94 protein-coding genes, 6 tRNA genes and 2 pseudogenes (1 of these 102 running past the window's edge) are annotated in these 115,343 nt (G+C 24.5%); 35 read left to right on the top strand and 67 right to left on the bottom strand.

Annotated elements, in window-relative coordinates; translation table 11 throughout:
• The 10 genes and pseudogenes from rpoA2 to T523_RS04975 form a co-directional block, all read right to left on the bottom strand.
• On the bottom strand, nucleotides 1–616 hold the 5' portion of the coding sequence (rpoA2, locus tag T523_RS05020) for a DNA-directed RNA polymerase subunit A'' (protein WP_042707812.1). It extends 584 nt beyond the left edge of the window; 616 of the gene's 1,200 nt are visible here — the first part of the coding sequence; the start codon lies at nucleotides 614–616; its stop codon lies off the left edge, out of view.
• A 123-nt stretch (nucleotides 617–739) separates the two neighbouring features.
• A pseudogene (locus tag T523_RS05015) lies at nucleotides 740–3,421 on the bottom strand (DNA-directed RNA polymerase subunit A'); the annotation flags it as partial.
• A 55-nt stretch (nucleotides 3,422–3,476) separates the two neighbouring features.
• Nucleotides 3,477–5,309, bottom strand: coding sequence for a DNA-directed RNA polymerase subunit B (gene rpoB, locus T523_RS05010; protein ID WP_042707811.1), 1,833 nt, complete (start codon nucleotides 5,307–5,309; stop codon nucleotides 3,477–3,479).
• 21 nt (nucleotides 5,310–5,330) lie between these two features.
• Nucleotides 5,331–6,887, bottom strand: coding sequence for a DNA-directed RNA polymerase subunit B'' (locus tag T523_RS05005; protein WP_042707810.1), 1,557 nt, complete (start codon nucleotides 6,885–6,887; stop codon nucleotides 5,331–5,333).
• Nucleotides 6,888–7,221: 334 nt separating this feature from the next.
• A complete protein-coding gene (locus T523_RS05000) occupies nucleotides 7,222–7,467 on the bottom strand; it encodes a DNA-directed RNA polymerase subunit H (RefSeq protein ID WP_042707809.1) in 246 nt (81 codons plus the stop codon).
• Nucleotides 7,468–7,547: 80 nt separating this feature from the next.
• Nucleotides 7,548–7,621 (bottom strand) — tRNA-Lys (locus T523_RS04995).
• Nucleotides 7,622–7,729: 108 nt separating this feature from the next.
• Nucleotides 7,730–7,801 (bottom strand) — tRNA-Asp (locus tag T523_RS04990).
• A 141-nt stretch (nucleotides 7,802–7,942) separates the two neighbouring features.
• Nucleotides 7,943–8,016 (bottom strand) — tRNA-Tyr (locus T523_RS04985).
• Nucleotides 8,017–8,020: 4 nt separating this feature from the next.
• A tRNA-Pro gene (locus T523_RS04980) sits at nucleotides 8,021–8,095 on the bottom strand.
• Nucleotides 8,096–8,349: 254 nt separating this feature from the next.
• Nucleotides 8,350–8,422: transfer RNA gene (locus T523_RS04975), tRNA-Thr, on the bottom strand.
• A gap of 415 nt (nucleotides 8,423–8,837) precedes the next feature.
• Here T523_RS04975 and thiM (T523_RS04970) point away from each other — a divergent pair.
• The 3 genes from thiM (T523_RS04970) to thiE all read left to right on the top strand — a co-directional run bounded on the left by thiM (T523_RS04970) (nucleotide 8,838) and on the right by thiE (nucleotide 11,444).
• Nucleotides 8,838–9,707, top strand: a complete 870-nt coding sequence (thiM, locus tag T523_RS04970; protein WP_042707808.1) for a hydroxyethylthiazole kinase — start codon at nucleotides 8,838–8,840, stop codon at nucleotides 9,705–9,707.
• Nucleotides 9,708–9,737: 30 nt separating this feature from the next.
• Nucleotides 9,738–10,607, top strand: a complete 870-nt coding sequence (thiM, locus tag T523_RS04965; protein WP_042707807.1) for a hydroxyethylthiazole kinase — start codon at nucleotides 9,738–9,740, stop codon at nucleotides 10,605–10,607.
• Between the two features lie 207 nt (nucleotides 10,608–10,814).
• Nucleotides 10,815–11,444: a thiamine phosphate synthase gene (gene thiE, locus T523_RS04960; protein ID WP_042707806.1), complete on the top strand. Its 630-nt coding sequence runs from the start codon at nucleotides 10,815–10,817 to the stop codon at nucleotides 11,442–11,444.
• 430 nt (nucleotides 11,445–11,874) lie between these two features.
• On the opposite strand, the gene T523_RS04955 is transcribed toward thiE, so the two are convergent.
• The 4 genes from T523_RS04955 to tpiA all read right to left on the bottom strand — a co-directional run bounded on the left by T523_RS04955 (nucleotide 11,875) and on the right by tpiA (nucleotide 15,833).
• Nucleotides 11,875–13,119, bottom strand: a complete 1,245-nt coding sequence (locus T523_RS04955; protein ID WP_042707805.1) for a phosphoglycerate kinase — start codon at nucleotides 13,117–13,119, stop codon at nucleotides 11,875–11,877.
• A 329-nt stretch (nucleotides 13,120–13,448) separates the two neighbouring features.
• On the bottom strand, nucleotides 13,449–14,084 hold the full coding sequence (locus T523_RS04950; RefSeq protein ID WP_042707804.1) for an MBL fold metallo-hydrolase: 636 nt from the start codon (nucleotides 14,082–14,084) through the stop codon (nucleotides 13,449–13,451).
• Between the two features lie 163 nt (nucleotides 14,085–14,247).
• Nucleotides 14,248–14,910, bottom strand: a complete 663-nt coding sequence (locus T523_RS08765; protein ID WP_052334647.1) for a GNAT family N-acetyltransferase — start codon at nucleotides 14,908–14,910, stop codon at nucleotides 14,248–14,250.
• 254 nt (nucleotides 14,911–15,164) lie between these two features.
• The gene (gene tpiA, locus T523_RS04940; RefSeq protein WP_042707862.1) at nucleotides 15,165–15,833 is read right to left on the bottom strand and encodes a triose-phosphate isomerase; all 669 of its coding nucleotides are present in this window, start codon (nucleotides 15,831–15,833) and stop codon (nucleotides 15,165–15,167) included.
• A gap of 167 nt (nucleotides 15,834–16,000) precedes the next feature.
• Here tpiA and twy1 point away from each other — a divergent pair, with 167 nt between their 5' ends.
• Entirely contained in the window at nucleotides 16,001–16,921 is a 921-nt protein-coding gene (twy1, locus tag T523_RS04935) for a 4-demethylwyosine synthase TYW1 (protein WP_042707803.1), read from the top strand.
• A gap of 162 nt (nucleotides 16,922–17,083) precedes the next feature.
• Here twy1 and T523_RS04930 read toward each other — a convergent pair whose 3' ends face one another.
• From T523_RS04930 to T523_RS04895, 8 genes are all read right to left on the bottom strand, one after another.
• Nucleotides 17,084–19,540 (bottom strand): beta strand repeat-containing protein, encoded by a 2,457-nt coding sequence (locus tag T523_RS04930; protein ID WP_156929594.1) that lies wholly within the window; start codon nucleotides 19,538–19,540, stop codon nucleotides 17,084–17,086.
• A 464-nt stretch (nucleotides 19,541–20,004) separates the two neighbouring features.
• Nucleotides 20,005–24,771 carry an Ig-like domain repeat protein gene (locus T523_RS04925; protein WP_042707801.1) on the bottom strand — a complete coding sequence of 1,589 codons (4,767 nt, stop codon included), beginning with the start codon at nucleotides 24,769–24,771 and terminating at the stop codon, nucleotides 20,005–20,007.
• 766 nt (nucleotides 24,772–25,537) lie between these two features.
• Complete coding sequence (locus tag T523_RS04920; protein WP_042707800.1) at nucleotides 25,538–26,212, bottom strand: flavodoxin family protein; 675 nt, start codon at nucleotides 26,210–26,212, stop codon at nucleotides 25,538–25,540.
• Nucleotides 26,213–26,277: 65 nt separating this feature from the next.
• On the bottom strand, nucleotides 26,278–27,384 hold the full coding sequence (gene sucC, locus T523_RS04915; protein ID WP_042707799.1) for an ADP-forming succinate--CoA ligase subunit beta: 1,107 nt from the start codon (nucleotides 27,382–27,384) through the stop codon (nucleotides 26,278–26,280).
• 12 nt (nucleotides 27,385–27,396) lie between these two features.
• Entirely contained in the window at nucleotides 27,397–27,951 is a 555-nt protein-coding gene (locus T523_RS04910; RefSeq protein ID WP_042707798.1) for a 2-oxoacid:ferredoxin oxidoreductase subunit gamma, read from the bottom strand.
• A gap of 22 nt (nucleotides 27,952–27,973) precedes the next feature.
• The gene (locus tag T523_RS04905; RefSeq protein WP_084486437.1) at nucleotides 27,974–28,897 is read right to left on the bottom strand and encodes a 2-oxoacid:ferredoxin oxidoreductase subunit beta; all 924 of its coding nucleotides are present in this window, start codon (nucleotides 28,895–28,897) and stop codon (nucleotides 27,974–27,976) included.
• Nucleotide 28,898: 1 nt separating this feature from the next.
• Nucleotides 28,899–30,032 (bottom strand): 2-oxoacid:acceptor oxidoreductase subunit alpha, encoded by a 1,134-nt coding sequence (locus tag T523_RS04900; protein ID WP_042707797.1) that lies wholly within the window; start codon nucleotides 30,030–30,032, stop codon nucleotides 28,899–28,901.
• A 202-nt stretch (nucleotides 30,033–30,234) separates the two neighbouring features.
• Nucleotides 30,235–30,498, bottom strand: coding sequence for a 4Fe-4S dicluster domain-containing protein (locus tag T523_RS04895; protein ID WP_084486436.1), 264 nt, complete (start codon nucleotides 30,496–30,498; stop codon nucleotides 30,235–30,237).
• 504 nt (nucleotides 30,499–31,002) lie between these two features.
• On the opposite strand from T523_RS04895, the gene T523_RS04890 reads away from it, so the two are divergent.
• Together T523_RS04890 and T523_RS04885 are read left to right on the top strand one after the other, a co-directional pair.
• Nucleotides 31,003–31,500 (top strand): fumarate hydratase C-terminal domain-containing protein, encoded by a 498-nt coding sequence (locus T523_RS04890; protein WP_042707796.1) that lies wholly within the window; start codon nucleotides 31,003–31,005, stop codon nucleotides 31,498–31,500.
• Nucleotides 31,501–31,788: 288 nt separating this feature from the next.
• Nucleotides 31,789–32,934, top strand: coding sequence for a DUF763 domain-containing protein (locus T523_RS04885; protein ID WP_042707795.1), 1,146 nt, complete (start codon nucleotides 31,789–31,791; stop codon nucleotides 32,932–32,934).
• Between the two features lie 53 nt (nucleotides 32,935–32,987).
• Here T523_RS04885 and T523_RS04880 read toward each other — a convergent pair whose 3' ends face one another.
• The gene (locus tag T523_RS04880; protein ID WP_042707794.1) at nucleotides 32,988–33,539 is read right to left on the bottom strand and encodes a tRNA (cytidine(56)-2'-O)-methyltransferase; all 552 of its coding nucleotides are present in this window, start codon (nucleotides 33,537–33,539) and stop codon (nucleotides 32,988–32,990) included.
• Between the two features lie 429 nt (nucleotides 33,540–33,968).
• Between T523_RS04880 and T523_RS04875 the strand changes: the two genes are divergently transcribed.
• Nucleotides 33,969–34,586: a DUF2112 family protein gene (locus tag T523_RS04875; protein WP_052334646.1), complete on the top strand. Its 618-nt coding sequence runs from the start codon at nucleotides 33,969–33,971 to the stop codon at nucleotides 34,584–34,586.
• Nucleotides 34,587–34,610: 24 nt separating this feature from the next.
• Here T523_RS04875 and cobS read toward each other — a convergent pair whose 3' ends face one another.
• Nucleotides 34,611–35,477, bottom strand: coding sequence for an adenosylcobinamide-GDP ribazoletransferase (cobS, locus tag T523_RS04870; RefSeq protein ID WP_084486435.1), 867 nt, complete (start codon nucleotides 35,475–35,477; stop codon nucleotides 34,611–34,613).
• Between the two features lie 6 nt (nucleotides 35,478–35,483).
• Nucleotides 35,484–36,638 carry a phosphatidylglycerophosphatase A gene (locus T523_RS04865; protein ID WP_156929593.1) on the bottom strand — a complete coding sequence of 385 codons (1,155 nt, stop codon included), beginning with the start codon at nucleotides 36,636–36,638 and terminating at the stop codon, nucleotides 35,484–35,486.
• Nucleotides 36,639–37,126: 488 nt separating this feature from the next.
• Here T523_RS04865 and larC point away from each other — a divergent pair, with 488 nt between their 5' ends.
• Together larC and queC are read left to right on the top strand one after the other, a co-directional pair.
• Nucleotides 37,127–38,353: a nickel pincer cofactor biosynthesis protein LarC gene (larC, locus tag T523_RS04860; RefSeq protein ID WP_042707793.1), complete on the top strand. Its 1,227-nt coding sequence runs from the start codon at nucleotides 37,127–37,129 to the stop codon at nucleotides 38,351–38,353.
• 53 nt (nucleotides 38,354–38,406) lie between these two features.
• Nucleotides 38,407–39,087 carry a 7-cyano-7-deazaguanine synthase QueC gene (gene queC / locus T523_RS04855; protein ID WP_042707791.1) on the top strand — a complete coding sequence of 227 codons (681 nt, stop codon included), beginning with the start codon at nucleotides 38,407–38,409 and terminating at the stop codon, nucleotides 39,085–39,087.
• Between the two features lie 367 nt (nucleotides 39,088–39,454).
• Here queC and T523_RS04850 read toward each other — a convergent pair whose 3' ends face one another.
• The 3 genes from T523_RS04850 to T523_RS04840 form a co-directional block, all read right to left on the bottom strand.
• Nucleotides 39,455–40,252 (bottom strand): nitroreductase family protein, encoded by a 798-nt coding sequence (locus T523_RS04850; RefSeq protein WP_042707790.1) that lies wholly within the window; start codon nucleotides 40,250–40,252, stop codon nucleotides 39,455–39,457.
• 262 nt (nucleotides 40,253–40,514) lie between these two features.
• Nucleotides 40,515–42,224: a sodium-extruding oxaloacetate decarboxylase subunit alpha gene (gene oadA, locus T523_RS04845; protein WP_042707789.1), complete on the bottom strand. Its 1,710-nt coding sequence runs from the start codon at nucleotides 42,222–42,224 to the stop codon at nucleotides 40,515–40,517.
• Between the two features lie 623 nt (nucleotides 42,225–42,847).
• Nucleotides 42,848–43,951, bottom strand: a complete 1,104-nt coding sequence (locus T523_RS04840) for an inositol-3-phosphate synthase (protein WP_042707788.1) — start codon at nucleotides 43,949–43,951, stop codon at nucleotides 42,848–42,850.
• Nucleotides 43,952–44,238: 287 nt separating this feature from the next.
• On the opposite strand from T523_RS04840, the gene T523_RS04835 reads away from it, so the two are divergent.
• From T523_RS04835 to T523_RS04820, 4 genes are all read left to right on the top strand, one after another.
• Nucleotides 44,239–45,573 (top strand): glycosyltransferase, encoded by a 1,335-nt coding sequence (locus tag T523_RS04835; RefSeq protein ID WP_042707787.1) that lies wholly within the window; start codon nucleotides 44,239–44,241, stop codon nucleotides 45,571–45,573.
• Between the two features lie 205 nt (nucleotides 45,574–45,778).
• Entirely contained in the window at nucleotides 45,779–46,300 is a 522-nt protein-coding gene (locus tag T523_RS04830) for a hypothetical protein (RefSeq protein ID WP_042707786.1), read from the top strand.
• 547 nt (nucleotides 46,301–46,847) lie between these two features.
• Entirely contained in the window at nucleotides 46,848–47,318 is a 471-nt protein-coding gene (locus T523_RS04825; protein ID WP_042707785.1) for a MarR family winged helix-turn-helix transcriptional regulator, read from the top strand.
• A 47-nt stretch (nucleotides 47,319–47,365) separates the two neighbouring features.
• Nucleotides 47,366–48,766, top strand: coding sequence for an MATE family efflux transporter (locus tag T523_RS04820; protein WP_042707784.1), 1,401 nt, complete (start codon nucleotides 47,366–47,368; stop codon nucleotides 48,764–48,766).
• 502 nt (nucleotides 48,767–49,268) lie between these two features.
• On the opposite strand, the gene T523_RS04815 is transcribed toward T523_RS04820, so the two are convergent.
• From T523_RS04815 to T523_RS04775, 9 genes are all read right to left on the bottom strand, one after another.
• The gene (locus T523_RS04815; protein WP_042707783.1) at nucleotides 49,269–49,472 is read right to left on the bottom strand and encodes a histone family protein; all 204 of its coding nucleotides are present in this window, start codon (nucleotides 49,470–49,472) and stop codon (nucleotides 49,269–49,271) included.
• Between the two features lie 178 nt (nucleotides 49,473–49,650).
• The gene (locus tag T523_RS04810) at nucleotides 49,651–50,901 is read right to left on the bottom strand and encodes a tripartite tricarboxylate transporter permease (protein ID WP_042707782.1); all 1,251 of its coding nucleotides are present in this window, start codon (nucleotides 50,899–50,901) and stop codon (nucleotides 49,651–49,653) included.
• A 399-nt stretch (nucleotides 50,902–51,300) separates the two neighbouring features.
• A complete protein-coding gene (gene udp / locus T523_RS04805) occupies nucleotides 51,301–52,077 on the bottom strand; it encodes a uridine phosphorylase (RefSeq protein ID WP_042707781.1) in 777 nt (258 codons plus the stop codon).
• Nucleotides 52,078–52,369: 292 nt separating this feature from the next.
• Nucleotides 52,370–52,870: an acyltransferase gene (locus T523_RS04800; protein WP_042707780.1), complete on the bottom strand. Its 501-nt coding sequence runs from the start codon at nucleotides 52,868–52,870 to the stop codon at nucleotides 52,370–52,372.
• A 10-nt stretch (nucleotides 52,871–52,880) separates the two neighbouring features.
• Nucleotides 52,881–53,819, bottom strand: coding sequence for a hypothetical protein (locus tag T523_RS04795; protein ID WP_052334645.1), 939 nt, complete (start codon nucleotides 53,817–53,819; stop codon nucleotides 52,881–52,883).
• Between the two features lie 221 nt (nucleotides 53,820–54,040).
• On the bottom strand, nucleotides 54,041–54,820 hold the full coding sequence (locus T523_RS04790; protein WP_042707779.1) for a SprT family zinc-dependent metalloprotease: 780 nt from the start codon (nucleotides 54,818–54,820) through the stop codon (nucleotides 54,041–54,043).
• 132 nt (nucleotides 54,821–54,952) lie between these two features.
• The gene (locus tag T523_RS04785) at nucleotides 54,953–56,140 is read right to left on the bottom strand and encodes a glycosyltransferase (protein WP_042707778.1); all 1,188 of its coding nucleotides are present in this window, start codon (nucleotides 56,138–56,140) and stop codon (nucleotides 54,953–54,955) included.
• 90 nt (nucleotides 56,141–56,230) lie between these two features.
• On the bottom strand, nucleotides 56,231–57,985 hold the full coding sequence (locus T523_RS04780) for a glycosyltransferase family 39 protein (RefSeq protein WP_042707777.1): 1,755 nt from the start codon (nucleotides 57,983–57,985) through the stop codon (nucleotides 56,231–56,233).
• Nucleotides 57,986–58,022: 37 nt separating this feature from the next.
• Nucleotides 58,023–58,877 (bottom strand): UbiA family prenyltransferase, encoded by an 855-nt coding sequence (locus T523_RS04775; protein WP_042707776.1) that lies wholly within the window; start codon nucleotides 58,875–58,877, stop codon nucleotides 58,023–58,025.
• Nucleotides 58,878–59,320: 443 nt separating this feature from the next.
• Here T523_RS04775 and T523_RS04770 point away from each other — a divergent pair, with 443 nt between their 5' ends.
• Nucleotides 59,321–61,066: a glycosyltransferase family 39 protein gene (locus T523_RS04770; RefSeq protein ID WP_042707775.1), complete on the top strand. Its 1,746-nt coding sequence runs from the start codon at nucleotides 59,321–59,323 to the stop codon at nucleotides 61,064–61,066.
• A 347-nt stretch (nucleotides 61,067–61,413) separates the two neighbouring features.
• Here T523_RS04770 and T523_RS04765 read toward each other — a convergent pair whose 3' ends face one another.
• The 3 genes from T523_RS04765 to hypD form a co-directional block, all read right to left on the bottom strand.
• On the bottom strand, nucleotides 61,414–62,721 hold the full coding sequence (locus T523_RS04765; protein ID WP_042707774.1) for a TldD/PmbA family protein: 1,308 nt from the start codon (nucleotides 62,719–62,721) through the stop codon (nucleotides 61,414–61,416).
• Between the two features lie 191 nt (nucleotides 62,722–62,912).
• Nucleotides 62,913–63,608, bottom strand: coding sequence for a phosphoglycolate phosphatase (locus T523_RS04760; RefSeq protein WP_042707855.1), 696 nt, complete (start codon nucleotides 63,606–63,608; stop codon nucleotides 62,913–62,915).
• A 277-nt stretch (nucleotides 63,609–63,885) separates the two neighbouring features.
• The gene (hypD, locus tag T523_RS04755; protein WP_042707773.1) at nucleotides 63,886–64,932 is read right to left on the bottom strand and encodes a hydrogenase formation protein HypD; all 1,047 of its coding nucleotides are present in this window, start codon (nucleotides 64,930–64,932) and stop codon (nucleotides 63,886–63,888) included.
• Between the two features lie 446 nt (nucleotides 64,933–65,378).
• On the opposite strand from hypD, the gene T523_RS04750 reads away from it, so the two are divergent.
• The 6 genes from T523_RS04750 (at nucleotide 65,379) to T523_RS04725 (ending at nucleotide 72,991) form a co-directional block, all read left to right on the top strand.
• Nucleotides 65,379–67,064 (top strand): cytidylyltransferase domain-containing protein, encoded by a 1,686-nt coding sequence (locus tag T523_RS04750; RefSeq protein WP_042707771.1) that lies wholly within the window; start codon nucleotides 65,379–65,381, stop codon nucleotides 67,062–67,064.
• A 473-nt stretch (nucleotides 67,065–67,537) separates the two neighbouring features.
• Nucleotides 67,538–68,593, top strand: coding sequence for an N-acetylneuraminate synthase family protein (locus T523_RS04745; protein WP_042707770.1), 1,056 nt, complete (start codon nucleotides 67,538–67,540; stop codon nucleotides 68,591–68,593).
• A gap of 14 nt (nucleotides 68,594–68,607) precedes the next feature.
• Nucleotides 68,608–68,964 carry a hypothetical protein gene (locus T523_RS04740; RefSeq protein WP_042707768.1) on the top strand — a complete coding sequence of 119 codons (357 nt, stop codon included), beginning with the start codon at nucleotides 68,608–68,610 and terminating at the stop codon, nucleotides 68,962–68,964.
• Nucleotides 68,965–69,185: 221 nt separating this feature from the next.
• The gene (locus tag T523_RS08760) at nucleotides 69,186–69,737 is read left to right on the top strand and encodes a phosphatase PAP2 family protein (RefSeq protein WP_052334644.1); all 552 of its coding nucleotides are present in this window, start codon (nucleotides 69,186–69,188) and stop codon (nucleotides 69,735–69,737) included.
• Between the two features lie 216 nt (nucleotides 69,738–69,953).
• Nucleotides 69,954–71,384, top strand: coding sequence for a hypothetical protein (locus T523_RS04730; RefSeq protein ID WP_042707767.1), 1,431 nt, complete (start codon nucleotides 69,954–69,956; stop codon nucleotides 71,382–71,384).
• A 170-nt stretch (nucleotides 71,385–71,554) separates the two neighbouring features.
• Nucleotides 71,555–72,991, top strand: a complete 1,437-nt coding sequence (locus T523_RS04725; RefSeq protein WP_042707766.1) for a lipopolysaccharide biosynthesis protein — start codon at nucleotides 71,555–71,557, stop codon at nucleotides 72,989–72,991.
• Between the two features lie 232 nt (nucleotides 72,992–73,223).
• On the opposite strand, the gene hmdC is transcribed toward T523_RS04725, so the two are convergent.
• Both hmdC and T523_RS04715 read right to left on the bottom strand, forming a co-directional pair.
• Nucleotides 73,224–74,729, bottom strand: coding sequence for a 5,10-methenyltetrahydromethanopterin hydrogenase cofactor biosynthesis protein HmdC (hmdC, locus tag T523_RS04720; protein ID WP_042707853.1), 1,506 nt, complete (start codon nucleotides 74,727–74,729; stop codon nucleotides 73,224–73,226).
• A 302-nt stretch (nucleotides 74,730–75,031) separates the two neighbouring features.
• The gene (locus T523_RS04715; RefSeq protein ID WP_042707765.1) at nucleotides 75,032–75,376 is read right to left on the bottom strand and encodes a hypothetical protein; all 345 of its coding nucleotides are present in this window, start codon (nucleotides 75,374–75,376) and stop codon (nucleotides 75,032–75,034) included.
• A gap of 813 nt (nucleotides 75,377–76,189) precedes the next feature.
• Between T523_RS04715 and hmd the strand changes: the two genes are divergently transcribed.
• The 6 genes from hmd to T523_RS04685 all read left to right on the top strand — a co-directional run bounded on the left by hmd (nucleotide 76,190) and on the right by T523_RS04685 (nucleotide 81,555).
• Nucleotides 76,190–77,206: a 5,10-methenyltetrahydromethanopterin hydrogenase gene (gene hmd, locus T523_RS04710; protein WP_042707764.1), complete on the top strand. Its 1,017-nt coding sequence runs from the start codon at nucleotides 76,190–76,192 to the stop codon at nucleotides 77,204–77,206.
• Nucleotides 77,207–77,422: 216 nt separating this feature from the next.
• Nucleotides 77,423–78,439: a 5,10-methenyltetrahydromethanopterin hydrogenase cofactor biosynthesis protein HmdB gene (gene hmdB, locus T523_RS04705; RefSeq protein ID WP_042707763.1), complete on the top strand. Its 1,017-nt coding sequence runs from the start codon at nucleotides 77,423–77,425 to the stop codon at nucleotides 78,437–78,439.
• A gap of 198 nt (nucleotides 78,440–78,637) precedes the next feature.
• Nucleotides 78,638–79,123 carry a DUF3236 domain-containing protein gene (locus T523_RS04700; RefSeq protein ID WP_042707762.1) on the top strand — a complete coding sequence of 162 codons (486 nt, stop codon included), beginning with the start codon at nucleotides 78,638–78,640 and terminating at the stop codon, nucleotides 79,121–79,123.
• A 13-nt stretch (nucleotides 79,124–79,136) separates the two neighbouring features.
• Nucleotides 79,137–79,979, top strand: a complete 843-nt coding sequence (locus T523_RS04695) for an SAM-dependent methyltransferase HcgC family protein (RefSeq protein WP_042707761.1) — start codon at nucleotides 79,137–79,139, stop codon at nucleotides 79,977–79,979.
• A 184-nt stretch (nucleotides 79,980–80,163) separates the two neighbouring features.
• Entirely contained in the window at nucleotides 80,164–80,919 is a 756-nt protein-coding gene (locus tag T523_RS04690; protein ID WP_042707760.1) for a Nif3-like dinuclear metal center hexameric protein, read from the top strand.
• On the top strand, nucleotides 80,920–81,555 hold the full coding sequence (locus T523_RS04685; protein ID WP_042707759.1) for a thiamine biosynthesis protein ThiF: 636 nt from the start codon (nucleotides 80,920–80,922) through the stop codon (nucleotides 81,553–81,555).
• A 286-nt stretch (nucleotides 81,556–81,841) separates the two neighbouring features.
• Here T523_RS04685 and T523_RS04680 read toward each other — a convergent pair whose 3' ends face one another.
• Nucleotides 81,842–82,576: an alpha/beta hydrolase family protein gene (locus T523_RS04680; protein ID WP_042707758.1), complete on the bottom strand. Its 735-nt coding sequence runs from the start codon at nucleotides 82,574–82,576 to the stop codon at nucleotides 81,842–81,844.
• Between the two features lie 375 nt (nucleotides 82,577–82,951).
• Here T523_RS04680 and T523_RS04675 point away from each other — a divergent pair, with 375 nt between their 5' ends.
• Nucleotides 82,952–83,527, top strand: a complete 576-nt coding sequence (locus T523_RS04675; protein WP_042707757.1) for a FeGP cofactor biosynthesis protein HcgF family protein — start codon at nucleotides 82,952–82,954, stop codon at nucleotides 83,525–83,527.
• A 35-nt stretch (nucleotides 83,528–83,562) separates the two neighbouring features.
• On the opposite strand, the gene cbiQ is transcribed toward T523_RS04675, so the two are convergent.
• The 4 genes from cbiQ to T523_RS04655 all read right to left on the bottom strand — a co-directional run bounded on the left by cbiQ (nucleotide 83,563) and on the right by T523_RS04655 (nucleotide 86,415).
• Nucleotides 83,563–84,396 (bottom strand): cobalt ECF transporter T component CbiQ, encoded by an 834-nt coding sequence (cbiQ, locus tag T523_RS04670; protein WP_042707756.1) that lies wholly within the window; start codon nucleotides 84,394–84,396, stop codon nucleotides 83,563–83,565.
• A 186-nt stretch (nucleotides 84,397–84,582) separates the two neighbouring features.
• Nucleotides 84,583–84,867 carry a PDGLE domain-containing protein gene (locus T523_RS04665; RefSeq protein ID WP_042707755.1) on the bottom strand — a complete coding sequence of 95 codons (285 nt, stop codon included), beginning with the start codon at nucleotides 84,865–84,867 and terminating at the stop codon, nucleotides 84,583–84,585.
• Nucleotides 84,868–84,869: 2 nt separating this feature from the next.
• Nucleotides 84,870–85,505: a cobalt transporter CbiM gene (gene cbiM / locus T523_RS04660; RefSeq protein ID WP_042707754.1), complete on the bottom strand. Its 636-nt coding sequence runs from the start codon at nucleotides 85,503–85,505 to the stop codon at nucleotides 84,870–84,872.
• A gap of 391 nt (nucleotides 85,506–85,896) precedes the next feature.
• Nucleotides 85,897–86,415 carry a tetratricopeptide repeat protein gene (locus T523_RS04655; RefSeq protein ID WP_042707753.1) on the bottom strand — a complete coding sequence of 173 codons (519 nt, stop codon included), beginning with the start codon at nucleotides 86,413–86,415 and terminating at the stop codon, nucleotides 85,897–85,899.
• A gap of 416 nt (nucleotides 86,416–86,831) precedes the next feature.
• Here T523_RS04655 and radB point away from each other — a divergent pair, with 416 nt between their 5' ends.
• Complete coding sequence (radB, locus tag T523_RS04650; protein WP_042707752.1) at nucleotides 86,832–87,539, top strand: DNA repair and recombination protein RadB; 708 nt, start codon at nucleotides 86,832–86,834, stop codon at nucleotides 87,537–87,539.
• Nucleotides 87,540–87,840: 301 nt separating this feature from the next.
• Here the strand turns inward: radB and T523_RS04645 are convergent, their stop codons facing one another.
• The 7 genes and pseudogenes from T523_RS04645 to pgsA form a co-directional block, all read right to left on the bottom strand.
• Nucleotides 87,841–88,185, bottom strand: a complete 345-nt coding sequence (locus tag T523_RS04645) for a DUF2149 domain-containing protein (RefSeq protein WP_042707751.1) — start codon at nucleotides 88,183–88,185, stop codon at nucleotides 87,841–87,843.
• A gap of 8 nt (nucleotides 88,186–88,193) precedes the next feature.
• Nucleotides 88,194–88,844: a MotA/TolQ/ExbB proton channel family protein gene (locus tag T523_RS04640; RefSeq protein WP_042707750.1), complete on the bottom strand. Its 651-nt coding sequence runs from the start codon at nucleotides 88,842–88,844 to the stop codon at nucleotides 88,194–88,196.
• Between the two features lie 58 nt (nucleotides 88,845–88,902).
• Nucleotides 88,903–89,607 carry a DUF2162 domain-containing protein gene (locus tag T523_RS04635; protein ID WP_042707749.1) on the bottom strand — a complete coding sequence of 235 codons (705 nt, stop codon included), beginning with the start codon at nucleotides 89,605–89,607 and terminating at the stop codon, nucleotides 88,903–88,905.
• A 639-nt stretch (nucleotides 89,608–90,246) separates the two neighbouring features.
• Complete coding sequence (locus T523_RS08865) at nucleotides 90,247–90,747, bottom strand: type II secretion system F family protein (protein WP_232229038.1); 501 nt, start codon at nucleotides 90,745–90,747, stop codon at nucleotides 90,247–90,249.
• 511 nt (nucleotides 90,748–91,258) lie between these two features.
• The gene (locus T523_RS04625; protein WP_042707748.1) at nucleotides 91,259–92,716 is read right to left on the bottom strand and encodes a CpaF family protein; all 1,458 of its coding nucleotides are present in this window, start codon (nucleotides 92,714–92,716) and stop codon (nucleotides 91,259–91,261) included.
• A gap of 202 nt (nucleotides 92,717–92,918) precedes the next feature.
• Nucleotides 92,919–93,161: a DUF357 domain-containing protein gene (locus T523_RS04620; protein WP_042707747.1), complete on the bottom strand. Its 243-nt coding sequence runs from the start codon at nucleotides 93,159–93,161 to the stop codon at nucleotides 92,919–92,921.
• A 342-nt stretch (nucleotides 93,162–93,503) separates the two neighbouring features.
• Nucleotides 93,504–94,058 (bottom strand): annotated as a pseudogene (gene pgsA, locus T523_RS09370) (archaetidylinositol phosphate synthase); the annotation flags it as partial.
• Nucleotides 94,059–94,173: 115 nt separating this feature from the next.
• Here pgsA and T523_RS04610 point away from each other — a divergent pair.
• Nucleotides 94,174–94,764, top strand: coding sequence for an L-threonylcarbamoyladenylate synthase (locus T523_RS04610; RefSeq protein ID WP_042707746.1), 591 nt, complete (start codon nucleotides 94,174–94,176; stop codon nucleotides 94,762–94,764).
• Between the two features lie 171 nt (nucleotides 94,765–94,935).
• Here the strand turns inward: T523_RS04610 and T523_RS08750 are convergent, their stop codons facing one another.
• The 13 genes from T523_RS08750 to ftsZ form a co-directional block, all read right to left on the bottom strand.
• On the bottom strand, nucleotides 94,936–95,685 hold the full coding sequence (locus tag T523_RS08750; RefSeq protein ID WP_052334642.1) for a flavodoxin family protein: 750 nt from the start codon (nucleotides 95,683–95,685) through the stop codon (nucleotides 94,936–94,938).
• A gap of 121 nt (nucleotides 95,686–95,806) precedes the next feature.
• Complete coding sequence (gene fbp / locus T523_RS04600) at nucleotides 95,807–96,904, bottom strand: fructose-1,6-bisphosphate aldolase/phosphatase (RefSeq protein ID WP_042707745.1); 1,098 nt, start codon at nucleotides 96,902–96,904, stop codon at nucleotides 95,807–95,809.
• 510 nt (nucleotides 96,905–97,414) lie between these two features.
• Nucleotides 97,415–98,224, bottom strand: coding sequence for an ATP-binding cassette domain-containing protein (locus tag T523_RS04595; RefSeq protein WP_042707744.1), 810 nt, complete (start codon nucleotides 98,222–98,224; stop codon nucleotides 97,415–97,417).
• 11 nt (nucleotides 98,225–98,235) lie between these two features.
• The gene (locus T523_RS04590) at nucleotides 98,236–99,780 is read right to left on the bottom strand and encodes an ABC transporter permease/substrate-binding protein (RefSeq protein ID WP_042707743.1); all 1,545 of its coding nucleotides are present in this window, start codon (nucleotides 99,778–99,780) and stop codon (nucleotides 98,236–98,238) included.
• Nucleotides 99,781–100,646: 866 nt separating this feature from the next.
• The gene (thiI, locus tag T523_RS04585; protein WP_042707742.1) at nucleotides 100,647–101,801 is read right to left on the bottom strand and encodes a tRNA uracil 4-sulfurtransferase ThiI; all 1,155 of its coding nucleotides are present in this window, start codon (nucleotides 101,799–101,801) and stop codon (nucleotides 100,647–100,649) included.
• Between the two features lie 216 nt (nucleotides 101,802–102,017).
• Nucleotides 102,018–104,738, bottom strand: coding sequence for an alanine--tRNA ligase (gene alaS / locus T523_RS04580; RefSeq protein ID WP_042707741.1), 2,721 nt, complete (start codon nucleotides 104,736–104,738; stop codon nucleotides 102,018–102,020).
• 681 nt (nucleotides 104,739–105,419) lie between these two features.
• Complete coding sequence (gene rpl12p / locus T523_RS04575) at nucleotides 105,420–105,728, bottom strand: 50S ribosomal protein P1 (protein ID WP_042707740.1); 309 nt, start codon at nucleotides 105,726–105,728, stop codon at nucleotides 105,420–105,422.
• A 72-nt stretch (nucleotides 105,729–105,800) separates the two neighbouring features.
• Entirely contained in the window at nucleotides 105,801–106,805 is a 1,005-nt protein-coding gene (locus tag T523_RS04570; RefSeq protein WP_042707739.1) for a 50S ribosomal protein L10, read from the bottom strand.
• Nucleotides 106,805–107,443 (bottom strand): 50S ribosomal protein L1, encoded by a 639-nt coding sequence (locus tag T523_RS04565; RefSeq protein ID WP_042707738.1) that lies wholly within the window; start codon nucleotides 107,441–107,443, stop codon nucleotides 106,805–106,807. Before T523_RS04565 ends, T523_RS04570 begins: the two co-directional genes overlap by 1 nt.
• A 245-nt stretch (nucleotides 107,444–107,688) precedes the next feature.
• Nucleotides 107,689–108,171, bottom strand: coding sequence for a 50S ribosomal protein L11 (locus tag T523_RS04560; protein ID WP_042707737.1), 483 nt, complete (start codon nucleotides 108,169–108,171; stop codon nucleotides 107,689–107,691).
• On the bottom strand, nucleotides 108,171–108,662 hold the full coding sequence (locus T523_RS04555) for a transcription elongation factor Spt5 (RefSeq protein WP_042707736.1): 492 nt from the start codon (nucleotides 108,660–108,662) through the stop codon (nucleotides 108,171–108,173). Before T523_RS04555 ends, T523_RS04560 begins: the two co-directional genes overlap by 1 nt.
• Before the next feature lie 341 nt (nucleotides 108,663–109,003).
• The gene (locus tag T523_RS04550) at nucleotides 109,004–109,183 is read right to left on the bottom strand and encodes a protein translocase SEC61 complex subunit gamma (RefSeq protein WP_042707735.1); all 180 of its coding nucleotides are present in this window, start codon (nucleotides 109,181–109,183) and stop codon (nucleotides 109,004–109,006) included.
• A 31-nt stretch (nucleotides 109,184–109,214) separates the two neighbouring features.
• A complete protein-coding gene (gene ftsZ / locus T523_RS04545) occupies nucleotides 109,215–110,363 on the bottom strand; it encodes a cell division protein FtsZ (RefSeq protein ID WP_198016028.1) in 1,149 nt (382 codons plus the stop codon).
• Nucleotides 110,364–110,833: 470 nt separating this feature from the next.
• On the opposite strand from ftsZ, the gene T523_RS04540 reads away from it, so the two are divergent.
• The 6 genes from T523_RS04540 to T523_RS04515 all read left to right on the top strand — a co-directional run bounded on the left by T523_RS04540 (nucleotide 110,834) and on the right by T523_RS04515 (nucleotide 115,341).
• Nucleotides 110,834–111,742, top strand: coding sequence for a coenzyme F420-0:L-glutamate ligase (locus tag T523_RS04540; protein WP_052334641.1), 909 nt, complete (start codon nucleotides 110,834–110,836; stop codon nucleotides 111,740–111,742).
• Between the two features lie 333 nt (nucleotides 111,743–112,075).
• Nucleotides 112,076–112,624, top strand: coding sequence for a transcription factor E (gene tfe / locus T523_RS04535; protein ID WP_042707733.1), 549 nt, complete (start codon nucleotides 112,076–112,078; stop codon nucleotides 112,622–112,624).
• A 491-nt stretch (nucleotides 112,625–113,115) separates the two neighbouring features.
• Nucleotides 113,116–113,628 carry a TIGR00295 family protein gene (locus tag T523_RS04530; protein ID WP_042707732.1) on the top strand — a complete coding sequence of 171 codons (513 nt, stop codon included), beginning with the start codon at nucleotides 113,116–113,118 and terminating at the stop codon, nucleotides 113,626–113,628.
• Nucleotides 113,629–113,662: 34 nt separating this feature from the next.
• Nucleotides 113,663–114,577: a DUF5591 domain-containing protein gene (locus tag T523_RS04525; RefSeq protein WP_042707731.1), complete on the top strand. Its 915-nt coding sequence runs from the start codon at nucleotides 113,663–113,665 to the stop codon at nucleotides 114,575–114,577.
• Between the two features lie 264 nt (nucleotides 114,578–114,841).
• Nucleotides 114,842–115,126 (top strand): iron-sulfur cluster assembly protein, encoded by a 285-nt coding sequence (locus tag T523_RS04520; protein ID WP_042707730.1) that lies wholly within the window; start codon nucleotides 114,842–114,844, stop codon nucleotides 115,124–115,126.
• Nucleotides 115,127–115,266: 140 nt separating this feature from the next.
• Nucleotides 115,267–115,341, top strand: a tRNA-Ile gene (locus tag T523_RS04515).
• The last annotated feature ends 2 nt before the right edge of the window (nucleotides 115,342–115,343 follow it).

Genomic DNA, 115,343 nt, shown 5'->3' with positions numbered 1-115,343 from the left:
TATCAACATCAACCTTTTTAGTTATTTTTTCCATTTTAGAAATTATGTCATCATAGTCAAGTTTTTTATCATCAACGATTTTAGATTTATTTAATTTAACTTCAACTTCCATTTCAGCATAATTAATATTAAAATCTTCAATTACATCATTGATAGTACTTTTACCAATATAATTTGCAAGTTTTCTTACAAATTCTTCATCTTGATTAGGTGCTAAGTCTTTACCATCTGCAATTTCACCACTAAGATAAATATCCATAGTAGGAGTTGCAATTTTTTTCCTAGCATCTACAATCTCAATAAGCCTAGGTAAACCTAATGTTACGTTTAATTCAGATACTCCAGCAAAGTGGAAAGTACGCATAGTCATCTGAGTACCTGGTTCTCCTACAGATTGTGCTGCAACAGTACCAACAGCCTCTCCAGCTTGGATGAAAGATCTTTCATAAGCTTCTTGTACTTTATCAATAACTTTACTTAATTCATCATCAGTTAAATCATGTTTAATACGAGCATTACTTATGTCTTCTATATAAGATTTAGGAAATTGTAAACCTTTATCTTTTACAATACTTTTAACTAATGTTTTAGCCTCATCAAAAGTTTCTTCAGACATACTCTACTCCTCCACTTTCTCAGTTTTACCTTTATTTTGTTTATACATTTCACCGTTTACCCATTTGAAAATTGGATTTTCTTTTGGGTTAGATTTACCATAATCATAAGTTAATTCATAAGGTTCTTTTTTAGCTGATTTTTTAGAGTTAGAATTAACTCTCATTTCACTAATGACTTTTTCAAGATCAACTACTTTACCATGATCACTTTTTGCAGGATCTACACCATCTTCACCAAACATAGTTTGGATAACCATACCACAATTATCAGTAACAAGACCTTTAGAATTAACTTTTAAATCTTCAAGTGCATTTACAAGTCTTCTTTGCATATAACCAGATTGAGCAGTACGAATAGCAGTATCTACAAGACCTTCTCTTCCACCCATTGCGTGGAAATAGAATTCAATAGGATCAAGACCACTTTTATAACTAGAATAAACAAATCCTTTAGCTTTAGCACCTAATTCTTTTTTCCTAAAGTGAGGTAATACTCTATCTTTATAACCCCTATTAATACGTCCACCACGAATAGCTTGTTGTCCTACACAAGCAGCAATCTGAGTTAAATTTAACATAGATGCTCTTGCACCAGTTTTTGCCATTACTACAGAGTGATTAGACATATCAAATTTATTGTGACATGAAACAATAGATTCATCTTTAACATTACCAAAGTATTTCTCAGTAATTGCTCCTGCTTTATCCCTTGCTTCACCAAGAACCTGTACAATTCTCATTTCTAATGTTTCTTCAAGACTTCTACCTGGTAAAGGTGCAAGATATCCTTCATTATATGTATCAACAAGTTCATCTACATCTTTTTCTGCTTTTAATAAATGTTCACTGATTCTTTCTTGTGCTTCTTCAGGAATTTCTTCATCATTAAGACTGGTAGTGATACCAGTTTTCATAATACCTGCAATAGCCATATCAGTAGATCTATCAAGGAATTCACGAGCAGCAGAAGGACCATACTCTTTAGCAATCCTATCTAAGATTTTACCAGAACCTGAACCATATGCATTTTCATCAATAATACCGGAAACAAGTTCTCCATTTTTAATAACAACATATGCTTCATTTTTACAATCTTGTTTAAGACATCCATCTTCACAGTGTCTGCAAATATTAGCCCTATAACTCATATTTAAGTCATCAGGTAATAAAAGACTGAATAATTCTTTACCAGTCCAATCTTTATGTTTACGTTTAGGCATTTTAAGATGTGATTTTCTAATTAATTGAAATGCATCTTCTTCAGAATATACTGATTCTTTTCTAGTGAATAAATATCCTCCAGAAATGTGATCGTGAATAGCTCCAATAATTGGTCCACCATACCTTGGAGAAAGAATATGTTCTTGAACCCTCATAATAGATTTAGCTTCTGCTCTAGCTTCATCAGTTTGTATAATGTGCATATTCATTTCGTCTCCATCGAAATCTGCATTATATGGAGGACATACACATAAGTTTAATCTAAATGTTTTATAAGGTAAAACTTTAACTTCATGAGCCATCATAGACATTCTATGAAGGGAAGGTTGACGGTTAAATAAAACCATATCTCCATCATGAAGATGTCTTTCTACAATGTAACCGGGTTTTAATTGTTCTAAAATTTTATCTTTAGTTTCATCATAAACCCTAATTTTTCTTCCATCTAAACGGACAACATAATTAGCACCTGGATGAACATTAGGTCCATTATTAATATATTCTTTCATTTCATCGATGTTCCATTCATTTACATAAGTAGGTACAGTTACCTCTTTAGCAATCATTTCAGGTACACCGACTTCATTAATAGATATATTTGGATCAGGAGAAATTACAGTACGTGCAGAAAAATTAACCCTTTTACCAGATAAATTACTTCTGAATCTTCCTTCTTTACCTTTTAACCTTTGAGCTAAAGTTTTAAGAGGTCTTCCAGATCTATGTCTAGCAGGAGGAACACCACTTGCTTCATTATCAAAGTAAGTTGTAACATGGTATTGTAAAAGTTCCCATAAATCTTCAACAATAAGTTGAGGAGCACCTGCTTCCATATTTTCAATAAGTCTTTGATTAATTCTTAAAATATCTACAAGTTTATGGGTTAAATCATCTTCTGACCTTTCACCAGTATCTAATGTAATAGAAGGTCTTACAGTTACTGGAGGAACAGGAAGAACAGTAAGAACCATCCATTCTGGACGTGCTACTTCCGGATTTACACCTAAAACGTAAGCATCATCATCACTAATTCTTTCTAATTTTTCCCTAACTTCACTAGCAGTTAATTTATAGTCACCTTGAGTAATAGTTGTAGGTTTATCTATTTTAATATCTTCTTGTTCTGCACCACAATGAGGACATGTACTTTTTTTAGCAGCATTATAAACTTCTTTAATTATATCATTAATGTTTTCATCATGTGCTTTACAAAAATCAATTTTTTGTTTAAATTCCTCAATTTCAACATCATCAAGAAGGATACGACCACATTCATTACAAGTAGAACGTAATATTTTATGTATTACATCACCAAAACCAACATGAACAACTGGTCTTGCTAAATCAATACTACCAAAGTGTCCTTCACAGTCTCCTCCCCTATAACCACAAGTACGGCATTTTAAACTAGGATCAATAACACCTAAATGAGGATCCATTAAACCATTTTCAATAGGATAACCATCCTCATCATAAGTATCAGGAGTTTGAATTTTAACTACAGATAATTTCCTAATTTGTTCAGGAGACATAAGTCCAAAATTAATCTGTTTAATTTTTTTAATAATTCCATCATCTCTCAAATTATTGGCTCCTTCATAATAAATATCAATAATTTAATTCAACAACATGCTTCGTCTAAACTTTGTCTCCTAAGACTAATTTAGGGAAGATACATAAACTTTTAAGTTCATCAAGTAAAAGTTTAAATGCATAAGATATTTCAATTGGATAAGATTCAGTATCTCCACAGATAGGACAATAAGTTTTATTTCTACCTTTATCATATACTGCAAGCATACCACAATTACCACAGACAATAGCTTCGTATTTATCTGATTCATCTAATAATCTTTCTTTAAGAGTAAGTGCTGCACCATGTGCAATAAGACAATCTCTTTCCATTTCTCCAAATCTTAAACCACCTTCACGAGCCCTACCTTCAGTAGGTTGACGTGTAAGTACTTGTACAGGACCTCTTGAACGAGCATAAACTTTATCAGAAGTCATATGATGTAATTTCTGATAGAATGCTACTCCAACGAAAATTTCAGCTTCTATTCTTTCACCAGTAACTCCACTGTATAATGATTCACATCCTGCAGATTCAAAACCATAATCTATTAAAGTTTCTTTAATTTCTTTTTCTATTTCTTTATTAAATGGAGTACCATCTACTCTTTTACCAGCAAGACATCCGGCTTTACCTGCAACCATTTCAAGTACTTGTCCAACAGACATCCTTGAAGGGATAGCGTGAGGATTTACAATTACATCAGGAACAATTCCATCTTCAGTAAATGGAACATCATCTTGAGATAATATAAGGCCAACTACACCTTTTTGACCGTGTCTTGATGCGAATTTATCACCAAATTCAGGTTGTCTTGTATCTCTTACACGTATTTTTGCAAGACGACTACCTTCAACTGTTTCAGTTAAAAGTACTGCATCAACAATACCTTTTTCACCATGACGAACAGTAACAGAAGTTTCTCTTCTTTTTTCTGAAACTGTACCAAATTCATCAATTTCTTCAAGGAATCTTGGAGGTGATGTTTTTCCAATAAGAACATCTCCAGATTCTACATAACTTTCAGGATTTACAACACCATCTTCATCAAGATGTCTGTATGCATCTTCTGAACGATAACCTTTAATATTTTTATCTGGAACTTCAAATTTATCTTCTTGACCACCAGGATAACGTTTCTCTGAAGTGTCATATGACCTAAAGAAAGAACTTCTACCTAAACCTCTTTCAATAGAAGATTTATTTAAAATCATAGCATCTTCCATGTTATATCCTTCATAACTCATTAAAGCTACAACGAAGTTTTGACCAGAAGGTCTTTCATCATAATCTGTTGAATCAATAATACGTGTTTTAACAATAGGTTTTTGAGGGTGATGTAACAAATGTGCCCTTGTATCAGTACGTAAACCATAATTAGATACATATAAACCTAATGCTTGTTTTGTCATACCAGATTCCATAGTATTCCTTGGTGAAGAATTATGATCTGAAAATGGAATAATTCCAGCACAAATACCTAACATAGTTGCTGGATCTATTTCTAAATGAGTGTATTCATTTCTGAAAGGATTTGTTTCATCATTCAAATCTTCAAGAGTCATTGCAATATATGCATTTTCTTCTTCTTCAGCATCAAGATATTCAATAAGACCCATATTAATTAAATCTTGCCATTTTAAATCTTTAACAGAAACTTGATCTAAATGATCTTTAGTTAAAAGAGGTTTACCATCTTTAACAATGATTAAAGGTCTTCTAGCTCTACCTGGATCATTGAATATGTAAATTTCATTATTATCCTCGTAATAAGTGATATTCATTTCATATGAAATTTCTCCAGCTCTCCTTTTTTCTCTCATTTCTTGAGTGAATGTTTCTGGATCATCACAATAACCAAGGAGTTCACCATTAATATAAATTTTAGCATCTTCCATAAATAATAATCCTCCAGAAATCTATTGAGATTCTTTCAATACTCCCATACTTTTAATAACATCAACAATTTCCTGAGTATCTGAACCTTCAGATATTTTACACATTAATGCTAAGTTTTTAACTAAACCACAATTAGGACCCTCAGGAGTTTCATTTGGACATATTTTACCAAATTGTGTTGGGTGTAAATCTCTTGCTTCAAAGTGAGGTTGACTTCTTGTTAAAGGAGATACAACACGTCTTAAATGAGAAAGAGTTCCCATATAACTTGTCCTATCTAAAAGTTGGCTTACACCAGCTCTACCTCCAACCCAATTACCAGTTGCAATAGCATGTTTAATATTCTCTGTTAAAACATCAGATCTTACAGCTTGTTTAATTGAAAGTTCTTTACCTCTTGAAATACTTCTTTCTAATTGATAACTCATATCCCTAGTAAGTGAAGTGAAAGCTACTCTAAATAAATCTTCCATTAAATCTCCAGATACTCTTAATCTTTTATTAGTATAATGATCTTTATCATGTGGTTCACGTTGACCTTCAATAACTTGAAGTAACATTTCAGTCATTTCAGCTAAATATATAGCTTTATCGTGACGTTTTTCAGGTTCAGTACCCATATGAGGTAATAAATACCTATCAATAACATCTTTTGCACGTTTGATACGATAATCTTCACCCATTCCTTTAGCTACACGATTACCAATAAATTTAAGAGCTTGTTGACTTAAATAATCCCTTCTTTCTTCTTTAGTTAAATCAGTCATTTCATTAGGATCAAGTTTTAATGATGGTTCAGATACTTGAATATCATCTGCAATCATCATTTGGAAGTTAAAATCATCTTTAGATATAGCTTTAATAATTTCTTGATCAGTAGAAAGACCTAAAGCACGTAAAAGAATAACAAGAGGAATTTCACCAGGAACATAAGGGAAAGAAATTCTTAAAAATACGCCTTTTTTACGAGGTTTTTTATATTCTAAGTTAATTCTTGCTCTAAAACCACTTTTAATAGAAGTAACAACAGCTTTAGCACGTCTATCTTCAATATTTCCTATTCTTTCTAATATTATTTTATTTGGTGCAATTTCTTCCATTGTAACTACTGCTCTTTCAGAACCATTTACAATGAAATATCCTCCAGGATCTTGAGGATCTTCACCAATATCTTTTAATTCTTCATCACTTAAACCATTTAAATGACAAATATTTGATTTAAGCATAACTGGTAATTCACCAATATAAACATCCTCAAATTCAGCTTCAGGTTCGCCTTCAACATCTAATGCCATTTGTAAATACATGTGAGCAGAATAGTTTAAATTTCTAAGTCTAGCTTCAGTAGGATAAATTTCACTTTTAGAACCATCTGCTTCTTTAGTAAAAGGTGGTTCAATATGTAATTTACCAGTACGTACAGTATATTTACCTTTTTCTAAACTAATAGGATCAGTAATATCTATAATTTTTTGAATACGGTTTTCTACAAAATCATTATATGATTTAATATGATGGTCTACTAAATTATATTCATCAAAAAATGAATCTACTAATGCCCATGTCTCTTTTGTCATGAACTTCCTCCAATACTTTTTAAAAAAATTTACAATACAATAAAAATGGATACATAAGTAAATATTTAATAAAATAAGAATAATCAATAATCTAAAATAAAGAGCATATACTTTAATAATTATAATTAGTAAAAAAAAATAGTACACTAGTCAATTTCTAGTACTACTATAAAAAAGTAGTAAACATACAGAATATACTAAAACTAAATTAAATTTAAGAATTACATAATCAGATGTGCAGAAATTAATAATTAAAAAAAAGCAATGACTAAAATACTTAAATTTTATTTACTAAAATATATTTTATGATTAAACTATTTAATAATATCAGTATCTAATCAGAATCTCTGTCTACAACTAATCTGTAAGTTACAAACATTCCAGCAGTTTTACTTTCACGAGTAATTCTAAGAATGTCTCCTTCTTTAGCACCTATTTCTTTAACAACAGGATCTTTTAATAAAATTTTTGGAAGGTTTTCTTCATCATATTCTAAATTTTCTATAAATTCTTCTTTTTCTTTTTCACTTAAAATCTCATGTTTAGGAACTAAATCATGTTTTTGGATATCCAATTTCAAATTAATTTCCTCCAAATATGAAAAATCGATAAAAAATTATTGAAAAACTCATAAAATAAAAATATAAAAAAACTAGAAAACGGGCCCGACGGGAATTGAACCCGCGGCCGCTTGGTTAAAAGCCAAGCGCTCTGCCAGACTGAGCTACGAGCCCTCACAAATACATTTAAATTTTGGATAGTTTCCAATATTTATTTATGTTAGCATACTATATAAAGCTTTTGTAAAATTAAGAATTAAAGTTAATTCACTTTTAGAAAAGCGCCTTGGCCGGGATTTGAACCCGAGTCGCGGGCTCGACAGGCCCACATGATAGCCCCTACACCACCAAGGCACAGTAACTAAATAAAATTAACATATTAAACTCTATAATATGCAACTATTAATACTTTAATCATCATAGTATATAAATGTTTGCATATTTCACTATAAAAAAATGAAAAATACACAAATATGATAAATTTAAAATATTAAATCCCGCCTGCCGGACTTGAACCAGCAACATTTGGATCTACAGTCCAACGCTCTGCCAAATTGAGCTAAGGCGGGACAGTGGGACCGCCCGGATTTGAACCGGAGTCTCAGGCTCCCAAAGCCCAAAGGATCGACCAAGCTACCCTACGGTCCCATATGAAATTATATAAACAATATAACTATCTAATACTTTAGATTAAAGTCATATATAAATATTTCGTTTTTACTATAAAATTTATTAAATTTTTATTATATTTAATAAAAATACATTAATAAAGTTCTCTCTAAACAAATAATAGAAAAAACATAAATGAATTTTCACTAGATATTAAAAAAATAACATATTAACATAGTAAAAAACTAAACAAATATTTTAATAATATTTAAAAAAATTTAAATAATATTAAAAGCCCCGAGGGGGAATTGAACCCCCGACCACCAGATTACAAGTCTGGCGCTCTACCGACTGAGCCACCGAGGCATAATTGGTATACTAACATAACTACTTTTATCCAATTTAATATATAAATGTTATTATTATTTTTATAAAAAAAGTATAGAATAGAATAAATATAAAAATTAACAAATGTTATATTATAAATATAATAAGTAATTCTTGTTAAAATTTATTAAATAATTTAAAAATCACTTATTTAATTTTAAAAATAGATTGATTTAATAAACTTAAATTTTTTAAATAAATAAGTTTTCAAGATACTTATAAATTACAATTTTAAATTAGATAATATCTATTTTTAAAAATGTATCATGATTATATATTTAATTAAAAATTTTAAATAAAGTTAATATTTAAAATTAAAAATTAAATAAAATTTAAATTTTAAGTTTTTGACACAAAATTTTTTTAAAATAAAAAAATATTTAAAGAGAATAATATGATTACAAGTGAAAAAATTCTAGAACAAACAAAAGAAGGACTTTCAAACATTAAAAATATAAGCCCATTAACCCAATGTATAACGAATATAGTTACATCTAATGACTGTGCAAATGCAGTTCTTGCAGTAGGTGGATCACCTATGATGGCAGATGATGCAGAAGAAGAGGAAGAAGTTGTAGTTATAGATAAAGCACTTGAAATAAATATTGGTAAATTAAGTAAAGACCAAAGAAAAGCAATGTTTGTAGCTTGTAAAAAAGCAAATGAAGTAAATGTTCCAATTATTTTAGATCCTGTAGGAGTAGGAATAAGTAATCTTAGAAATGAAACTGTATTAAAAATAATTAAAGATTATAAACCTACTGCAATTAGAGGCAATATGTCTGAAATCAAAACTATTGCTAGATTAATTGGAGTTATTAATGAAGAAACTATAGCAAAAGGTGTAGATGTAGCAGATGAAGATATCATCTCTAAGGAGAATATTGAAAAAAATGGTAAAATTGTAAAAGCTCTAGCAAAAGAACTTAATACAATTGTAATGGCTAGCGGTCCAATTGATATAATCTCTGATGGGGAAAATATATACACTATAGAAAATGGTAGCGACATGATGCCAAGAATAACAGGATCAGGATGTATGCTTTCTGCAGTAGTAGCAGCATTTGTTGGTTCAAACAAACCATTAATAGGAGTAGTTACTGCAGCTTTAACTATGGCAATTGCAGGAGAAATAGCTGGAAATTACTGTAAAGAAAACAATCTTGGAACTGGAAACTTCAGAGCATATCTTATTGATGAATTATATAAAATAAATTATGAAACTATTAAAAAAATGGCTAAATTTAATTCATTAAATATATAATTTATATATTAATTAAAAAGAGGTTAAAATATGGATAATGAAATACTTAATAAATGTAGCGAAGCATTAGAAAATTTAAGAACAAAAGCACCACTTACACAATGTATCACTAATATTGTAACAGTTAATGATTGTGCAAATGCAGTTCTTGCAATTGGAGCATCACCATTAATGTCAAATGATGAAACAGAACAAAGAGAAATAGCTAGAATTGATAGTTCTATTGTAATAAATATTGGTACTTTAACTAAAAACCAAATTATAGGAATGTTTACTTCTGCAGATGAAGCAAATAAAATTGGAACTCCAATAATTCTTGATCCTGTAGGAATTGGAATTAGTGCACTTAGAAATGATACAAGTTTAAAAATTATTAGAGATTATCATCCTACTGCAATACGTGCAAACATGTCTGAAATTAAAGCAATAGCTAAATTTGTAGGAATTTTAGAAAATGTTGAAAATATTGTTAAAGGTGTAGATGTAGCAGATGAAGATATTATATCTAGTACTAATATTAAAGTAAATGGAAGAATCGTTAAAGAATTAGCAAAAGAACTTAATACAATTATATTTGCAAGTGGTCCAATTGATATTATATCAAATGGAAAAAACACATACACAATAGAAAATGGTAGTGACATGATGCCAAGAATAACAGGAACAGGATGTATGTTATCTTCAATACTTGGTGCATTTATTGGATCAAATGAAGATAAATTAATAGCTACAATAAGTGCTGGATTAAGTATGGGAATTGCAGGAGAAATAGCTGGAAATTACTGTAAAGAAAACAATCTTGGAACAGGTAGTTTTAGAACTCAACTTATTGATGAATTATATAAATTAAATAAAGAAGAAATTTTAAGTAAAGCTAAATTAAATACCTTAAAATTATAAATAAATTAAATTTTTAAATTTAATTTAAAAAATCAAGATTTTCAATTAATTAATATTAATATTTATACTAATAGAAATATATTGAATTTATATAATAAAATCATTAAATTAAAAATATATTTTATTTCAATTTTAAAATAAATAGATTTCAATAGCATTTAAAATAAATTTTTTTATTAATTAATTTTAAAACGGAGATAGACAAATATGGAAAATATTGATTATTCTTTATATCTTGTAACAAATAGTAAAAATAAAAGAAATCAAGAATTCTTAGATATTATTGAAGAAAGTATTAAAGGTGGAGTAAGTATTGTACAAGTTCGTGAAAAAGAACTTGATCTTATACCTTTTTATGAAAAAGCAAAAGCAGTTAAAGAAATAACTGACAAATATAATATTCCGCTTATAATCAATGATAGATTAAGTATTGCAATAGGTCTTGGTGCAGATGGTGCACATGTAGGTCAAGAGGATATTGATGGGTCAATAGCAAGAGATATACTTGGACCAGATAGAATACTTGGAATATCTGCTCAAACAGTTGAACAAGCTAAAAAAGCAGAAAAAGACGGTGCTGATTATATAGGTTGTGGAGCAGTTTTCCCAACAAGTACAAAAGAAGATGCAGATTCTGTAAGCATTGAAGAATTTAAAAAAATCAAAGAAGCAGTAAATATTCCTGTAGTTGCAATTGGTGGAATCAAAATAGATAATGTTAAAGATTTAAAAGGCACAAATGCTGATGGAATATCCGTAGTTTCTGCTATTATGGATGCTGAAGAACCAAAAGAAGCTAGTGAAAAATTACTTGAAGAGTTTAAAAAAATTAACTAAACTCTTAACTTTTTTTATAAAAATAAAATATTTTATACCTAACTAAAAATCATACTTATTCTAAAACAAATTTATAGCTAAATAAAAATCATATACTTATTTTAAAAGAAAATACTATTTATACCCAATAAAAATCATACTTATTCTAAAACAAAAATTATATTAAATATAGTTTTAAATTTAAAAATTTTAATTGATTAATAATTTTAAGTTTTAACATAAATCTAAATAAATTCAATAATATTTCAATTTAATAATAAAATCAGAAATAAAATATATACTAAAAAAAGCAACAGGAAAACAATAAAAAACATACAAAAATAATAAAAAACCTACTAAAAACAACAGAAAAAATACAAAAACAACAAAAAACAGTACTAAAAAACAAAAAATATAAAAAATAATAAAAAACCTACTAAAAAAATAAAAATTAAATTTTTAATTTTTTATCAAATCTTTTTTTATTATCAATTAATGCTTCAACAGCATCTAATTTTTTACCAGCAAGTAAATTAATACAAGCTCCACCACCACTACTTACATGATTAACTTTATTTTCATATCCCATATTTACTGTAGCAGCACCAATATGTCCACCACCAATAATAGAATAACCTTTAGATGATGCAATTGCATTAATAATATCTTCAGTACCTATTGAGAATAATGGATTTTCAAATACACCTGCAGGACCATTTGCAAATATTGTTTTTGCATCCATAATAGATTTTGCATATTCTGCACTAGTATTTTTACCAATATCATAAATTGGATAATCTGGAATTTCATCAATACTTACATCTACTCTTTCACCATCAATTTCAACAGCTACATCTTTAGGATAAATTATTTGATTAGAATATTTATCAAGTAAACCTTTACATTTATCAATCATATCAAGATAACCTTGAGATTTAATTAAATCCATATTTGGTTTACCAATATTATATCCTGCTGCTGCAAGGAAAATATTAGCAACAAGACCACTAGTTAAAACATAATCTGCAGTACCATTTGCACAAACATTTTCAGCTACCATAATAGAATCATCAGCTTTCATACCACCAAGTGCAAATACACATGGAGATTTAACATTATCTAATGTAGATTGAATAATATGTAACTCATGCTCCATTACACGACCAGCAGCAGAAGGTGTATCAAGTGTAAAACCTACAAGTGAAACTTGTCCACGATGAGCTGCTGCAAATGCATCATTAACAAAATAATCAATTAATGGTGAAAGTTCACGTACAATCATTGATTGTGCTTGTTGTTCGACTGGACGTTTTAATGATTCTTCTGAGAAAAATCTAACATTCTCAAGAAGAAGTACTTCACCAGGACGTAAATTATTAATTGCAAGTTTAGCAGGAGTTGAAAATATACTATCAACATATTTAACTTTTCTTCTAAGCAACCTACTTAAAACATCAGAATGTTGTCTTAAAGTAGTAAAATCCTTTTTACCTGGACGTGATTGATGAGCTAAAATTATTACCCTAGCTCCTTTTCTTGCAAGTTCTAAAATTGTCTTAGAATGCAATTTCATACGAGTATCATCTAAAATAGAACCAGTGTTTGGATCTACTGGTGAATTAATATCAATCCTTAAAAGTACTGTCTTACCCTCTACATCAAAATCATCAATAGTATAAAACTTTCCAACCATTATTCCACTCTTAAAAATATATTAATATTAAATATGTAATTACTATTTTATAAAATTTAGTAAAATCTTAAAGTTAATTAAAAAATCAAAAAATATGTAATTACTATTTTATAAAATTTAGTAAAATCTTAAAGTTAATTAAAAAATCAAAAAAATATAACTAAAACAAAAAACACAATAAAATTTTAATAAATATTTAAATTATCTAAAACACGTATCAATTTCAATATAAAAAAATAGAATTATTTAAATTCTATTAATTTTAAATAATAAAAAATCAATTAATACCTTTATTTACATTATCACTAAATATTAAAATAATAAAAAATCAATTAATACCATTTATTTGCATTATCACTAGATAATTTAACAGATTTAGATCCATTTCCAACTATATATGGACCATGTCCAGTAAAAACATTTTCAACATCTAATTTAGCAAGTCTATTAAGTGAATTTTTCATATCATCAGTACTACCTGTTTTAAAATCACTTCTTCCAAAACTACCATCAGAAAATACAGTGTCCCCAGTAATTAATGATTTACTATCATATAAACATATACCTCCATGAGTGTGACCTGGAGTATGAATAACTTCAAAATCATTAAATTTATCTTTTTCATGAATTATATTTACATCAATATCTGGAACCTTAGATCCAAAGTGACTTGCAACTGTTTCTTCACCATCTAATCTTTTAATTGCATCAGCATCAAGTTCATGCATATAAACTTCAAGCCCATATTCTTTTTGAAGATATTCATCTGCCCCCATATGATCAAAATGACAATGAGTATTTACAATTTTATTAATATCTTCCATTTTTATATTAGCTTCTTTAAGATTTTCAAAGAAATAATCTAAATGACGACCAGTTCCAGGATCTACTATAACATCATCAAAGATATAAGAATTAGAATCTAAATCCATACCAATAATAGCAACTACATTACCTACTCTTTCCATAATATCATCCTTAATAAAATTAATATAAAATTTGACTCTTAAAAATATTATTTTATATTATTGAAATCATTAATTTAATTAAAAAACAATTTCTAAATAAATTACTTATTTTTAATTTAAAAAAACCTAAGTTTATAAATAAAAATAATTAAAAAATTAAAAATCATTTTAAATTTAACTTCATACCATAACAACCATAATCAAGACCAAATGAATGTGAAATACAAACTTTTCCAATCATAGTAAGAATAAAATTATGATTATAACTATTAATAGATTTAAAAAAATTATAAGAATCTTGTTTAAATCCAAATTTAGCATAAAAATTAGGTAATGACTTTTTAAATGATTCAACATCTAATTTTACACAATCACAATTTAAGTTTTTAGCTTCATTAATACAATAATTAACTAATTTAGAACCCATTTTATTATGTCTAAAATTAGGATTTACATATAAAATTCCTATATAATATTCATTATCTCCAACATATGAAGCAAGAATTTCATCTAAAACTGGAAACATGTGTGCTCTAAAATAAGAAGTACAATGAGTATCTAAAAGTGCTTTTACTACTTCAGAATATGAAAAATCACATCCCCTATAAGAAATTACAATACCTAATATATTATCTCCTTCAGATGCAACAGTAATAAAATCTTTATAATAAAGATTTTTAGTGTTTGAGAGTATTAATTTAGATATTGCATCAATTGCATTTTCCTTAGTTTTAAATAAAAAATTAAATATTTTATCTGTTTGATAAATCCAATCAGAAATAATATTTAAATCATCATTTTCACATAACGGCCTATAAACAATCATATTATCAATAAAAAATTATAAAAAAACTGATTCTATTAAAATTAAATTTTAATTTAAAATCATTTGTTGAAATTATTAAATATAAAATAATATTTAAATTTAAAAATAATTAAAAAGTTAAATTTTTAAATAAATTAGAAATATCCAATTAATATAATTAAACTAAACTTTTAAATAAATAAAACCTTAACAAAATATCTCTAATTAAACTAAACCTTTAAATAATATTATCAATAGCTAGAATTAAGAAAAAATTATAATTTACTTACAAGATCAATTAAAGCATTTCTTGGATCTTTAGCTTTGACAATACCAGATGCAAGAAGTACTCCTTCAGCACCCAAATCAATTGCTGAACGCATATCTTCACCAGTAGAAATACCTGCACCACATAAAACTTTAACATCTTTGTTAACTGCTTTAACTTTATCTACAGTACCTTTAACAACTTCAGGTTCTGCTTGAGATACTGAAATTCCAGTTCCAATAAGTTGAGGAGGTTCAATAGCAACAATATCTGGGTTAAAAGATGCTGCAGCAACACTTGTTTCAACATTATTTGTACATATACAAGATATCAAATCATTATCTTTTAGTTTTTGATTAATTTCCTGTATATCAGCAAGAGTTAATCTTTTTTCAGAATGGTTTAATAAGCTTCCATCAATACCATTATCCATTAAAGCATTTAATAAAGTAGAACCAGTATGACTTCCTGGAGAAATATTATCAATATGTTGAGATAAAACAGGAATACTAGTTTCTTCTTTTATTCTATAAATATCACAAGCTTGAGGCACAGCCATCATTTGAATTCCAGATTCATCAGCAGCACTTTCTAACATTTTAGCTAATTTTAAAGCATTTTCTCCACTTGCTTCTAAATAAGTTTTGAAATTTAAGATTACAACAGGTGTTTTAATATTAACCATAATTTATACCTCATTAATTATACAATTAAAATTATTTTAAATTAAAAATTACAATAATTATATAATAATTTATAAATTAATATATAAATAATTAAAGAGTATTAAATTAAAGTTTTTAGTACTTAAAAATTATATCAAATAAAAGATTAGGTAATCTTATGGCATTAACAAAGGAAGAACAAAAGATATTAGAAAAAAGTGGATATCGTTTTTTAGGAAAAAATGGTCATGCAGCATGTAAAATTTGTCACTGGACACGTGAAAGTATTGTAAATCGTGATGTTTGTTATAAACAAAAATTTTATGGGATAGAATCACATAGATGTTTACAAATGTCACCAGCAGTCCCATTTTGTCAACAAAAATGTTCCTTTTGTTGGAGAGATTTATCACTTACAAAAACAGAATGGGAAGGTCCATGGGATGATCCAGAAACTATTGTAGAAGATGGGATTAAAGAACATAATAAACTTTTATGTGGATATTATGGTAATGATAAAGCAGATAGAAAAAAATTAGAAGAAATGAAAAAACCAACTAATGCAGCAATTTCTCTTGCAGGAGAACCAACATTATATCCAGATATTGATGGACTTATTGGAGAATTTAACCATCAAGGATTTTCAACATTTCTTGTATCAAATGGTCAAAATTATAATAAATTAAATACATTAGGAAATGAACCAAGTCAAACATATCTCTCATTAGATGCACCTAACAATAAAATATATAAAGAATTATGTAACCCTCAAATAGACAAAGCTTGGGATAATTTAAATAAATCATTAGAAATTCTTAATACATTTACTAATAATACTGCACTTCGAATTACCCTTGTTAAAGGAAAAAATATGATTAATCCAGAAGATTATGCAAAACTTATTGAAAAAGCAGACCCAACATATATCGAAGTAAAATCCTATATGTGTGTAGGTTCATCAAGAGATAGATTAAGTTTAGATAATATGCCAAGTTATGATGAAGTTAATGCATTTGCATCAAAAATTGGAGAAAATTGTGGACGTAGTATAACAAATGGATCTAAAATAAGTCGTGTTGTACTACTTACAAAAGATTAATTTAATATATTAATCTTTAACTTATTTTAATTATTTACTGAATTTAAAAAAAAACAAGAAAACACGAAAAAAACTATTTTATTAAAGATTAATTAGAGTCTAAAATTTAGAATTAATTTTAAAAAAAAGTAAAATAGTCAGTGAATGACTATTTTAAAAAAACTATCTTCTTACAGTAATCCTACTAGTCATAGATTTAGCAGCAAAAGTACCATCACCAACAAAACGAGTAGTAATAGTATAAACACCAGCACGACTAAACCTTAACCTAAGACTTGCTCTACCATTCTTATCTGTTTTCAAATTATAAGTCCTACCATTAACAACAACAGTTAAAACCCTACCAACAGCATTAACAGACTTTCTACTATCTAAAGCAGAAACACCTTTAAGAGTAAAAGTCAAAGTCCTATAAACATTAACCTTAACAGGATTAACACCACTAACAGCAATACTAGAAACTTTAGGACTAATAGTAATCTTATTAACAACAAAACTACCATTATAATCATCATCACCTAAAAAAGCAACAGCAAAAGTATAAATACCACTCCAAGCAAGATTAATCTGAAGTTTTGCAACACCAGCATCATCAGTTACAAGATTATAAACAACACCATTAAAACCAACACTAACAGGCTTATTAACTAAAACATTACCATTTTGATCTTTAAGAGTGACAGTAAAGTATCCACCACGCTCACCATGATAAAAATCAACAGCAGTCTGACTAAAATCACTAGAAACAATAACAGTAGCTAATCTTTCAGGAGCTTTTTTAACTAATATAAAACTATCAGATACATCAGATCCAAAGAAATATTTATCTCCTTCATATTTAACAGTAAAAATCAATTTACCTTCTAAATCTGTGATATTAGCAATACCTTTTTTATCTGTAGTAATAGTACCTATTTCAGTACCATTTATAGCATATTTAATATTTGCTTCAGGTATAGGATTTCCATTAGAATCTGTTAAATTAAGAATTATATTTCCATTATCATCAATATCAATTTTAATATTAGATTGATTTTTTATAGGTATATTATCTTTAACAGTATTATTTCCATTATTATAAACTGCATAATCACCAACAGTATTATTTGCAATAATATTATTATTAATTACAGTATTATTAGAAGTTGATGTAAGGTTTATTCCATAATAACCAGAAGAACTAATATTATTACCTTCAATAATTCCACTGTTTTTATATACAACAATACCTATATTATCAGATGAAATTGAGTCACCAGTAGTAGGTTTAGAAAGACCTAAACCATTAAGAATGATATTATTATCTTTAATAATTAAACCATTATTATCACCACTAGAAGCAATACCTAAAGTATAGTTACCATCACCAGTAATATTATTAGATATAACAGTTTCATTAGTACCCATTAATTCAATACCATAAACAGAATTAGCTAAACCATATATTGTGTTATTAATATAATTAACATTAGCTGCACCACTCCATGCTGCTGAAGCAATAGGATAACTTACAGTAATACCAGTAGAATTAATATAATTATTAGTAATATTACCATTAGAAGGACCATTTACATATATACCATTTGCATAATTATTTCCATTAACAATAATAGTGTTATTATCAAGGATAAAAGAAGAAGAATAAATCATAAAACTACCATCATTACCATAAGATACGATTCCATTAATATTAACACCATATACATAACTATTACCAGTAGTTATAATTGTATTATTAATGAGACTAGTATTAGACCCTTTAATGAATATATTATATAAAGTATCATAAGAACCTGAAACATTATTATAAGTAGTTTTTATCTTATTATTTTTTAAGGAAGTTTTATTAGAACTAATAACAGCAATACCTCCTTTATAACAGATTACATTATAATTACTATCATATCCTAATGGAACAGAAGGAACATTATTATCAATTGAATTATTTTCAATTAAAATATTAGAAGCATCATTAATATATATTGGGAAATTAGTAGTAGTTTTATTCTCATTTCCATTAAATAATATATTATTATTAGTTAAGTTAATATTAGAAACACTATCAATGTAAATTCCATAAGAATCAATGCCTTTAGTTGATTGATTAATATAAACACCATTGACAGCATTATTATTACCTCCAATTATAATTGCAGCATCTTGTTTACTATTAATAAAACTTAAATCATTTAAAATAATACCATCATTAGCTAAGCTTACAGTAGTATCATAAATAGTAGCATTAATACCATTTACAGTAACTTTATAATCAAATGTAATTCCATCTAAAATATTTCCATCTGAAGTGGTTATATTTGCAAAATTACCATGTAAATTTACAGTAGAACCTTCTGGTACAACTGTATTATTTAAGAAACCATCTTGTCCAAAGTAATTGAAAAATGTACTATTATCTACATCAAATGAATTAGTATTATCCTCTGATACATTTTCATTTGAATCTTCATAAACAGAATTATTTAGATTCATCTGAGAGTTATCTGACTGGCTTATTAAATTTGAATTAGTATCATTAATCTCTGTAGCACTAATTCCAGATATACATAAACAGAAAATAGCTAAAATAGAAATTATTAAAATACTCTTTTTAGAAAACACTTTTTTTTCACCTCTTTCATAAATTAAGAAAAAAATTTTATATAACTTTTTAAAATTTAAATAAAATTTTTTATAAAGCAAATAAAATTCAACTTTAAATTAAGTAAAATTGACTTTAATCAAAAATACATGTTATATAATATAAATTATAATATATTTAAATATTACCAAAATTCTTTATAAAAAATCAAAATTACTTGAAAATAATGATACTAAATAAAATTAATACATTATAATATAAAATAACAATTTTAGTAAATTTGATTTTCTAGTATTAAATACTATTTAAATTTTTATAAAAATAGAATTAATAGATTAAAAATAATATTTAAAAAAAATAAAGTATTAAAATAATTTATTTAAGTCATTGAATTTAATAAAAAATTAAATTAAATTTTAAAAAAAAATAAGTTTTAATAAAAACATTAAAAAAAGAATAGTTAAATAACTATTCAAAATTTCTTTTATTTAATTACTAATTTTGAAGTACATGAATTACTACTAAAAGTGCCATCACCAGAAAATTTTGTAACTACAATATAAGTTCCTTTTTTATAAATTGAAACATTAATAATAGCAAGACCATTATCATTTGTTTTAACATTATATGTTTTACCATTTACAGTAATTTTAATGTTTTTACCTACAGCATTAACTGTTTTTTTATTATTAGTAGCACTAAGACCAGTTAACTTAACAGTGATTGTTTTTCTTGAAACACTAAGCTTGTAAATTAAATTTTTAGAAGTTAATTGTGTCTTTTTAGGATTAATAGTAATTTTAGCAACAACAAAACTACCATTATAATTATCATCACCTAAAAAAGCAACAGCAAAAGTATAAATACCACTCCAAGCAAGATTAATCTGAAGACGAGCAATACCTTTCTTATCAGTTATAAGATTATACACTACACCATTAAAACCTATACTGACTGATTTATTACTTAATAAATTACCATATGAATCTTTTAAAACAACATTAAAGTAATTTCCTCTTTCTCCATGATAAAAATCAACTGCAGTCTGAGTAAAATTATTATATTCAATAAATGTATTTTTTCTTATATGATTTTTAATAAAAATAATAAGAGAACTCTTAGATTTAGAGTAATTTGATTCATTAAATATAGCAGTAAATTTAATTTTTCCATACAAATTATGAATAATAATTAAACCATTATTATTAGTAATAAATGTACTGTTAACATTATTTATTATACAATTAACTGGAGCATTAACAATAGGATTACCTAAAGAATCTGTTAATTTAACAACAATACTTTGATTTATAACATCAATATCTAATTTTGAACTAATATCATAAACAGTGAAATTTACTAAACCTTCAGAAGAATCATAATAATCATCACCAAGATAATTAACATTTAATATATAATTACCAACTGTTAAATTAGATAAATTAAATACTGCAAATCCATTATTTAAACTAGCAAACTTATTAGAACCATTAATATTAATAGATACAAGACCAGTAGCTAAAGGATTAACATTAACCTTAATAATCAAATTATTTCCAAGAAAAATATTTTCAGTATCAATGTTTATATATGAACTTAATTTTGAAACATTAACTAATAAATTACTACTTTGATTATATGCATATTTACCATTTCCATCACTATAAGATATTATAAAAGTATAAACCCCTACTTTATTAAATACATATGGTAAACTTGTTAAACCAGATTTAACTTTAATATTTTTAATGTCAAGAGAATTACCATTGTAAAAAATATAATAAGTAATAATTCCTTCATCTATAGCTTTATTATTCCAATCACAAACATTAACTTTTAAATTATATGAACTATTAACCTTAGTATTATTAGGAAAATCAAAATCTAAAACAGTATATGATACAAGATTAATAATTGATGAGTAATTTAAAGCATTATACTTATTAGTTTCATTAGAAATTATTTTAATTGTGTAATTTCCAGGATCATCACACAAATATGTAAAATTACCATTTTTTAAATTAAATGTATTAACACTTATTAAATTTCCATTTGAATCATAAATACTAATATTAATCATATCATCAAGATTTATATTATCTCCAAATTCATCATTACTTATAATTGAAATATTTTTTCCATTTACATTAATTTCAAAATCAATATTGAGTTTTGTAATATTAACAATAGAAGAATTTGTACTAGATTTATACATATTATTTTCATTATAAAATGCATTTATTGTAAATACCGCTTCTTTATCAGAATTTATTATATAATATGCAGAACCATTAGATAAATCATAAGTTTTTTCATTATTATTTACTTTAATAATAAGTTTACCATTATTAATTGCATTACCATTTTCATCTTTTACAATAAATACAATATAATCATTATTTCCAACTTTAGATTTACCTTTATTCTCAATAAGAATACTTGTTGACATCTTATTAATATATACAAATCCTTTAGAACTTTTATTACTTGAACTATAATCAGTTCCACCTAAATAATATCCAACAATAGAATAATTTCCAGGATTAATAAAAGTATAATTAAATTCTGCAATACCCTTATTTAAAATTGCTGTATAATTTTTACCATCAATTTCAAAGAAAACTACACCATCATCAACTAAAGAACCATTATTAGAATCAGTAACTATTGCTTTAATAGTTGTATTATCCATAGTCTTACTAGTTACATTTTCAACAACAATACTTGCATTACGTAAACCATTAGGATTAGTTGTAAATGCTTTAATGCATGCTACTTGACCTCCATTATAATAATGACCATAATTAGGCATATTTAAAGAATAATTATATAAATCATACCAATCATTTCCATCATAACTAAAGTATGAAACGTTTGGATGTAATGTAAGCCTATATGCTGAGATTTCTTCTATAGGGAAACTTGCAAGTCCAGTAGTATTAATTCTAATTGCAATAGTAAATTTATCTCCTTTAAATAAAGGAATCAATTTATTTAATTTAATTGTATAATATCCAGATAAAGTAGAACCTGAAATACTATCTACTAATTTATCATTTAAATAGACATATGCAATATAATCAGTTACTGTTGAATTGAAATAAGTTGAAAATGCAGAAAGATAATCATTTGATATAGCAGTAAAAGTATTTTTATACCAAATAGTGTTTTTCCCTGTTACAAACCAGTCACTCATTCCTCCAACATCATATTGATAATTTTTATTATACTTTGTTGAATCATTTAAAATAAAACAAAAAGCATCCTGAGTATTTACTTCACAGAATTTAGTATCATAATAAGAAACATAGAAATAACCATTATTACCCCAATTATTACCCCAACTATTTTTAACAATCCATGCACCATTAGCTTCAGGAGTATAAGAAAAATGATCTTTTGAATAATTATCATCCCATCCAACAATAGTTACAGCATGATTAGCAGAATTAAAAGTATTAGAATAATAACTGTATCCATTTAAATAATAGGAATTATAGTACATTGAAACTGCAACAGCACCATAATTTAGAATTGCTCTTTTAATATTATCATTATCTGTATAATTTTCTCTAGGTGGAATATAATAAACATTTTGAACATGCATAATTGTTTCATTATTAAATAAATGAGAAATATAACTGTAATCATCATATTTTTCTAATGATTCATTAATAGGTCCCTGCCAACTAACTAAATAACCAACAGACATACTATTAAATCCACCTTCATTAGGTAATAATTTATTAGATCCAATAAACATTAAACCATATTGTGAATAATATACTGCAAGGTTTTTCATATTTTCTTCAGAAAAATCATAGGTTTGATTATTTGCCTTTAAAATTGAAGATTCTAAAGCTGCAAGAGCAGCAAAAGCCCAACAACTTCCACCATCCATTTGATTTTTAATTGGACTAACATAACCATAATCTACAAGATTATATTTACTTGGAATAGCACCTTCATATTTTTTATCTTTATTTACAATAATTTTAACATTAGATCCACCATAATATAGTGGCCAAAATGTTTGATTATATAAATTATTAGAAGTATTGTTTCCATAATTATCTGTAAATGTGATATTATCCATTTCAAATATAGGATTTCCATTTGAAAATATAGCTCCACCAAGACCAGAAGCATTATTAAGAGTGAAATCATTACTAGTTAATTTAAATGAACTTCCATTATCTACATATAATGCACCACCATTCATAGCATTATTTTTAGTAAAGGTAGAATTTATAATATTAATTGGAGAATAAATATCAAATATTCCACCACCTTCATATTTAGCATGATTTTCTATAAACTTAGATGAAGAAAGAGAAATATTAGAATCTAAAACTGAGATAGCACCACCAAATGTAGCATTACAATTAGTAAAATTAGTGTTTTTAAGTGTTAAAACAGAATTTAAAGAATAAATTGCTCCTCCTGCATTACTTAATGCAATATTACCACTAAACAATGAATTAGATATGTTTAAAATAGAATTATATACTGCAATAGCACCACCATAAATACTTGATGAAGAATTCATAAATATAGAATCCCCAATATTTAAGGTTCCATTAGCAATATATATAGAACCCCCATATGCAGATTTAGAACCTAAAAAGCTACAATTAATTAAATTAACTACCGGTTTATAATATGTAGAAGAATATTGTTTAGCATAAATAGCACCACCAAAAGTATTTGAATTTAAATTAATACTTTTAGAACAATTTATAAAATCAACATTAATTGCTGATAAATTTCTATAAACTTTAATATTAGTATCAAGAAGAATTAAATTATTTAATTTCAAATTACCTACATTACTTATATCAAATCCATAACCATTAATTATTACACCATTTTTAGATTCTCCAGTCATTGTAGTAAATGAATTAATAGAATAAACCCTATTTAAACTATAATTACCATTTGCAAAAAATGCTTTTTTACCATTTATATTATAATTAAAATATTTATAAGGATTATCCTTAGAACCATTACCATTAATATCAACTGATGAATTAAAATAAACATCATATTCAACATCATCTTCAGAAGAGTAATAAACATCTTGTGATGAATTTAATGAATAATTATTATTTGATACAATATTGGAAGATAAATTTGTATTTAAATTATTAGAATTAATATTATTTACATTTTCTGCAGAAACCAAAGATACTGAAACTAAAAATAATATTAATAAAAATAATGAAAAAATAAATCTATAATTTTTAATCATATAAAGCCCTTAAATATTTTGTTTTAATAAATTAATCATTTAATTAAAAGCAAATTAAAAATTTAAAATAAAATTAAAATAGTTTATTGAGATTTAATTTAAAAAAAATCCATGATTATAAATTAAGAACTGATGTGTTTAATTAATAATTTTTACTATGTTTATTATAATAATCAATAATAATGGCGGATATAAATAAACTATATAAAATAATAATTAATATAAATTTTAAACTTACTTTAAATAATTTAAATATGTAGAAATATTCAAAAAAATAACAAATACAATTAATTTTGAAATTATTTAAACATGAAAAGATATTTATTATACAGAATATAAAAAATTAACGATTTATAATAACCTAGTAATCGATATATATTAAATTAGAAATTTTTAGAGATTTTAAAATAAAAACATTAAAATTTTAAAATAAAACTTATTGAATATTGAAATTTACTAATTTACTAAAAAAACTTTATCAAATTTAGTTTTCAATATAAAGACTATATATTAATATAAAAATAAGATTTCAAAGGCATTAATTAATTTAAAAATAAAACCTCTTAAAAAAATAAGGACTTTGTTGAAATCCTCAAAATCTTTTGAATAAATTTTCTTAAAATTGATTTTCAAACATTAATTCTTGTTTAAATTTTTATAAAAAATAGGAATTCAACAAACCCAAAATAAGTTTAAATAAATTTTCAATATAAATGGTTTAATTATAAATTTTCAAATAAAAAGTTAAAATAAAATTATAAAAAGATTAAATCACATCACTAGCTAAATGTCTACCTAAAACATATGCTTCATTAAGATCTTTTGGAAATTGGTTTAATTTCTGTTTTAATTTTTCCTCCTCATCAAAAAGAGAATTTTCAAACTTAGAATAATCTTTAAATTGATAAGTATCAAAAACTTTTAATGAATAAACTTTTGAAAAAATTCTTGAAATAACTGATTCAATATTATTTAATGTATATTTAAGAGTATAATTATCATAATCCTCTTTTTTAATATTCATAGTATAAACACAAGCAATAGGTAATTTATTTTCTGCTAAAGATGAATGATTTTTATCATAAACCAAATATTGAAATATTAAACGTTCAAGAAAAGATCTCATTTCACCACTAACATCCATAAGATAAATAGGACTTCCAATAACCATTGCATCAGCAGTTTCTAAATCTTTTAATATTTTATATAAATCATCTTTAATAATACAATGCCCATAACTTCTACCATTTAAACGTTTACATGAAAAACAACTTCTACATCCAGTGAAATTTAAACTATATAAATTAATAAAATTTAATTCAATCTTTTCATTAGGAAGTTCTTCATGAATTTTATCACAAAAACCAGATTCTACTTTTTTTAAAATTTGAGCAGTGTTACGTCCTTTCCTTGGACTACCATTAATTACATAAAATTTCATTTAAATCACTAATAAAAAATAAATAAAAATTAGTTAAGTTAAAAGAAATTAACTAATAATTAATATTATTCTAAAGATTTACAGATTTCAACTGCTTTTTCAGCAGCTTTTTCCATAGAAGTTTCAAAAGGAATTCCTGCTTCTTCAAGAATTTTTTGACCTTCTTCTTCATTAGTACCAGTGAGTCTAATTACAATAGGAATTTCTCTTTTACTTATTTTAAGTGCATCAATTACTCCTTTTGCAACATCATCAGCACGAGTAATTCCACCTAAAACATTTAAAAATACAGTTTTTACTGGTGGGTAATTTAAAACTAAATTTAAAGCTTTTTTAATAGTTTCTTCAGAAGATCCTCCACCAATATCTAAGAAAGTTGCTGGTTTTCCGCCATATAAATTAATCATATCCATAGCGGTTAATGTTAAACCTGCACCATTACCTAAAACTGCAATATCACCATCTAATTTAACAAAACTAAATTGTTTAGGTTCATGACCAGTTAATTCAAGTAAATCTTTATGTCTAAACGCAGCATCATTTTCAACCATTAATTTTGCATCTGCAGCATATAATCCATTTGGAGTAAGTATTAATGGATTAACTTCAACAATTTCTGCATCATATTTTTGGAAAATATTATAAAGTTTAAATATAGTGTTTCCAACATCAGATACAAGATTAGAACTTACACCCATTTTACGTGCTATTTCACGTGCTTCATAAGGTAAGAATTCATCTAAAGGATTTACATAATATTTAATAATCTTCTCTGGATTAGTTTTAGCAAGATTCTCAATTTCTACACCACCTTCAGAAGAAGCCATAATTAAAGGTTTTTTAACATTCCTATCATAAGATACACTAACATAAAATTCTTTTTCAATATCTGCTTTTTCTTCAACTAAAAGGTGTTTAACTCTTACTCCTTTAATATTAGAGTTCAAAAGTTCATCTGCTAAAGTATATACTTCACCAGGAGCATCTGCAAATTGAATTCCTCCAGCTTTACCTCTTCCACCAACTAAAACTTGTGCTTTTAATGCAACAGGTCCACCTAATTCAGTTGCAACCTCTACAGCTTCTTCTGGAGTATATGCTACTTGACCTCTAAGGATTCTTATTCCATTATCTTTAAATAATTTCTTTGCAACATGTTCAAAAAATTTCATTTTAACACCTTCTTAAGCTTCTTCTACAATTTTCAATCCTGCTTCAAAAGCATTAATATTTTTATTTTCAGTACCTTTAGGAACACTATCTAAAATTGAATTACGTGCAGCTTCTTCAGATACAATTCCAGTTGCTTTTGTAATAGCACCAACCATTACAATATTTGCTACAATTTTAAGATGAATTTCATTTACTGCAGTAGCAGTAGCTTTAGCATGATATACAGTAAGATCTCTTTCTTTAATAAAATCTTTAATATCTTCTTCTTGAACCATATCTGGATCAATAATTAATGTTGCTCCTTGTTTTAAATCAACCATATATTTAATTAAAGCTTCATGAGACATAGCAACTAAAATATCTGGACTTTCAACTTTAGGATAATCAATTTCTTCATCACTAATAACAACATCACATTTTGAAGCTCCTCCACGAGCTTCAGGACCATAAGATTGAGTTTGAACTGCATTAATATTATCAAATAAAGAAGCAGCTTTACCTAAGATAATACCTGCTAAAATAACTCCTTGACCTCCAAAACCTGCTATTCTAATTTCTTTTCTCATTATATCATCCCTTATAATTTATTTACTCTTTGTTCTCACCAAAGTCTTTTAAGAAAGCAGAACGTCTAAGAGTTTTATCTCCATAATTTTCTTTAGATAATTTCTGAAGATTATCTGTAAATTCTGGAGCACTTTTATCAACAAATTCACCAACGACAATTTTATCTGCAAGTTCATGCTCACTCATTAATTTAGTATTATTAATGTAGATTGTAGAATTTTTAATATGATCCATCATTTTAACAGGAGTTTTCATTTTATTTTTTCTACCAAAGTAAGTAGGACATTGAGATACAATTTCAATAAATGAAAATCCTTTATTTTTAAGACCTTTTTTAATAGATTTAACAGCACTTTCTACTTGTACAGTAGTCCATCTTGCAACATAAGTTGCACCAGCTGCTGCTACAAGTTCAGCTAAATGGAATGGTTTATCTCTATTACCATATGGAGCAGTTGAACCATAACTTCCTTTAGGAGAAGTTGGACTAATTTGACCACCAGTCATTCCATAAATATTATTATTAATACAGATAACAGTAAGATTAATATTTCTTCTTGCAGCATGAATTAAATGATTTCCACCAATAGAAGCACAATCTCCATCACCAGTAAATACAACAACATCTAAATCAGGATTTGAAACTTTAAGACCAGTTGCAAAACTTAATGCTCTACCATGAGTAGTATGTAATGAATCACATTTTATATAACCTGGAATTCTTGAAGAGCATCCAATTCCAGAAACCATAGCAATATTATCAAAATCCATATTTGCTTCTTCCATACCTTTAAAGAAGGTATTAATAATTGTACCATTACCACAACCTGGACAGAATATATGAGGTAATCTATCTTCTCTTAAATATTTAATAAAAGGAGCTTTAGTTCTTTTTGGTTTTTCAAACTTGTCATCTATAGTATATTCATCTATTTCATCAACCATCTTAATTACCTCCTACAGATTTAATTGCAGATAAAACTTCACTAGGTTTATGGAGTTCTCCTCCAATCTTGCTTAATAAATGTACTTTAGCATTACCTTCAGATACTCTTTCAACTTCATGAACCATTTGTCCTAAGTTCATTTCAGGAACGATTATATCATTTGCAGACTCACATACTGCTTTAACATCATCATCAGGGAATGGCCATGGAGTGTTAATTTTTAAATAACCTGCTTTAATTCCTTCTTTACGAGCCTCTTTTACAGCAGTTGTAACAGATCTTACAGGAGCACCATAACAAACAACAATTACATCAGCATCATCAGTAAATTCAGATTTTACACTGGTAATTTTGTCTCTATTTTTAAGTATTTTATCACATAACCTTTTAACTAAAACTGCATGTGTTTTAGGATTATTAGTATCTGGATAACCTATTTCATTGTGAGTTAAACCAGAAACATGAACTTTATAACCATCACCAAATGCAGGCATTGGATTAGTTGCGTTTTTCCTATTTTTAAATGGTAAAAATTCATCAGGACTCATAGTAGGTTCTTTTCTTGCAACTAAATCAACTTTATTTGGTATTGATATTTTTTCTCTCATATGACCAATTGATTCTTCAGTCATTAAAAATACAGGTACTCTGTATTTTTCAGATAAATTAAATGCTTTAATTGTAAAATCAAAATATTCTTGAACTGAAGAAGGTGAAAGTGCAATAGGTTCATAATCACCATGAGAACCCCAACGAACTTGCATCATATCACTTTGACTTGCCATAGTTGGTTGTCCAGTAGAAGGAGAACCTCTTTGAACGTTTACAATAACAAGTGGTGTTTCAGTCATAAAAGCATAACCAAGATTTTCTTGCATTAAAGAAATACCTGGACCACTAGTTGCAGTCATAGCTTTAGAACCACCCCAACTAGCACCAATAACTGCACCCATAGAAGAAATTTCATCTTCCATTTGTACAAATGAACCCCCATATTTCGGAAGTAAACGAGCTAAATTCTCAGCTACTTCAGTAGAAGGAGTAATAGGATAACCAGCAAAGAATCTACATCCTGCTTTTATAGCAGCAAGTGCACAAGCTTCATTACCTTGAATAAATAATTTTTCTACCATTTTAATAACCTCTCTTTTTGTAGAATCTTAATATTTAAATTAATAATTAAATTATAATTTATAAAAAAACAATTTGACATTATAAATCATGATATTTTAAATATTTCTATACTTTTAAATCTTATAATTTAAGTTTACAAATTAATATAATAAAAAATAAGATTTCAATAAATAACATTCACAAATAAAATTAATAATAAATTTAATTTTTAACTTTTGAGAAATTAGGATTAAATGCATATGTATTATCTTTTAACCACCAATTTTTCTCAATATTAACTAAGATTGCTTGATCAGGACATAATAATTCACATTCCCCACAATTTAAACAATCATTTTCATTAGTTGGAATAGGTAAAAAGACTCCTTTTTTGTTTGCTTTTTTAGCAACTGTAAAAACATGTGCATTACAAGTATTTACACATAATAAACATCCTTTACACAAATCAGGATCTATATAAATCATAAAAATCTCCTTAAAATTTTTAATATAATAAAAAATTTGATTATTTATTAAATTAATATTAATATAATATTTGATATTGAACATTTAAATAATTTATTAAAATTTATCAAATTTTTAAATATTTAGATAAAAACTTAGATTTCAATATGTATATATAAAAAATAAAAAATTAAAATAAAATTCAAAAATTAAGAAAAGTTTATACAAAATCAAAAATTATTATAAATTTTTTAATAAAAATTAAATAATGATTAAAAATTTTTTAAAATAGAGAATATTAAAAATTAAAAACAAAAACCTAAGAAAAAATTAAACACCCAAAAACAAAAATCTAATAAAAAACACACAAAAACAAAAATCTAAGAAAAAAAATACAAAAAACACTAAAAAACAGGAAGATAAACAATAAAAGTAAAATCCCAATAAAAACCAAATAATATAAAAATAGATTTTAGATTATCAAAAAATTGAATACTAAAAAATATAAATAATAAAATGATTAATATGATAGAAATTAAAACACCAATTTCTAATGAAATAATAAAAAAATTAAAAATTAATGATAAAATTACAATTAGTGGAACAATATATACTGGAAGAGATGCAATATTACCAAAACTTGGAGAAATGATTAAAAACAATGAAAAATTACCGATTGATTTAAAAGGAAGTGCTATAATGCATACTGCAGTAAGTGATGCAGGAATAGCAACAACAACATCTAATAAAAAAGAAATTGAATCAAACATACCAATATTATCAAAAGCTGGTGTAAAAATACATATTGGAAAAGGAGCATTAAGTGAAGAAACAAAAAATATATTAAATAAAGAAAATTCAATATATGTAGTTTCACCTCCTGTAGCTGCACTTCTTACAGATTCCATACTTTCAAAAAAATGTGTAATGTTTAAAGAAGAAGGTATTGAAGCATGTTTTAAATTAAAAGTTAAAAATATTCCTGGAGTTGTTGCAATTGCTAATGGAGAAAGCATATTTTAAATTATAAACTAATTAAAAACTTAAAATTAATAAATTTATTAAAAACATGTAAAATCCAAATTAAATTTATAAGTTTTTTAGTAAATAATCATGAATTAATTTAATTAATTAAATAAAAAAATTGTTTTTAAATAAATTATAAGTTTTAATTTAATAAATCTAAATAAAAAAATTGTTTCTAAATAAATCATATATATTCAATAAATTTGAATAATATAAAAAAGATATAATATTAATTTTCAAATGGACTCTTAATATTTATATTATAATAATAGTGAATGATTAAATATGCAAAGAAAAGGAATTGCAAATTTACCAATGCATACTGGCCATACACCAAGATGGTTATGGGAAAGAATGGTAAAATTATCAAAAGCAATAAGTGAAGTTATTATAGATGAATATGGTCAAGTAGAATTACTTGAAAGAATATCTAATCCTTATTGGTTTCAGAGTTTTTCATGTGTAATTGGCTTTGATTGGCATTCTTCAGGTACTACAACTACAACATGTGGAGCATTAAGAGCTGCACTTAAACCAGAAGAACATGGAATTGCAGTACTTGGAGGTAAAGGGAAAAATTCACGTAAAACACCGGGACAAATAGAAAAAGAAGGAGATATTTTTAATATTAATTCTTCAAAAATTGATAATTTAGTAAAAAGTTCAAGATTATCTGCTAAAATTGATAACTCTTGTATTCAAGATAACTATACATTATACCAACATAATTTCTTTTTAACTGAAAAAGGAGAATGGGCAGTAGTACAACAAGGAATGAATACTGATACAAAATATGCAAGACGTTATCACTGGATGAGTGATGAATTTGATAAATTCCTTGAAGATCCACATACTGGAATAAGTTGTGATAAAAAAAGGAAAGAAACACTAAATATGGCATCAAAAGAAAGTAAAAATGTTCAAAAAATAAGTGTTGATTTAATAAATGATAATCCAGAACATCTAAGAAAATATTTTAGACCAAAAGATCCAAGTCAAACAACACTTTTTGATTTTATTGGAAAACAAGAAGATTTTAGTAATTTTAATAATCAAGAAGAATTCACATTACCTCAACACCATCCAATACTAAATATGGATTTATCAGACAGAGAATTTGAAGTTCTAAAAAAAGCATATGAAATTCAACCAGAAAAATATGAAGATTTAATAATGCTTAAAGGAATTGGTCCTAAGAAAATTAGAGCTCTTGCTTTAATAAGTGATATCATTTATGGTGAAAAAGCAAGCTGGAAAGACCCTGTAAAATATAGTTTTGCCCATGGTGGAAAAGATGGATTTCCTTATCCTGTTGATAGAAAAACTTATGATAATTCTATAAGAACCATTAAAGATGCAGTTTATCAAGCAAAATTAGATGAAAAAGATAAGATAAATGCAATAAAAAGATTAAATAAATATATGAATTAATAAGCAATATATATTAAAAAATAATTATAAAATAAGTAAAAAAAATAAAAAAATTAATTTTTATTTTCATCATGAATATTTACTTTTTTACCATGAAGTGTTGGAATAACTTCAAATACAGGATGATTGAAATCTATATCAAATTCTTTACCATCCATTAAAAGATGTTGAAATACTGCAAGAGCAGCAACCTCAGAATGAGGTTGAGTAGTTACTGAAACATTCCAAGTAGCATTTTTATATACTTTAGATGGTACCTTACTACCACCAACAATAATTAGAAGATCTCTATCTTCAGACTCTTTCCTTACTTCATCAATAATTTTATGGGCTTGTTCACCATACATAGTTAAATGAACAATCCGTCCACCGATATTTTGCCAATTTTTAATTAAACTTAAATAATTTTTAACATATTCAACTTTAAAGTCTCCACCCCAACGATCAACAATATCTTCAACATTAGCCATTAAATGAGTATCTTCTTCACCACTTAACCAAACTTTATCAGCACCAAAAGCCCTTGCTGTTAAACATACATGAGTAGTGATACGTGTATCCCTGCCAATCCTATGATCTAATCTTAAAACATGAATTCTTTTCATTAATAATCTCCTCATTATAAGATAAATAATAAATTATAATATTTTTAAAATCTGTTGAAAACTATTTTTTATAAAAATTTAAATTTATTTAATACTTGAAAATCAATTTTAAGAAAGTTTATTTATAAAAATTTTGATAATTTCAACAAAGCAATATTTTTAAAATATTAAATTTTAAAAAAACCTTTTTAAAAATATTATTTAATAATTGAAATAAAATAATAAAAATATGAAATTATTATTATATAAAATAACTTTAGGTTAATATATATATTTTAAAGTTTTTAAAAGTTTTTTATTAAATTTAAAATCATAATAGAAATAGATATATTAAAAAATAGATATAATTTAAAAAAATAATTTTTATAAGATTTTAAAGCTTTAAATAAGATTTACTAGAAATCAAAAAATATTATAAAAAGTGGTTATATGAAAGTAGCAGTATTTCCAGATAGTGCAATGATTATTATAAATCAAATAAATAAATCAAAACATGAGGTACTATCAAATTATGATAAATTATATCATGAAGATAAAGAAAAATTAAGTAAAAAAGGACAGGACTATGAAAATAATATAAATTCTAATATTGAGAATCTTAACTTAATAAAGGGAATAAAATATACTGGTATAGAAGCACCTTCAGCTGTACAAGGAAGAATGTCAATATTTGGACCTATAATTGAAGAAGCAGAAGCAGCGATAATACTTAGAAATGGAAAAAACCACTTATACAATGAATTAAATGAATTAATACTTTTTGGATCTAATGGATGTAATAATACCTTAAATATAATAATTTATCTTCTTAGAGAAAAAAATATACCTATTCTAGAATTAGAATATCCTGAAACTAGAAATGATATTATAAATCTCATAGGAGAAATCAATAATTTTCTTGATTATTTAACAGAATATGAATTAAATAGAACAAATAAAAAATATATTAAAAAATATAAGTTAGAAAATGAAGAAAATAAGGAAGATTATAAGGATGTAAATAAAATAATTAGAGACTCATTAAATCTTAATTTTAAATTTATTTAATCTTTTTAAGATAAGTAAAAAAAATTAAAATAATGGAATTGCAATTACAATAAATATTAAAGATAATAATCTTCCAATTTCATTAGAAGTTCCAAGAACATCTCCTGTTGCAACACCAAAATTCCTTTTTGCAATATATGATATTAAAGCACCAGCAATAATAGCTCCAATTAAACCAAATAGACCAACATATCCTAAAAAAATATATGCAATAATTCCTGATATTAAAACTGCAGTAATATAATTTGTTATAGGCATGTCTTCAACAAAATATTTACCAATACCATCTTCAGCAGGTTTTGATAAAATACAAGTTGTTAAAAGAGAAACTTTAGCAGACATCTCTCCAACAAGAATACCCCAAAGACAATTATAATCAATAAGATTAGTTAATACTGCAACAGTCATAACTGTAAAAATAACCATAGTAGAAATTCCAGCAGTACCAACCATAGAATCTCTCATAACATTAATTTTCTTTTTTGAATCCCCATGAACCATTATTCCATCAGAAAAGTCAAGAAGTCCATCTATATGATTATAACCCATAATTAAAAATATATAAGAAATTACAATTGTTGCTACAAGTAAATGTGACATATTAAAAAGTTTAAGTAAAATATAAGCAATTACTACACCACCTAAACCAATAAGAGCATTTAAAAGAGGCCATAACCATATAACACTTATTACAGCTTCAATTGATGTATATATTCCTAATGGAATTATTGTAGAAAATGTAACAAGACCAGCTAAAGAACGAAGAAATGATGTGTTTTTCTTATCATCTTCATAATAATCATCTCTGTTTTTACTTAAATCTTCTAAATTATCATGAATATCTTCTTTATCTGAAGTGTTTACTTTGTTATTATTTGATATTAAAATCACCCTTAACTAATTTTCTTCAAATATTTTACTCATACAACCAGCAATAAGTCCTCCAAATATATCATCTACCATTGGACCTAAATGAGAAAGTATTCCTGGTTTTTTCTCATCATAACGTTTAAAATTAAATCTTGCTTTAGTACCTGCTATTTGATTTGCTATTGCAAGTCCTAATACTTCATCAGTATAAAGATATGCAGGATCATCTTCAACATTAACTTCACGTATTAAATTGTTTGAAAAATCATATTCTACTCTTATTGCTGCAAGTAAAAGTGCAATAACATTGATATCTTCTAATGATTTATAAATTTGTATTTCTAATTTTTCTCTTAATTCATCTGTAACTTCAACGCCTTCAACAAGAGCCATACCTGCATCAACAAGATCACTGATTTGAATTCCTTCAGATACGAAAAAATCAAGAATACCGAAGCTTAATCCAGATTTTTTAAATGCTTCTTCAAGAGAAATAGATACTGCATCTTGAACTTTTATTATTAAATTTTCAATATCTAAATCATCATCTTCATATGGAATTGAAGTAATATCTATACCAAATTGTTTCTCATCATCACTTAAATCATTTTTAGGCATATTAGATGCAAGAACCATGAAATCATCAGTACCTATAATATTATCAATATGTAATGGTAAATTCAAAGAATCTAAAAATTTAACTCTTTCTTTTACTGCTTCAATATGTAATTTAATTAATAATTTTGGAGATAATACTTTATCAATAATAACAATTTGATTAAAATCAATTTTAGCCATTTCAAATCCTTTTTTAGAATTTGCAACCTTTAATGAATCATAATAATCTTCAATTTCAACATCATTACTTAAGATGGTTATAACTGAAATATCACCATATTTATTAAGAAAATACTTAAAATTATCAAGATTATGGAAAATATAGCTACCATTTAAATTATTATTTGCTAAATATTTTTCAACAGTTTCAAAAACTTTATCTGTATTTTTTAAACTTATTGCATTATTTGATAATACTAAAATATTTTCAACAATATCAATTCCATCACTTATATTAAAATCACTAAATGTTAAAAAGAAATTAGGATTATTTAAATTAATTCCATTTTTATCATGGTAAAGATTTACATCATCTGAAATAATATGTTTCTTATCAATTTTCATTTTACTACCTAAATATAAGTTGTTTTAAAGAAAAATTAAAATAAATTATTAAATCTTATTAAACTTGAAAATATTTAATATAAATAAAAAATAATTTTAAAATTTATAAGAATAATTTTTAATAATTAGTTTTATATGATTAATTAAAAATAAGATTTACTATAAAGTATAAAAACTAATACTAAAAAAATAATACTACTTTAGGATTTACTATAAAATATAAAAACAATACTATAACTAAATATAAACTTAATTAATAATAATTAAATCAGAACTTATTTAGAAAAATTATTAATTTTATATTAAAATAAAGCTTAACATAATATATAAAAAATCAGAATTTATTAATCTTATAACTAAAATAAAGCTCAACATACTATATAAAAAATCAGAATTTATTAATTTAATAATTAAAATAAAGCTTAATATACTATATAAAAATAAATTAAAAATTATAATTAATTTAAAAATAAATATGGGGAAAGGAAATGACTATAATAATAGATCCACAAAGTTCAGGAATATCTGGAAATATGTTTATTGGAGCACTTGTAGACTTAGGTGCTAATAAGGAAGATATAAAACGAATTACCGAAAAAGTAGCTGAAAACTTTGGTGGAGTAAACACAGAAATTACTAAAGTTAATAAAGCAGGAATAGAATCAAGTTTTTGTAATATAGAAATTTTAAACAAAAACCACCATAATAACCATGGAATATCCTATAAAGATTTAATTTCTAATATTAATAAATTAAATGGATTTTTAGATAAAGAAGTTCTTGAAAAGTCAAAAGAAGTATTTAAGATTATTGCTAAAGCAGAAAGTACTGTTCATGGAAAATCTCTTGATGAAATACATTTCCATGAAGTAGGTGCTGCAGATGCAGTTGCAGATGTTATAGGTACAATATATGGATTTTATCAACTTGAACTTAATAAAGAAAATGTAATTGGATTACCAATTTCAGTTGGTGGTGGAAGAGTAGAAACTGCACATGGTATAGTAAGTATACCTGCTCCAGCAACAGTTGAAATTTTAAAAGGTCTTAATTTTCAAGGAGGTCCTGTATCAAGTGAACTTGCAACTCCTACAGGTTGTGCATTATATAAAGTATTATGTGATGAATATCTTGAATACATGCCAAATATTAAAATTGAAAAAGTAGGATATGGTGCTGGTTCTAAAGACTTTAAACATCCAAATGTTTTAAGAATATTAAAAGGGAAAAATTCTAAAGAAAAAGGAGAAATCAAAGTTCTTGAAACTAATGTAGATCATTTAAGTGGTGAAGAACTAGGATATCTTTATGATAAATTATTAGATGCTGGTGCAAGAGATGTTATAATGATTCCAATATTTATGAAGAAAAATAGACCAGGACAACTTATTCAAGTAATTAGTCATGAAGAAAATATAGAAAATTTACTTAAAATAATGTTTAAAGAAACAGGAACTTTAGGAATTAGAATTTCACCTAAATTACATAGAGGAATAGCATCACGTGAATTTATTAAATTATCTATTGAAATAGATGGAAAAAAATATGAAATAACCTTTAAAATTGGTTATTATGATGGTGAAATAATATCAAAAAGAGCAGAATTTGAAGATACAAAAAGAATAGCAATAGAAACTGGATTGACTTTAGGTGAAATTAGAGAATTAAGTAATATTGAAATTAGAAAATATTTAAAAAATAAGAATAAATTATAAATATAAAAATACCTATTTAATTTAATAAATTAAAATAAAAAACAGATGATTATATGAAAGAAAAAGCAATAGCAGTCCTATCTGGAGGACTTGATTCAACAGTAGCAATGAGTTCTTATATAAATGATTATGATATTTATGCAATAACCTTTGATTATGGTCAAAAAGCAATAAAACAAGAAATTAATGCTGCAAAAAATATTTGTAAATATTATGAAATTCCACATATGGTAATTAATCTTAAATGGTTAGGTGAAATCAGCAATTCTGCACTTAATTCATCAAATAAAATACCTACACCAAGTAATGAAGATTTAGATAATATTAAAAAATCACAGGAAACTGCAGATGCAGTTTGGGTTCCTGGAAGAAATATAGTATTTACAGCAATAGCAACTTCCTTTGCAGAAAGTATTGGTGCAAGTAAAATAATTGTAGGTTGGGATTATGAAGAGGCAAATACATTCCCAGATAATTCTAAAGAATTCTTAGAAAGCTTTAATAATCTACTTAATATTGGTTCTCCAGATGATATAGAAGTTGTAGCACCTGCAATTAACCTTAATAAAGATGATATTGTAAAATTAGGTGCTAAAAATAATTGTCCAATGGAACTTAGTTATTCATGTTATACAGGTAATGATAAACATTGTGGAATCTGTGAATCTTGTATGAGACGTAAAAGAGGATTTAAAAAAGCAGGAATAAAAGATTTAACAGAATATGAACAATAAACAATTTAATTAAAAAATTAATTAAAATAAAACAAGATTTATAATTATAAAAATATAATTTATTTAAAAATTTAATTATTTTTTAATTTATTTAATTTAAATTAAAAAAAGAGTAAAATCTCTTTAAAATCTATTTTTTATTAAAATTTAGGGTTTGTTGAATTTCTATTTTTTATAAAAATTTAAAAATAATTAATGCTTGAAAATCAATTTTAAGAAAATTTATTCAAAAGATTTTTGAGAATTTCAACAAAGCCCGTTTAAAGTGTTTAAGACTAGAAATTAAAAATTTTACAAGATCTTAAAACTAAATAATACAAAGATTTTTACAAAATCTTAAAATAAATAATACAAAGATTAAAAAAAATTATTTAAAACTTACTTTAATTTTTTTATGAGGTATAGTTCTTTTAAAACTAATTCTAGGATGTCCTATAATATATGCAGAATACATATGTTTATCAGAATCAATTTCTGGGAAAAATTCCATAAGTTTATCATGATTTATTCTATCTGCTTTTGAAATAAATAATGAATAAAATCCACCTAAACCTAATGTATATCCTGCAAGTTCAACACGAGTACTTGCAATAATAGCATCCATTGGATCTTTTGCAAATGTCAAAATTAATTCTTTACCTTCCCATAAAAAAGGATTGTTCTTATAATTTTCAGGATGTTTAAGATAGTCCCCAAATTCTGCAATTCTAAAATATTTATCTTCTTCAACTTTAATAATACTATAAATATGATTTAAAAATTCATTTAAATTTTCTTTAATTACAACGAATTCTACATCTTGCATATTTTGAGCTGTAGGAGAATAATATGCTGCTTCAAATATTTTGTTATATTCTTCAGAACTAATTTCTTTTCTTTTTAAAAACCATCTACAAGATCTTCTTTGTTTAAGAAATTGAATATAATCATCATAAGTTATAGGAAGATTTCTTGGATTATATTCTTGTATTCTATCTTCTTGGTCTTGATAAATTTTTAATCGTATTGAACCAGTTTTACAAACAGCCATACATTGACCACAATCAAAACAATTTGATTCAACTTCAATAACATGATCTCCTTCCATCTTTAGAGCATCACGAATACATACAGTAATACATTTTCCACATGCAGAACAAGTTTCTTCATCAATAATTAAATGCATAAATTACACCTAAAAAATAAATATTTAAATTCTATTAATTAAAAGATAATAAAAAAATAAAAGATAAATTCTTATAAATATTTAATTAAAAGATTATAGAGCAAATATAATTTTAATTTAAAAATATATAATAATTAAATTCTAAATTTATATAAAATGCCCTAAAAATAAAGATATATAAAAAACAATTAAAATTAGAAAAATTAAATAGCCTAGAAAAAAATTAACTAAAAAATAATAAAAAAGATAAAATAATAGCTATTTAATCAATAACCATTATAGTATCTCCAGCTGAAACTGCATCTCCTTTTTCTACGAAAATTTCTTTTACAACACCATCTTTATCTGCTTGAATATCATTTTCCATTTTCATAGCTTCAAGAACAGCTACAGTAGAACCTTTAGTAACTTTATCTCCAACTTCAACTTTAATTTTTAAAACCATACCTTGCATTGGTGAAGTTATTCCACCTTCAACAGGAGTAAATGGTCCTTTTTCAGATTCTTCAACTTGAAGATATCCTGTTGGCATGATTTTAACATCAAAACTATCACCATCAACTTCAACATTATATTCAGTTGGAATAGCTAATTCATTATCAGACATGATTGATTTAGGTTTAAGTTCTTCCTCTTCAGCTTCACCACTTAAAAATTTAGCACCTACTTGTGGATATAAAGCAAGAGTTAAAATATCTTCTTCTTTTTTAATTAAACCTTCTTTTTCACCTAATTCTTTATAATGTTCATATTCAGGTTCAAGTAAATCTGCTGGTCTACAATCAATAGGTTTTTCATCACCTAATATTTTATGATAAAGTTTTTGATTAATTGGAGCAGGAGGACGTCCATACATTCCCCTCATATATTCTTTGATTTCATTAGTTACAGTTTTGTACCTTTTACTACCTAAAACATTCATTACAGATTGAATACCAATAATTTGACTTGTAGGTGTAACAAGTGGAGGGTATCCCATATCTTTCCTTGTTCTTGGCATTTCTTCTAATACATCTTGATACCTATCAAGTGCATTTTGCTCTTTTAATTGAGATACAAGATTAGATAACATTCCACCAGGAATTTGATATAATAATACATCAGTATCAACTTGTTCTGCAATAGGATCAAGAATTGATGCATATTTCTCTTTAATATCCATGAAATATTCTTTAATAGGTTTTAATGATTTTAAACTTAAACCAGTATCATATGGAGTACCTGCAAGAGCAGCTACAATACTTTCAGTTGGTGGTTGAGCAGTTCCCCAAGCAAGTGGTGAAATTGCAGTATCAAGAATATCAACACCTGCTTCACATGCAGCATAATATGTAATTGGTGCCATACCACTAGTACAATGACAATGTAAATCTACAAGTAAATCAGTTTCTTCTTTAAGTTTTGTAATAAGCTCATATGCATCTTGTGGAGTAATTAAACCAGCCATATCTTTAATACAGATAGAATCACAATCTAATGCTTCAATTTCTTTTGCAAATTCAACATAGGAATCGATTGTATGTACTGGACTTATAGTATAACTAATAGTACCTTGTACATGAGCACCTTGTGCTTTAGCTACTTTAATAGATTGTTCCATATTACGTACATCATTTAATGCATCAAAAATCCTAAATATATCTACACCATTTTCATAAGATTTTTCAACAAATGCAGTAACTATATCATCAGGATAATTTTTATAACCTAAAAGGTTTTGACCTCTTAAAAGCATTTGAATAGGTGTCCTTGTAGCTTTCTCTTTAATTTGTCTAAGTCTTTCCCAAGGATCTTCGTTTAAATAACGAATACAAGTATCAAATGTTGCTCCTCCCCATGCTTCTAAAGAAAAGTACCCAATTTTATCTAGTTCTTCTACAATAGGAATCATGTCCCTTGTTCTAATACGTGTAGCTAAAAGGGATTGGTGAGCATCTCTAAGAGCTGTTTCAGTAATTTTTGTAGTTTTCATAAAAATACACCTATCCTATTAAAACTTATAATGTAATTATATTAATAAATAAAAGAATATTATAAATAAAATTAATATTCCTTGAAAATATTCGAAATAAAAAAATTTACATTAAATAATTATATATAGGTTTTTATATAATTAATACTTATCTATTTTTAAGAATTTAATAAAAAAATCATAAAAATTAAAAAAATAAACTGCGTTTATACTAATTATATTCAGTAATAATTAATTTAAAATAAAAAAAATAAAATTTTATAAAACTAACTATTATAAAATCAAATATTTATTAAAAATTTATAAGTATTCATAATATAAATGAAAAATAAAAAATTAAAATAGATATAAAGATTAAATTAATTATAGTTTTAAAAATTAACTATTTTAAATAGAGTTTATATAAATTAAATATATATTATATTGAAACTTTAAATAGAGTTTTACTGAAATTCTCATAATTTTTAAAATTAATTTTAAACTGTTAAATATCATTTAAATTTTTATAAAAATAGTTTTCAAGAAGTTAAATATTTAAAAAATAAATAAAAACTCATTTTAAAAAATGCATGAAAATTAAAAAATATAAAGATAATAAAAATAGAAAAGAAAGAATATATAAATTATCTATCTAATTTTCCTTCAATGAAAAGATTTGAATTTTCAAATGCAGTATCATCATCATATTGTACAGGTGGATGTTTCATAAGATAAGAAGATATTGAAGTTAATTGTCCACCAATACCTCTTTTAAGTGCTAATTTTAATACACGTACTGCATCAATAACACAACCTGCAGAGTTTGGAGAATCTTCAACACTTAATCTAAGTTCAATATTCATTGGAACATCACCAAATTCTCTTCCTTCCATCCTTAAGAAACATATTTTATTATCTTTTTGCCATGGGACATAATCACTAGGACCTATATGAATATCATGAGGATCGAGTCTTTCTCCTGCAACAGATTGAACTGCTTCTGTTTTAGATACTCTTTTAGAAGAAAGTCTATCTCTGTTTAACATATTCATAAAATCAGTGTTTCCTCCAGTGTTAATTTGATAAGTTCTATCTAATTTTACACCACGATTTTTAAATAAATTAGTTAAAGTCCTATGAGTTATTGTTGCTCCAATTTGTGCTTTAATATCATCACCAATTGCAGGAATACCTTTTTCCCTAAATCTTGATTCCCATTCTGAATTACTTACAATAAATACAGGCATACAATTAATAAATCCAATACCTGCTTCTAAACATGCTTCAGCATAGAATTCAGTAGCTTTTTGAGATCCAACAGGAAGATAATTTAATAACATTTCTGCTCCACTATCTTTTAAGATTTTAACAACATCTTCAAGAGATGGTTCTTCTTCATCTGAAAGAACAAATGATAAATCATCCTCAAATTCAGACATATGTGGTGCAACACCATCTAAAACTTTACCCATAGAAACTTTTACATTAGATTTTGGAATATCTTTTTGGAAAATTTTAGTACAATTAGGTTTTGCAAAAATTGCTTCATCTACGGTCTTACCAACTTTTCTTGCATCTACATCAAAAGCTGCAACAACTTCAATATCAGAAGGTTTATAACCATCAATTTCCCAATGCATTAATCCTATTGAATCTTCCTCAGTTTTGTTTTCATAATAATGAATTCCTTGAATAAGAGAACTAGCACAATTACCAATTCCAACTATAGCTATTTTAATTTTAGACAAATATAACACCCTTTTTTTATTATAATAATAAAGAAAAATAAATTATTAAAAATAATAATATTTTCTTATATAAATTTTAAATTTAATAAATAAATTTATATTATAAATATATTGACAATCATATAATATAATAATTTCATTAATATATTAAGTTTTATAATCTTACTATTATTTAATATTACCTTAATTATTAAAACTTATATAATAATTTAGATGAAATATGAAATTAATTTATACAAAAATCTAAAATAAATAAGTTTTTTTAAAAAAATATAGGATTAAAGAAAATGAAAAATGTTCTATTTATTGCATTCTATTTTAATCAAGAAGATGAGATTGCTTCTAAAAGACTTAGAAGCCTTGTTAAATATTTACCAAAATATGGTTGGATACCAACAGTAATTGTACCTCATATTGATAATATAGATACAAGTAAAAATAAAACGGAATTTGGAAATATTGAAATTATAGAAACTGACTATGTAGATATGCTTGAACATTATACTAAAATTTTTAATAAAAATAAAAAACCAGAAAATATAGAAAAAACTAGAAATTCAAAAATTAATAAAAATAAAAAACCAGAAAATATAGAAAAAACTAGAAATTCAAAAAATAAAGAGAAATTAATTCATATTGCAGGAGAAATATTTGCATATCCTGATGGAATGAAATATTGGATAAAACCTTCAGTAAAAGAATGTGAAAAAATAATTAATAATAAGCATATTGATGCTATAATTTCATCATCATTTCCAGTAAGTACTCATATTATTGCTAAAACAATAAGTGATAAGTATAATATTCCTTGGATAGCAGATTTACGTGATTTATGGTGTGAAAATCCATATATTCATCATAATAGAATTAGGAATTATTTTGAAAAAAGACTTGAAAATAAAACATTTAAAAATGTAGATGCCTTAACAGTAACAAGTAATAAAACAAAAGATATCTTATCTAGGATACATCCTGATAAAGAGATCTATTCAATTGAAAATGGGTATGATAAAGAGTTTTATGAAAAATTAGATAGTAATTTTAAATATAATAAACATGAGAAGCTTAAAATTACTTATGCTGGAAGATTATATTTTGGTAAAAGAGATCCAAGTATTCTTTTTAAAGCAATTTCTGATTTAAGTAATGAAAATAAAATAGATAAAAACCTTTTAGAAATTAATTTTTATGGTGATAAGACAAATATTTGTGAATTTAGTAAAAAATATAATTTAGAAAATATTGTTAAAATACATGGATTTATTCCTCATGATAAGGTTTTATTAAAAGAAAAAGAAAGTGATATTCTCCTTTTATTATCATGGAACAATCCTAAAGAAAGTATTTTTATTCCAGGAAAAATATTTGAATACATTGGACTTAAAAAACCAGTATTATCTATTGGATATAAAGAAGGTTGTCTTAAAGATATAATAGATAAAACAAATATTGGTTATCATACAGACAATATCAATGAATGTAAAGAAATTATATTAAAATATTATAATGAATTTAGAAAAAATAAAAAAATAAAATATATGGCAAATAATAAAATCGAAAATTATACAACTGAAAAAATGACTAAAAATTTCACAAATATACTAAATAAAATTAGTAAATAATAAAACCAAAAATTATACAACTGAAAAAATGACTAAAAATTTCACAAAAATATTAAATAAAATTAGTAAATAATAAAAAACTTCTAAAAAGATATTCTAAAAATCAGTAAAAACTAAAAATATATATTTTAAAAATAACAAAATCAATTTAAGTATTATATAATTATAAACAAAATATACTTAAAAAAATATTAAATGTGTAACAATGGTAAAAGAAGAATTATATATCGCTGATGAGGATAAAGATGAACCTAAAAGCGAAAAATCAAAAAAAAGATCAAATAGATTATTTATTATATGTATTATAATAATCTTAATTGCACTTGGAATAAGTTATATTGCATTTGAACAAGAAGTAAATACCACAGTTACACTTTCTAAAAGTAATTTTGAACTTCCAAATGGTACACAAATAGAAACTGAGAATCAAACTAACCAATCTATTGTAACACTCAAAACCTATGATGGTGATGGAGAAATTACAATTATGGAAGGTAAAAAAGTTAATTATACTGACTTTGAGGATTACACTATTGAAGATTATTATGTTAAAAATATAAGTGGTGTAGAAGTTAGTATCTATGAACTTACAAATAATAATTATAATGATAAAAGTGAAGTAGATTATATATTTAATAAAAATGGAATTAAATATATGATTATTTCAACATCAAGCCCTTATTATGTTCAAGACATAATTAAAACATTAAAATTAAATGATAGATAAATCATTATCATTTAACTACTTTTTTTATATTTAAAATAATAATAATAATAATAATATTTTATTCTATTAAACATAGTTTATTTAAAAATTAACATTCTTGAAACCAATCTAATTTTATAATAAATTTTCTTAAATTTAATTTTCACGTATTAATACTTTTTAAATTATTATAAAAAATAGTTTTCAACAAATATTTTTTTTACTATTATAATAAATAGATTAAAAATTTTTTAATTTTAAAAATAAAATATAAGCTTTTATTGAAGTAAAAATTCAATATTCAATAGAAATATTTACTATTTATTCATCAAATACAATAAAAACATATATAAAAAGACATACTATTTTTATTAAATCTGAAAATAGATATAAAAATCAAATGTTGACATGACAATTGTTGCAAATGCAACAGTTTATATACTATTAAACCAATATATAAAAAACACATATTAACTCACTAAAAAACTTAAATTAAATATTTAATTTAAATAATTAATTTTTATATACTATCTAAGAAAATAATAAAAGCTTCAATGGAGAGTAAAATATGTCATTTGATAAGTTTAAAGAAGTTGATGCCTCAAAAGTCCCTCTTGGAACATATATCCAAATAATTTCAAAAGCTTATTCAAAATATTTAAATTATAAATTTAATGATATTGGATTAAACTCAACTCAAGTAAATATCTTATTTCAGATACATTTTAAATATAATCTAAATCAAGAAGAAATAGCTAAAAGATGTAATATTAATAAGGGAGCAGTAGCAAGATCCCTAAAAAAACTTGAAGATGAAGGTTATTTGATTCGAGAAGTTGATGAAGATAATAGGCGTCAAAATAAAATAAAATTAACTGAAAAAGGAGAAAAAAACTTTAAAAAAATAAAGGAAATCTCTTTAAATTATGAATCAAAAGTTTTAGAAAATTTAGATGATAAACAAATAAGAGAACTAAAAAAATTATTGAAAAGCATAGCCATTGAAACAAATAAAATAAAAGAAAATAGAAGTAAATAAAATATAATCTTAAATTAATTAAAAAAAAACATAAAGGAGGTTGTAAATTGGCTACAGAAAATGAAAAAAATAAAAATATTGACATTATCACTGGAGAACCTAAAAAAGCAATTAGAAAGTTAAGTTGGCCAATGATGGTTTCAATGTTACTTATTATGTTATATAATATAGCAGATAGTATTTGGGTTGCAGGATTAGGTTCTGATGCTCTTGCTGCAATTGGATTTATCACACCATTATTTATGATTTTAGTAGGTCTTGGAAATGGTCTTGGTGCTGGTGCAAATTCATTAATTGCAAGATATATTGGTGCAAATAACAGGACACAAGCAAATAACTCAGCATTACATGCAATAATTCTTTCAATAATTATTTCATTAATAGTTACTGTAATAATGGAAGTATTTATGAAACCAATACTTGTATTAATGGGTGCAGGAAGTTCAATAAATTATGGACTTGACTATGGATATATTATATTTGGAGCATTAATCATATTTGTATACTCTGGAGTAGCATCTGCAATATTTAGATCAGAAGGAGACATGAAAAGGTCAACTTATTCTATTGCAGTAACTTCAATTTTAAATATTATTTTAGATCCAATATTTATTTACATACTCCATATGGGAATAGCAGGTGCAGCATGGGCTACTGTAATTTCTGCAGCAATGTCTTGTATAATAATGTCTTATTGGTTCTGGGTTAAAAAAGATTTATATCTTGATTTAGATTTTAAAAACTTTAATTATCAGAATAAAATTGTAAAAGACACATTCCTTGTAGCAGTCCCATCTACACTTGAAACAGTAATATTTTCAATACTTGGAATAGCTATAAATTTAATGCTTTCAATAGTTGCAGGAACAGCACAAGTAGGAGTTTATACTGCTGCAATGAGAATTGTACAACTTGCAATGATACCACTTATGGGTATTGGAACAGCAGAAGTTACTGTATCAGGAGTAGCTTATGGTGCTCGTAGTTATAAAAATCTTAAAACATCACATAGTTATTCAATAAAACTAGGATTTTTATTATCAATTATTCTTGGAGCAATAATGGTAATTTTCTCAAAACAAATAGCATTATTATTCAGTTACACATCAGCAAGTGCATCACTTGCACCGAAAATAGCAACAGCTGTAAGTATATTAAGTCTTTTCGTACTTGCAGTTCCTCATGGAATCATGTCATCTATGATGTTCCAAGGTGTTGGTAAAGGAATAAATTCATTAATAATAACAATTCTCAGATCATTAATTCTTGAATCTGTATGTGCATATTTATTATGTTTCACATTTGGATTTGGATTAATTGGAATATATGCAGGTGTCGTTCTTGGTTGTTTCCTTGGAGGAACATTTGGTTATATCTGGGCAAAATTATTTATTAGAGATTATAAAGAAGAATTAGATAATAAATATGGAAACCAAAATCCAAATTAAAATAGTTAATTTAAATTAACTATTTTTAATTTTTATAAAAGATTTTCATAAAAAAATTATTAAAATAAAATTTACTTTATAATTATATTAAAAAAAGATTTTTAAAAAACATTAAATTTGAAAATTTTGTTTTTAAATTCTATATTAAATACCCTAATTTTTAAAATAAAATCTTAAATTAGATTTTTAAGTATTAAATACTATTATTTTTTATAAAAATAGTTATAATAAACTTTTAAATCTAAAAAAAATTATTATCCTGACGTTTTAATTACTTTTTTTAATTAAAATTATTGTTCTAAACTCATCTATTTTTCATAATTATACTTATTAATAAGCTTTTTTTAAAAGAGTAATATCTAAGAATATAAAATAATAATTTATTAAAAATAAGTATAATGTTTTAATATGTTTTTTCTTAAAAAAAATCAAGAATACAAAAATAGTTTTTAATAAGTATTTTTTAAAATAATAAAATAAGATAAATAGTATAATATTTATCTTATTCGTTTTTAATAGCTAATTCAATATCTTCAGCTTTTACAGTTTGTCTTTTAGCTAATTTAGCATATTCAATAGCTTTTTTAGCAATGTCTGCTGCTTCTTCTTCTAAATAATTAACTAATGCATCAGTAGCATCTGAACTTACTCTTTCAGCCCCAGATTCTTTAATAATCCTATTAATTGGAGCTTTTGCAATTCCCATGTTTTCACCTCAATTTGAATTTTTACAATTAAAAATATACATTTTTAAATTGTATATCCTTATTTTATTATTTATTATTAATAAATCTAATGTTTTTGAACTTTTTTTATATTATATCAGTTTATTATTTATAATTTGTTTAATTTCAATGAATTATTTCATCTTTTAAGAAATTAATTTAATAATACATATTAAAATAAATAATTATTGCAGGTACTATTAAAACACCCATTAAATGTGATTTACTTACTCCTTGAAAATGAGGTATTAACCCGAGTGCTGTAGAACTTATTAAAAGAATTGTAATATACCATAATGGTCCTTTATTAATTATAGTAAATATATAAACGATTATAATCATTATAAAAATAGCTATCTTTGATGTTTTCATATAATCAATTTTTTCAATAATATTTATGAATTTATCTCCAATTAAAATTGCAAAAATTAAAGATAATGAAACAGAAGTTAAAGATACCCCAATAAACATTATAAGAATATTTAATGTAAATTTTTTAATTATATATGAAATATAAATAGCAATACCACTTCTAGGATTTCCAATTAAATAAAGAGATATTAATGAAAAAAGACAATCTGAAGTGTTAATACCACTTATAACTGTTAAAAAATTACTTGCATCATCATCTTCATCAGAGGTATTAGAAATATCTTGAGCAATTATTCCACCTTGTGCAGGTCCAAAACTAGGTAAAAATCCAAGTATTGCCCCACTTATACCACCTAAAAATATATTTTTTAACTTCGTTTTATCTAAATCTACTTCAAAAAATTGATTTTGATGAGGTATAATTGAATCATCATTTAAACTAAATATTATTGTACTTATCCCAAATAATCCTGTAAATGTTGCCATTAAACTTAAATTTGAACTTAAAGGAGTCTCAAATACAGACCAACCAATTAATCCACTAAGTAAAAATAGAATTAATGACCATAATCTATTTTTATTATTATAATTTAATTTATAAATCAAAATTATTGATATTAGTATAAGAATTAACCATAAATAAGGTTTTGATATATTATGAAAATTAGGCAATATTAATATAAAAAGAGGTAATGTTATTATTGTAATAATTATTGCACCATAACCACCAATTGAAACAATTCTTATAGCTTCCTTCCCTCTTCCTTCAATTACCATCCTATGACCTGGAAGAATAGAAAGTGCAGTAGATTCTTCTGGAACACCTAAAAGTATTGATGGAATAAACTCAAGTAAAGCATGAGATATTGCAAGTGAAGCTAAAAATATACATATTGCTTCTGGGGAAATAAAATTTAAAAGATATGGTGATAATGTATAAATTATTGCTCCAGAAGTATTAACATGTATACCGGGAAAGAGTCCAGTAATACAACCTATTAATATTCCAAATATACATGCTATAATTAAATCTATCATAAAAATTAATTTTATAATAGATTTTATCTAATTTTATTAAATCATTTTTAAATTTTATTTAATTCTAAATTTTATTTAATTTTTAATATATTTTTTATTTTTTAGATTTTACTTTCCATAAAAACATGGTTAAATATAATTTTTAATAAAATCCTATAATTTTTAGAATAAAATTTCTTAAAATGGCTTTTTTGAAAATCCTCAAATTTTTTTGAATAAATTTTCTTAAAATTGATTTTCAAACATTAATTATTGTTTAAATTTTTATAAAAAATAGGAATTCAACCCCTTAAATTTAATTTTCAAATATTAATACTGTCTAAATTATAATATTTCAATAGACATCTAAAAATTTAAAAAAATAAGTAAAATTAAAAGTTAAATTTATAAAAAATAATTTTACATAGAATTATCTTTTTTAATTAAAATTTTAACTGCATCTATAGCTGTTTTAATTGAATTTTCAGTATCAAAATAAGTTTTATGATCTATATTATGTGTGTCTCTTTCTTGATTTAAAATAGCTAAAAGTATAGCACCAGTACGTATATGTAAAAATGATCCAAGAGTAAATAAAGTTGAACACTCCATTTCAGAACTTAAAACTCCTAATTTTTTCCATGCTTCCCATTTCATTTTAAGTTCTTCACTTATGGGCATCCTGTCTGGATTATGTTGTCCATAAAAAGAGTCTTTACTTTGAATAATCCCAACATGATACTCATTATTTAAATTATTACTTGCTTCTACAAGTGCATTTATAATGTCAATATCTGCAACAGCAGGAAATTCAATAGGTGCATATTCTTTACTAGTACCATCCATTCTTATTGCTGCTTGTGGGATTATTAAATCACCTGTTTTTACATTAAGATCTATTCCACCACAAGTTCCGACACGTATAATTGTTTTTGCACCACAAGCTACTAATTCTTCAATTGCTATTGCTGTAGATGGTCCACCAATACCAGTTGAACATACACTAACTTTTGTATCATTAATAAATCCAGTGTATGTAATATACTCTCTATTATTTGCAATTAATTTAGGATTATCAAAATATTTAGCTATTTTTTTAGATCTTTGTGGATCTCCAGGAATAAGAACATATTCTCCAATTTCTCCAGGTTTTACTTGTATATGATACATCCTACCTTCTTTATCTCTTAAATCCATCTTTTTCACCTTTATATGAATTTAAGTTTTTAATTTATTAAATTTATAATTTACTTATAAAATTGATTAAAATAATATAAAAATCAGCCTAAAAATAATAAAAATATTAAAATTATAATTTACTTATAAAATTGATTAAAATAATATAAAAATCAGCCTAAAAATAATAAAAATATTAAAATTATAATTTACTTATAAAATTGATTAAAATTAATGAAAAATATTTATAAAATATATAAAAATTAGTCTAAAAAATAATAAAAAAATATTAAATTTTAAGAATGGATTAAAATTAATGAAATTTTCCTTCTTTTTTTAATTTTTCATAATGATTTATATCTCTATATTTAAATGTTTTAGCAGGATGTCCTCCTGCAATTCCATACTTTGGAATATTACTTACAACAACACTTCCTGCTTGTATAATTGCACCTTCACCTATATGTACTCCACCTAAAATTATTACTCTATTTCCAATCCATACATTATCTTCAATTTCAACTTCTTTACTTATAACAGTATCATCATAAGGTATTGCTTTTCCTTCATAATTATGAAAATCTGTTATAATCATACATTCTATACCAGAATGAAAATTAGAACCAATAGATACTTTCCCTTTTCCTTGTATTAACATACCATTAAAATTAACATTATCTTTAAGTATTGTATTTTGATTTACAATACTTTTATTATTAACTTTAAGGTTTTTACCATAAGATTTGCAAGTGTTCTTTACATCATTTGTGTATTTTTTTTGTTTAAATTTTTGAATTTTATTTAAAAATCCCATAATCCTGCCCCTAATTTGAACATTTTGTAGAATATTGTGTTAAAAGTATTGCACATTTATGTACAGTGTTTAAATCCACTTTTTTAGGTGCTCTTACTATTTTATTTAATAACTCATCTATAAAGAAATCTTCATCAATAATTGGATTATTTAATACTGCAACATCAAGATTTACAAATCCTACATAAGGATGAATTGGACATTTAAGGCCATTTTCAATTAGAAAATCTTCAAGTTCATAAGCTAATTTAATTGTTTTTTGTTTTATACGATTATTATGTTCGAATTTATATTTTTGTTCTGGATTAATTAATCTAGAAGTAATTGGATTGTCATCAGGAATTAATCTTTTATCACTATCATTACCAAGAAGAGATATTAATTCTTGTGTTTCATTCTCTTGTTTTATTCTATCTTTATCTTCTTTATCATTGAATTTTTGAGTTAAAATTGTATAAATTCCTGTTGGACCAATTACAACATGATTTATACCATCACTTGCTCCAGGTACTTTCACATAGTATAAAATATAATAATTTTCTGGAAGAGTTAATAATTTAGAACGTATAATTCTTCCTCTTACCTCTTTTTCACCATAATTTTTACTTTTGTATAATCCAACTGCTGATATAATAACACCAATTATTACAAAAACAAGACTATAAGATCTTTTAGAACGTATAGTGTCAAATAATCCAAGACCTATTATAAGTATACCTACACCTAAATATAAATAAGAATAAGGCTCATTACTTTCATTTGGATTAGGTACAAGATTTTGTTTTTTAATATTATCTAAATCTTCTAATGTGTTTTCTGGATTTAAGATTTTACTATCCTCATATTTTGGTTTAAAATTTTTACCTCTTATCTCTTCAAATTGTGAATTAGTTTTATCTAAAAATTTTGTTCTAAAATTAGTTTTATGATCTTTTAAAGGAAAATCCACTATTTTAGATACATTAACATCACCATTTAATGTATTAGAACTATCATTAAAATTAGATATATTAATAAAACCAGATTGAGTATTTTCAAAATTTATCTTATTATAATTATCAGTATTTGTATTAATTTTAATATTTTGGTTTAAATTAATTGTATTACTTGTATTATTGTTATTTTTATCATTAACTAGATTATAATCTTCTATTTTATAATTTTGTAAATTTAAGTTTTTTTTTCCAAAATTAGATTTTGTGAATTATAAATATCCATCATTTTTTCTTTAAATGATTCAATAATATAATCTTTTAATATATCATAATTTAATGAATCTTCCCTAGTTTTTAGTATAGTATCAGAATTATTATTAATATTATAATAATCATCTAATGTGTTATTTTCAGAGATTATATCATTATCTTTCTCTTTTATGTAATCGTTTATTGGTTCTTCTATGTATGTTTTTTCAGTGTGTTCTGGATAAATTTCTTCATTAGAATCAATAAATTCTGTTTTATCAAATTCTTCTAAACCTAAATCAGAATTATCATAATAATAATCATAATCTACATATCCATTATTATCTTCATCATGTGAATGATCTACATAGATATAACCATCATCATAATCATCAATTGGAGCTTCATTATTTTCTATTGGAATTTCTTCTGATACAGATTCATTTGTATTAATATTGAGAGTCTTATTTAAATAATCTTCTACATATCTAAGTTGTCCACCACAACTACTACATTCATAATCATTTATATTTTCATTATTGTTTATTTTAAATTTTAATCCACAACTAGTACATTGAACTATATGATATGATTTTTCAAAATCTGATGTATTAAACTTTTGAATACTTTCATTAGAATCTACTGAATCATACATATCATCATATTCTAAGTTTCCAGCACATACAGAACATTCATAAGTATTAATATCCTCATCATCATCAATTTGAAAATTAGCTCCACAATTTTTACAAACTACAACTCTCATATTGTCCACATTTTTTATTTTTTTAAATAAATTGAATTTTTCCAATAAATATATAATTTATATATTAATTTTAATATATTATCTATTTTTATTTTTAATAATAAGTATTTTTTTAAAAATTTTAGATTTTATTCAATTTTTAATATTTTCATTTATTATATTCCCATATATTTTAATAATTTTACTTACTATATTATCCCAATTATATTCTTTTTCTATTAATTTTCTCCCATTTTCTCCATAAGTTTCCATTAATTTTTTATTATTTAATAGTTTATTCATTGCATTTGATAATGATTTAATATCATATTTACAACTTAAACCACAATTATTATTTACCCAAGTAGAAATATGATTACATTCAGTTAAAATTAATGGTTTACTTGTAGCCATTGCTTCAAGACCACTTGTTGTAAATGATTCATATTGTGAAGGCATAATAAAAGCATCACAATCAACTAATGCTTCTAATTTATCTTTTTTATATAATGGTCCTGTAAGAATTATATTCTCTTCTAAATTATATTCCTTAATTAATTTTCTTATATTACCTTCAAAACCATTATCTGGACCTATTATTGCAAGTTTAACTTTTAAATTAGTATTTTTTAAAAAGTCATTAAATGCTTTTATTAATAAATCTAGACCTTTAATTTTATTTAATCTACCAATAAAAATTAATAATTTCTCATCATTTATATCATATTTCTTTTTAAAGTTATTTTTTTTAGGAAGATGATTATATTCCTCTAAATTTATCCCTAAAGGAACTATTTCAATATTTTCTTTTTTAATTCCCATTTTTAAATATTGATCTCTTTCAATTGGTGTAAGAGCAAATGCTTTTGATGCATCATGAAGTATATTAAAACCCCATAATCTATCAAAAATATTCTTTATTGATTGTTTCTGAAAAAAAGGAAGTACTGAACCATGAGATTGAATAATATATGGAATATTATATTTCATAGCATATTTATGTGTTAAAATAGCTAAAGAATGTCTATGCTCATGAATATGAATAATATCAAAATTTTTAATATTTTCTTTCAAATGTTTTTTTAATCCACGAGGAGTATCTATTGTAAATTTATTTTTAACTGAATTTGAAATATTTTTAAAGTAATATACACATATCCCATCTTGATTTACATTATAATTATTTTCAAATTTAAGACGATTTATACAAGTATCTGTAGTATACACTGTAACATTATGTCCAAGTTCTACTTGTTTTTTAGCTATTTGATATGAAGCATTTACAACACCACCTGCAGCAAGACATGGTACAAATGATGGAACTACATGTAAAATATTCATTTTCTTTACTTCCTTACTAAATTATTGTTTATATTTTTATATAGCTGATTTCTTTTATTAAATCTAATTTTATATAATGTATCTTTTTTATTAATCAATTTTATATAATGTACAATTATTTTTCTCTTTTATTATATAGTATCCATCTTCAATATTCTTATTTCTTCCTTCAGCAAAATAATAACTAACATTATTTGCTTTTAATATTTGAGTGAAGTTACTTTGATTTCTAAGATTATCTGTTTTATTTACATCTCTTTTTAATTCAAAAGAAACTCCACTCCAATCATCAGCCCAAATAGTTTTATTTAAATAGGAAGAATCATTTTCAATTAACCAAGCACAAACATCTTTTTGATCTTGTGAAGCATATAATATATTTTGAGGGTTTTGATTATCAAATGTATGTGGAGTGTTTACTGCAAAACAGTATCCAGTAAATCCAAGACTTCCAATGATTAAAACTATTGGAATAATTATTTTAATTTTAGATAATAAATTTTTAGACTCTATATGTTCTAATTTTTTATATATTAAAGATAAACCTAAAATAACCATATATGCAAGTAAAGGTGTAAATGTAATTGCGTATCTATCTGTTTTAATAATATGATAAGTATAAAATATAATATTTACAATACCCCAATAGAAAAACATGAAATCTATTGCCATATATTTAAGATCTGCTTTTCTAACTAACCTAAATAATGCAAATATAGAAAGACTTACTAAAGCAATTGAAGCATAAAGTGAAACTTTTGTAAAACTTATGAAAAATACAATTAAAGGTATAATAAATAAGATTATCTTTAAATAATAGAATTTATTTTTATTTTTACTTATTTTTCTTTTATTTGTTTTATTTAGAATTTGACTTATGTATAAGATTATTCCAATTAAAATTATAACCATAAATATACATGAAATAATTGAAGGTGTGTTTCCAAGCCAAATCATTTTTTTAAAATTAAATGCGCCTGGTTTAAAAGAATAGGGAATCCACTTTTGTGTTCCAAGATATAATGGAATATTATTTATATAATACCATAAATTATTTGTAGTTGCAGCTGCAGTACTTGTTGTTACAGCTTGTGTATGTGCACCAGGATTACTTGTAGCAGATATAGATGAAGATTGACTAATAAAGAAGAAAGGAATATTTTGAAGTTTATATATTCCTAAAATAGCTATTAAAGTAGCCAAACCAGATAATAATCCTTTAATTAATTTTCCTAAATGTCTATTAATATAATTTAAAGGATTTCCAGTAAATAATATTAACATAATCATTGCAGGAAATGTTAATATTACAGTATACCTTGTAAAAAATCCAAGAATAAGTACAGGAAATGCTAAAAAATAATATTTAGGATTTTTATATAATCCAAGAGCCATTAAATATATTGCAAGTATAGACATTGCAAGTCCAGGAATATCTAACATACCTTTTGAAGCCCAAGCAAGATTTATAGGAAAACAAAGTAGTATAATTGTTCCTGTAAAACTTAATAATTCTTTAAATTTTAATCTTAAAAGTCCATAAAAGCTAAGACCAGTTATAATATAAAATAATCCACTTATAATTAATATTACTTTATCTGAAACATAACCTGCTTTAAAAACAATAGAACATAAAAAAGGAATAACTGGTGAAAGTCCATGATTTTTACTACTTGAACTTAATCCTGCAAAGTATAATCCATTGTTAAGATAACTGTAAACATCATGAATATAATATACCCCTATTTTCATATCTATACTTAATAAATATGTAAGAATACTAGTACTTATAATAAGAATTAATATTATACTTATTATATCCATTTTATTATCTTTAAAATTCATTTTAATCATTAAATGTTTTCAGATGTTTATTAATAAATTAGAAACTTCCAATTGCAAATGCAATAAATGCAATCATCATTCCAACTTTAACGTTTCTTGAAACTTCACTACAAGTTTTAGTTTCTTGATTTTTTAATATTTTATATCCACTATAGAAAAATATTATCATTCCAAAGAATACCATTATAATATAATATATATTAAAGATATGTTCTATGTATAAGAGAGGACATAATATTGTGTCTATAAATATTATTCCACTTGAAAGATAAGCTGCTTTATTTTTACCATAAACAATTGGAAAAGTCCTTGTATTTTCTTTTTTATCTCCTTCTAAATCTTCCATATCTTTAATTATTTCTCTTGCAGTTGTCATAAGTATTGCAAAAAATCCAAGTATTAAAGATATTAAAATAATCTTAAATCCATGTGTTTCTGCACCTATTACTACTCCACCAAATATAAAACATAATCCAGTTAAAAAACCTACAATAATATTACCAATTAAAACACTAGATTTAAAATTACGTGCATAAAAATATTCTAAGATACATGCTCCAATAACAACAATAATTGGCCATATACTTGAAACTAAATATGTAATGATTCCTCCAATGATTATTGAAATTATAAACAAGCTATAAGCATAAATTTTAGCATTATTTAAACTGATTTTTCCAGATGGTATTGGTCTATTTGGTTTATTAATACAATCTATTTTATAATCAAAAACATCATTAATTGTATTTCCACCACCTAATGCTAAGAATGTTGCAATTAAACTTAAAATAATTGGAATACTATAATTATGTCCTACAATCCCCATTAAAATAACTGCAATAACTGCCATAATTGCATTTCCAGGTCTTATAATCTCTATATACGGATTCATTTAAACACGTCATTTTTTTAGTTAAATATTAAATCTAGTTTTATTTATTAATTTATCTATACTTATATTTTATAGACATATTTTTTTAAAGTTTTATTATTTAGCGAATTTTATTAATACATAAATATTTTATACATTCATTAATTACAGATTTTTATTAAAACATGAATATTTTTTATAAATTTTATATAGTTTATAATTTAAATATAAATATTAATTTTATAAACAATTAATTATTATACTAATATTTTTTGTAAAATTAGTTTTAAAGTTTTATAGATATTTTAAATAATCTTGAAATATATTTACTTAAAAATTTAACTTTATAAAAATGATTTTAATTGAAATTAAGCTTATAAAACATGCTTTTAAACTAAATATAAATTTAATTATAATTAATAATTTCAAGAAAAAATATCTTTTATTAATATTTGAGGAATTATATGGAATTAATGAAATATTTAAGAAGAAATCAAAACAAAATTTCTTTAAGTTTTGTAATTGTTTTATTTGCAATTATGACTACTTACATCATATATGTTAATTCTTCTAGTAATATTCTTGGAAGATCATTTAGAGATGTTTATTTTTACTTAATATATGCATTAAGATTTTCAGGAGTTTCTATTTCTGGATATAATTATATTAACAATCTCCCACCATTAATTCCATTTTTAACTTCTATTTTATTTAGATTAGGTTATGTAAATTTCACTAGTATTTTCATTGTCACTGGAATATTTTATTTCTTAGGTGGAGTATACTTTTATAAATTACTTAGAATAAGATTTAATAATTTTTATTCTGTTTTAGGTGCTGTATTATATTCTTGTTTAACTGTAAATATTACATGGGCAGCAAATGGTACTATTGATATTCCTTCAGTTTCATTATCAATAATTGCAATTTATGCTTTAATAATGGCAGTAGATAGAAATCAAAAATATTTCTACCTTGCATTTCCTGCAATTGTTTTAGGGTTTTTTGCAAAGTATACTGCTGGAATAAGTTTAATGATAATGGTTTTATATTATATTTTAAGAGTATTTTCACGTAGAAAAATTAAAAAATATTGGAAAAATACATTAGGTGGAATATTACTTGGTTTTATATTTACAATACCTTATATAATATATATTAAATTAAATAATCTTCCTTTAGGATTTTTAGCACAAGCAGGCGAAGTTGCATCTGAAAGTTCTAAATCAACACTTTCACATAAAGTTGTTAATGATTTAGGATTTTATATTGTAAACATTCCATATTGCTTAAATTCTGCTATACCTTGGATTTCTTATCTTTTAATAGGTATTTTAGCTATAGGTATTTTACTTATAATTTATAAATCAAGAAACACCTTAAAAACAACTTATAATCAACAATCAATTTTATTATTTGGACGTTCTATGCCTTTATCCATAATATATAAATTGATTTATATTGATTTAATTGTCTTATTTATTGTATTCTTAAGTATTGGTAAAATTTCATTTATATATACAGAAGCTTTATTCTTTGTATTTGTTTATATTCTTGCTGTTAAATTAAACAAGATAATTGGTAAATACAACCATATACCTCGTAAAAGAAAGTATAAATCATTTAATTTTGATTTTATAATGCTTATTTGGTTTTTAGCATACTTCATTTTCTTTTCAGCACACTTTGTAAAAGCAAATAGATATTTTACAACAATGGCTCCCGGATTTGTAGGAATGATTGTTCTTTCATTATATTTAATTTTAAATACATCAAAAATTAGAAACATATCATTTGATTTAAAAGAAAACAAACGTAAAGATTATAATATAAAGTTATCTACAATTATTATCTTAATATTAATTATAGTTTCTGTCTGTTCAGGATTTTACTACATATCTTTAGATAAAACTGATCCATTAGTATCTAGTGAAAATAATATGGCTAATTACTTAGAACATAATTATCCAGATTATATAAACACTACAATATCTGCTGATAGAGCTCCAGTATATGTTTGGTATTTACATAAAGAAGTTAAATATATGAAAAATTCTAATGATTCAACAATTAGAACATATAATCTAAAAAAAGATAATGTTACTTATTATATTGGTAATGATTCAAGTCTTGAAGTTAAAAATTATGATAAAATCATTAATTTTGATAATGTTACTTTATATAAAAAATCAGAATATGCAGATTATTGATTTTTTTATAATTATAACTTCTAAATTAATTTTTATTTCAAGTATTAATTTATAATATAATTACACTTGAAATTACCCTCTATTTTTTAGAAATTACTTATTTTATTTATATACTCTAATTTAATTTATAATAAAATAATTTAAAAAATACAAACCAATAAATTATAAAAAAAATAACAATTACAAAAAAACAAGAAAAAAATAAAACCCATAAAAAAAATAAAAAATAACACTTACAAAAAAACAAGAAAAAATAAAAAATATTATTTAAATTTAAAATAATAAATAATACTTATTTTTAAATTAAAATCTAAGTATAAGAAATATTTTAAGAGATAAATTAAGAATTATTGGCCAATAACTCTTAATGAATTAACTCCTATTTTTGGAATTACAAAACTACCTAATTGTCTAATATTTGATTTTATACCAATACAATTTTTTAAACAATCATATATATTACCGCTAATCATAGCTTTTTTAACTGGTTTAGTTATTTCACCATTTTCAATTTTAAATACATTACTTGCTTCTACAGAAAAATCACCAGAAATTGGATTTGCTGTATGTGCACCTAAAACATTATTAACAATAATACCATTATCAATTTCAGAAATATCTTCAGTTTCATCAAAGTCAAATATTACATTTGAAGTTCCTACACTTGGAATTCCTGCATATGAACCTCTAAATCCATTAGAAGTACTTTCAGTATTTCCTTTATTAGCATTATAAATATCAAATATGAAATTTTTTAATATTCCATTATCTGCAATAACAGTTTTTTGTGAAGGTGTACCTTCTCCATCACATATACCAGATAAAAGACCGCCTTCATAAGTATTATCATCATAAATTGACAAATTAGAACTTACTACTTCTTTTCCTATTTTATCTGCTAAAATAGATCTTCCACGTAAAACATTATCTCCACTAATACCATTTAAGAAATTATTTAATAAACCAGCTGCTGCATGATAATCCAATATTACAGGCATATCTTTAGTTTCAATAGCTTCACCATGAAGTGAATCTTTTGCTAATTTACATACACCTCTTGCAAGTTTTTCACCATCAAGATTAAAAGTACATAAAGATTCCCCATCATATGCATTAAATAATTCTCCATTATCTGTAACATTTACTGCAACATAACCACCAAATCCTGTAGATTTATCATAAGCATTAAGACCATTAGAATTTACAATTAATGATTCTCCTTTAACAACTGAAAAACCACCAGAACTTACTTGACATTTTTCATCAGATACAACATCAAAAATATTGTTCATATATTCTGTACCATCATCAAGAGAAATATCATCAATTCGTTTATCATATACTCCTTTTACTGATTTAAATTTAGAATTTGGTGCAAAACTAAAATTTTTATCCTCTTCATTAATTTTAGAATTAAGATATGCTTGTTTTGCAGTTTTTGCAATTTCATTAACATCACTAGTATAAGCATGACCTAATTTATTATCCTTAAGTACACTTATTCCTATACCGACATGAATTTCGTCTTTTGCAAAATTAAGCTCAGTTTTTTCAGCATTTAATTCAATACCATTTGATTGACTAATATAAATTTCATAATCATCAGCATATTTTGAAACTTCAGAAATAGCTTTTTGTGATAATTCATTTAACATAAAATTCCTTCTAAAATAATTTTTATTATAATAAAACAATTAAATTAATAATACTTTGTATATTCTAATTTTATAAATTATTCAAATATAAAAATTTGTAATTGTTGAAATCCTTCTAATATTTAGAATAAATTTTTTAAAAATTTAATTCTAGTATTAATACTGTTAAAAAAATTCAACAGACTCCAATATCAATAATTATTTAATACAAATTTATATATAGCTTCACTTACTCCATCACCATACTTATTTTTACAAACATAATCTCCAATATTTTTTAAACGTTCATCAGCATTTGCAACAGCTACTTTAAGACCACAAACATTTAAAAATTCAATGTCATTTTCACTATCACCAATACCCATAACATTATCTGCAGAGATATCTAACCATTTTAATAATTCAATAAGTGAAGAACCTTTATTTACATTAGGATCAGTAATATGTAATGCAAATCCACTATCATATACTGTAACATTATAATCTTTAACAATTTCAGCAACTTGATTTCTTGTAACATTATCTTTATAATAACATTTTTCAGCAACCCTAAACTTATTATCACTAGATACCATAATATCTGGAAGTTCTTTAATCAAATGTTCATGAGCCCGATTAACTTCAGTTTTATCACCAAAAATCAAAAGTTCATTATTATTTTCATATTCTTTAAAGATACCTCCACCATTTTCAAATACAATACCACCACTAGATCCAATAAATATTTCTGCAGCATATGCAAAATCTGCAACATTACCTGTAACAATAATTGTTGGTATACCTTTATCTTCAGCTTCTCTTATTGCTTTCATTGCAGATATACATAATCTTCTATGATTATCAGTAATTGTTCCATCAATATCTACAGCAATTGCTTTTATATCCACCATAATACTTCCTCAAATTATAAAAATAAATCTATAAATAATTGACATTATTGAAAAGCAATTTATTTAAAATTTAACTTTATAAAATCTATTTATTTTAAAATTATAGTTAATTTAAAATTAACCCTCTAAAATCCATAAATTTTAAAACAATAATTAATTTAAAATTTAACCATTTAAAGACTATTTATTTTAAATTTAAATAAATTATATTATAAATTTAGAAAATTTCAATAAAGCCAAAAATTACTAAAATTTTAAATATAATCCTGTAAAATCAATCAGAACTATATCTATATGCAATATTACAAGTTCCTTCTTTTGATACCATACATGCACCAATTGGGTGAAGTGGATTACATTCATGTCTAAATAATTTACAATCACTAGGTTTTCTTAACCCTCTTAAAATTGGACCACAAATACAACCTTTAGGTGCTTCTTTAACATCTTTAACTTCAATATCAAATTTTTCACGTGCATTGTACTGTGAAAATTCATCTTTAACTTCAAGAATTGAATTAGGAATTTTTGGAAAACCTCTCCATTCCCTACTACCTACTTCAAAAACTTCATTCATAGCTTCTTGAGCAATAGTATTACCTTCATAACGTACAGCTCGTTTATATTCATTTTCTATTTTTGGTTCTCCTTTATTAACTTGACGAAGAATCATATATACAGACATGAGAATATCAAGAGGATTAAAACCTGCAGTAACCTGAGGTATACCATAATCTTTTGAAAAGTGTTCAAATGGTTTATTACCAATAATAGTACAAACATGACCTGGTTCAATAAGTGCATCTAAATTTGTTTGTCCAGAATTAATTAACCAATCAATTGCAGGAGGAATTAATCTATGACATGATAAAATAGAAAAGTTTTCAGGAGGATTATTTAATATTTCTGAAGCAGTAGTTGGTGCAGTAGTTTCAAATCCAGCAGAAATAAATACTACTTCTTTATCAGTTTTTTCTGCAATTTCTACAGCACGATTAATACCATAAACTACACGTACATCCCCACCTTCAGCTTTTTTATCTGCAAGAGAAGAATCAGAACCCGGAACTCTTAACATATCACCAAAAGTAGTTATAATAGCACCTTTTTCTAATAATTGAATACTTTCATCAATTTCTCTTGATGGTACAACACATACAGGACAACCAGGACCTGCAATAATTTCAACTTCAGGAGGAAGTAAACTTCTAATACCATTCTCCATAATAGTATGTTCATGTGATCCACATACATGCATAATTCTAATAGGTACTGCTAAATCATTTATACGGCTAATAAGTTCTTTAGACATATTTTTCATTATATACACCAAAAGTTAATTTATTGTTTTAAAATTCTTAATAATTAAAGTCCATATATATTAAAATAAAATCAATAAATGAAAATATTAAAATAAAAAGTTTTTAATAAATTAAAAAATTCATAATATTTAATTTATAAACATTATTATATTATGTTATTTAAATCTTTTAAAATTTTATATAAAAATTAATAATTATAAAAATCTAATCTTTTGAAAACTATTTTTTTAATAATATAAATAGTATTTATATTTAAAAATTAAATTTAAGAAAGTTTTTTTAAAAATTAGAGAAATTTCAACATATCCTAAATTTAAAAAAGTTTTTTTAAAAATTAGAGGGATTTCAACATAGCCAAAAATCTAAAAAAATAATTAAGTTTTAATAAGTTAAGTGTTAATAAATATAATTGTATTGAATTATAAAAAAAATATAGGTTTTTGTCATGTATAATAACAAACAAGTGATTGTAATTATTCCAGCAAGAGGAGGATCTAAAAGTATTCCTAGAAAAAACATAAGATTTTTAGGAGATAAACCTTTAGTAGCTCATGTTATTACTACTGTTAAACAATCAAAATATGTTGATAAAGTAATAGTCTCAACAGATGATACAAAGATACAATTTATTGCACAGCAATATGGAGCAGAAACACAATTTAGAAGTCCTGAACTTGCAGAAGATGAGGTTCCTCTTGATCCAGTAATATATGATGCTGTTCAAAAAGAAGAAAAAAGGACAATGGATGAATTTGATATTGTTATTACAGTTCAACCAACTTCTCCACTTCTTAAAACAGAAACTTTAGATTATGCAATTGAACAATTAGTAAATAACGACTTTGATACAATAATAAGTGTATATGATGATAGAGGTTTAAGTTGGGGGTATGATGAAGAATCACAATCCTTCTATCCATTATATAAAGAAAGATTAAACAGACAATATTTACCTAAAACTTATAAAGAAACTGGTGCAATTCTAGGTTCAAAAAGAACTTGTATAAATGAAAATTCACGTATAGGTGATAACATCGGTTTAATTGAAATATCTAAAGAAGAAAGTGTAGATATTGATAATTATGAAGATTGGTGGGTTGCAGAAAAAATATTAAACAAAAAAAGAGTAATTCTCAAAACTGATGCAACAAATATTATTGGAACAGGACATATCTATAGATGTCTTTCATTAGCATCAAAACTTACAAATCACGATGTTATATTTTTACTTGATGAAAATAAACCTCTCGGAATTAAACTTGTAAGTGAAAATAATTACAAATACATAACCCATAATGGAAACGATGATTTAATAGAAAAAATTATGGAATTTAATCCAGATATAATTGTAAATGATATTTTAAATACTGATGTCAATTATATGAAACAATTAAAAGATTTAGGTTACTTTATTGTTAATTTTGAAGATATTGGAGAAGGAACAAAATATGCAAATGTAATATTTGATGCATTATATGAACACCAAGATAATATTCCAAATCTTTACTCTGGACCTAATTATTATATATTAAGAGGAGAATTCTATTATCAACCATTTAAATCCCTTAAAGAAGATGTTGGTGAAGTTCTTTTAACATTTGGTGGAACTGATCCAAATAATCTTACTGAAAAAACATTAAATGCAATACTTGCTACTGGATACAGTAAAAGTATTACAGTAATTTTAGGACTTGGATATCCTAATAAAGAAAGTTTTGAATCAAAATATGAAAACAACATTAATGTAAGAATATTTGAAAATGTAAAGAATATTAGTCAATATATGTACAATGCGGACATAATATTCACATCTGCAGGAAGAACAATGTATGAAGTTGCTTCAGTAGGTGTTCCATGTATATGTATATGTCAAAATGAAAGAGAACTTACACATGTATTTGGAAATAGAGACAATGGATTTATAAATCTTGGTCTTGGTACCAATGTTAAAGATGAAGATATTATGAATGCTTTTATAAATCTTGTTAATAATTTTGAGTTAAGAAAAGAACTTTCAGAAAATATGAAGTACATTGATTTAAAACATGGCTATGAGAATATTATAAATGTATTACATTCAAAATATAAAGAATTCAAAAAACAAAAAAAATCAAATGAAGAAAATAATTAAAACTGTTAAATTCTTAACACTTTAATTATTAAAAACACTATTTTTATAAAATAAAATTAAAAACATTACTATTTTTATTTAAGATTTAGACATTAAAGATATAATTTATTAACTTTAAAAATTCTAATTATTTTCATAAATTATATTTTAAATTTAAATGGTTTCAAGAAAATTAATTTAATAAAACCTAAAAACATTATTTAAAATATTAAATTTAAAATTTAATAAATTATAGAATTATAAAGCTCAATTTTAAATCATTATTATAAATTTTTTTTTAAAAATATACGAGTTTTTTAAACAATAATCCAATTAAAAATTTAAAATAAGATAAATAAGCAAAAGGTAAAAAAAACAAGAAAAACCTAAAAAACACAAAGAATTAGAAAAAATTAAAGAAATATTAATATTATTTAAATAATAAAATTAAAAATAATTTTCAAAAAATAGCTTCAAATTAGAAGGTGTATTAATTGAGTATATTTAAAACAAAACCATTTTTAATTGCAGAAATTGGTGTTAATTATTATGATATTGCTAAAAAAGAAAAAATTACAAATATGGATGCTGCAAAATTAATGATAAAAGAAGCAAAAGAATCTGGTTGTGATGGAGTAAAATTTCAAACATACAAAGCTGAAACAATTGCAAGTCGTAATTCTCCAGCATATTGGGATTTAAATGAAGAACCAACAAAAAGTCAATTTGAATTATTTAAAAAATTTGATTCATTTGGAAATGAAGAATACAAAGAATTAGCAAATTATTGTAAAAAACTTGGAATAAAATTCTTATCAACACCATTTGATTTTGAAAGTGTAGATTATCTTGATGAATATATGGATGTATATAAAATTTCATCATCTGATTTAAATAACATACCTTTTATTAAAAAGATAGCAAGTAAGAAAAAACCAATTATATTATCAACAGGCGCATCTTATATGAAAGAAATAGATGAAGCAATAAAAGTAATAAAAGATGTTGATTCAAATATTGAAATTGGATTACTTCATTGTGTGCTTTCATATCCAACAAAATATGAAGATGCAAACCTTTTAATGATTAAAAATCTCAAAGAATCATACCCTACATTTGAGATTGGGTACTCAGATCATACAAAACCTGATGATGAAATGTTAACATTAACTACAGCATATCTTTATGGTGCTAATATTATTGAAAAACATTTTACATTAGATAAAACTTTAATAGGTAATGATCATTATCATGCAATGGATCCTGATGATGTACGTAAATTTAAAAGAAATATAAAATTTATAAATAAGATAAATGGACAATATGAAAAAATACCATTAGAATGTGAAAAAGAATCAAGATTACAAGCAAGACGTTCTATTATAGCTAAAAATAACATTCCAAAGAATAGTATTATCAAAGAAAGTGATTTAACATATAAACGTCCAGGAACAGGAATATCTCCAAATAAAATAGAAGAAATAATAGGTAAAAAAACAAAAATCGAAATTAAAGCAGATGATATAATAGAATATGAAATGTTACAATAAAAAGAAGTGAGATAATGGAAAATTATCCAGAAATAGATAATTACTTAAAATTATTAAGTGAGAAAAGAGAACTTTCTAAAGATAAAGAAAGAAATAAGGATAAAATATATGAGCTTCAATTAAAAATTAATTCAACACAAAAAGATGTAATAAATATTGTTGAAAATATTTTAATAGAAATGGGGCTTAAAAAGAGAAAAATTTTATCTGATTTTGATGTACAAATGAAATTTGATGCAGGATTAATGATAAAATTTAGAAATGTTCCTTCAATAGATTTTAAAACAGAATTTGAAAAGAAGATTAAGAATTTAGTATCTGCTAATTATTGTGGAGACGCAAGAAGAGTATTTTATATGTTCAAATATTAATTCACTAATTAGTATAAAAAATAATTTATATATTCAAATACTAAAACCAAAAAAAACAATACCTACACAATAAAAACAGGAAACAAAATACCAAAAAAAACAATACTCACAGAAAACACGTTTAAATATTAACAAAAACAATACTCGCACACACATTCAAATATTAACCAATTAAAAAAAGATAAAAGATTATCAATAATAAAAAATAGGAAGCAAATAAAATGTTTGGAATACCTTTTTTAGATAATAGTATACTATATTTTTTTAATAAAACACTTTATAATATTTACATTGCCAAATTCTTTGAAATAATAACCTATGATTTAGGAGATAAATTTCCATTATTTGCTATAATAATTCCATTTATATTTTTAATAGTTGATAAAAAGTATGGAAAAAAATTATTCAGTCTATTCTTTTCAAGTTACATTATAAGCTTTATAGTATCTTTTATTATAAAAAACACAATAAGAAGACCAAGACCATATTTAACTCAAAGTTTTGTTAATAAAATTATTTTAGAAAATGGATATTCTTTTCCATCAAATCACAGTTTATTTGCATTTTTAATAGCTATGTTATTAACATATAGATATGAAAAGTATGCTCCATTGTGGTTTGGATTAGCATTATTAATGGCTATAGCTAGAGTATATGAAGGAGTACATTACCCTTCTGATGTATTCTTTGGTGGAATAATTGGAATTTTAATAGGATACATTGTAATAAAATACAAAGATAAGATATACCATTTATTTAGAATAGATATTTAAATTAAATATTAAATATTAAGAATTTAATAAAATCTAAAGATTAATTTCTTAAATCCGATTTATTTAATCTAAATAAATTAAACATTAAATAAAATAGAATTAAAACTTAATTGATAAAAGTAAGTTAAATCATTAGATAAATTATATTTTTAAGATAATGATAAGTCAAATTAATAAAGTATTAAAACCTTAAAACTAAAAAATGAGGACTAAAAAATGAAAACAGTAAAAGAAATTGGTGATAATTTTTTTGAAATTGAAGAAAAATACAATTTAAACCATAAAAAGATACAAGGAGTATATTTTTGGCAAATAATTAGAATGTATTTATATTATGATATTACAAAAAAATTAAATACTTTTAAATCTGCACAACAAAAATCATTATCACTTAAAGATAAAATTAAAACATTTCTACCATTTATTAAAAATAGCATACTCTTTAATCCATTAAGCAAGAACTATCAAAAAGATATTTTAATCTTTGATCATCCAAGAAAAGTATTTTATAAAAATAAATATATAGACATATACTCTTATTTTTTACAAGACCATATTAAAAATAATAACAAAAGCTATGAGATTATAGAATCACCTTATTTAAACAAACATTATACTGAAAAATCAGAAAAAATAAAATACAATGATAGAATTCTTTTTGGATCTTATATTCATAAAAAAATAAGAAAACTAAATTTTACAGACAAAGAATTAAAATTAATCAATGATATAGAAAAAGAAATTAATAATAGATATAATATTAATATTAATCTCAAACCAATTATCAAAGACCATATTTTAAATTTTAAATATGATTATAGAGAATATAAAAAATTATTAAATAAACGTAGACCAAAACAAGTTTATTTAGTTGTAGCATATGAGAATAAAGCACTTGTTGCAGCATGCCATGATTTAAATATTCCAATTTATGAATTACAACATGGTACAATAAGTAAGTATCATATGGGTTACTCATACCCTTATGAAAAAATAAAAAACAATAGGACAATTGAATATTTCCCAGATAAATTACTTAGTTTTGGAGAATATTGGAAGTACGCTTGTAATTACCCAATAAAAAAAGAAAATATACAAGCTATAGGATTCTCTTATTTTGAAGAAAACTCAAAAAAATTTAAAAAAATAACTAAGAAAAATAAACAAATTCTTTTTATATCTCAAGGAGTAATAGGAGAATATTTATCTAAATTTGCATATGAACTTTTAGAAATAATAAACCAAGAAAATAAAGACTTTAATATTATATATAAACTCCATCCTGGAGAATATAATAATTGGCAAGAAAATTATCCAGAACTTGTAGAAGCTAGAAAAGACAATAAATTTACAGTTATTGATAACAGTAAAACTCCACTTTATAAACTATTTGCAGAAAGTAAGTATCAAATAGGAGCATTTTCTACAGGACTTTATGAAGGATTACAATTTGATTGTATAACTTATATTGTAAATCTTCCAGGTATAGAATATTTAGATACCTTAATAAAAAAAGGTATTGTAAAAAAAGTTAATTCTCCTAAAGATTTATTTGATAATATCAAATTTAAACCAAATGAATATAATAAAAATTACTTTTTTAAACCATTTGATAAAAAATTATTTAATAATATTTTAAATAATTAAAAATTTAAAAAAATATTTTTTAAGAATTTTAAATAAGTATAATAATATAAATAATTAAAATATTATATTATTTTTAAATAATTATAATCTATTGAAAAAAAGATTTTATTTAATTAAGACGTTAAATACACTAATATAATAACTTGTTTTATAATTTAAATGGTGATATATTGCTTGAATATAAAAAATTTGTTCAAAGAATAGGGCTTGTAGGTATTACAAACATATTAATATCTTTAAGTAGTCTTATTTTCATTCCAATAATCACCAAATCATTTACAACTGCAGAATATGGAATGTGGTCACAAATTTTAACTACAGTAGCATTATTACCAAATATTGCTAATTTAGGACTACCTTATACCATGGTAAGATTTTTATCTGCAGAAAATGATAAAAAGAAATTTAAAGAATCATTTTATCCAATGATTACAACTACAACCATTTCAACAATCATCATATGTAGTTTATTTTTAATATTTGCACAACCTTTAGCAAATAGCTTATTTAATGGAAATTTAAATATTCTTAAAATTACAGTCATAATATCCTTTTTTGCATGTATAAATTTAATGTTAATTTCATATTATAGAACTGTAAAGAAAATGAAAAAATATTCAATATACCTCATCCTTCAAAGTTATATTGGAGTATTTGTTTGTATTTATCTTACAATGGCACATTATCCAATAGAAACTGTTGCATGGGGATTGTTTACTGGATATTTTGTAGTATTTTTAATGATGTCTATTAATATTGTACACGATTTAGGATTTGGATTCAAATTTAATACATTAAAAGAAGAAATTAAATTTGCACTTCCAACAGTACCTAGTAATATTTCTAGTTGGGTTGTTGATTCTTCAGATAAATATGTAATAAGTATTAGTTTAGGTACAGCTGCAGTAGGTTGTTATTCTCCAGGTTATGCACTTGGTAGTATTCTTTTAATGTTTTTAAGTCCATTTGCAGTATTACTTCCTGCAATACTTCCAGAATACTATGAAAAAAATGATATTGACGAAGTTAATAAATACATGAAATATTCAATGAAATATTACTTATTATTAACAATTCCTGCAGCTGTAGGATTAAGCATACTTTCAAAATCTCTTTTATTAAGTATTACAACATTTGATATTGCACAAAAAGGTTTTATAATAACACCATTTGTTGCATTAGGTGCAATATTTATGGGAATTTATGGTATTACCAATAATATTTTAATCTTAGAAAAGAATACCAAAATACTTGGTAAACTATGGATTTTTGTTGCAATATTAAATATAATTATAAACATATTAATTGTCCCAAAAATAGGCATATTAGGTGCTGCAATATCAACTTTAATCTGTTATATATTTGCATATTCAGTTACTACAATTGTATCAAAAAGATATATGCCTTTACCTTACGAACATAAATCCACTATAAAAATAATAATTGCATCTATTATTATGGGAATTATAGTATATTTAATAAATCCTATAGGAATAATCAATATTATACTTGTTTCAATAATTGGAGCTATAATTTATTTTGTTTTAATATTAACTTTTAAAACAATTAGTAAAAAAGAAATCAATATGATTAAATCTATGATTTAATCTAATTAAGATTTTTAGAATATTAAATATTCAATTTAAAAATTAACTAAAAAAAAAACTAAAAACATAAACAAAAAACAATAAAAAAACAACAGAAAAACTAAAAAAAACAATAAAAAATATGTCTTTTTGAAATTATATTAATTTTAAAAAAATTCTTAAAATTAAAATTCAATATAAATACAATTTATATTAATAAAAATAGTTTTCAACAGAAAAAATAAAAAAGGAATTAGAACAATGTTATTGCATCTGGAACAGATCTTAACATTGCATCATGTATTGGTCTCATTGTAGAAGTAATAATAGAAGTATCAACTTTTTCAGCCATTGCTTTATCATTACCATGAGCAGGTAATATATTAGCATTAAGACATGATTGTAAATTATCAACACTTACCTTTTCAATCCATGGATCAATATCAGAAATAGTAATTTCATCAATGCCTTGTTTATCTAATTCTTGAGCTAAAGCCCATGAAACAAAACGACCACCAAGTAAACCAACATTACTTCCATTTACTTTAGAAGCTATACCTTCAACATCATCTTTAATTTTAAGATTTTTATACATTTTAGCATTTACCATTGTAGCCCAATGAGCATCTCCAAGTTTAAAGTCCCCAATTTTATTTGGATATATTTTATCTGGACCAACTATTTTTACAGCTCTTGCAATAGAAAGCATTTCATTTCTACCAATAGGTAAATCATAAGATGAAGGAACTTCTTCTTTAATGATTTTTAAAATACGTGGAAGACCAAATTTACCTCTTCTTGCTGTACCTGGTTCATAACCACACATATAACCATGATGATTTTTAGGAAAACCAGTAATAATCATATTTAAACCAGCTCTAAGACCAATTCTACATTCATGTTCATATGCACCATTAGTTGCAACAACTCCTCCAGGAGTTAAAATTCTAGCTGCAGCAATAGTTCTTGCATATGCATCAGTAGTATCTTTAGCTCTATTAAATGGTCCACCTTCAATAACAAAAACATCGGTACCAAGACCCATAGCTGCTTCAAAACCAGTTATAACATCATCATAACCATCACCAACAAACATGATTGTTTCAAGACCTTTACCATATTTTTTAGCAAGTTTAGCTGTATCTTGAGCTTCACTAATTGGTGCTGCATGTGCTTCACCAGTTTGTTGCATTGAAACATTAACAGCAACTGAAGAAGATAATTTTACCCATTCTTCTTTATCTCCTGCTTGAGCTAATTCTTTATCAATAAGACGTTCATGAATCCTTCCCCTAGGACATTCTTTAAACCCTGGACCTTCATTATAACAATCACCACCACAAGCAGTAATTGGTCTTGGAAATCTCATAGCTCCATTAATACCAAAATGATCTAAATCAAGTGGAACATCAACTGCATCATAAACCTCTTGCATAACTTCTAAACCAGTTTTACCAAAACGTTCACCAATATCTGCAAATGCATATGCACATATATGAATTGGAGTACCTAATTTATTTGCTAAATAACAATTACCTAATAAATCAATTTCTTCTAAATCAGAAGCACAAGTTCCAACAACAGCTTCAGTAATATCACAACCAAGAGGGAATTTTTTAAAATTTGAACCTAATTTTAAAACATCATCAAGAGGTAATTGACTAATAGCATCAACCACCCCAGTAACATCTTTTTTAGCTTTAGATAATTCTAAAGCAGCATCCATATCATTTACAGCCTCTTTAACTAAATCATACATCATAATCACACATTTTTATTTTTAAGATAAGTGTTTAGTCTTTAAATAATTTTAAACTAAATGTTATATATTATACATTTATACTAAATGTAAATATTTATAATTTTATAATTGATTCTAATAAAAACAAACAAAATAATTAGAATAAAATATTTAAAATAATTAAAATTTAAAAATAAAAAAAGTAAACATTAATAAAAAATTAAAAAAATAGAATAAAAAGAGCATTTAAAAAATTAAACAAATAATCAAAAATATAAATAATTTTAATAGAATTAAAAAAATAAAAAGATGTAAATAATTTAACCTACATCTTGAAATTTACCTTCTTTTCTTTCTTTATAAATTTCTGGATATTTTTTAGCATAATCAGATTCACTCATATAATGTTTTTCACCATTAACCATTTCATAATAAGTATCATTATGATTTAAAGTAGACTTATCTTCAGATACAGAAGAATCAGAAGATTCATTACTAGAAAAATTATTAGAATTTACTGTAGAATTATTAGCAGTGAAATTAGTAGCATTAGTAATATTAGTGTTATTATTACTAGGTGAAGGATTTAAACTAAAAGAATATATTCCAACACAAGCAATTATAATTAGAATCCCAATTAATACTAATAATAATTTATTTTCCATTATAATCAACTCTTTTTTTAAATAATATCTAGATACTTATATTATAATTAAAAAAATTGATTTTATAAACTAAGTATATAGATACACATTAAATTATAAGTAAAATATTATATAAATTTTTCTAGAATGTTTAGATAAATATGAAAAAAATAAACAAAACCAATAAATAATAAAAATAAAATTAAACTTTATTGAAATTATTTTAATTTTTAAATATAAATACTCTTTATAATATTATAAAAAATAATATTAAAAAATCCAAAATTAAAAAAATAAAATAAAGAAAAGTATTACAAAAACAAAAAATAACCGTATAAAAATAAATGATAAAAACAATTTAAAATTAAAATAGAAGATAAAAAAAACTTTTATATTGATATAAAATAAATATAAACAAAATAAATAACAAAAATATAAGAATAATAACTACAATAATTTAAAAATAAGCATAAAAGTCTCAAAAAAATATAAAAAAAGTATTACAAAAAATCAATTATAAAAGTTTATATATAGACTTCAATAAAAATAATATTACTACTATGCTACATACAAAATATTAAAAAGAAATCTTATTTTGATAAATGAATAAGTTTATTTTAGAGATAATTAATTTAAAGATTAATTAACAATTTTTTTTATAAAAATATAAATCTAACCCTTAATTTAAAAATTATTGTATTAAATAGATTATAGTATATTTTAGTTTATAACTATAAATCTAACCCTTAATTTAAAAATTATTGTATTAAATATAAATACATAAGTATGTACAGAGCAAGTAGTTAAATAAATATATTTAAGGAGACAATGAAAATGAAAGTAGCAATTTTAGGTGTTGGATGTTACAGAACTCACGCTGCAAGTGGAATTACAAACTTCTCAAGAGCATGTGAGGTAGCTGAAAAAGTAAATAAACCAGAAATAGCAATGACTCACTCAACTATTGAAATGGGTGCAGAATTATTAAATCTTGCTGGTGTAGATGAAGTAGTAGTATCTGATCCAGTATTTGAAAATGGATTAACTATTATTGACGATTTTGCTTATGAAGATGTAATTGCAGCTCACAAAGAAGATCCTGAAAAAATCATGCCACAAATTAGGGAAAAAGTTAAAGAAGTAGCTAAAGATTTACCTACTCCACCAAAAGGTGCAATCCACTTTACTAACCCAGAAGATTTAGGTATGACTACTACTACTGATGATAAAGCAGCAGTAGAAGATGCTGATTGGGTAATGACCTGGTTACCAAAAGGAGATATGCAAAAAGGAATTATTGAAAAATTCGCAGATGCTATCCCAGAAAATGCAATTATTACTCACGCATGTACTATTCCTACCCCAATGTTTAAAGGTATCTTTGATGACTTAGGACGTAGCGACTTAAACGTTTGTTCTTACCACCCAGGAGCTGTTCCTGAAATGAAAGGACAAGCTTACATTTCTGAAGGTTACGCATCTGATGAAGCTGTAAAAACTTTATTAGACTTAGGTACTAAAGCTAGAGGAAACGCATACACCTTACCTGCAAACTTACTTGGTCCTGTATGTGATATGTGTTCCGCATTAACTGCTATTACTTACGCAGGTATCTTAGGATACAGGGATACTGTAACTCAAGTTTTAGGAGCTCCAGCTGGATTTGCTCAAATGATGGCTGCAGAATCCTTAAAACAAGTTACTGCTCTTATGGAAGATGTTGGTATTGATAAAATGGAAGACAGTTTAAACCCAGCTGCATTATTAGGTACTGCTGATTCAATGAATTTCGGTCCTACTGCAGAAATTTTACCAACAGTCTTAGAAGCATTAGGTAAAAGAGGACAATAAGTCCTTTTAAATTACCTTTTTCCTTTTTTTAACTTATGATTTTATACAACTTATAAAAAAGATTCTGTTGAAAATCATTTATAAATTAATAATAATTTTGTGGATTTGAAATTTAAATAATATTTCAACATAGTCTAAATAAATTCTAAAATTTTTAATAATATTCAAAAATCAATAGATTTTGAAAATATTTAATAAGATAATCTGGTGTTTACAATGATAGACGAAATACTTAGTAAAGTTAAAAATAATGAGGAGCTAACAGATAGTGAACTTCTTGAGCTTTTCGAAATAGATAATGAAAGTAATTTGAAAAAGTTATTGAAAGTAGCATCAGATATTCGTAGTCAAAATTATAATGAAATTAAACTTACTTCTACAATACATTTAACAAATAAATGTCTTATTGAACCAAAATGTAAATATTGTGGATTTGCTGCAAAAACATCAAGCCATGGTTATTACAATGCATTTTACAAATCAAATGAAGAAATTTTAGAAGCTGCAAAATGTGTTGAAAAATCAGGTATCCCTAGAATAAGTTGTTCTGGAGGATACGGATATAAAGGTAAACAAGGAGTAAATGCAGTGAAAATCATTAAAGAAAATACAAACCTTGAAACCCTTGTAAATGTTGGAGCAGATCTCAATGAAAAATCAGTAAATCAATTAAAAGAATATAATGCAGACACCATATGTATTAATCTTGAAACAACTAATAAAGAATTATTTAAAAAATTAAAACCTGGTGACAGTTTGGAAGATAGGATTAATGCTTGTGAAATGGTTTGTAATGCAGGTTTAGAATTATCTTCAGGTTTACTTATAGGAGTCGGAGAATCTTATCAAGATAGAATTAACCATCTTAGATTCTTAAAAAGATTTAAAACACTTGGAGAAATTCCAATTATGGGATTTCACCCATATAAAGATACTCCAATGGAAAATGTTCCAGTATGCCCTGTTGATGAACAATTAAAAACCATTGCAATTACTCGTATTTTATATCCAAAAATTAGAATCACAGCACCAACCCCAACAATTGGTCCTGAAAATGTAGAATATTCTCTTAATGCTGGAGCAAGTAATTTAGCTACAGTAATTCCAGAAGATTACCCATTATATGTAAGAGGAGTTGGATCACCAGAGTATGGTAATTTAACAGAAGTTGTTAATGTTATTGATAGTCTTGGTCTTGGAGTAGAAGGAAATATAGCAGTTGCTGCTAAATAAATATTATTTTTAAATTTTTTATAGAATTATTAGAATAACTTTTTTCTAAAATTTTTTTAAAACTATAAAGATTAAGAATTCAATAAAAAATAACAATTGTTATATAATCTATTAGTAAAATAATAATTGACTAGTAAAATTTTTATAAAAATTTTAATAAAACTTTAAATATATTAAATTATTAAAAATTGGGATAAAATGGCTTTTGAAGAAATTATTAAAAATGCAACTGAAGAATCAATCAATGGGACTCGTACTGGAGATACAATAAGAGAAGTTCAAGCAATTCAAAGATATATTAAAAATGCTAAAAAGATAGTTATACCAAATAAAAATGGTATAAAAGTAAAAGTCATAAACAAAGTTTTAAATGAATATAACCTACCAAAAGCAGAATACTTAAAAATAAATACTAATTTTGCAGATTCAGATAGATATCCTGCAATTGCAAAAGGATTATTAGCTGTAGATCAGAGTGATGCAGACTTAATAATCGCAAGAGGTAGATTAGGATTACCTGGTTCTGGTTCACTTTTAATATTTATGGATAATAAAGGTAGAATTTTAACTAGTGGATCATCCCCTTCACATGCAATAAGTAAAATAAATATAGAAGACGCTGTCTATAATGAAACTGTAGAAGCCCTTGAAAAAATAGGTTTTTCCAAATCCCAAAAACAATAAATAATGTGATTAAATGACAGAACTTGAAAATAAAAGTATAAAAGAACTAAATTATCATACTGGAATAAGTAATGAAGTATTAACAATAGTCTCAAAAATTAAAGTAATAGATATTATAAATTATATTACCAAAATAAAAACTGAAAGTGTAGTTAATTGGATTAAAACTTTAAAAAAGAATAATGATATAAATTCAAAAGATAAATTAATTGTTGTTGGAACATATTTTACTGGTCTAGGAATCATAAAAGCATTAAATAAAGAATTTGAAAAAATTATTCTTATTGATATATATCCTCATCTTGAAGAATTATTATATACTTCTATTGGAGGAGAAGAATTAAAAAAAGGAAATATAGAATTCTCTTCTGATTTAAAAGATATTTATAAAGGAGATATAATAATTGATACTACAGGATTTGGAGGATTAAATCCAGAACAATCAAGTAAAATTAAATGTAAAGCCTTTTTAATAGAAGATCCTACAGCTGAAGATAATGATATTCTACTTAAAAATAAAAATAATATACATGAAAGATTAAATCTTGTTAATGCTAATAAAAAAGCATATATAAAAACAAAAGGTTTAAACACAAAAACATCAGGTACAATGACATTTACAATAAAAATACTAAATAAAAGTATTAACGATGCATTAAATGAAGATGGAGTACTTTATAGTGCAGCAGAAATGACATTTTATGAAGATATTATCTTTAAAGAAAAAGATATTAAAAAATTCATTAAAATAGCTACTAGAAATGCAATAAAAGTATCAAGTATTAAATTATTAAATGTTGATAAACTCATTAAAAATAATCTAGAAAAATTAGAAAGTAATATTATTGAATGCTAATAAATTATCAAAGAAATAGGTCTGTTGAAAATCATATTTCTTATAAAAATTTAAACACTTTAAAATAAATTTAAGAATTTAATCCTAAGGACTTTAAAGTATAAAAAAATAATTTAAAATTTAAGAATTAAATTCTAAGGACTTTAAAGTATAAAAAATTAAATCATCTAAAAGAATGATAAAAATGAAAGCTTTTGATTTATTTAATAAAATCGATGAAATGATTCCTAAAGAATTAGCATTAAAAAATGATGATATTGGATATCATGGCCAATTAAATCCAAAAAATTTAGATATAAAAGATATTAAAATTATGATGGATTTATATCCAGAATATGATACCTATAACAAAGATACATTAATTATCACACACCACCCTCCAAAATTTAATCCAAAAACCCCTAATTATACAATACATTCAAATTGGGATATTATTGATGGTGGTGCAAATGATGCTCTTGCAGAATCATTAAATCTTAAAGTTATAGATTATTTTGATAAAACTACAAAAATTGGTCGTATTTGTAAAGGAAACACAGATATAAATAAATTACTTTTAAAAATAGACAGTAATTTCAGAATTAAAAAAAATAATAATGATATTAATTCTGTTAGAGTAGTAAATTATAAAGACACAATAATTAAAAACATTGCAGTAATTTCAGGATTTGGATTAAATAATTTAGAATATATAAAATTAGCAAAAAAACTTAATATGGATTTATTAATCTCTGGAGACTTAACACAAGCTGGAGCAGTACTTGCTCGTAATATTGGAATAAGTATAATTGATACAAACCACCATAGCTGTGAAATTCCAGGTTTAATAAAATTAGAAAAAACAATAAAAAAAATAGGTATTCCTACAGAAATCATTGATATAGGATTACCTTGGAAAGATATAAACTTAAATTCAATTAAAAATAAAGAAGATGATTAAATGAGTGACAAAATTCAAAAAGCAGAAGATGCAAAAGTTCCAAAAGGAACAGTTGATTTAATAGGTTTTGGAAGATTAGGTCTTAGAATTGGAATTAATCTTATACAAGTACATAGAGGAGGACCAAAAGTAATCAATGTATTTGATGGTCAAAAAATTTCAAATGGAGATATTATATTCCATTTAAATGGTGGAAAAGTTGGACAATACAAAGGAGAATTATTAAAAGAACTTTGTAAACATGACCCTGATTTTAGAGCAGTTAATAATTATAATGAAGATATAACTGATGAAAATATTGATAAAATTCAAGGAGATGTAGTTGCTATCCAAATAGCTGGTGGTGATACTATTCCTACAGCAGCAAAAATCATTAAAAAAGCTCATGAAAATGGAGCTACTGTAATCGGAACTGGAGGAATTTTTGGAATTGGTGAAGAAGAAATTACTGTAAAAGACATTTCTGAATTTGATGATTCAAACCCTGTAATTAATGCACTTAGAAAAGAAGGAATTAATAAAAATTATAAAATTATTAGTACAAATAGATTTATTCGTGATAATGTTCCAATTACTCCTTATGTTTTAGACAAAGTAGCTAATACTATTACAAGAGAAATCTTAAAAGCATTATAATAAATAAATTTATATTTAAAAATATAAAAATAAAAGATTAAAATCTAAAAAAAATTATTATAGATATACATCAATATATCTATAAAAATTAAATATTTTTTAAGTCTACTATGACTATTTTTTATAAAAATTGGTCTATTAAAATCCTAATTTTTTAAATTTTTAGTAATAATTTAAAGAGTATTAATACTTAAAAATAAAATTAAAAAAAATATTTTAAAAATTAAAATCTTTTTATGAAATCTATTTTTTAATGTAATTTAAAATATAAAAGAATTTTTAAAACTCATTTAAATATAATATCATTAATCTTAGATACTACAATATTTTTAGTTTCATCTGAGAATCTATGAGGTTCATTATCAAATATAAGTAAAGAAGAATTATCATATGCTTTATCTGCATTAATTGCATATGAAACAGGAACTCTTTGATCTAATTTTCCATGAAATATATAAACTGGTTTTTTATAAGATTTAATATCATCATAAAGATTAATACTTAAAGAATCATTAATATATTTTTCACCTAGATATTCCGGCATTAAATTTAAAACATTATCTTCACGCATATTAGTTAAATTACGTGTATCATCAGGAATAACATATGCTGGTGCAAATAAAAATAATGCTGCAATATCTTTAGATCTGCTAGGAGCTAAAAGACTACTTACAAGACCACCTTGACTATGACCTGCTAAATATAATTTGTTAGAATCTACAAAATCTAATTTTTTAACATTATCTATTACACAATTTAAATCATCAATTTCAGTAAGTGGAGACATTTCACTTATTTTACCATCACTTTTACAATCATAACCTCCACCTCTAAAATCAAATACAACACTTGCAATTCCATAATTTAGGAGTTTTTTAGCATAGGGAATCATATATGTATAATTAAGAGATAAACCATGAGATAAAATAACCATTGGAACTTTACCTTTCAAATCATCTGGCTTATAAATTAATCCATTAATATTCTCATTATTAAGTTTACAACTAAAATCTTCTATCATATTAATCATTTCACTTATAAAATAAAATTAAAAATTTAGATATGTAATAATTATATTTTTATTAAAAATTTTAAATAAATATTTAAATTAATACTTTAATTTAAAAAATTTAATTTATAAAAAAACTGACTTTAATAAAAATCACTTATTTAAATTTTGATTTTTTATAAATCAATGATTTTCTTAATTTTAAAATAAAACATGCATTAAATTTAAGAAATATTAAGAAAAACCAAAATTTAACTTTTAATTATTTACACACACTTATTATAATAAAAAACAATAATTAAACTAAAATATGTTAAAAAAAATATATAAAATTAATTAAAAATGATAAAAATTTAATTAAATAATGAAGATATAAGGAGAAATAAAATGATAAAAATAGCAACAGCAGAATGTTTTACACATGGAGTTATAGCTCGTCAAATTCATAATCTTGCTCAAAATTATTATGGGGATTTTGGTGCTGATAAAAATCTTATAAAACAAATTAATAATGATATTAATGAAAATTATGATTTTACAAATCTTAGTATAAGCTGTGGACTATTTATTCCAACACTTGAAGCAGTTAAAAAAGTATTAAAAGTTGAAAATCCTCCAAAACCTTATAAATTAATAAAAGGTATTAAAGTATATAATGAAGAAGATGATAAAAAAGTAGCAAGAATTATGGGTCAAGCAGTAAAAGAAATAAGTGATGCTGATATTGGTATTGGTACTACTGCAGGTATTGGTAGAGGAGGAATTGCAATAATTACTAATAAATATGATATTATAAGTACAACTAATGTTTATGCTGATCTTATTGAATGTGATTGTGATAAACTAAGTAAAAGGCAAAAAGATGGGGTAAAAAAAACCATAGAAATTTTAATTTATATATTAAATGGAAAAATAAATCAATTGAATAAAGACTTTAATAATATTGAAATATATAAAAAATAAATTTAAAAAAAAAAGAATAAGAAAATATACTGTTTTTATCTTGTATATAATACAGTTCCTAAAATTCCAATTTGATTAGACATAGTAAATAAAACTATTTGCACAATTAAAATTAAAACAATTAAAATACCTATGTAAAAATACTCAGGATTCCCCATAGATTGACGTACTTTATATAAATCGGATTTATCAGAATAACAACGTGACATCATACTGAAGAAGGTTGTTTCTCCTTTTTCATATGCTTTTAAAAACATCATTCCAATTGTATAACCTACTTGTTTTACACGCCATTTATATGGAGTTATTGAACTATGAATATCAAAATTTCGAGATTTTTGACTTGTTCTAATTGATTCTAATTCATCAATAAAAATAAATAAAAATCTTACCATAATTGAAAGAATCATTGCAATATCCCTTGGCATTCCAAGTTTTCTAAGAGATTGTACAATTTCTTGCATAGGACTTGTAGATGATAAAAGAACAATTGCAGTTAAGCAAACAATTAATCTTACACTTAAAATAATAGTCCAATTAACACCTAAATCAGTAATATGAATCCATGAAATAGGACTTTGCCATATAATATTACCTGTATGGATAAATGGTTGAAAAACAATAATTGCTCCTGCAAAAGGTAATAACAACATGATCCTTTTAAAACAAGTTTTAAAAGATAAATTTGCAAGATACATAGCCACTAATAAAAATATTTCCATGACTATAGGGCCAAGAAGTTGATTTGAAGCAACACAATAAATAATTATAATTAATGTAATAATAAGTTTAATTCTACCTTCCATATTATGAATAGGTGAATTTTGTCCAGAAATTACATCTAAATCTACTGCTTCTGTAATATTCATATTCTATTTCCCTTTAACTTTTTTTTTAAAAAATATCTATTAAACAAAAAATTATTTTATTAAAAAATTTAATTATTAAATTTTAAAAATTAAAAATTTAATTAAATCTACTGATTATATTAAATAAAAATCAATATAAATTATAATTTTAATCTAAAAAATAAAAAAGGAATTTAATTCCTAAAACTAATTACTTTTCCTAACAATGTAAGCTAAACCATAACCTAAACAGAGAGTAATAATTCCACCAATGATTAAAGCAGCAATCTCTCCAATAGCACTATCTCCAATAGTATAATCTGGCATAATTACATTAATATAAGAATGTTCAACAGAATCTGGAACATTTGAATCTTCTGCAGATTTTTCAAGACCATCAGGGTTTCCAGATGCTATAAATGGAGATAAACATGCAATAACAACACAGAATACTATACCTACAATAATAAGGTATTTAGTTTTTTTATCCATGATTACGCCTCACCTTTTCTATTCCAAACTAATAAATCGGGTCTGTATTTTTCTAAGACATAAATTACAATAATTGTTAAAATTGCTTCAATCACGCCTATAAATGCGTGATATAATCCCATAGAAGCAAGTCCAAGAGTAAGTGGGAATGTACCTGCTATAGCCATTTCAATAGCACAAGCTTCAGCAGCTATAAATGTTGCAAGCCATGCTCCAACCCCAATTGCAGGATATTTTCCAATGAAATTTTTTAAACCTTTAAATGTATATAAACCAACAAAACCACCAATAATACCCATATTTAAAACATTAGCTCCAAGAGTAGTAATTCCACCATCTCCAAAGAGTAATGCTTGTATAAGTAATACAACGAAAAATACTAAAACACATGCTTCTGGAGCCATGAATACAATAGCAATCAAGGTACCTCCAACCATATGTCCACTAGTACCAAATGGAATTGGCATATTCATAGACATAATTGCAAAAATACCTGCAGCTAATACTGCCATTAAAGGAATACGTTTTTCATCTAAATTATTTTTAGCCCATTTAGTTGCAAAGTATAATGCAATAATTAAAATTACATAATATATTGCACATTGCCATAGAGGAATAAAACCATCTGGTATATGCATAAAATCACACCTATAATTTTTTTTATTTAATAATAAAAGAAAATCCTTAAGATTGTAATAATACTATTTAATTAAAAAGTATTAATAATTTGTATAGAAACCTATTGAAAATATAAAAATTTTAAGAAAAAAAGTAATACTTTTTACTAAAAAATACATTAAAAAGTAATACTGAAAATTAAATATACATCAATATTTTTAAAATATACTTGATTTTAATATAAATACAATAAAATAATTTCTTTTACATAATTGTTTATAGAAAATATAGTATATAAACCTTTATTTTGTAATACAATATTAAAAATAAAGTCATCGAAAGTAATACTAATTTAATAAAAAAATTAAATTTTTATAATAGTAAATAAAATTAAAAAATAAATAAAATAATTTAATTATCTTTTTTACCAAAATATAATCTTTGCAATAATTTAAAACCTAACTTTTCTTCATTTTTCTTTAATTTTAAAAACTTAGCTTTTTCAAAAGATTTTTCTGCTTCATAATCCATGTTTAATTTTTTATATAAAATTCCTTTCATTTCCCAAGGAAGATATAAAGCATCATCTTCAACTATTGCAGATTCATATAATTTAAAAGCTTCATCATTTTTTCCCATAGCTTCATAAATAGAAGCTTTCTCAATAATAGCATAAACATAATTCGGTGTTTTATTTAGAACTTTATTACAATAATTTAATGCTTTATTATAATCTTTTTTATTTTTATATTTATTTGCAAGATAAATATCAATTTCTCTAGAAAAAGATGAAAATATAATAAAAATTAAAGCTAAACAAACAATTCCCATAATATAATTAGCTATAATAAAAATACAATAAATTATAGCAACAATTAAAATTAATATAAGTAAACTATCATACCATTTCCATCCTTGATATCTATCCATTAAATCACCATATATTAAGTAATTAAACATTATTAATAAATTTATAATAAAAGTTAGTTATCTCTATTTAAGATAAACATAATTAATAAAACTTAAACTTTAGACAAAAATTTCTAAGAAAATAATTAAATAATATATTAATCAATAATATTTAAATTTCTTACTTAAATTAAAAAATAATTAATAAAAAGGCATAATACTTATAAAATCATCTAAATTTAATATAATTAATCAAATAATAATTATATTAAAAATTATTTAAATTTAATTTAAATTTTATCATTAATTTAAAAATAGAGAGATTATATAAAATTAATATTAATATCCCAAGAAAATAAAAAAATAAAAATAAACTAATTTTATAAATAATATAAAAATCAAAGAATAAAACACTTAAAAAATATTAAGGTATGAAAATGAAAACACTTGCAAAAATAAATAAAAATGAAAAAATACCTACAAATTCATCAATTGATGAAATATTAAACGGAGGACTTGAAAAAGGAATTATTACACAAATATTCGGTCCACCAGGATCAGGAAAAACAAATATATCCTTACAATTATCTGTAGAAGTAGGAAAAAAAGGTAAAAAAGTAGTATATATTGATACAGAAGGTGGAATCTCCATTGATAGAATACAACAAATAGCTAAAGATTCCTTTGAAGAAGTTGCAAATAACATCATAATATTAGAACCTACTACCTTTGAAGAACAAGAAGAAGATATAATAATTATTGAATCTTGGTTAAAGAAAAATAAAGAGAATGTAGATTTATTAATACTTGACTCTGCTGTAGCATTATATAGAGTAGATGAAAGAAAATCTTCTAAATTAAATAAAAGTTTAGGAAGACAAATGGGACTACTTGCAAAAATAGCTCGTAAATACAATATCGCAATTTTAATTACAAATCAAATTTATGCTGCATTTGGAGATGAAGAGAATAAACCGGAAATTAGAGCTGTAGGTGGAACTACATTACAATATTGGAGCAAAGTCATTATACAATTAGAAAGAACTGAAATGAAAAGTCAAAGACTTGCAACAATAAAAAGACATAATACACTTCCTGAAGGAAAAATTGTAAATTTCTTAATTACAGAAGATGGAATAAAATAGTATTCTCCTAATTATAAACTAAATTAAGTAATTTATAAAGAAATATCAAAAAACAAGTTTAATTTAATAATAGATATTAAAGAATATTTCGAATTTAATTTAAATTAATAATAAATAACAAATAACTTAAATATCTTAATTTAGATGTTTAATTTATAAATTAATAATAAATATTGAATTAAAAAAATACCAAATTTAAATATCTAATTTTAAATTAATAATAAATATTGAATTTAAGAAAAATTATTATTAAAAATAAAATAAGACTAAAAAAAGTAAAATATAAAGTTTATAAGAGGAATCAACCTCCTTGAACCATAATCAGTTTACCTGTTTTAGGATCTTTATAAACTTTACCTTGTTCTACATAACCTTGACCAGAACTTTTAGAACTTTGAGGAGTTTCATTTAACTCCTGACCTTGAGTTACTTGAGCAACTTGTTGCATAGCTTGGATAGTAGATTGCTTTTGTTGTTGATTCATGTTTTGATTAAACACAACATCTTGCATATTCCAACTTAAAACTAACATAATCATAAATCCTAAAGCTAAAACAAGCATACAATCTACAATATTAGAAGTTCCAGCCATAGGATCCTCATCAACATGTGTACGTCTTCTACGACGTCTTCCATATCTAACCATAAACTCACCTAGAATCTATTTTTAAAAAAGTTAAGTACAGAATCAGTTAAAGTATCTAAATTATCAAGATATTGATCATACCAGCCACTACGTATTTTAGAAATATAATATGCAAGTGCACCAGCACCAATACCTACAACTGTAGTATCAAATGCTACAGTTAATGAATCTGCTAAAGTATTAATATCCCCAGTTTTAAGAGCAGCTAAACCACTACCTAATGGAATTAAAGTTCCCATTAAACCTAAAGTAGGACCAACACGTACAATAATATCAGTTCTTCTAAGTTTTTTATTAACAAGTTCTTCACGTCTTTCTACTAATCTAGTAGCCATAGTTTCTTTAGCTTCATATGATAAATCTTCAGAATCTAAAATTTTAAATAAAATTTTCTTTTGAGACTTATTAATTTTTGCATTTTGAATATGTCCTCTAACTTCTTCAACAGAATTACTTTTATCAATATTTTCAATTAAAGAATCAATTTCTTTAATAGGAACTTCTTTTCTAGAAGTATACTCTGCAATTAAAGAACCTAAAGAAATTACAACATAAAACGCAAAAATTAATAAAAGAACTATAACTGGGATTAAAAGACTTTGAGAAATAACATTCAAAAGAGAAGTTAAAAAACTTCCTCCAGGAATACTTACTGCCATTTAATTTTCTCCTATTAATTTTTTATTATATAATAAATGAAATTATAATCTATTTAAACTAGAAATCCTCATTTTTACGAGTATATAATGCCCCTAATATTAACAAGACAATAGCAATTATAACCACATATACCAAAGATGTAACAGATGATATTGTAATTCCACCTAATGATTTTTTCATAACCGCAGTAACATTAGGGATTATGAGTGGTGAAAGTAAGAAATATAATCCTATAAAAAACATAAAGTCTCCAAGAATAATTGGATAAGGAGTATTTGAAACTTTAATAATAATATCTGCAATGAAATAAGTAATTGTAATAACAGCAACAAGTGCTAATGCTACTAACCAACTTAAATTCATCATACTTATTCCAACCATTGGAGTAACTATTAAAATACTTGCAATAATAGCACCGAAACAACATGGACATGGAGCAATAATTGCAATTGCTGCAGGTTTTGCAGTATCTTTACCATGAACTTTAAATTCACGTATAGTAAGAATACCTGCACCAATCATAATACAAGCCATTATTAAATAAAACCATGTATTAAATCCATAAACTATTGATGTTATTTGAGTAGCAAATGGTTGACATATGTAACTAATAATCATTATACCTCCAAAGTATAATAAATCAACTAATGCTAACCATTTTTTAGGCATATGAGATAAACCAGAAGCTAAACCTACTTTAACTCCAAAAACAAGAACAGCAGCTAAAATACCAAATTGTAATAAAACTGACATTCCATTCATATTTATCACATCAAATAATTATTATAATACTAAATTGAATAATCATAAATAATTAAAAGTTAAATAATGAAAATTCAACAAAGTTTTTAAATAAATTAAAAAATTTACTTAATAAAAAAAAATCCTTTTATAAAAAAGATAAAATTATAAAAAATAAATTAAAAAATTTACTATTTAATATTTATTTTTATACTATAATTTAAAGTTTTTGAAAAAAAATAAAGATATTTAAAGGATTTATATAATAAAATGAGAAATAAAAATCATGTAAATTATAATATATACAATCTAATAGTATAAAACTTAAAATAATAATCATATATTAATAAAATAAATAAAAAACTAATTTAAAAACGATTAAAATAATTTAAGAAAATTTTATAAAATATAAACTATATTAGAATAAATAAATTAAATTTTAGCTTTACTTTAACTTCTTTAAAATTAAATATAAATTATTTTTCAATTAAAAATAAATGAATTAACTTTGTTGAAATCCTCAAAATCTTTTGAATAAATTTTCTTAAAATTGATTTTAAAGCATTAATTATTGTTTAAATTTTTATAAAAATAGGAATTCAACAAATTCAATAAATTTTAAAAAATTAAAAATTTAGAAAATATAAACTTTTAAAAAAGTTAAATTTTAGGTTCTAATTTTTTAATAAGAACCCCCATAAAAAGAATAATCATAGGGAAAAAGAATAAATACAAAATTATTAATACATCAGGATTTATTACATCACCAATTACAGTAGATGCCCCAATTAATATTATTAAAAATACAACAGGAATAAGAATTACAATAAATGTATAAATCATAATAAAAGCATTAAGTTTTTGAGAATAATTTTTTAATTTAATCCTCATATTAAATGATGTATCTTCTGCAATAATCGATAATGCATTAGAAAGATTAGACCCAAGTTTTTTACTTGCAATAATTTGATAAATTAAACGATTTAAACTTTTAGAATTTACTCTTTTAGACATATTAATTAAAGAATCTTCAATATACATACCATATTTAACTTCATTAATAACCCTTGAAAATTCTATAGATAAAATACCATAATCTGATTTTGAAATAGATAATAAAACATCATTTAAACCTTTACCAGATTTAAGTTCAATAGCCATCTGTCTTAATGCAAAAGGAATTTCTCTTGAGATATTAGTATAAAGATTTCTCTTTTTAATTTCAGGAAGTTTAATTATAAAATAAAAAACTAATAATAAAAAAATAATAAGAATTAGAGCAATTTCAATTGATAGAAAATAATAAGATAATATAAAAATTATAAAAACAAAAAGTAAAAAAGTTTTAATATTATTATTAAACACCCGAATAAAGTTTTTAAAATAATTTTCATCAATTTTATTGGTAATATTATCAAAAACCTCAAATTCTTTAGAATTATTCATAGAATAAAGATAATTATTTTTAAAATTAGATTTAAAATAATTTTTAATATTCGAATTATACTTAAAATATTTATTAAAATCAATAGACTTATTAAAATTTAAAACATCACTAAAAGATTTTTTGTCTAAATTAAATCTATCAATAAAATTAATTAAACTATAAAATAAATTAAAAATAAAATCAATTAGATAAATTAGAAAATTAATAAAATTTATAAAAAATTTTTCAATCATGATTAAACCTTAAAAAATATTTAGGAGAGTTTTTAAGTAAAGATAAAAGTTTATCCTTGTTAATATAATAAAATTCAATAATTTTACTTACTACATTATTAGATCTTAAATTATTTTCTACCATTAATTCTAAAACTAATTCTCTGATTTTAATCTCATTATCAATATATTTTCTTGAAATATTTCTAGTTCTCATTATCCTTTCAACAGTATTAGATGAAAATGTAATATTTTCAAAATCATCTAATGAAGGATTCCATTGAAAAATTTTATTTAATTGAATAGTGCCCTCTTCAATTCCTACAACCTCACTGAGTTCAGTGACACGTCTATAACTTACACCATTTGATTTATAAAATCTTTTTTCCATTAAAATAAAATCTATTGCAGAAATCATTATTTTAGGAACACACATAGGAGGATTAGTTAGACGTGTAATAGTTTCTCTAGCATTATTTGCATGTAATGTTCCAAAACCAGAATGTCCTGTATTAAGTGCTGTAAAAAGAGTTATTGCTTCTTTAGATCTTACCTCACCTACAATAATCCTATCTGGCCTTTGTCTTAATGCATTTTTAACTAGTGCATCCATATCTAACTTCCCCTTACCTTCAATATTTGATAATCTTGTTTCCATTCTAAGAATATGTTTATGAGGTATTTGAAGTTCTAAAGTATCTTCAATAGTTATAATTCTCTCTTTAGGATTTATAAATGCTGAAAGAGCATTTAAAGTAGTTGTTTTTCCAGAACTTGTTCCACCTGAAATAATAATATTTGCAGATTCTACACCTAAACCATCAATACACAACCATAAAAATGCTGCAAGATTTGAATTTAATGTTTTATTCTTTATTAAATCAATAATTGTAAATGGATCTTTTTTAAATTTACGAATAGTAATTGATGGACCATCTGCAGATATAGGAGCTAAAGTTGCATTTACTCGAGATCCATCTTTTAATCTTGCATCTAAAATAGGTGACTCATTATCCACACGTCTATTATTTTTTCTTGCAATTAAATCAATTATCTTAATAATTTCTTCATTACTTGAAAAGGAAATATTTGTTTCTAACATACCATATTTCCTATGATAAACATAAATTGGTTTATTTGAACCAATAACCATAATCTCTTCTAAATTATCATCTTTAATTAATGGATTTAAAATTCCATAACCATTAATTTCTTCATAAAATCTTTGTGATAAATTATCAATATATTCTTTATCAAAAGAATCATTCAAAATACTATTTCTTATAATAAGTTTAATATCATTTAATTTAATATCATTACGAGATTCATTATTTAATGCTACATCTACAAGTTTACTCCTTATATTGCTTAAAATAGTTTTCTCTTCAAAAGTGAAACCAAAAATATTTTGAACATTATATTTATAACCATTATTTGTTGAAACAATATTAAAATCAGAATCTGTAGTCATATGTAAATAAAAGATTAAAATAAAATAAATATCTTAATTAAATTAATTAAAAATATAATAAGATATTAAAAAGATTCTCAAAAAATAAAAATTAAATAAAATTAAAAAATACATACATATATTGAGTTTAGAGATTTAAATTAAAATAATTAAAACTAAAAAAAGTAAAAAAATAAAAAATTAAATAAAAACAAAGAAAAAATTAAATAATTTCATAAATCATTCTTAATGCATCAAGTAAACCATGTGAATACTCAATACAACCAAAAGCTGTTCTAAAATCTTCTTTTTCTAAATAATATTTAGAATCATTTTTATAATCAACAGCTCTATCATAAACATCTTTTTCTAATTTAGAAAATTCAATATCTGCAACTTGATTAAGATTTCTTTCAAGTTTTTCAATATCAATTTTAACCTTTTCTTTAGTCTCTAAATTATCCATAATATTCCCTCTGATTTAATCTTGTCTTTTTTTCCTACGAATTATTTTTTTAGAATTACTTGGGTCAAATGGAGCATCTTCTCCTTTAGGACCATCATATTCATAATTTAATCTTAAACCATTATCTTTCTTATTATCTTCTTCATCAAATAAAGATTCAAACTCTTCATTTGAAACAATATCCCTTTCAAGAGGTTCATCATCTACATTTTTAAGAATATTAGATTTATCTTCATTTTCTTTATCCATTTTATCTAATTTTTCTAAATCAATAGAAGAAGTATTTTCTTTAGATAAAGTTATAGGATGTTTACTGAATCTATTTTTTTCTTCTTCTGTAACTTTCCAAACATGATAAACTCTTTGTCCAACAGTAAAGTAAGATAATAACATGAGAATTATTAATATATATGTAAAGTATAATGGTTTATAATAATAACCTACAATTGCACCAACCATTATAATAATAAGCCTTACTGCACGTTCTGCAATACCAACATCACATTGAATTCCTTTAGATTCTGCTCTTGCTTTTACATAACTTACAGTAATTGCAGAATGAATTAAAAGAATAGCTATAAACCAAGTACAATATTCTCCAAAAGCAATTCCAATAATTATAATTGCATCAGAAAAACGATCCATAGTTGAATCTAGAAAAGCTCCAAAGTCAGTAGTCCTATTATGATATCTAGCTACAGCACCATCTAAAACATCAAAAAAACCGCTAAGTAAAATAACAACAGCTGCCTCTCTCAAATAACCTTTAGCAAAAAATATTGCAGCAGCTAAAGCAAAAAATGGAGAAATAGCTGTTAAAATATTAGGATTAACATTTAATCTTTTAGCTATAGGATTTAATATCTTTGTTAAAAAGGGTCTTAAACTTCCAAGCATAAATTTAATTATATATTTTTATAAATATAAACTTTAGTTTTAAATATAAGCAAAATCCATATAAAAATATAGATTAACTAATATAAAATGAAACAATATTAAAAAAGGTAATAAAATGAAAAAATTTAAATTAAATCCAGAAAATCCGGATATAAAATTAATTTATAAAGCCATTGATATTTTAAAAGAGGATGGTGTCATTTTATACCCTACAGATACAATATATGGATTAGGTGCAAATATATTCTCAGATAATGGAGTAAGAAGAATCTATGAAATTAAAGAAAGACCTACTAAAAAACCATTATCTGTATTAGTTTCAAATTTTAATGGATTAAAATTAGTAGCAGAAACAGAAGGTAAAGAAGAAATTATTAGAAATTATTTACCTGGACCTTATACATTTATTTTAAGAAGAAAAAGAATAGTTCCTTCAATTGTTACATCTTATACTTCAAAAGTAGGAGTTCGTATACCTGATAACAAAATATCAAGACTTTTAAGTATGAATTTTCCAATAACAACAACTAGTGCAAATATTTCAAATAAAGAAGTTATGTCTAATCCAAAAGACATTATGAAACAATTGAAAAAAGAAGTTGATTTAATAATTGATGTTGGAGAATTAAAATGTAAAAGTCCATCTACAATTATTGATTTAACTAAAAAAGAACCAAATATTATAAGAAAAGGTAAAACTTTATAATTCTTTTAATTTTTAAACAGGTTTAAATTAATTAATTTAAATCAATTTTTTATATAAATTTTAAGTTAAATATATATTTTCAATAAAAAAATAGATTTAATATGAATTCATATACATAATCTAATATTAGAAAATAAAAATATTAATAGAAACTTATTTAATTAAATACAACTATGAAAATAAACTATTAAAAAATATAAATATTAATTTAGCATAGAGTTTTTTTAATATATTCATAGGAATTCCAGGAGCAAAAATCTTATCTTCCATACCATTTTCAATCCAAAATTTACTATCAATTAAAATCGTTTTATTATGAGCCATAGCTCTCCACATTGAATAATTTCTTACTTGATAAAAACTAGGACTATGTAATTTTTTAGAAGAAACATCCATAAAAAAATTAGAAGCTACATTATCTAAACTTTTTTTCATTTTACTATCTAGTTTATCCTTACCTCCAAATCTAAAAGAGCAAGTATAAACTTTATTTACACCAAAATTATATAATGATTTTTTCAAATAATTCTCTACATCTTTCATACCAGAACCTTGTGTTGAGACTAAGACCAATGCTTTTTTATTAAAAAGTCTTGGCCTATGATAATAATATGCAAAATGATCAAGTAAATTTTTCATAAGACCTGTTGGTCCAAGAACATATACTGGAGAAGAAAGAATAATACAATCAGATTCTTCAAATTTTCTAGCAATATCTTTTATAATATCAAAATTTGGACATTTATCTTCACCATTTAGTATACAATTAAAACAACCATTACAAAATGGAATTTTCATGTTTTTAAGATGAATTTCATCAAATTCAACATCACCTAAACTAGACATGACATTCTCTACTTCTTTTACCATAGACCAAGTATTTTTACGTCTTGGACTACCATTTATTACAAAACATTTCATCTTAAATTCCTCTAAATAAAAAAAAATATTAAAAAATAAGCAAATTAAATTATCTTAAAAAAAATCATAAAAACAGAAAAATAAGCAAAAATAAGTAAATTAAAAAAAGATAAAGATGAATTTAATCATCCATATCTTCAAATCTAGGTTCAAGTTTTTTCATAACACCAGGTAAAGAAGTGTATTCCATTTCTTCACTAGGTAATCTGTGTGGTTCGAAAGGACCATGTCTTCTAATGTAACTTGCAGCTTTAGAAGCTAATTGTCTAGTTTCATCATATGCAGGATCATCAAAGATATCTACAGGTCCAATTAATTGAGCATCAGCAACTTGGAAACCTAAACCAATTACTCTAGGAGGTCCATCAAATCTTACAGGATTTGCATAAACTTCTGAAACAGGCATTAAAGGACCATTATGAGAACCTCTCATCCATCCACTTACCATGTGTGGGAATGCAAATGCTTCATTACATTCACCTGCTGCAGGGAATCCTGATTGAGCACGTACAATAGCTGCAGGATCATCTTTACCAACATATTCTCCAGCCATTAAGTTTAATCTTTCAGTACTTATTGAAGCTGCAATTTCACCATTTTTCTTCCAAACTCTTTTAATTACATATCTTCCAGTAGAACCAATTAAAGCAAGTAAATCATAAAGTTCTTCAGGACAGTTTAAAATAACTTTTTTATTTTCAATTACATCATAAACTTCAAATTTAAATCCATCATGTAATTTAGGATCAATAACAAGTCCAGCTGTGTTAAATGGATCAGCAAACATTTTATAAATAGGTAAGTTAAATGCACCTGGTTCAGTTTTATCACAGCAGTATACTATAATAGGATCACTTGGTCTTTCTTTAAATTCCATTTCAGCAATACCTGGACCCATACCTTTAATATTACCTGAGAAAGTGTCAGATAATAAATCTTGACCTGCACCATATAATTTCATGTCACGAGCAATTTTAGTTGCTTCCATAAATGCATTATATGCTACTCTGTGAACTTCTTCATTAAGTTCACCATTTCTATGACTCATTATAAGATCAATATCATCCCCACAACGGGAGATATAAAAATCATTAATAATGGATTCTTCAACAGCATTGCTTAATACTTCTTCACATTTCTCCATCAATTCAGGATGAGAAACACAGTGTCCTGAGACACTACCAATATCAGCTTTAATTACACTAATAGTTGTTTTCAAATAAGACACCTCAATATTAATGTTATTAACTTAAGATAAATTAAGTAAACCTTAACCCCCATAAGTCAATATAAAGTTAATAATATATTTTAAGCTATTGCTCAAATTCTTAATATATTAAACAATATTATTTTTAAATAAAATAATATTTAATAATTATGTTTTTTAATAAATTATAGCAAAAAAAATTAAGATAAAATTATATTAAAATTATTTAACTTGTATATAAACAGATATAAACTAAGTATATAATTAATGATTTGATTAAAAATTTAAAAATATATGTTTAATATTAAATAAAAAAAATTGAATAAAAAAAAGAAGATATTAAACTCTCTTAAAAAATATATTTTATTTAAAAAATTTGAATTTTTCAAATTTATTTAAGATAAATAATATTTCATATTACAAGAAAATCCAAAAACTATTAAAAATTATAAAAAAGAAGAAAGTTAATATTTCATTATTTATTTTACAAATAAAAACTTTCATTCCTTCAAATAAGAAAAGTTAAATTTCATTATTCTTTTTACCAATAAGAACCTTTGTTCTTTCACATAATTTCTCAACAAATTCAGTGGCAGGGTTATTTAAAATATCTGCAGGAGTACCATATTGGTCGATTACTCCATTATTCATTACTAAAACGTGTTGACCTAAGAATAGTGCTTCCCCAATATCATGAGTTACAAAAATAATAGTTTGATGAAATTGATTATAAATTTGTTTAAGTTGTTTTTGAAGTTGAGAACGAGTAATTTCATCAATAGCACCAAAAGGTTCATCCATGAGTAATAATTTAGGTTCTGCAGCAATTGCTCTTGCAATACCTACTCTTTGTTGTTGACCACCAGATAATTCATTAGGGAATCTATTAAGATATGAATCATCTAAACCTACATGATTCATTAATATAGAAAGTTTTTCTTTTTTATGTTTATTATATGATTCATCACTTTCTATAGTTTTATTCTTTTTATATTTTTTATCATCTTCACGAATTAAATCAGGAACATAATAAACATTTTCAGCTATTGTAAGATGTGGAAATAACATATTTCCTTGAATAGAATATCCAATATGACGTCTTAATTCTACAACATCTATATCTTTAATATTTTTTCCATCAATAAAAATTTCACCCTTATCTGGATATATTAAACGATTAATCATTTTAAGCATAGTTGTTTTACCACAACCTGAACTACCAATAACTGTTAAAAAATCTCCTTTTTCAATATTTAAATTTAAATTAGGAATAATTACATTATCCCCATATGATTTAGAAATATTATGAAATTCAATTATATTATCAGTCATATCAACACTTCCTAAACTAATCCTCTAGATACTAAAAATTGATGAGCAACATTTTTAGGATCTTTTTTCTCTACATCTACTTGATAATTCATATACATCATATCTTTAGTTGATATTTTTCCAGATAATTTACTAAGTACTGGAATTAAATCAGGATGTTTTGCTAAAGTTTTACCACTAATAACTGGACAACAATAATATGAAGGGAAGAAATGCTTATCATCTTCTAATAATGTGAGATTTGAATTATATAATCTTCCATCAGTAGTATATACCTCTACAACATCAATTTTTCCCTGTTTAACTGCATCATATTTAAGACTTACATCTAAATCCATAGTATCTTTAAAATTTAAACCATAAGTCTTAGTTAAATTATCATAACCATCTGCTCTTGAGAAATAATCAGATTCTGCACCAAAAGTTAATTGATTAGAAATTGGAACTAAATCTGAAATAGTTTTAAGATTATACTTTTTAGCAAGACTAGTAGGTACTGCAATTGCATATGAATTAGAAAATCCATAAGTGTTTAACCATGTTTCATTGTACCTATCTTTATACTGTGATTTTAAAGTATTAAACATAGATTCATTATATAATCCAGGATTTTTCAATATAACCATCCAAGCTACACCAGTATATTCAGAATAAACATCAAATTCGCCTTTTTCCATACCTCTCTGAATCGTTGGTGATCCTCCAGAAACACCACTACTATAATCTACTTTATAATTAGTATCATGTTCAATTAATTCTTCTAACATATAACCCATAATATATTGTTCAGTAAAAGATTTTGATGCAAGATGAATAGTATCATGGCCAAAATTATCATAGATTTCATAAGAACCTAAAGCTAGAATAATAATTATAATAACTGCAATAACTTTTTTATTTCTAAAGAAATTACCTATTTTTCGTCTAGAATGACCAATAGCAGTAACTTTTTCAATACCCGCTAATATTAAATCAATACCAATAGCTAATATAGAAATTAAAATACTTCCAGCAACTACAAGAGTTATATTATTTGTAGTTATTCCACGATAAATAGCTACTCCTAAACCTCCAGCTCCAATAAAAGATGCAATACCTGCAAGAGCAATAGTCATAACAGTCATATTACGAATAGCAGACATTATATGAGGTAAAGCTAAAGGTAATTTAATTTTAAATAAAATCTGCCTATCTGTACTACCCATACCCTTAGCAGCTTCAATAATCTCAGGATTAATTGTTTTAATACCAGTATATGTATTTCTTACCATAGGTAAAAGACCATAAACAGTAAGAGCAATAATTGCATTAGTATCTCCAACTCCAGCAACAGGAATTAGAAAACCAAATAATGCAATAGAAGGAATTGTATAAATAATGTTAACAACAGTTAGAATCCATTTATTCCTAGGATATTCACTTACAGTAATACCAAGACCAAGACCAATAATAATAGCCATAATAATAGCAATTACAGAAATTTCCAAATGTTCAATTGTTAATCCTAAGAAAAAATCAGATTGAGTTGCAAACATTGTTAATAATTCACTTAACATTATTTCACCTTTTGATTTTTTCTAAAAATGAATTTTAAAATATAAAATTAAAAATACATAAAAATAACAATGTTATTTAATTAATAAAAAGTTATAGTAAAAATTAATAAGAATAAAAAATCAGATATTATTTCTTACAAACTTTCTAAAATAATTAAATTTCTATAAATTTGAAAAACATACTTTAAAAATATTAACCAAAATATAATTTTAATAAAAAAACTTTAAATTTAAAAATAATAAAAATAAATAAAATTAAATTATAAACAAAATTTTAAAAATTTATTTTTATAGTTTATAATTTGTAATTAAAGTATTATAAATATTACCATTAATTTTAAAAAATATTAAACAAAATAATAAAAATGTACGGACAAAAAACGAAAATTTTAATAAATTGAAAAAAATTAAAGAAAATAATAAAAATGTAGGAAGAAAAAACAGAAAAATTCTTAATAAAAAAACTTTGTTAAAATCATCTAATTTTATAATTAACTTTCTTAATTGATTCTAAATTATTAAATATTGTTTAAATAAGTCAAATTAATAAAATATAAAAAATATAGAAATTAAAATATTATAATTTTAAGTAAAAACTTAATTTTAAATTTTAGATAAATTCAATAAACAAGATAAAAAAAATAGAAGAATTATTAAATTAAAATTAATTATAAAATTAAAATAGAATGAATCTGCTGAAATCCTAATTTTTTATAATAATTTAAACAGTATTAATACCTAAAAATTTAATTTAAAAAAACTTATTTTAAAATTAGAATGATTTCAACAAAGTCAATAAAAAACTTCAAAATTATAGTACTAAAAATATAGAAATTAAATATATTGAAAATAGAATTTAAATATTATTATTTAATTCTTTCAATATTTTTAATAGCATTATTTAATTCTTCATCTTGACAAACTGCTTTTTTAGCTTCTTCAAGACGATCTAATTCTGCATAAGTTTCAGGATACTTAGGTACTGCTTTACAACCACCATCATCCCTTTTAGAAATTTCAAAAGTACCAATTTCTTCAGCAATTTTACTTGTTTCTAATTTATCCATACCAATTAAAGGACTTAAAATAGGTACCCCAACACCATAACGTGTAGCAAGAATATTCTTAAGTGTTTGAGATGCAACTTGTCCTACACTACTACCATCAACAATAGCTAAGGCACCTAATTTTTTTGCAAGTTTTTCAGCTGTTTTATACATGCCAGATTTACATAAAACACAAGTCATTTTTTCAGGACCTTTAGATTTACATTCTTGAAGATAATGTCCATAAGGAATAGCATATCTTTTAATTGGTACACCTGAAGCATATTCTTCTAATACATCAATCAAATCATTAAAATTTGCTTTACATTGAGGTGTTGTATAAGGATTATTATCAAAATGAAGTGCAATGACTTCACACCCTCTTTTCATCATTAAATAAGTTGCTACAGGAGAATCAATTCCACTAGAAATAAGACAAATAACTTTTCCTTGAGATCCAAGAGGAAGTCCACCTGGTCCATCAATTTTTTCATGGAAAATATATGTATTATTTTCTCTTACTTCTACAAATATTTCAACATCAGGATTTGTTAAATCTACTTTAAGAGGAATTGTATCAATAACAACAGAACCACAATATGCTGCCATTTCTTGTGAAGTAAAATCATGATTACCAACACGTCTACATCTTATACCAAAAGTTTTATTTTCATTAAGAATTCCTTCATCAATAAGATGTTTAGTATATTCTGTTAAAGTTTCTTTAATTTTTTCTTTATCAGTTTCTGTTTTTTTAACTGGAGAATATGAAACAATTCCAAAAATCTTATCTAATTTTTCTAAAGCATAATCAAAATTTTTAGGTTCAATAAATATTCTTCCACGTGTTCTCGTAATTTCTCCATCAATTGAAGCAGAAATATTTTTAACAAGTTTTCTTTCAAACCTACTTCGTACTTTATCACTTTTAAGTGCTAATTCACCATATCTAATAAGTATTAAACCATAATCCATAATATCTCTCCAAAATAAAATTATAAATAAATTATAGAAAATTTTTTATATAAATTATATTTATAAAAAAACTTTTAATTAATAAATATTGTAATAATCAATTTTTAAAATATAATTTAGAATTATTACTTAATAAGAATATAACAATCATTATATTTATAATTTACAAAATAATAAAAAATAAATTAAATTTATAAAAAAAGAAAAAAAGAGTAATTATTGAATTAAAGAATATGCTTTATTTAAAGCATCTTCCATTTTTTCAAATTTAGGTCCTGCACCTTGAGCTAGAGTTGGACGACCTCCTCCTCCACCACCAAGTAATTTAGCTGATTCTTTAATGATATCATTAATTTTAATACCATTTTTAATAGCCTTATCTGATGCTGCACCAACTATTTTTCCTTCATTATTTCCAATAATTACAATATCAGCATTACCATTATCAGTAAAGTCAGTTGCAATATTTTGAAGATCTTTAATATCTCCATCAATAATCTCTTTTAATATTTTAATATTATTTACTTCTTCAACATCATTTAATAATGTAGAAATTTTTAAAGAAGCAATTTCATCTTTAAGTTTATTAATCTCATTTTTATATTGTTTCCACTCTGTAAAGAATCTATTACATGTTTTTGGAAGTTGTTCAGGAGTTACTTTAAAGGTGTTAGCACTATTTCTTAAAAGTTCTTTATCTTTTTGAATAGATTTTACAGCTGCAATACCTGCAGAATATTCAATCCTTTCAACACCATCTTGAACTCTTTCAGTTTTATGGATTTTAATCATACCAACATCACCAGTTTTAGGTACATGAGTACCTGCACAAGCCTGAACATCAATACCAGGTATTTTTACAACACGAATACTATTACCAGGTACTACACCTCCTTGATATAAAGTTAAACCATATCTTCTATCTGCTTCATCTCTTGAAAGCCAATTAATATCAAGTTCAACATTATCCATTACATAGGAATTAGCAATTTCCTCAATTTTATCAAGCTCTTCTTGAGATATACGTTTATAGTGAGATAAATCAATACGGGATCTTTCAACACCTTTTTGTGCACCAGCTTGCCATATATGATTACCAAGAACTTTTTTAGCAGCAGCTACAACAAGATGAGTTGCAGTATGATGTCTTGCAAGAGAAATTCTTCTTTCCCAATCAATTTCACCTTTAGCAGTCATATCAATAAGTGAATTAAGTTCTGCTTCTAATGCTTTTAAGTCAGTATCTTTATCAGTTTTAATTTGATGTAAAACAATATTATTAATTTTTTCAGCATATGCTATTTCATATACTTTACCATTGATTTTAAGGTATCCTAAATCAGATGGTTGACCTCCACCTTCTGGATAAAATATTGTTCTATCTAAAATAACATTAAGTTTACCTTCTTTTAATTCAACACCTAAAACTTTTCCTTCAAATTCTTTCATATATAAATCTTTATAGAATAATAAATCAGTTTCAGGGTAATCAAAATGATATTCTTTTTTAGCTGGAGTGTCTTCTTTTTCATGCATATCTGCAACAATAGTAAAGAAATTATCAGGAATATTTACATTAAAATCATCACCTGCAAGTTCTTTAACTACTTCTGGAGGCATTCCTTGAGCATCATATAAACCAATTAAATCATCTAAAGGCATTTCAGTTTTTCCTTGTTTTTTAAGATTTTTAATTGTTCTTTTAACTGTTTTTTTACCTTTTTGAATAGTTTTAGCATATCTTTCTTCTTCAAGATTTACAACATTCATAATATGTTCTTGAGAATCACTGATTTCTGGATAAAAATCTTTTAAGAAATTTAATTGTATTTTCATAACATCAGATAATGATTCTTTCATATTTAATTGTTTCATAAAACGAATAGTTCTTCTTAATATAAGTCTTGCAAGATAACCCTCTTTAACATTTGAAGGAATAATACCATCAGCTAACATAAATGATAAACAACGAGTATGATCTGCAATAATATATATTGCTTCCATAGGTTCAGAAGATTCAAGAAGTTCATCCATTGAAATATTTAATTTATCTGCAACTTGTTGTCTTAAAGCTCTTAAATCTGCAAAGTTTTCAATATCCATTAAACCTGCAACTCTAGCACTTTCTGCTAAAACTTCTTCATTAACTTTTACATTAGTTATTTTTTTAAGTTCTTCAATAACTGGTGCAAAACATGCATCATAAGCAGTTGGAGTTCCTTGAGAAATCCATGCAATACGTTCAAGACCATAACCAGTATCTACAACTTTAATAGGTATTTCTTCTTTTTCACCATTTTCTAAGGTTTTATATTGCATAAAAACAAGAGTAGCAAGTTCTACTCCCCTACAACATACTTCATAACAAGGACCTTCATTACCTCCACCTTGCCACCAAGATGGAATAAAAGTAACCTCTTTAGTATCAATTCCAATACTTTTAAAAAAGTTATGACATAATTCAATACATCTATCTTCCCAATAAATAAAATGATCTGGTTTATTAATTACAGTATGTGAACCCATTGTAAAACAAGTCATATGTCTACCAGTTCTTCCAACATTATCTACATCATTAAGTCTAATAGATGGTTGTGCAATTTCTAAAGGATTTGCAGGAGGTTCAACTATACCAGAAGTAATCCATGGTTGGAAACAGAATATAGAAGCACCTACTAAAAATACATCATCCCTCCATCTTTTTGCAAGAATTGGGTAACGGGGTATTGCAGTATGTCCTTCACTTTCTAAAAATTCTCTAAATGTTTTTTGAATTTCATATAAATCATATGGTTTACTTGTAGCAGGATTTCCAATAAATTCATATTCATCACATGGAGCATCCCCACAGGTATCTCTTTCAACTTGTGAATAAAAATCATGACCACATTTTTTACATGTATATTTCTTATATCCTAATTTATCAAATATTTCCATTATATCCACTAAAAAAAATAATTTTTAAAAAAAAAATGATAATAAATAATTAAAAAATTATCTAAGATTTCATAATATTATTATATTTCTCTTTTTAATATTTAATATTTAATTATAAAAATAGAAATTTTAAACAATATTCTATAAAATAAATATTTCTAAAAAAGTCATATAAATTAAATTTAAAAAATAATAGAAATAACTTAAGTTAAAATAAAAATTAAGAAATAAAATAAACTAAATAAAAAATACAAAATAAATTAATTTAGAATAAAAAGTTTAAAGAAATATAATAAAAAATATGTGATTATTAAAATAAAATTAAAAAAAAACAGTATAATAAAAAACATGTGATTATTAAAATAAAATTAAAAAAACAGAAAAAACAATTCTAAAAATTCATTAAAAAGCAGATTATTTAAAAGAATTTATTAAATATACTAATTTTAATAATTTAAATTTTTAAAAGAGCAAAATTTTAATACTATAAAAAAAGCTAATAAAAACAAAGTAAAAATAAAAACTAGACAAAAAGAAATTAAAAGAAAATTAAAACAAAAAATAGACAAAAGCAAGAACAACAAAATTAACCAATAAAAAAAACTACACAAAAAAGATAAGAGAAATTAGTTTTAAAACTAATTTTACTCTTAGAAAAAATAAAGAAAGTGAAAAATACGCTTATCCGAATAAAGCACCTAATCCAGCTGCTGCTTCTTCTTCAGCTTCTTCTTCAGATTCTTCTTCTTCCTCTTCTTCTTCCTCTTCTTCAGCTGCTGCTGCAGGAGCTGCTGCAGCTGCAGGAGCTGCTGCGATTGCAGAAGTTTCAATAGCTTCGTCAATATCGACATCTTCTAAAGCTGCGATTAAAGCTTTTACTCTAGATTCATCTACATCTACACCAGCTGCTTCGAGAATTTTAGTTACGTTTTCTTCATTAATTTCGTTACCAACAGTATGCAAAATCATTGCCGCATATATATATTCCATGTTATCACCAATATTTTTTCTTAAAATGTATTTAGGTTTAATTTAAAACAATAAAAATTTTTAATAATATGATTAACCAAAGAGAGCGCCTAAACCTGCTGCAGCTTCTTCTTCAGCATCTTCTTCCTCTTCTTCTTCCTCTTCTTCAGGAGCTTCTTCATCTTCAGTAGCTACAGGAGCAGCAGTAGCTGCATTAGCTAATTTATCAGATAATTCATCATCTAATGCATCATCAGATAATTTAGAAGCTAAAGCTAACATTTTACCATTAGCTAAACCTATGATAATATCGGAAGTATCAGAGTTGAGTATTCCTGCCTCAACAGCGAGATTAACAGATTTACTGTGAGCAGTACCAATCATAGTTGAAATAGTTTCTTTAGTAGGTATACCAGCGAAGACAGATAAATTAAATGCTTTAATATATGCATCTTGTACTTTAGCAATAGTTTCTTCTTCATCTATTGCAAGAACATCTGCTTTATAAACAGATCCTTCTTCATAAACAGCATGTAAATCAATACCAACTTCCATAGGTTTAATACCTAATCTAGTTAAAACTCCAGCGATTTGTTGAGAAACAACTTCTCCAGCTTCTACAACAACAGAGTCTTTATCAACTACAATTTTTCCTTTATCAATTTTAGCAGGAGCACCAATTTGTTGTAACTCACCTAAGAATGGACCTGGTTCAAAACCAGTATCACCTTTAGGTACAACAATATCTTCACTAGCAACACTACCTGCTTTAGCAGGAGCATCAGTTTTATTATCCTCTAAGATTTTATATAATCTGAAAGGATTCATATCAGTGAAAATTAATGCAGGTTGTCCTGTTAAGAATTCAGAAAGATTTACAATGTTTTCTTTAGATTTATTGCAATCTTCAAAAGCTAAATTAATAAGATTTTTCTTAGATAATCTTATGACTGCGTGATTAGAAAGACTTTTTCTCATTTCTTGAAGTTGTCTAGCTGGAATATTTAATAAATCAACTACACCAACAACATCATAAGAATTAATTAAGTCTTCAATCTCTTTAACTTCTTCTTTTTTCCATTCAGCAACGTGAGCCATCAAATCACCCTCACTACTGAACCCATAGTTGTTTTAATAAACATGGATTTAATTTGTTTTCTACCTTTTTCTAAGTGGCGGTCTAAGATTGCAAGAACAGCTTCAATATTTTCAGCTATTTGCTCGTCAGCCATATCTTGAGTTCCAATAATAAGTTGAATTGAAGGTTGTTGTTTAATACCAACTTTAATAGTATTTTGTAATTTACCTAATAAAGGTTCTAATTTAACATTTGCTGGAACAGGTTTTGGCATTTTATTACGAGGACCAAGTACTGGACCTAAAAACCTACCAACAAGTGGCATCATATCAGCTTGAGCTATGAAAAAATCAATGGAATTAGCCATTTTTTTAGCTTTTTTCCTGTTTTTTCCAAGTTCTTCCAATTCAGCTTTATTGATAACAAGAGCTACACCAGCATTTTTAGCTTGAACAGTTAATTCCCCATCAGCAATAACACCAATTTTAACTTCTTTACCGCGTCCATTAGGGAGAGTAACTTCTTCTTCAAACCTATTTTCTGGTTTTTTGACATCTAAGTCTTTGACATTAATAATCATGTCAATAGACTCAGTGAAGTTCCTCGGCTTGGATTGTTCTTTAGCCTTCTTCACCGCTTCAATCATATCTTGTGTCATATAAATCCTCCATGAACTTTGTTCATGAGTTTTTGGTTACGAGCAATCGATAAAAAAATAATCATAATAAAATAATATCTATAATATCGACTACATCAACATACTTTTTAATAAAAGTACTAGTCTTTTTGTATATTAAATACAATAGTAGATAAAAATCTACAATATTCAGTATATCAACTATAATAAGTATATTATAATATCATATACACTGAATAGAAATCTCAATATAAGTGTAAAAATAACTATTGTTCGAATACGCTATCGTATTCTCCAGCATCAAGTGCTTTTTGAGCATCTCTAGGATCTTTACCATCAACAGTAATACCCATAGTTACACAAGTACCCATAACCTCTTTAGTACCTGCTTTGTAATCATTTGCAAGTAATGAATCGAATTTCATTCTAGCAATTTTGAAAGCTTGTTCTACAGATAAATCTGCAGCAACTTCAGTACCAGGTTCATGAGCAGCTTTATCGATATTGAGTTCTTCCATAACAAGAGAAGTTGTTGGAGGTGTACCAATTTCAATTTCAAATTCTTTTGATTCACTATCAATGGTTATTTTTACTGGAACTTTCATACCTTTAAAGTCAGCACTTTTTTCATTGATTTCCTCAACAACTTGCATCATATTAATACCGAAAGGACCAATTGCTGGGCCTAATGGTGGTCCTGGGGTGGCACTTCCACCTTCAATAAGGACCTCTACTGTGTCTTTTGGCATCAGTCAGCCTCCTTTTGAATGATTCTTATTTGATCTGCTTCAACAGTAACAGGAATCGGAACTGCAGCTTCAATTAACTCAAGAACTACTTCTTCACGAGACTCATCTATACGTACAACTTTTGCTCTTTCACCTTTAAATGGACCTGAAATAAGCTCAACAATACTTCCTTTATGAATATTAGAAATAATTGGCTCTGGTTTAAGGAATCTTTTAACTTCTTCAAAACTAATAATATTAGAAGCACCAGTTCCTTCAACAACCCCTCTTAAATGATTTATTTTCATTGCAGGGTTTCTCATATCTATTTTAGTAGATGATTCTACTAAAATATAGCCTTTTAAAGATTCAGGAACAATAATTGACTCAATACCAATATAAGTATCAGTACCTTGAGTTTCACGTGTTCTAGTAGCTAATAATCTTGCTACATTTCTTTCTTGACCTGCTGATGTTTTGAGAGCATAAATGGAATTTTCATTATCTTCCATATAAAATCCACCTATATAATTAATTATAGATTTGATTAAGTTATTATAAAATCTAACAAAAATATAACTAAAATTTCGAATAAAATTTATAAAAAAAATTTAGAATATTATAAAAATTAGATTAATATAATACTATTATATTTTTATAAACTAGTATTTAAATGTTTCAGACAAGGATATTAAAAAAAGTAAAAAATTAGAAAATTAATAATAATAGCCTAAAAATAATTAAAAAAGTAAAATAAATAAAATATTTTATGATTAAAAATAACCATAAAAAATTAGTGTTTCAATAATTAAAAGAAATAATAGATATTAATTAATTATGAATTAAGTAAAATTTATAAACCAATGAGTTGACCTATCATAACAATAACAAAACCAATAACACCAATTAAAATAATACCAATACCAGTAACTTTAGCAAAGTTGAAATATTCTTCACTATCTGGTTTTCTAGCTACTCTAAGAACTCTTTTAGACTCTTTAGCAAATTTATCAAATGATTCTTGAACTGACATGTAAGATCACAACAAAAAATAATAAAAAAGTTTAGAATACTCCATCAATAAATTGACTTAATGGATCATCTTCTTCACTTTCATTTGATTCAGAGGGTGCATTTTCAGATTCCTCATCATCAGAATTATTATCTGAAAAATCATATGGTTTTATACCAGAAACAATAACTGTTGTTCTAACTGTATTTTGTAAACTTTCATCAATTTGAGTACCCCAAATGATGTTTGCATTAGGGGATAATTTATCTCCAACAATTTGAACAATTTTTTCAGCTTCTTGTAAAGTTAAATCAGTACTACTTGTAATGTTAACCAATGCAGCTTGAGCATCAGAAATATCAATATCTAATAAAGGACTGCTTAAAGCTTCATGAACAGATTCTAAAGCTCTTTCACTAGAATCAGATTCTCCCATACCAATCATTGCCATTCCAGAACCTTTCATTACACTTCTAATATCTGCGAAATCAAGACTGATTAATCCTTTTTTAGTAATTAATTCAGTGATACCTTTAACTGCTCTACCTAAAATTTCATCGGAAACCATGAAAGCTTTATTTAAAGGAAGATTAGGAGCTACTTCAAGTAATTTGTCATTAGGAATAACAATTACAGTATCAGAAGCATTTTGTAATTTTTCTAAACCTTTTTCTGCATTTTCTCTTCTTCTAACACCTTCAGCAGAAAATGGTAAAGTTACAACAGATACAGTTAATGCACCTAATTTTTTAGCAATTTTTGCAATAATTGGAGCAGAACCAGTACCAGTTCCTCCACCTAAACCACAAGTTACAAATACCATATCTGCACCTTCAAGTTTAGTTCTTAACTCATCTTCACTTTCTTCAGCACATTCTTCACCGATATCTGGTTCTCCACCAGCACCAAGTCCACCACAAGTTTTTCTACCTAAAAGGACTTTATCATCAGATCTACTATAAAATAAATCTTGTGCATCAGTATTTACAGTTACAGTTTTAGCACCTTCAATACCTATTTCACTTAATCTAGAAATAGTATTATTACCAGCACCACCAGCACCAACAACAAAAATATTAGTTTTACTTTGAGAAATTGTATCTACTAATTCTTGATCTAAATCAGAATTAATAGTAGTAGAAGATTTTTTATCTTCATTTCTTTGTTCGGATTCTTTAATCGCATCATCTATAAATTTCACGTATAAACCCCACATTAAATTAATTAATATAGTTTTATAATATAAGAATAATGAAATAATAAATAAAACTTGAATAATAAGCTTTATATTGAAATATATTATAAAATAGAAATTCTATTTCTTACTATAACAATTTTGTTATTTAAATATTAAATATGATAAACATATATTAAATAATTATTTTTATATTTCTTATAAGTATAAATATTTTGGTATGATAATATTTAAAGTATTCATTTTTATTAATTAAAATAAAAAAAATTATAAAAAAATAAATAAAAAATAATTATTAATTAAATAATATTTGAATTATCTTTTATTAAGTAAGTAAATTTATATTATTTAATTAGACAATAAAGATAATTAAAATCATAATATTATAAAAGAATATTATAATAATAATTTAAGGAATTAAAAAGATTATAAATATTATATTATTAATTTTAAAAAAAATAAGGGTTATAAATAAAATGGCAGAAAAAAAACCAGAATACAAATATGGCAAAACAAATAATGGTTTAGAATATAAATATACAATCGATGAAGATTACAGAGTAATACCTATAGAAACTAACTATATTAAACCAAATGAAAGTTTAGATACACTTTTAGAGAAAGTTTATCCATTAATAGAAAATGAAGATTATTTGGTAATTGCAGAAACACCAGTTTCAGTATCACAAGGAAGACTTGTTGACGAATCAGAATATAAACCTGGATTAAGTGCTAAATTTCTTGCAGGATTTTGGAGTAAATATCTTTGGGGATATATTTTAGGACCTTTACTTGGGATTAAAAAAAGAACAATTAAAAATCTTAGAAGATTACCTAAACAAACTGCAGCACATAAACAAGTTGTTCTTGATTTATATGGATGGAAACATGCATTAAAACCAGCTTCAGAAGCAGGAATCGATTTAAGTAATTCACCTGGAACTTATGTATCCCTTCTTCCTGAAAACCCACAAAAAGTTACAGAAGAATTATCTAAAAAAATCAAAGATAAAACAGATAAAAATGTTAATGTTATGATAATAGATACTGATGCAACATATAAAAGAAATGGAAAATATTTTACAGGACTCCCTACTGCAATTGAAGGTATTGAATCAAATAAAGGAGCATGGGGTTATACTTTAGGACAATTATCTGAAAATGTTGGTTCAACCCCTCTTGGGTCAAGCAAAAAATTAAGTGTTGAAAAAGCATTAAAAATAGCAAACACAGATGAAAGATATCAAAAATCTCTTGAGACATGTATGGAAACAATACATAGTGCTAAAAAAGTATTAAATACTGAAAGTAATGAAGATAGCATTAGTGTTGAAACTTTAAACTCAATTACTCATACACCTGCAGTAATAATTAGAAAAAATTAATAAAATTAATATAAGTAAAAAATATACCTCCTACTTAAAAAATACATTTCACTTAAAATTTAAACATAAAATCAATTTATTTAAAAATTATGAAAAATTATTTTAAGAATAAATAATTTTAAAAATTTATAAAATATAATAATTAATTAAAATACATAGATTTATTAAATATAAAAATAATATAGATAATATTATAATAAAAAATTTTTTAAATTTAGTATTTTAAATCAGTTTTTCTTTTTTTAATAAAAATCTAATTTTCAAAAAAATAGGGGACTCAAACTTAAAATTACTAATTTAAAAAAATGAACTATAAAATCATGGAGAAATTATATGCTAGACAACCCATTAGTAGAAATGTTAATAAGATCAATTATTGATAATCCAAATGAAAAACCTAAAAAAGGGGATGAAGATAAAGACAATATCCAAATTGTTGAATATCTTAATGATGGAGTTACAACTGATGAAGAAATTGCAGAAAAAACTGGCATAAAATTAAACACTGTAAGAAAAATACTTTACAAACTTTATGATGCAGGACTTGCAAGTTATAAACGAAGTAAAGATCCTGAAACCCAATGGTTCACTTATGACTGGAAATTTGAACCTGAAGAAGTAAATAAAAAAGTTGAAGAAAGTCTTAACGATATAATTAAAGAACTTAAAGAAATTACTGAAAATGAAGAAAATAATTTATTCTTTAAGTGTCCAGATTATCATACACGATTTGACTTTGCAGATGCATGTGAAATGGGTTTTACATGTCCAGAATGCGGAGAAGAATTAATTGAAGATGATAATAGTGAAATGATTAAACAACTAAAAGACGATATTGAAAAATATGAAGAAATACTAAGTGACTTTGAAAAAAATAAATAATTTTTTTCTTAATTTTTAACTATTTTTAAAACTTAATACTAATTTTATAAAAAAACTATTTTAATATAAATAAAAACTTAAAATTAAATATATAAATATTAACTATTTTTAATAACAAATTAATCAATAAATACTTATAAATTTATTAGAATCTTCTAATTTTTAGAATAAACTTTCCTAAATTTAATTATTAAATATTAAATACCCTTAATTCATCGTATTTTAACAGAAAAATAATTTAAAGTTTCTAAGAATTTAATATAAAAAATTAACTAAAACTGATTTTAAAAAATAGGCTTTGTTGAAATCTTTCTAATTTTTAGAATAAAATTTCTTAAATTTAATTTTTAAGTATTAATACAGTTTAAATTATTATAAAAAATAGTTTTCTACAGACTCAAAAAATAAATAAATCATTTATAATTATAAATAATATAAAATATAAAACTTAAAATAAGTATACTGAATTAATAAATAATTCGATGATTAAAATGAATGAAACTGAACTTTTAAAAAAAGAAGGTTGTCCTGAATGGGTAATAAAACATAGTATTAAAGTTTATGAAAAATCTAAACAAATTGCTAAAAATTTTCCTAATGCAAATATGGAACTTATTAAAGAAGGAGCACTATTACATGATTTAGGAAGATCTCGAACTAATGGAATTAATCATGGAGTAATAGGTGCAAAACTTGCATTAGAACATGGATATTCAGAAGAAGTTGCAAAAATCATTGAAAGACATATTGGTGCAGGAATAAGCAAAAAAGAAGCTATAGAATTAGGTTTACCTCCAAAATCTTATGAACCAGAAACAATAGAAGAAAAAATTGTTGCACATAGTGATAATCTTTTAAATGGTTCTGATTTCGTAGACATTGAATACACTATAAATAAATGGAAAAAAAGAATAGAAAATCCTGAAGATTCAATAAGAAAAGTTAAAATATTAAATTATGAACTAATTGGTAAATTTAAAGAAAATAATAAAAAGAATTATTAAATTATTATATTAAAAAGACAAGAAATGTGATAATATGAAAGTAATATGTTCAAGTGAAGAATCATTATATAGACCTGAAGCAGTTAGATGGAGACAAAGAATGAAATTAATGAAACCATATGGTAATGTAATTGCAATTCTCCCTTGTTCTATGAAAAAACCATATTCCCACTCAAAATCCCATCAAAAATTTAAAAGGGCAACTAAAGGATATCAAGAAGTAATAGTAACTTCACCTTTTGGAATCTGTCCAAGAGAAATGGAAAATACTTTCCCAATACAATCTTATGATACAAGTGTTACAGGTAATTGGAGTCAAGATGAAAAAAAAGAAGCAGGAGAATTACTTAGAGAATATATTGGAGATACACCAGCAGTTGCAAATGTTTCAGGAGGTTATGAAGAAACTTGCAGAGAATATCTTGATGGACTCGATGTAACCTACACTTGTGTAGATAATCGTCCTACTAATCCAGATTCAATATACAATACAAGGATGGAATTAAAAAAATATGAAAAAATGCCGAAACATGGAAGAATGCTTCATGAATTAAGATCCATTGCAAGATATCAATTTGGTGAAGGTGGAGAAAACTTAATTCCAGATGATATTAGAACTAAAGGTAGATATCACCGTATAATTTATTATAATAATAAACAATTAGCATTTTTAAATAGAGATATTGGTTTATACACATTAAGCCTTGCAGGTGGAGAGATACTTGCAAATGAAGGATTAAAAGTAGTTGAAATTGATTTTAATTTAGAAACAAATACTGTTTTTTCTCCAGGAGTTGCAAAAGCAGATCATAGCATTTTACCTAGAGATGAAGTTGTAGTAGTTAAAAATGGTGAAGTTTTAGGAACTGGAAAAGCAATAATTAGTGGAGAAGAAATGGAAAAATCAAATTATGGTGTTGCAGTAGATATAAAACATAGAAAAAAATAGAATAAATATTATTCTATTAAAATTTAAAATAAAATTTTTAGTTAAATAAAATTTTTAATAAAAAATTTAAAAAAGATAAAAAATAGGATATAAATTTATATACTATAAAAATATAACAAGTGTTTACTGTAAAAAAATATTAAAACAAGAAAAATATATTTATATTAAATATTCAAAAATATGAATATATTTAAATATAAATATATAAAGATTAAAAACAAGAAAAAAGTTTATTAAATTTATTAAAAAATGGAAGGTAAAATTATGTCTGAAGTAGAAGAACAAATCAAAGAAGCAATTTACCCTGTTCTCGATCCACACATGGGTATTAGTGTTATTGAAATGGGTATTGTCCAATCAATCAAATTTGAAGATGGTGTTGCTGAAGTAGTTATCAAACCAACTAACCCTGCATGTATGAGTATTACTCGTGTAGCAGTACAAGTTAAAGAGTTTGCATCAAAAGTTGATGGTGTAGACAAAGTAAAAGTCACAATCATTGACCATGCTATGGCAGATACACTTAATGAAATGCTTAATAGAGAATAAATATTTTATTCTTAACTTTTTTTATTTTTTCATATAAAAAACGAAACAATTATATATAAAGACAACCAAAAATTATATCAACTTGTATTTATTGAATTTAACAAAAAATACAATGTACTATTTAATTAATTTTTATACATAGGCTAGTGGCACAGCTTGGTTAGCGCGCACGGCTGATAACCGTGAGGTCATGGGTCCGAATCCCATCTAGCCTACT

It is taken from the genome of Methanobrevibacter wolinii SH, assembly GCF_000621965.1.
Taxonomy (GTDB): Archaea; Methanobacteriota; Methanobacteria; order Methanobacteriales; family Methanobacteriaceae; genus Methanarmilla; species Methanarmilla wolinii.
The sequence above is the reverse complement of the archived record's forward strand: the minus strand, read 5'-3'. Positions and strand labels throughout refer to the sequence as shown.

What these genes read in the sequence shown, in the direction of transcription:
- T523_RS04835 (WP_042707787.1), top strand. Translation starts at nt 44,239, where the DNA reads ATGAAAAATGTTCTATTTATTGCATTCTATTTTAATCAAGAAGATGAG.
- T523_RS04635 (WP_042707749.1), bottom strand. Translation starts at nt 89,607, where the DNA reads ATGAATGGAATGTCAGTTTTATTACAATTTGGTATTTTAGCTGCTGTT.
- T523_RS04775 (WP_042707776.1), bottom strand. Translation starts at nt 58,877, where the DNA reads ATGAATCCGTATATAGAGATTATAAGACCTGGAAATGCAATTATGGCA.
- T523_RS04825 (WP_042707785.1), top strand. Translation starts at nt 46,848, where the DNA reads ATGTCATTTGATAAGTTTAAAGAAGTTGATGCCTCAAAAGTCCCTCTT.
- T523_RS04890 (WP_042707796.1), top strand. Translation starts at nt 31,003, where the DNA reads ATGATAGAAATTAAAACACCAATTTCTAATGAAATAATAAAAAAATTA.
- T523_RS04640 (WP_042707750.1), bottom strand. Translation starts at nt 88,844, where the DNA reads ATGGCAGTAAGTATTCCTGGAGGAAGTTTTTTAACTTCTCTTTTGAAT.
- T523_RS04525 (WP_042707731.1), top strand. Translation starts at nt 113,663, where the DNA reads ATGAAAGTAATATGTTCAAGTGAAGAATCATTATATAGACCTGAAGCA.
- T523_RS04780 (WP_042707777.1), bottom strand. Translation starts at nt 57,985, where the DNA reads ATGAATTTTAAAGATAATAAAATGGATATAATAAGTATAATATTAATT.
- rpoB (WP_042707811.1), bottom strand. Translation starts at nt 5,309, where the DNA reads ATGGAAGATGCTAAAATTTATATTAATGGTGAACTCCTTGGTTATTGT.
- tfe (WP_042707733.1), top strand. Translation starts at nt 112,076, where the DNA reads ATGCTAGACAACCCATTAGTAGAAATGTTAATAAGATCAATTATTGAT.
- T523_RS04620 (WP_042707747.1), bottom strand. Translation starts at nt 93,161, where the DNA reads ATGGATAATTTAGAGACTAAAGAAAAGGTTAAAATTGATATTGAAAAA.
- thiI (WP_042707742.1), bottom strand. Translation starts at nt 101,801, where the DNA reads ATGGATTATGGTTTAATACTTATTAGATATGGTGAATTAGCACTTAAA.
- rpl12p (WP_042707740.1), bottom strand. Translation starts at nt 105,728, where the DNA reads ATGGAATATATATATGCGGCAATGATTTTGCATACTGTTGGTAACGAA.
- queC (WP_042707791.1), top strand. Translation starts at nt 38,407, where the DNA reads ATGAAAGAAAAAGCAATAGCAGTCCTATCTGGAGGACTTGATTCAACA.
- T523_RS04810 (WP_042707782.1), bottom strand. Translation starts at nt 50,901, where the DNA reads ATGATAGATTTAATTATAGCATGTATATTTGGAATATTAATAGGTTGT.
- T523_RS04655 (WP_042707753.1), bottom strand. Translation starts at nt 86,415, where the DNA reads ATGGATAGATATCAAGGATGGAAATGGTATGATAGTTTACTTATATTA.
- cbiM (WP_042707754.1), bottom strand. Translation starts at nt 85,505, where the DNA reads ATGCATATACCAGATGGTTTTATTCCTCTATGGCAATGTGCAATATAT.
- thiM (WP_042707807.1), top strand. Translation starts at nt 9,738, where the DNA reads ATGGATAATGAAATACTTAATAAATGTAGCGAAGCATTAGAAAATTTA.
- T523_RS08765 (WP_052334647.1), bottom strand. Translation starts at nt 14,910, where the DNA reads ATGATTGTTTATAGGCCGTTATGTGAAAATGATGATTTAAATATTATT.
- T523_RS04680 (WP_042707758.1), bottom strand. Translation starts at nt 82,576, where the DNA reads ATGATAGAAGATTTTAGTTGTAAACTTAATAATGAGAATATTAATGGA.
- T523_RS04560 (WP_042707737.1), bottom strand. Translation starts at nt 108,171, where the DNA reads ATGCCAAAAGACACAGTAGAGGTCCTTATTGAAGGTGGAAGTGCCACC.
- radB (WP_042707752.1), top strand. Translation starts at nt 86,832, where the DNA reads ATGAAAACACTTGCAAAAATAAATAAAAATGAAAAAATACCTACAAAT.
- T523_RS04750 (WP_042707771.1), top strand. Translation starts at nt 65,379, where the DNA reads ATGTATAATAACAAACAAGTGATTGTAATTATTCCAGCAAGAGGAGGA.
- T523_RS04905 (WP_084486437.1), bottom strand. Translation starts at nt 28,897, where the DNA reads ATGGTTGATGAAATAGATGAATATACTATAGATGACAAGTTTGAAAAA.
- T523_RS05005 (WP_042707810.1), bottom strand. Translation starts at nt 6,887, where the DNA reads ATGACAAAAGAGACATGGGCATTAGTAGATTCATTTTTTGATGAATAT.
- T523_RS04595 (WP_042707744.1), bottom strand. Translation starts at nt 98,224, where the DNA reads ATGACTGATAATATAATTGAATTTCATAATATTTCTAAATCATATGGG.
- T523_RS04865 (WP_156929593.1), bottom strand. Translation starts at nt 36,638, where the DNA reads ATGAAAATTGATAAGAAACATATTATTTCAGATGATGTAAATCTTTAC.
- T523_RS04565 (WP_042707738.1), bottom strand. Translation starts at nt 107,443, where the DNA reads ATGACACAAGATATGATTGAAGCGGTGAAGAAGGCTAAAGAACAATCC.
- T523_RS04790 (WP_042707779.1), bottom strand. Translation starts at nt 54,820, where the DNA reads ATGAGAGTTGTAGTTTGTAAAAATTGTGGAGCTAATTTTCAAATTGAT.
- T523_RS04875 (WP_052334646.1), top strand. Translation starts at nt 33,969, where the DNA reads ATGAAAGTAGCAGTATTTCCAGATAGTGCAATGATTATTATAAATCAA.
- T523_RS04590 (WP_042707743.1), bottom strand. Translation starts at nt 99,780, where the DNA reads ATGTTAAGTGAATTATTAACAATGTTTGCAACTCAATCTGATTTTTTC.
- T523_RS04815 (WP_042707783.1), bottom strand. Translation starts at nt 49,472, where the DNA reads ATGGGAATTGCAAAAGCTCCAATTAATAGGATTATTAAAGAATCTGGG.
- T523_RS04610 (WP_042707746.1), top strand. Translation starts at nt 94,174, where the DNA reads ATGAAAAAATTTAAATTAAATCCAGAAAATCCGGATATAAAATTAATT.
- T523_RS04555 (WP_042707736.1), bottom strand. Translation starts at nt 108,662, where the DNA reads ATGGAAGATAATGAAAATTCCATTTATGCTCTCAAAACATCAGCAGGT.
- T523_RS04850 (WP_042707790.1), bottom strand. Translation starts at nt 40,252, where the DNA reads ATGCATTTAATTATTGATGAAGAAACTTGTTCTGCATGTGGAAAATGT.
- T523_RS04715 (WP_042707765.1), bottom strand. Translation starts at nt 75,376, where the DNA reads ATGGAAAATAAATTATTATTAGTATTAATTGGGATTCTAATTATAATT.
- T523_RS04765 (WP_042707774.1), bottom strand. Translation starts at nt 62,721, where the DNA reads ATGTTAAATGAATTATCACAAAAAGCTATTTCTGAAGTTTCAAAATAT.
- T523_RS04570 (WP_042707739.1), bottom strand. Translation starts at nt 106,805, where the DNA reads ATGGCTCACGTTGCTGAATGGAAAAAAGAAGAAGTTAAAGAGATTGAA.
- T523_RS08750 (WP_052334642.1), bottom strand. Translation starts at nt 95,685, where the DNA reads ATGAAATGTTTTGTAATAAATGGTAGTCCAAGACGTAAAAATACTTGG.
- T523_RS04910 (WP_042707798.1), bottom strand. Translation starts at nt 27,951, where the DNA reads ATGAGAAAAGAAATTAGAATAGCAGGTTTTGGAGGTCAAGGAGTTATT.
- cbiQ (WP_042707756.1), bottom strand. Translation starts at nt 84,396, where the DNA reads ATGAATATTACAGAAGCAGTAGATTTAGATGTAATTTCTGGACAAAAT.
- T523_RS04900 (WP_042707797.1), bottom strand. Translation starts at nt 30,032, where the DNA reads ATGGTAGAAAAATTATTTATTCAAGGTAATGAAGCTTGTGCACTTGCT.
- larC (WP_042707793.1), top strand. Translation starts at nt 37,127, where the DNA reads ATGACTATAATAATAGATCCACAAAGTTCAGGAATATCTGGAAATATG.
- T523_RS04770 (WP_042707775.1), top strand. Translation starts at nt 59,321, where the DNA reads ATGGAATTAATGAAATATTTAAGAAGAAATCAAAACAAAATTTCTTTA.
- T523_RS04530 (WP_042707732.1), top strand. Translation starts at nt 113,116, where the DNA reads ATGAATGAAACTGAACTTTTAAAAAAAGAAGGTTGTCCTGAATGGGTA.
- T523_RS04950 (WP_042707804.1), bottom strand. Translation starts at nt 14,084, where the DNA reads ATGGAAAGAGTAGGTAATGTAGTTGCTATTATTGGTATGGATTTAGAT.
- udp (WP_042707781.1), bottom strand. Translation starts at nt 52,077, where the DNA reads ATGGATTTAAGAGATAAAGAAGGTAGGATGTATCATATACAAGTAAAA.
- T523_RS04540 (WP_052334641.1), top strand. Translation starts at nt 110,834, where the DNA reads ATGGCAGAAAAAAAACCAGAATACAAATATGGCAAAACAAATAATGGT.
- T523_RS08865 (WP_232229038.1), bottom strand. Translation starts at nt 90,747, where the DNA reads ATGGCTATTGAACTTAAATCTGGTAAAGGTTTAAATGATGTTTTATTA.
- T523_RS04625 (WP_042707748.1), bottom strand. Translation starts at nt 92,716, where the DNA reads ATGACTACAGATTCTGATTTTAATATTGTTTCAACAAATAATGGTTAT.
- T523_RS04895 (WP_084486436.1), bottom strand. Translation starts at nt 30,498, where the DNA reads ATGATTTATATAGATCCTGATTTGTGTAAAGGATGTTTATTATGTGTA.
- T523_RS04550 (WP_042707735.1), bottom strand. Translation starts at nt 109,183, where the DNA reads ATGTCAGTTCAAGAATCATTTGATAAATTTGCTAAAGAGTCTAAAAGA.
- hmdB (WP_042707763.1), top strand. Translation starts at nt 77,423, where the DNA reads ATGATAGACGAAATACTTAGTAAAGTTAAAAATAATGAGGAGCTAACA.
- T523_RS04645 (WP_042707751.1), bottom strand. Translation starts at nt 88,185, where the DNA reads ATGGTTAGATATGGAAGACGTCGTAGAAGACGTACACATGTTGATGAG.
- T523_RS04700 (WP_042707762.1), top strand. Translation starts at nt 78,638, where the DNA reads ATGGCTTTTGAAGAAATTATTAAAAATGCAACTGAAGAATCAATCAAT.
- T523_RS04695 (WP_042707761.1), top strand. Translation starts at nt 79,137, where the DNA reads ATGACAGAACTTGAAAATAAAAGTATAAAAGAACTAAATTATCATACT.
- oadA (WP_042707789.1), bottom strand. Translation starts at nt 42,224, where the DNA reads ATGAAAACTACAAAAATTACTGAAACAGCTCTTAGAGATGCTCACCAA.
- sucC (WP_042707799.1), bottom strand. Translation starts at nt 27,384, where the DNA reads ATGAAATTTTTTGAACATGTTGCAAAGAAATTATTTAAAGATAATGGA.
- T523_RS04740 (WP_042707768.1), top strand. Translation starts at nt 68,608, where the DNA reads ATGGAAAATTATCCAGAAATAGATAATTACTTAAAATTATTAAGTGAG.
- T523_RS04520 (WP_042707730.1), top strand. Translation starts at nt 114,842, where the DNA reads ATGTCTGAAGTAGAAGAACAAATCAAAGAAGCAATTTACCCTGTTCTC.
- twy1 (WP_042707803.1), top strand. Translation starts at nt 16,001, where the DNA reads ATGGCATTAACAAAGGAAGAACAAAAGATATTAGAAAAAAGTGGATAT.
- T523_RS04730 (WP_042707767.1), top strand. Translation starts at nt 69,954, where the DNA reads ATGAAAACAGTAAAAGAAATTGGTGATAATTTTTTTGAAATTGAAGAA.
- T523_RS04685 (WP_042707759.1), top strand. Translation starts at nt 80,920, where the DNA reads ATGAGTGACAAAATTCAAAAAGCAGAAGATGCAAAAGTTCCAAAAGGA.
- T523_RS04675 (WP_042707757.1), top strand. Translation starts at nt 82,952, where the DNA reads ATGATAAAAATAGCAACAGCAGAATGTTTTACACATGGAGTTATAGCT.
- T523_RS04800 (WP_042707780.1), bottom strand. Translation starts at nt 52,870, where the DNA reads ATGGGATTTTTAAATAAAATTCAAAAATTTAAACAAAAAAAATACACA.
- hmdC (WP_042707853.1), bottom strand. Translation starts at nt 74,729, where the DNA reads ATGTATGATTTAGTTAAAGAGGCTGTAAATGATATGGATGCTGCTTTA.
- alaS (WP_042707741.1), bottom strand. Translation starts at nt 104,738, where the DNA reads ATGGAAATATTTGATAAATTAGGATATAAGAAATATACATGTAAAAAA.
- T523_RS08760 (WP_052334644.1), top strand. Translation starts at nt 69,186, where the DNA reads ATGTTTGGAATACCTTTTTTAGATAATAGTATACTATATTTTTTTAAT.
- T523_RS04665 (WP_042707755.1), bottom strand. Translation starts at nt 84,867, where the DNA reads ATGGATAAAAAAACTAAATACCTTATTATTGTAGGTATAGTATTCTGT.
- thiM (WP_042707808.1), top strand. Translation starts at nt 8,838, where the DNA reads ATGATTACAAGTGAAAAAATTCTAGAACAAACAAAAGAAGGACTTTCA.
- T523_RS04830 (WP_042707786.1), top strand. Translation starts at nt 45,779, where the DNA reads ATGGTAAAAGAAGAATTATATATCGCTGATGAGGATAAAGATGAACCT.
- T523_RS04690 (WP_042707760.1), top strand. Translation starts at nt 80,164, where the DNA reads ATGAAAGCTTTTGATTTATTTAATAAAATCGATGAAATGATTCCTAAA.
- thiE (WP_042707806.1), top strand. Translation starts at nt 10,815, where the DNA reads ATGGAAAATATTGATTATTCTTTATATCTTGTAACAAATAGTAAAAAT.
- T523_RS04880 (WP_042707794.1), bottom strand. Translation starts at nt 33,539, where the DNA reads ATGAAAAGAATTCATGTTTTAAGATTAGATCATAGGATTGGCAGGGAT.
- hypD (WP_042707773.1), bottom strand. Translation starts at nt 64,932, where the DNA reads ATGAAAAATATGTCTAAAGAACTTATTAGCCGTATAAATGATTTAGCA.
- T523_RS04885 (WP_042707795.1), top strand. Translation starts at nt 31,789, where the DNA reads ATGCAAAGAAAAGGAATTGCAAATTTACCAATGCATACTGGCCATACA.
- T523_RS04925 (WP_042707801.1), bottom strand. Translation starts at nt 24,771, where the DNA reads ATGATTAAAAATTATAGATTTATTTTTTCATTATTTTTATTAATATTA.
- hmd (WP_042707764.1), top strand. Translation starts at nt 76,190, where the DNA reads ATGAAAGTAGCAATTTTAGGTGTTGGATGTTACAGAACTCACGCTGCA.
- T523_RS04785 (WP_042707778.1), bottom strand. Translation starts at nt 56,140, where the DNA reads ATGAATATTTTACATGTAGTTCCATCATTTGTACCATGTCTTGCTGCA.
- T523_RS04920 (WP_042707800.1), bottom strand. Translation starts at nt 26,212, where the DNA reads ATGAAATTTTATGTAATTAATGGTAGTCCAAGGAAAGGACGTAACACT.